Below are 107014 nucleotides of genomic sequence, written 5' to 3' on the forward strand. Positions count from 1 at the left end.
CGGCGATCAGCTTGTCGGCCAGCGTCTCGTCCAGCCCGGTCCAGCGCAGCACCGCGCCGGCGCGCTCGTGCACCATCTGGCGGATCAGCGCGTCGTTCGACTGCAAGGCGCCCGACGCCCAGCGCACGCCGGAGTCGAGCAACGGCCGATGCCGCCCCTGCGCCATCATCGCGGTCAGCAGCTGGCCCAGGATCGGAGCGACCGCCATCTCGCGGATGCGGGTGGCGACCGCCGCCTTCATCATGCCGCCGAGCCTGGCCGGGTCCATCGCCTCCAGCACCTGCGCGACCATCCGCGAGGCTCCCTGGCGGAAGCGGCCGCCCGCCCCCTCGGGCGGGTCGGTCAGCCAGCGCGCGGCGGCGGCGGCCACATCCACCCGGCGCATCCGTCGCGCCACCACGCGCGGCACCAGGAAATTGGCGCGCAGGAAGTGCGCGAGCTGGTCGCCGATCCGGTCCTTGTTGCGCGGCACGATCGCGGTGTGGGGGATCGGCAGACCGAGCGGATGACGGAACAGCGCGGTCACCGCGAACCAGTCCGCCAGCCCGCCGACCATTGCCGCCTCGGCAAAGGCGCGGACGAACCCCCAGCCGGGATGCGCGCCATCCAGCAGCCGGCTGAAGAGAAACAGCGCCGCCATCGCGACCAGCAGCGCGGTCGCGACCAGCCGCATCCGCACCAGCCCAGCCGGCACTTGGTCGAGGGACGTGCGCGCGAGTTTCACAGGCGTAACAATTCCCGAAGCGCGCGATGGTTCATGTCGATCCGCCGGCAGGCGTTTCCACCCGCTCCCGCGGGCGCTCACGCCTATTCAGCCGCGTGCGGTCCCTCCTGATAGCCGATCCGGCCCGCCATGTGGCCGAGCTGAGGGCCGGACGGGCCGGCGATGCCGACCACGTCGCTGCCATCGTCGCCGGGGCGGTAGGTGAGCAGCCGGCGGCTGAGCCGCGGCCCGGCCCACCGCTCCACCCCCACCGCCAGGCTGAAGATCGCCGGCACGATCAGCAGCGTCAGCAGCGTCGACAGCACCAGCCCGCCGATCACCACCGTGCCCATCGGTGCGCGGAAGGATCCGTCGCCCGACAGCGAGAAGGCGGTCGGCACCATGCCCGCGACCATCGCCACCGTGGTCATCACGATGGGCTGGGCGCGCTTGTGCCCAGCGTCCAGGATCGCGCTGATCGTGTCGACGCCCTTGGCCATCTCCTCCAGCGCAAAATCGATCAACAGGATCGAGTTCTTGGCGACGATGCCGAGCAGCATCAGCAGGCCGATATAGACCGGCATCGAGATCGGCTGGCCGGTGATCCACAGCGCCAGCAGGCCGCCCAGCGGCGCCAGCATCAGCGAGCCCAGGTTGACGAAGGGCGGCAGCACGCGGCGATAGAGCAGCACCAGCACCGCGAAGACCAGGAACACGCCAGCGATCACCGCGACGATGAAGTTCTGGATCATCTCCGCCTGCCATTTCGACTGGCCGAGCTGCAACTCCGTCACGCCGATCGGCAGGTTCCGCATCGTCGGCAGGGCATGGACCTCCTTCATCGCCACCGAGCTGACCACGCCCGGCGCCAGGTCGGCGCCGAGCGTGATCTGGCGCTGCTGGTTGACGCGATCGATCTTGGTCGGACCCGAGCCCAGGCCGATATCGGCGACCAGGCTGAGCGGCACCGACCCGCCATTCTGGGTCGCCACCGGCAGGTTCTGGATCGTCGACAGGTTGGCGCGCGCCGACTGGTCGAGCGCGACGCGGATCGGGATCTGCCGGTCGGACAGCGAGAAGCGCGCGGAATTCTGATCGATGTCGCCCAGCGTCGCGATGCGGATCGCGCTCGACAGCGCCTGGGTCGTCACGCCCAGATTGGCGGCCAGGTCCATGCGCGGGCGGATCACGATCTCGGGCCGCTGCATCTGGCCCGACACGCGCGGCGCGGTGACGGTCTTCAGCCGCGACATTTCCGCGACGATGCGGTTGGCGGTCTCGCCCAGCTTCACGGGATCGTCGCCGCCCAGCACGATCGTCAGGTCGCGACCGCTGGAGCCCCAGCCGAACTGCGACCGGAACGAAACGCGCGCATCCGGGATCTTCGCCAGTTCGGGCGCCAGCTTGCGCTCGAACTCGGTCGAGGTGATCGTGCGGTCCTTGGACAGGATCGCGGTCACGCTGCCGCTGCCGACGCGGGTGCGGGCGTAGACGGAGGTGACTTCCGGCTGGCGGCGCAGGAAATCGGCGACCTGGCTGACCACCGCATCGGTCTGGGCCAGCGTGGTGCCGGGGACCATCTCGACCTGCGCGCTCGAATCATCCTCGTCGCGCGTCGGCTGGAACGTGGAGGGCAGGATGCCGAACATCGCCAGGGTCATCACGAACGATGCGACACCGATCATCGTCACCCAGACCCGGTGGTCCAGCAACCGGCTCAGCCAGCGCTTCGCCCCGCCCTGCGCGCGCCACGCGGTGCTGCGACCGCGATCCAGCGTCCAGCGCAGCGCCGCCATGTACCAATCCATCAGCCGCCCCTCGCCATGGCTGGCATGGCCGAAGGACTTGAGGAAATAGGCGGCGATCATCGGCGTGAGCAAGCGCGCGACCGCCAGGCTCATCAGCACCGCCGCGACCACGGTCAGGCCGAAATTCTTGAAGAACTGCCCGGCGATGCCCGGCATCAGGCCGACCGGCAGGAACACCGCGACGATCGCCATCGTCGTCGCCAGCACCGCCAGGCCGATCTCGTCGGCCGCGTCGATCGACGCCTGATAGGCGTTCTTGCCCATCCGCATGTGCCGGACGATGTTCTCGATCTCGACGATCGCGTCGTCGACCAGCACGCCCGCCACCAGGCTGAGCGCGAGCAGCGTCATGCTGTTCAGGTCGAAGCCGAGCAGGTCCATGACCCAGAAGGTCGGGATCGCCGACAGCGGGATGGCCAGCGCCGAGATGAAGGTCGCGCGCCAGTCGCGCAGGAACAGGAAGACGACGACGACCGCTAGGATCGCGCCCTCGACCATCGCATGGATCGCGCTCTTATACTGTTCCTCGGTATAGTCGGTGCTGGTCCAGCGCTGGACGAACTTCACCTTGGGATTGCGCTTCTCCAGCGCCTCCAGCTTCTTGACCGCCTCGTGATAGACGGTGACGTCGGACGCGCCCTTGGCGCGCTGGAAGTCGAAGCTGACCGCCTGGCGGCCGTTCACCGCCGCGCGGCTGCGCTGTTCGGCATAGAGGTCGCGGACCTGGGCGATGTCGCCCAGCCGCACCGTCCGGCCGCCGCCGACCGCGATCTGGGTCTCGGCCAGGTCGTTGGCGTCGCGGGCATTGCCCAGCACGCGGATCGACTGTTCGGACCCGGCGATCTGGGCGCGCCCACCCGCCGCGTTCAGGTTCACCTGGCGGAGTTGCTGGTTGACCTGGCTGGCGGTCAGGCCCTGGCTCTGCAGCTTGACCGGGTCCAGGATGACGCGGATCTCGCGGCTGACGCCGCCATTGCGGTTCACCGTGGCCATGCCGGGCACCGACAGCAGCTCCTTGGCCACCGTGTTGTCGATGTACCAGGACAATTGCTCGACGGTCATGTCGCTGGTGATCGCAGCGAAGCTGGCGATGTCGTTGCCGCTGGTGTTGGCGCGGAACACCTGGGGCTCCAGGATTCCTTCGGGCAGGTCGCCGCGGATTTGGGCGATGGCGTCGCGCACGTCGTTGACCGCGCGGTCGATCGGGGTGCCGATCGCCAGCTGGATCACCGTCTGGGACTGGCCCTCGGTCACCGTCGAGTTGATCTCGTCGATGCCCTGCAGGCTGCGCACCGCCGCCTCCACGCGTTGCGTCACCTGCGTCTCCAGCTCGGTCGGGGCGGCGCCCGGCTGGCTGATGGTGACGATCGCGACGGGGAAGTCGATGTCCGGATCGTTGTTCACGTCCATCCGCATGAAGCTGACGATGCCCGCCAGCGTCAGCGCCAGGAACAGGACGATCGGCGGCACCGGGTTGCGGATCGCCCAGGCCGAGATGTTGCGGAAGCTCATCGGGATCGCCCCTTATGCCTTTTGGAGGACGGGCTTGATCTTCTGCCCCGGCGCCAGGAAGCCGCCTGCCGAGCGCACCACCCGCTCGGTGCCGTTCAACCCGCTGGTGATCGCGACGCCCGCGTCGGACACCTGGCCCAGCTTCACGTCGCGGCGCTGCACCTTGTCCTGCGCATCGACGATATAGACATAGGCGCCGCGGTCGTCGCTCTGCAGCGCCGAGTCGGGCAGCAGCGGCTGGTAGCTGACGCCGCTGACGATCTGCGCCGCGGCGAAACCACCGGGCCGCAGCGCCGGGTCATAGGTCAGCAGCACGCGCGCGACACCCTGGCGCGTTTGCGGGTCGATCACCGGCGACACCTGCCACACCTCGCCCTTGAAGGTGCGGGTCGATCCGACCGGCGTCACGACCGCGCGCGCGCCCGGCGACAGGCCGACCAGGTCGGCCTCGCTCAACTGCGCGCGCATCTCCATCTGGCCGCCCTGCGCCATGCGGAACAGCACGCCGGTGCCCGCCCCGACCACCTGGCCCGGTTCGGCCTGGCGGGTCAGCACCAGCCCGTCGGCGGGGGCGCGGATATCCAGCCGGCCGTTGCGCGCGCGCGCCTCGGCATAGCTGGCGCCCGCCACCTTCACCCGCGCCGCCGCCGCGTCGCGGGTCGCGGTGCGGCGTTGCAGATCGGCCTTGGAGATGAAGCCGCGGTCGACCAGCGCCCTGGCCCGGTCCAGCTCGGCCTGCGCCAACACCAGATCGGCCTGAGCGACATTAACCTGCGCGCCAAGCGCGGCGGCGGTCTGGGTCTGCACCGACCGGTCGACGGTAGCGAGCACCTGCCCAGCCTTCACCCAGGCGCCGGGCTCGACCAGCACGCGTGTGATCATGCCGCCCTCGCCCGCGACGCCGACCGGCATCTCGCGCCGCGCCGCCAGCGTCCCCGTCGCCTGGATAAGCCGGTCGACCGTCGAGCGGCCGGGCGCGATCACGGACACGGTCGGCAACTGCTCCACCGGCTTGGCCGCCGCGCCCTTGTGACCGCGCCCGAACAGGGCCCAGGCGGCGACGGCGACCAGCAGCACGACGACGAGCGCGACCATCCAGCGCCGCCGCCCGCGCGCCGGCGCCGGGTCCGGGCCGGCCAGCCGTTCCTGCGCGATCGTGCCGGTCTCGTAGTTCATCCTGTCGCCATCCCCGTCCCGCCGCGCAACATCGCGCCGCCCGTCTCATGCTGTATTATCTGAATATATCACCGGGCTCAAGTCCCTGTGGTTGGCCGCAGTAAAGCCATATCGGATGCAAAGCGGCGCATCCTGATACCGTTTTGTCGCGTGTCGTTCAGCCCCGGTTTGGACAAGGCAGATCAAAGACGCGGCCTGATCTTGGGGAGAATGTCCAGATGCGTCACCTCGTTCTGCTTGCCGCCGCCGCCGTGCCCGCCGCCACCGCCCTGCCCGCCGCCGCCCTGGCGCAGCAGGAAACGAGCGTGCTGCCGATGGTGTCCGCCAGCGGCACGCTGCTCGACGTGACGGCGGAGGGTCGCACCACGCGCGTGCCCGACGTGGCGACGATTCGCGCCGGCGTCGTCAACCAGGGCGCGGACGCCGCCGGCGCGCTTGCCGCCAATGCCAATGCGATGACGCGAGTGCTGGCGGGACTGAAGGCGGCGGGCATCGCCCAGCGCGACATCGCCACCGCCAACGTCCAGCTATCGCCGCAATATCGCTATCAGGAGAACCAGCCGCCGGTCATCACCGGCTATCAGGCGACCAACAGCGTCACGATCCGCTTCCGCGACATCGCACGCGCCGGCAAGGTGCTGGATGCGTTGGTCGCGCAGGGCGCCAACCAGATCGAGGGACCGAATCTGTCGATCGGCGAACCCGACGCCGCGCTGGACGAGGCACGGACCGATGCGGTGAAGCGGGCCCGCGCGCGCGCCGACCTCTATGCCCGCGCCGCCGGCCTGCGCGTGCTGCGCATCGTCTCGATCACCGAGGCCGGGCAGGATGCCGGCGGGCCTGGCCAGCCACCGATGCTGATGGCGCGCGCCATGGCGATGAAGGCCGATACGCCGATCGTGGCGGGCGAGAAGGACATCACCGCGACGCTGCAGGTCCGCTTCCTGCTCGGCTGATCCGTTAATGCGGCGGACCTGTCCGAAAAAAGGACAGGTCCGCCATCCGCCACGATCGTTCCGATGCTAAAAGAAAAGGGCCGTCCGGCATGCCGGACGGCCCTTTTTCAACCCAAGCGTTTCGGGCGATCAGCGCACGCTGCCGCGACGCACCAGATTGACGATCGCCAGCAGGATGACCGCACCCAGCAGCGACACCAGGAACGACGTGATGGTCAGCGGGGCGCTGTTGATCGAACCGCCCGAGATGACCAGGCCGCCGATGAAGGCGCCGACGATCCCGACCACGATGTTCAGGAAGATGCCCTGCTGCGCATCGGTGCGCATGATGATGCTCGCCAGCCAGCCGATGACGCCGCCGATGACCAGCCACAGAATGATGCCCATTTCCAATCCCTCCGTTACAAGCCCTTGCGACGGGGCAGTGGGGGAAAGACTCGCGAGGGGCTATTCTTGTTCCGGCTCCGGTCCGATCAATATTTCTGCTGCTGACGCTCGTACAGGGAACGATAATGCTGGATGCGGGTCACGCGCAGGCCCGGCATCCCCGACCGATCGATCGCCCGCTGCCAGCCGGCGAATTCCTCGACCGTCAGGCCATATCGCTCGCAGACCTCGTCCACGGTCAGCAGGCCGCCATTCACCGCGGCGACCACCTCGGCCTTGCGGCGCACCACCCAGCGGGTGGTCGAGGGCGGCGGCAGGCTGTCGACGGTCAGGGGTTCCCCAAGCGGACCGATGACCTTGGCGGGGCGGATTTTTTCGTTCTGAATCATATTCTACCTCAACCGGGGAAGCCCGGCCCCCTTTCTGAACGCGTGTCACGCTGATACCGGCGGGACTTGAAGATCGGCTGAAACGCCGCGGTAAACGGCCTCTTCACGCCTCTCTCCACAGGGTGATCGCGTCGGCGACGGCACGGTTGAAGGCGCCATCGACCGGAGCGAACGGACCGGCCTCGAGCCGCGCCTGGACTTCGGCCGTCTCGCTTTCGAGCTGCCGGGCGGCCACGCCCACCATCAGCACGGCCCAATCGCCGCGCCAGGTGACCAGGTCCGCCGACCGATCGAAACGGGGAAAGCTCAGGTCCAAGGAACGCCTCTGTCGCCAATCGTTCGGCCGGCTTAGCGCCAAGGGCATGAAAACCCGGTAAAGCTGTTGGAAAGAGTTCGTGAACCTGTCTTAACCCCAGAACGGTTCAACCCGTTTTCCAAAGGGTTGGCGACGATCGCCGGGCATGGCCGGGCGGCGGCTGAGCGACTATATAGGACGAATGACCGAGGTGGATTTCCAGTTGGGGCCGGACATCGCACGCCGGCGGATCGTCGTCGCCATGTCGGGGGGCGTCGATTCGTCGGTGGTGGCGGCGCTGGCCAAGGCGAGCGGCGCGGAGACGATCGGCGTCACGCTCCAGCTCTATGACCATGGCGAGGCGACCAAGCGTGCCGGGGCCTGCTGCGCCGGGCGGGATATCCGCGACGCGCGCGCCGTCTGCGACCGGCTCGGAATCCCGCATTACGTGCTGGATCACGAGGACTCGTTCCGCGCCAATGTGGTCGACCGTTTCGCCGACGAATATCTGGCGGGGCGGACGCCGATCCCGTGCGTCCAGTGCAATATGGGGCCGAAATTCACCGACCTGCTGGCGATGGCGCGTGATCTCGGCGCGGATTGCCTGGCCACGGGCCATTATGTGCAGCGGATCGACGGACCGGCGGGGGCGGAAATGCATCGCGGCGCCGATCCGGCGCGCGACCAGAGCTATTTCCTGTTCGCCACCACGCAGGGCCAGCTCGATTACTGCCGCTTCCCGCTCGGCGCCCTGCCCAAGGCGCGGGTGCGCGAGATTGCCGCGGACCTCGGCCTGGGCGTCGCCACCAAGCCCGACAGCCAGGACATCTGCTTCGTCCCCGACGGCGACTATGCCGGCCTGGTCCGCAAGCTGCGCCCCGAGGCCGAGACGGCCGGGGAGATCGTCGACCTGTCCGGCCGGGTGCTCGGCCGCCATCGCGGCCTGATCCACTTCACCGTGGGGCAGCGCCGCGGGCTGGAGATCGGCGGCGCGCCCGAGCCGCTCTATGTCGTGCGGCTGGAGCCGGAGCGCCGCCGCGTCGTGGTCGGCCCGCGCCGGGCGCTGGCGGTGTCGGCGGCGCGGCTGGACGGGGTCAACTGGATCGGCGGCGATCACCAGGGACCGCTGACCGCCAAGGTGCGGTCGATGGCCAAGCCGGTGCCGGCGCGGTTCGACGGAGCGCGGCTGGTGTTCGATTCGCCCGAATATGGCGTCGCGCCGGGCCAGGCGGCCGTACTTTATGCCGGCGAGCGGGTGCTGGGCGGCGGCTGGATCGCGCAGACCGAGGCGGCCGACCGGGCGCTGGCGGCGATGGAAGCGGCCTGATCGCCCCGCCGCCGGCCCTCACACCTTGGCGGCGTAGATCATCCGACCCTGGCCCAGCCGCGCGAACACCTGGTCCAGGTCGTTCTCGCCGACCGCGAAACAGCCCTGGCTGCGGCCAAGCATGCCGTGGGTGCGCAGCATGTCCTCATTGGCGTACCAGGCCGAGTGGATCACGATGGCGCGATCGAGCGCATTGTTGTTGGTCGGGTCCAGCCCGATCAGCCGCTGCGACCGGCCGTGCCGGCCGACATAATAATCGTCGGTCAGAAAGGCGCCCTCGGACGAGGCGTTCGAGCCGAAGTCGTTGGAGAAGCGCTTCAGATAGCCGGTATGGGCCGGGTCCGAGCCGCTGCCATGCGCCACGCGCAGCGACTGGCTGCGCCCGCTCGCCAAGTCGACGAAGTGGAAGCGCGGCTGGTTCGACCCGGCGGTGAAGTCGACGATCGCCATGCGGTCGCGATGGGGGATGCGGCTGCCATGACGCTGGAGCGCGGCATAGGCCTGGCGGAAGAGCTCGGGACGCACGACCCGGGCGGAGAAGACCGGCTCGGTCAGCGTCGCCGCCGGCGCATCGGGCGCAGTGAGCGGCTTCAGGTCGCGCTGGCTGAGGCGGCGCGGCGTCGACATCGCCGCGCTCGGCACCGCCATGGTCGCCGCCAGTACCAGAGCATTTTTCATCAGCGCGCGCCGTCCGCGCGCGACCTCGTGATCGTGCATCGACTTCCCGGATCGTTGTGAACCCCGCAAGCCATCCTATAGCACCGAAAGCCTTGCATTTCTGTAGCGCGCGCCGCCGCTCGTTCCCGTTTTCCGGTCGCTCCGCCGCATCCTTCCCACCGTTCGCCGCGAGTCCGGCATGGCACCGTTCGTCGCATCGCGCGTTAACGAATCCAGAAAGGGGATAGACAAGGGGACGAACGCGATGAAGAAGATGGCGGTTACATTGTTGGCCATGACGGGCGCGATAATGGTCGCGCAACCGGCCCTCGCCCGGTCCGAAGCGGCGATGATCGACGCGGCCGCCGCCGAACTGGCCCCCAACGACTATGTCTGGGCGGACGCCGCGCCCCCGCCGGCCGCGCCGGGCCAGCCGAGCCCCGTTGCCCTGGCCCAGCCCGTCACACTGGTGGTCAGCCTGCCGCTCCAGCGCGCCTATGTCTATCGCGGCGACGTGCTGGTCGCGGCCTCCACCGTCTCGACCGGCCGCGACGGCAACGACACGCCGACCGGTGTCTATCCGATCCTTCAGAAGAACAAGGATCACCGCTCCAACATCTATGACGGCGCGCCGATGCCGTACATGCAGCGCCTGACCTGGGACGGGATCGCGCTCCATGCCGGCAACAATCCCGGCTTTCCCGACTCGCACGGCTGCGTCCGCCTGCCGACCGGGTTCGCGAAGAAACTGTTCGGCGTGACCACGCTCGGCACCACGGTGGTCATCACCGACGAGGCGGTGGTGGGCGACCGACTCGACCGCAGCCTGCTCCAGACCGAGGCCAGCCGCGCCAACGCCGCGCAGATCGCCGCGCTGGACCGCTGAGCCGCCAGGCCTAGGCCGGCAGCCCCAGCGCGCGCAGGCGGGCGACGCAGTCTCCGGCCCCGATGAACAGGATCGAGCGCAGGCCGATCGCCTCCGCGCCGGCGACGTTGGCGGCATTGTCGTCGATGAACACCGCCTCGTCCGGCCGCAGGCCGAATCGATCGAGCGCTAGGCGATAGAGCGCCGGGTCGGGCTTTACCCGCTTCTCGTCGCCGGACACGACGATGTCGCGGAACCGGTCGAACAGCGCGGCTTCCCGCGCGCGGAAGGGCGGGAAGAATTCGTGACTGAAGTTGGTGATCGCGAACAGCGGCACGCCGGCCGCATCGAGGCGTTCGACCAGCCCGTGCATATGCTCGACCGGCCCCGGGATGCTCTCGCCGAATCGCGGGCCCCAGGCGGCGATCAGCGCCGCGTGCTGCGGGAAGCGCGCGATCAGCTCCGCCGAGGTGTCGGCGAAGTCGCGCCCCTCGTCGTGCTGGTAATGCCAGTCGTGCGTCACGACCTCGCGCAGGAACGCGTCGAGCGCCTCACCCTCGGGGATGAGGCGCTCGTAGAGGAACCTGGGGTCCCAATGGTACAGGACGCGACCGATATCGAAGATAACGGCCTTGGGCGTCATGTTCAGCCCTGGCGGGCCTTGAACCGGCGGTTGGTCTTGTTGATGACATAGGTGCGACCGCGACGGCGGATCACGCGGTTGTCGCGATGACGGTCCTTCAGCGACTTCAGGCTGTTGCGAATTTTCATGGCGCACTTCTGTTGGGATGGTGTCGGAAAGTCCCGCCGCCTAGGGAAGGATGGGGCTTGAGTCAAGCAACGCAGGCCGCCATCGGTGCGTTACGCTGTCGCAACTGTTCCCAAGAGGCCCTTGTCCATGTCCCTCCGCCGCGTCCCCCTCCTCCCGGCCCTGCTGCCGATCGCGGCCCTGTCCGCCTGCCTGTCCGCCTGCGCCACCACCACATCGCTGCCGCCGACCGAGGTGCTGCGCTATCACCTGGGCGAGCCGATCGACCGGGGCACCATCTCGGTCCAGCCGCTGGGGGCGGAGAATGCGCCGGCCAGCCTGGAGTTCAAGACCTATGCCGCCGCGGTCGAGACGCAGCTCCTGCGCAACGGCTACGCGCTCGCCAAGCCCGGCGCCAAGCCGCAGCTGATCGCCACGGTCGGCTTCACCCGTGCCGATGTGGAGGGTCCGGCGCGGCGCTCGCCGGTGTCGATCGGCCTGGGCGGCGGATCGTTCGGCGGCGGGCGCGGCGGTGGCGTTGGGCTGGGCGGCGGCGTCAATTTTCCGATCGGCGGCGGCGGCCCACGCACGATGATCGCCACCGAGCTGGCGGTCACGATCAAGCGCAGCGTCGACCAGAGCCCTGTGTGGGAGGGGCGCGCCCATTCGATCAGCGACCCGCGCAATGCCGCCAGCGATGTCGGCGCCGAGGCGAACAAGCTCGCCGCCGCCCTGTTCACGGGCTTTCCGGGCGAGTCCGGCCGGACTATCCAGGTCAAATGAGCATCATCGTCAACGCCGCCTTCGATGGCGGCAACATCCGCGTGGTCGCCATCGAGGGCGACCGGGTCGACCTGGAGATCGTCCGCGACAAGGATTCGGATTTCTACCAGTGGTTCTCCTTCCGCGTCGCCGGGGCGGCGGGGCGGACGCTGACCTTCCGCATCGTGAACGCGGGCGGTTCGGCCTATCCGTTCGGCTGGCCGGGCTACAAGGTGCGCGCCTCGACCGACCGGCTGGCCTGGCGGCAGACCGAAACGCGCTATGCCGATGGCGTGCTGGAATGGCAGTGGACGGGCGACGCGCCGCTCGCCTGGTTCGCCTATTTCGCGCCCTATACGATGGAGATGCACGAGGCCCTGGTCGCCCGCATCGCCCAGGCGCCCGGCATCGAGCATCGCGAGCTGGGACAGAGCCTGGACGGGCAGGCGATCGACTATTTCCGGATCGGCACCGGCCCGAAGCAGGTCTGGCTCTATGGCCGCCAGCATCCGGGCGAATCGATGACCGAATGGTGGATGGAAGGCGCGCTGGAGCGGCTGACGGATGCGGCCGATCCGGTCACCGCCGACCTGCTCGCCCGAGCGACCGTCCATGTCGTGCCCAACATGAACCCGGACGGCACGCGGCGCGGTCATCTGCGCACCAACGCGGCGGGCGTGAACCTCAACCGCGAATGGCACGCCCCCACGCCCGAGCGCAGCCCGGAAGTGCTGTGCGTGCGCGACCGGATGGACGAAACCGGCGTCGATGTCGCGATCGACGTGCATGGCGACGAGGCGATCCCCGCCAACTTCCTCGCCGGCTATGAGGGCATTCCGAGCTGGACCGAGGATCACGGCGCCAAATTCTACGAATTTGGCCGCCGCCTCGCCGCGCACACGCCGGAGTTCCAGACCGAGCAGGGCTATGAGAAGGCGTCGGCGGGCAATGCCAACCTGTCCATGTCGACCAACCAGCTCGCCGAGCGGTTCGGCGCGGTATCGATGACGCTGGAGATGCCGTTCAAGGACCATGATCCCAACGCCGATCCCGAATTCGGCTGGAGTCCGGACCGCTCCAAGCGCCTCGCCCATGCGATGCTGGAGACGCTCCACGACATGCTCGACCAGTTCTGACGCCGGGGGGAGTAATGCACTCCCCCCACGCTCCACTCCCGGTGGAGGCCAGAACTCTGCGAACATCACGGTCCATCCTCCCGGCGAAGGCCGGAATCCAGTTGGGGGACGTTTGCAAGTCCATCGAAACGGTCCGTAACCGGACCCCAGCCTTCGCCGGGATGGTCAGGTGTTCGGGCGATGTCAGCCCAGAATCAGCCCAGCACCTCCGCCAGGAAATCGGTCGCGGCGCGCCAGCTTCGCCGGTCGGCGGGTTCGTCATGGCCAAAGCCCCCATCGGTCTTCGCCACCGCCCGGTCGGTGAAGGCATGGCCGGCATGGCCATAGGCGTGGATCTGCCAGTCCGCCCCCGCCGCGGTCAGCTCCTGCCCCAGGCCGACCAGCGCTTCCGGACGCGCGAGCGGATCGTCCCAGCCGTGACAGACCAGCAGCTTCGCCGCGATCCGGTCCTGCGTCGGATAGTCGGGCCGGTCGTAGAGGCCATGGAACGACACCACGCCCAGCACGCCGAGACCGGCCCGGGCCATGTCGATCACCGCCTTGCCACCGAAGCAATAGCCGATCGCCGCACAGCGCCCGCCATCGACGCCGGACAGCGCCTTCAACGCCGCCAGCGACGCCGCCAGCCGATCGCGCAACAGCGCGCGGTCGGCGTTGAGCGGGTCCATGTAGCGCGACACGTCCGGCTCGCCGCGCCTAGCGCGCTTGCCCTGGCCATAGACGTCGGCGACCAGCGCGACATAGCCCAGCGCCGCCAGCCGCGCCGCCACCTCGGCATCGCTGTCCTTCGCGCCCAGGATGTTGGGCACCACCAGCACGCCCGGCCGCGCGCCTGCCGCATCCGTGTCGCGCACCGCCACGCCCTCGAACGGGCCACCCGGGCCATCATACACCAGCTTCTGTCGTTCGATCGTCATCGCCATCCTCACTCCTGCGATTGGCCCCGCCCGCGCAAGCCGCTAGGGCAACGCCTCATCTTGCTGCAAGGAGCCGCCATGCCCACGCTCGTCCTCATCCGCCACGGCCAGTCGACCTGGAATCTGGAGAACCGCTTCACCGGCTGGTGGGATGTCGACGTGACCGAGCAGGGCGCGGCCGAGGCGCGCGCGGCGGGCGCGCTGATGGCGGAGAAGGGCCTCGACTTCGACCTGACCTTCACCTCGCTCCAGACCCGCGCGATCAAGACGCTGAACCTGGCACTGGAGGCGATGGGCCGGCTGTGGCTGCCGACCGAGAAGCATTGGCGACTGAACGAGCGCCATTATGGCGGCCTGACCGGGCTGGACAAGGCGGAGACGGCGGCCAAGCATGGCGACGACCAGGTGAAGGTCTGGCGCCGCAGCTTCGACGTGCCCCCGCCCCCGCAGGAGGCCGGCTCCCCCTTCGACCTCGGGAACGACCGTCGCTACGCCGGGATCGACATTCCCAATACGGAGAGCCTGAAGGACACGATCGCCCGCGTCCTGCCCTATTGGGACGAGCGGATCGCGCCGGCCTTGAAGGGCGGCAACCGGGTGCTGATCTCCGCACACGGCAATTCGCTGCGCGCGCTGGTCAAGCACCTGTCCAACATCCCCGATGACGAGATCACCGGGCTGGAAATCCCGACCGCGCAGCCGATCGTCTATGAGCTGGACGACGATCTGAACGCCCTCGACCGCTACTATCTGTCGGAGCGCTGACAGGATCAGGGACATCGGACGTGACCAGCATCAACCCGGACGATGATCTGGAAACCGATGCCGGTCGCGTCTGGACGCCGGAACGCCATGCCGAGGCGTGGCGGCATTCCCTCCAACGGCTGGAACAGGCCATTGCCGATGCCGGGCAAAATGCTCGGGTGGTGCTGGTCTGCGGACTCCAGGGGGCTGGAAAGACCCGCTGGATCAGCGAACAGCCCGCCCGCCCCGGCACCATCTATTTCGATGCCGCGTTACCACGAGCCCGTAACCGCGCGCCCGTCGTCGATCTTGCCCACCGGGTGGGAGCCAGTATCGAAGCGGTCTGGATCGACGCTCCCATCGCCGTCGCGCTGGCGCGCAATGGTCAGCGTCCCCAGGATCAGATCGTACCAGAGGCCGCCATTCGATCGGTCGCCGAACAGTTCGAACCTCCGCAGCGGACGGAGGGCTTCGTGCGTGTGCGGGTCATCCGGGATTCTGGTTGAGACCGTGATTGGCGGTCACGAAGATTCCCACGTCTCCACCGGCCCCGCCATCCACGCCATCGCCGTCAGCACCGCCGCCGCCGCGACCGCGCCCCAAAGCGCATCGAGGCCGTAACGCGGATAGAACGTCGCCCCCGCGACCGCGCCCGCGACCAGCCCCGACCAGAGCAGCAGATAAGGCAGCCAGCGCCAGCGCGGGCCGCCGGCGCTCGCCACGGCGAGATTTTGACCCAGCTTCACCAGCGTACCCGTCATATAGGTGACGCCGACGCTCACCTCGCCGCCGCGCTGGAAGACGTTGTTCTCCGCCCCCATCGCCAGCGCCAGCAGGACCAGGGCCGCCGTCGGCGCAGGCGTCATCGTCCCCACCGCCGTCGCCAGCGCCAGCAGCAGCGTCACCAGCGCCAGCACCGCCGGCTTGCGCCGCGCGCCCGCCACCAGCCCGACCCGCGCGCCCAGCACCACGCCCAGCACGAAGCCGGCGACCAGCCCCGCCGCCAGCGCGATGCCTGCGCCGTGCCCGGCGATCGCCACCGCCAGCTGGGTCGAATTGCCGCTCATGAACGACACGAACAACCCGCCCAGCCGCAGGAAGCCGATCGCATCGACATAGCCGGCCAGCATCGCCAGCCCGGCGGCCAGGACCCAGAGAGGCTTGCGCTGGCGGATCATGCCGCCGCGCTTAGCGCGGGCGGCGGCGGGCCGGAAGCGTCACGCCCTTTTCGGCCATGACATTCGCGATGCCGGTCGCTAGGCAGCGCCTTCGCCTTGCCTGGAGAGCCTGTCCGTGTCCGCACCACTTGTCGGCATCATCATGGGATCGACATCCGACTGGGAGACGATGCGCCACGCCGCCGAGACGCTGGACGCGCTCGGCGTGGTCCATGAGACACGCGTGGTCTCCGCGCATCGCACGCCGCAGCGGCTGTATGACTATGCGATGGGCGCGGCGGCGCGCGGGCTGAAGGTGGTGATCGCGGGCGCGGGCGGCGCGGCGCATCTGCCCGGCATGGCTGCGGCCATGACCCATCTGCCGGTGCTGGGCGTACCGGTCGAATCCAAGGCGTTGAAGGGCATGGACAGCCTGTTGTCGATCGTCCAGATGCCGGGCGGCATCCCGGTCGGCACGCTGGCGATCGGCAAGGCCGGGGCGATCAATGCCGGATTGCTCGCCGCCGCGATCCTGGCGACCAGCGACGCCGGCCTGGCGGAGCGGTTGCAGGCGTGGCGCGCGGCGCAGACCGAGTCGGTCGCGCTCGATCCCGCCGCCGGGGTGGCGGCATGAGCCCGCGCCCATCCCGACCGATGCCACTGCCGCCGGGCGCGACGATCGGCATCCTGGGCGGCGGGCAGCTCGGCCGGATGCTGGCGGTCGCCGCCGCCCAGCTCGGGTATCGCACTCATGTCCTCGCCCCCGACCGCGAGAGCGTCGCCGCGCAGACCGCGTCCAGCCTGACCCGCGCCGATTATCACAACCGCGTCGTGCTGGAGGATTTCGCCGCCGCCTGCGACGTCGTCACCTATGAGTTCGAGAATATCGCGCTCGCCCCCGTCGAGTGGCTGGCGGAGCGGGTGCCGGTCCATCCCCATCCCCGCGCGCTGGCGGTGGCGCAGGAACGCATCGCCGAGAAGCGCTTCGTCGAGAGCGTCGGCGGCGCGCCCGCGCGCTGGGCGCCGGTCGACAGCCGCGCGGCGCTCGACGCGGCGATCGCCGCGGTCGGCACGCCCGCCGTGCTCAAGACCACGCGCTTCGGCTATGACGGCAAGGGCCAGGCGCGGCTGCGCACGCCGGCCGATGCGGATGCCGCCTGGTCGGCGATCGGCGGGCCGGCGGTGCTCGAATCCTTCGTCAGCTTCGATCATGAATTTTCGGTGCTGATCGCGCGTGGGCAGGACGGCGCGACCGTCCGCTACGACACCCCGCTCAACGTGCACGAGGACGCGATCCTGCGCACCTCCACCGTCCCCGCCCCGCTCGAGGTCCGCACCCAGGCGATCGAGGCCGCCGACCTGGCGGTGCGGATCGCCGAGCAACTGGACTATGTCGGCGTCCTGGCCTGCGAGTTCTTCGCCACGGCCGAAGGGCCGGTGTTCAACGAGATGGCGCCGCGCGTCCACAATAGCGGCCATTGGACGATCGAGGGATCGGACTGTTCGCAGTTCGAGAATCATATCCGCGCGATCTGCGGCCTGCCGCTCGGCCGGACCGATCTGACCGGCTCACGCGTGACGATGCGGAACCTGATCGGCGACGACACCTATGCCACGGCGCTGATCGAGCCGGGCGCGCATCTGCACCTCTATGGCAAGAACAGCGCGCGTCCGGGCCGCAAGATGGGGCATGTCACGTACGTCGAGCGCTGAAGGGGCGCGACCGCCGCTTGCACGATCCGCCACGTCTGCGTATGAGGCGGCATCGTCGGCTGGCTCCGCCTCGCGGCACGCAGCGGGCCCCCTCGACGGTCAGACCAGGAAACTGACAGGTTCCAACGGTTTGCGGGTATAGCACAATGGTAGTGCAGCAGCCTTCCAAGCTGAATACACGGGTTCGATTCCCGTTACCCGCTCCACCGGCTTGCTGCCCATCCTACGGTTAACCCGGCTTCAACCCTTCCGGCCTAGCAGGGGGCATGACCGCCAACCCGCTTCGCGTGCCGTTCCTGTGGGCCATGACGCTGGCGCTGGCGGCCTGTTCGCGCGAGCCGGCGTCGCCGGCCGGCGCCCCGGCGCTCGCGGCTAAGGACGCGTCGCTGCTGCGGGCCCTGGCCTTGTCGCCGGTGGCCGTGGACGGGCGAAGCGATCGGGCCGCCGCGCCGCTGCGAACCGCCGCCACGCGGGCCCCTGCGCTGCTGAACCCCGCGCCCGCCTTTTCCGGCCAGCCGCGCAGCCGCGATGATGCGAACCGCGCCGCCCAATGCCTGACCGCCGCCGTCTATTACGAGGCGCGGTCCGAGCCGCTCGATGGGCAGCGCGCGGTGGCGCAGGTGGTGCTCAACCGGGTGCGCGACCGCGCCTTCCCCGCCAGCGTCTGCGGCGTCGTCTACCAGGGCGGGGCGCGGCGCGATGGCCGGGGCGTGGGTTGCCAGTTCAGCTTCGCCTGCGACGGATCGACCAGGCATCCGGTCGACGGCGCGGCCTGGCACCGCGCGCGCACGGTCGCCGAGGCGGCGCTGGCGGGCGCGGTCTATGCCCCGATCGGCGCGGCGACCTATTACCATACCGATGCCGTGCGGCCCTGGTGGGCCCCCAGCCTGGCGCGGATCGGGCAGATCGGCGCGCATATCTTCTATGGCTGGCGCAGCGCCATGACCGCCGCCCTGTCCTTCCGCCGCGCCTATGCCGGCGTGGAGCCGGTCGCCACGCCGCTGCTGGTCGCAACCGCCGCGACCGCGCCCGTCGCGATCGCGGCCGATACGGGCGGCGTGACCATCCATCGCGGCATCGATCAGCCGGCGATGGCGGCGTCCGAACGTGCCGCGCCGGCGAGTGAAGCGGTGGCGGTGGCGGTGACGATGGGTGTGCGCGTGCATCGCCGCCACGCCACCGCTGCCGACCCCATGATCGTTGCGATCGGCCCTGAACAGGGGCCAGGCGACGATCGGAGCTAGGTCAGCGCTTGGACGCCGCCTTGCGCGCGGCGACCTTGGCGTGGTGGTGCCCGACGGCGCAGCCCGCCGCCGCGCCCAGCACCGCATGGCCCTTGCCGACGAAATGGCCGCCGACGCCGCCGACCGCCGCGCCCTTCAGGCAGCCGGCGGCGCTGGCGGGACCGGCGAGCGCCGCGCCGGCGGCAAGCATCAGCGCGGTGGCGGCGGAACGGATGGCGGTGCTGGTCATGATCCTACTCCTTCTGCGAGGCAGCCGGGATAGGCCGGTCCAGGTGGCGACGAGGTGAGCGACCCGTGAAACTCCGGTCATCCTGCGATCGGACCACGAAAAAAGCCGCCGGTCGCAAGGACCGGCGGCTGTCAGATCATCCCTGGCGGGGGATATCAGGCGGTAACGACGCCGCCGCGGCCACGGCGATAGCGCGCGGTCGCGCCGATCATGCCGAAGCCCAGGAACATCAGCGCCCAGGTCGACGGCTCCGGCACCGAGAAGACGACATTGTCGACTTCGAGCGAGTTGCCGCCGCTGCCGAACACGATCGCGCCGAACGTCTCGCCGGCCGAGGCGGTGAAGGTGATGCGACGGTTGGTCACCGACGAATCCTGGCTGCCATTGGCGGTCGGCGCGAGGTCCGCACCGGTATAGCTGGCGAGCACCGCGCCGGTCGTGCTGAGCAGGCTGATCGTGTTGTAGCTGTCGATCGAGCCGAGGAAGATGCTGATCGCCTGATAGGCCGCATCCGCCGCCAGCGTCGCCGTGCCGTTGCCATAGACGGCAAGGTAGCGGCTGCCGTCGCTGAACGCGGGCTCGGCCCCGTTGAACGAAGAGCCGGTCGCATAGCCATAGTCGTTGCCGGACAGCGTCACGCCGGTGGGCAGGGCGCCATTGAAGTCGACCACCGTGCCGGCGGGCGCGGCGAAGCTGCTGGTGCTGCCGGCGGTGGAGGTGAAGGTGACCGCGGAGGCCGGCGAAGCCGCCAGCGTCAGACCAGCGGCCGCGAAAGCCATGGTGTACAGGTTGCGCATGATAACCCCTATCGTCAATCGCCGTCGATCGGCGGTGGAGCCCCGCTGCAATCGCGACCGGGACAAACGTTAACTATTTGGAAACCATGGCGTTAATAAATGCAATTTGTGCCGCGCAACATGCATTTCTTGCAATCCGGTCCGTTCGCGACATAAATTCCCATGGAACTTTTCGGTGGAGGCTGCGTGATCCGTGGGAAAAGGTCAAAATGCCATTCCTTTCGCAACCGACACTAACCGGAATTTCTTGTCAGCCGCTTACGCGGACTTTTGCAGAAAATGTGGCAGGATTCGCCCTCAACCGCGCCTATCGCCGAGATCGGCACCGCGAATCACCGAATCGCGATTCGTTCGGCGTGCGCTGCGTGATCGAATCGGGCAGCGCATCGTCGATCAACGATGGCACCATCGGTGATGCGATGTCGAGGCCTGCGGGGTGATGCCTGTCACCGCCACGCGACGAACGCCGCTTGCCGTCGCCAAGCCTCCTTGCTCGGCATGGGTTGATCAGGACGCGGAACTCCCATCGTCGAAGCTAGCGCCGCCAAAATGCTTGCGCTGGTCCCGGACGGCGTGACACGATGCTCCCGCCTGCGCCGGCCTAGCCTGGCACCGTTCGGGGATCGTCTGATCTGAAAGGTTGGTGGAAGGGACTGCTGCCGGTTGCATGTACTCTAAACCCCGTAAAACTGTCATTTTTTGCTTTTGCCTGGTCAGCGATGCCCCCAGGAATGCCCCCAGCTTCTATGCTTGGGGGCATCCGTTGCGTTGACGCTGGAGCCAATCGGCGACGTCTTTTTCCCACCAGCCGATGGATCGGGCGGTGAGCTGGTGCTGCCGGGGGAAAGTCTCATTGGCGATCATGCGATACAGGGTCGAGCGACCCAGGCCGGTCGTAGCCATCACGTCGGATAGCCGGAGGAAGCGTCCGGCCGAGGCCGGGCATCCAACTTGCTTCGCCTTCTCCAACGTGATCTTCTTCGCTTTTGCGACGGCAGTCATGCGGCCTCCTTCAGGCGCTGGGCATTGTGCAGCTCGGCGATTCGCTCGCGGACCTGGACGGGTGTGGTGAAAGGCGTTTCGAGCCGGTGCATCTTCAGGATGCGGGCGCGGACGGCGTGGATGATGGTCGCTTCGCCCAGGCTGGGCACCCGCTGGGGCCAGCCCTTGACGTAGCGAAGATTGGCTGGGAGCGACGCTTCCAGGTCGCGGCGCTCCGTCGCCAGCGCTTGGCCCCGCGCCAGATCCTGGGCGAGCGAGGCGGGCAGCAGATCGGGAGCGACGTCGCCCAGCCAGCGGTTCTGCTGGAAGCTGAAGGTGGTGCGCGCCTCCTGGTCAACCAGGTGAAGATAGACGCCGCGATTGCCGGGCGCGCGGGCGGCGACATTGATGTCATTTTCCGAAGCAAGGACGCAGAAGGCGCAGCCGTGGCGGGTACTGCCCAGCCCGTAGCTTTCGGGCAGTGGCAGGCTGTTCCGCGCGCAATAGCGGTAGACCTCGTCTTCCAGCACGTCGACGCCGGGGTGCCATGTCAGGATGTGTGCGCCGGTCTTGCGCGTCCAGCACGCAGCCTCGGCCTTCGATACGGGGGTCAAGCGACGCTTGAAGCTCTCTTCCCGACGGATGCCGACAACGGACAAGATGCGGTCGCCGGGAAAGCGGCGCAGCAGCTCCGGCAGGATGACCTGGGTCTTCATTTCGGACGTGCAAAAGCGGTTCGCCGACGACGACCAGGGCGCGGTCAGGTGATAGGTCAGCAGGTCCTGGTAGCGGATGCAGCCAAGCTCGAAGCGGCGCTCCCACTTGGACAGCATGTCGTAGCTCTTATTGCGCACGACGATCAGCGGCACGGCGAGGCGAGCCGCATGAGCGTTGACCGTATCTGGCGTGGAGGCCCATTCAATTCGGCCGAGATCAGCGTGGATCGCGATGCGCCGATCGCGCGGATGGCCGAGGCGGTCGAGCAGTGCGGCCGTCGCATGGCTGATTGAGACGCTGTCCTTGCCGCCCGACAGGCTGAAGGCGACCGGCGCGCCGGCCTGGATCGCAGCGCGCACGTCGGGCGAAAGGGCAAGATCGTCAAAACCCGTGGTGAAGAGGCCGAGCTGGTGCCGCTCCTGCGCCGATCGCCGCGCCATCTATGCCGCCTCGCTGGGGTGTGAATCATCCGCACACCCGACAGCGCCGGAGGCGGTGTCGTCCAGCGCCGGAAGTGTGGGGGCGGCGTGCGACACTTTTTGGTCCGGGGTGGCAGACTGAATTTCGGTCAACGCCAGCGTGTCAATGGCGTGGTGGGCCGGGTGCAGATCGCCGGCCACGGCCGCGCGCAGGGCGACGGCCATTTCCAGCGCGATCAGGGTGATATTTTCGGCGATCACCAGCAGGGCGACGGCCGAGTCGGGCTTGCCGGCAGCTCGGTGGGCCTGGGCCGCGCCTTCGCTGACCAGCTCCAGCGCGTTCAAGCTGGCGGTGAGGGAGGCGCGGCCGGCCATCACAGCATCCCCAGCGCTTGCATGTAGACTTCCAGGATCGACTGCTCTTCCTGGTACTGCTCCCGCTTCTTCTTGCGGATCGCCATGACGGTCTTGATCGATTTGGGGTCGTAGCCGCGCCCCTTTGCCTCGGCGAAGACGTCCTTAATATCTTCGCTGATACCCTTCTTTTCTTCCTCCAGGCGCTCGGCGCGCTCGATCAGGAGGCGCAGCTCGTCGGCGGCCACCTGGCCGCCGCCCATGCCTTCGCCGCGTTCGTCACCCATCGGTCTTCTCCCTTCAGGCGGCGATGGCGCGGGGGGCCGCGACATTGGCGATGGCGATCAGGTCGGCGATGGTGCGGATCGCTTCGAAGGTCGCGTCAGAGCAGATCGCGGCGTTCAGCTCGTCCTCGATGTCGACCACGATGCCGGCGATTGCCGGCTTGTCCGCGCCCAGGCTTTCCAGCACGGCGTCGGGGGTGCAGCGGTCGAGATCCACGCGCAGCTCGCGCGAGACGATGACGGCGACCTTGTGGGCAGTATCAGTCACGATAGATCCTCTCTCTTCAGAAATCCGGCCGGGGCCGGCGGGGGATGGGGTGGCAGTCCTTGAGGGGGCAGAGCAGCGGCACACCGTCATCGAAACGGACGGTGCAGAAGCCCTTGGACGGCGACGACAGGTCGCCATGCTTGCCGCGCCGCTGGCCGATGCCGAGATAGACGACGCGGTCGCCCTCCCCTGCCCCGACGCGATCGGCGCGACCGGCCATGTCACAGGCCGAACAGAGCGAAGGGGCCGGGACCGCCAACGATGCGGTCCAGGAGGATGACAAGCGCCTGACCGACGACCAGGCCGGCCGGGATCGCGCGCCACGGATTGGCGAGGCGGGCGATCATCGCCGATCGCCCGCGACGCTGCCGAGGATGGCCAGCATCGCGAAGGGGATGGTGATGATCGCGATCACGACCAGCAGGGCGACTTGGCGCGCGCGAGCTGCCCGGCCGGGGCGAGGCGGATCGTACATCATGCCGCCGCTCCTTCCGCTTGGGCAGTGGCGCAGCGCGAACAGAGCGTGTCGCTAATCAGGTCGCACAGGTCGGCGCTGTCGTGACCGCCAAGCTGGCAGGAATCGAAATAGCTGCACCCGCAGGTGTGGCAGAGGCGCGGCGGCTCGCCCTGGCGATAGACCAGCTGCCAATAAATATCCGGGTCCAACGGGAAGATGCGCCGGAGCGTGATCAACGCGCTAGGCTGTCTGGCGGTGACGCCGTGGCGCTCCAGATCGCGGACCAGCAAGCGGGCGATTTCCCGCTCGACCGGCAGGGCAGTGCCGCCAGCGACCAGCTTGTCGGCCACCTGGGCATGGGTCAGGCCGGCCGTTTCGCGGCGCAGCCGAATGTAGGTCGATGGCGCCAGCCAAATGGCGGCTGCGGCATCCGTTGCGGACAGTGGCGGCGGCGCGGCCGGGAGTTCGAAGGTACGTGGGAACAGGGCAGTCATGTCACGTCTCCGGTTGAAAGGTTGCAGACAAAGCGGGGGCGATCCGGGAAGCGGGGGCTTCCGGTGGGGGCAGGATCGGGGGAGGTGGGCGCAGGCGAACCCGCGCGGGATCAGGTCATGGCGTCGGTGTCGCCGGCAATGGCGGCATCATCCCGATCGTCGTTGGCAGGTTCCGGCGCAGCGTCATTCGCCGGCATCGGCAAGGCGGCAGTCCGCGGCGAAAAGGGGATGTCGATCGACCCTTTGGGGATCGCGCTCATCACACAGGTACGGATTACGACCAGCTCGGCGACGAACACATGGCCGCAATCGTCATTGTCGCAGCGGTAGCGGATGTGGCGGATCAGCGGCGTCAGTGCGAGCGAGTGGCGGATGCTGGCCCGGCTTTCACAATGCGGGCAGACAGCGCCCGGATCGCCCGGCTTCTTGGCAGAAATATATGGTATTGTCGGCTTGTTCACGACGGTTGTCCCCCGGCCTTCCCCGCACCTGACCCCACGCCCTGCGGGAGGAAGCTTATGAGCCGGCGCAGCATCTTGCCGACCGCCGTCTCCGCTTCCCGCGCCTCGACCACGGCACGATGGATTTCGCGCGGGGAAGCGCCGGGGCGTGCCACGGCAATAGAGGAGGCCACCGCCTCGCCCAGCTCACGCGCGACCGTCGCGGCATCTTCGAGCAGGGCTTGGTGGCACGCGATGGTGTCAGCCATCTTGGTATCGAGTTGCGCCGAGAAGACGGCAGAGAATGGGGCCTCTTCGCCACCATCGGCGAGGTATGCAGCGTCCAGCGCCACCGCCTGGTCGAGGCTAGGCCAGCGATCATCCTCGGGATCGGACCAGCGGCGCAACGTGCGCTCGCCCAGGCCGCCGACCGCCATGCGAGCCGCTTCCCAACCAATCCGACCGGCGACGCGAGTCATGGCATCTGCCCAGGTGTGAGGGACGCGGGGTTTGGTCACTTCGCGCCATCCTGGTGCGAAAGGGCGGCTCGATCGCACGCGACGATCGAGCCGCTAGGGCCTACGGATGAAGGGTCGCCGTTATTTTCGGGAGGGCACGGCGCATCCGTGGGTTCGGGAAGAGGATAGATATCGGGCCGGAGAACATGACGAGAGATGCCGGTCGCGGCCTCGATCGGCAGGACTGCTTCGGGCCAGACAGACTGCTTATTGCGAAGGCGCAGATTGACAGTGCCCTGCGACTTGCCCGCGATCTCGGCGAGACGGGTTTGCGACCCGACCGCACGAGCGGCCAGCGCAAGCGGTGTGTCTACCTGATGCTCGATGCCCATGCATTCTGATTATTGAAGCTTCAATAGTGAGTCAATGAAGAAATACGGTGCCCCCACTATTGAAAAACCGATAACCATCCGGCCGTGATCGGATCGAAGGTCAAAGCGCGCCTTGATGCGCTGGGCATGACCCAAACGGAGCTGGCGGCCGAGGTGGGCGTCACCCAAGGCACGATCGCCAGCCTGATCTCGGGACGGTCGAACGGATCGAAGCACCTGCACAAGATCGCGCGGGCGCTACGCACCAGCCCGGAATATCTCTTGGGCGAGACAGATGTCGTTAGTCCGCGAGAGGCACCAACCGAACCCGCTTATCTAAAGACCGTCGTCATGCACGTCGCGATGCCGAATTGCGATGCACTGACAGCGATGTTCAACGGGCTACTGCGGAACGTCGATCTAACTTTAGCTCGCGGCGACGTTGCTCGGCAGCTTGCTGAGCTGCTTCCCATCGGGCTTGCAACGCTTGCAGATTTGCGGCCCGATCCTTTGGAACCCCAGCATCCCGGCGATCATGCATCAGCCGTAGCATCCGACGCCATGCGGCATCCCGTACCGCAACCGTGACCGCGCATTCGGTGTCGCACGGTATGCAGCCTTCGCTGCATCCTGCCTTCTTCAGATTAGCTCCCACCCCGCGCGACGTAACGAAATTGGATCATTTTCAAAGCGAAACAGCATCCATTCCAGTGCTAACGGCGCGCGCATGACGCCCCCCCGCGCCCCCCTGACCCCCCGCCAATCGGAATGCCTGCGCCTGGTCTGGGAGCGGCAGGCGACCAGCAAGGAAATCGCGCTCGATCTGGGGATCAGCAAGAAGACGGTGGACGAATATCTGGCCCAAGCCGTCAGGGCCTTGGGCGCGGCCGATCGGCGCGAGGCGGCGCGCCTCGCCTTTGGTCCGATGACGGCGGCCGAGACGGTCAACGCCCCCCTGCCCGACCCCCGGACCGCGTCCGAGGGGGACCGGGACCGGGTATCCGATGCCCCCAATTTCACGCCACAAGCGCCTCTGTCGACGATGGCGTCGCCGCCCGTCCGCCCCTGGCGAACTGCGGAGCGGCCACGCAATACGATGACGTTGGTGCAGATCCTGGGCTGGATGGCGATGACCGTCACCGGCTCGCTGGTGGCGCTGGCGGCATCCGCTTCCATCGGCGCGGCCATGCCGGGGATCTGGCGGCCGGTGCTGGTGGCGATTCGTCGGCTCACACACTAGGCCGTGGGGGCGTCCCCTGCGGAAAGGGGAGCCACCATGCTGAATACTCGTCTCGAAGTCGCCCGCTCGGTTGGGATGCCGCTGATCAAGATGGAAGAGCATCTTGACCAGGCGCTGACCCAGGCCGCCGCGATGCAGACCGCCGCGATCAATGGCCGTCGCCGCGCCAAGCTGCCGCTGGAAGCCGGCGAAGATGCGCTGACGCTGATCGCCGATGCGACTGCGCAGCTGCTCGCCGCGCGCAAGGCGGTGCATCAGGCGCATCGCCTGTTCCGTCAGGAACAGACCAACATGGGCCTCGGCGTCGTCAGCTACGGCGATTACGGCGATACGCCCGAGGGATCGTCGTCCACGCGCGCCGATGTCGCGCCGCTCCACGTCGTCCAAGCGGCGTGAGATGGATGGCTTGACGCCATGCCATTCGGGTGCAGAGGAGCGTGCGCATGAGCGCGCTCCTCTTCCTGGTCCTGTTGCTAGGCTGCTGCGGCTACGCGCTGCTGCGCGGCGATGGGCCGGAGCGGGTAGCCGCCGGATTGCAGATCGGAGCCTTTGCGCTGGGGCTGACGCTGCACCGGCTGGTCGAATCCAACAGCTATGCCACGGCACTGCCGGCGACGATGGTCATCGACTTGGTGCTACTGGCGGCGCTGATCGCGCTGACGCGCCTTTCGACGCGGTTCTATCCCTTCTGGCTGGGGACGTGGCAGGGCGCGGCCGTGGTGGCGCACCTGGCCAAGCTGCTCGATCCAGGGATGCTGCCGACCGGCTATGGCTTCCAGACCGGCTTCTGGGCCTATCCGATGCTGATCGCCACGGCGGTCGGCACCTGGCGGCACCGCAAGCGGGTGGCGAGCGGCGACCCAGATCCAGGCTGGCGCTCGCAGGTGAGCTGATCGAGGCGGCGGCATGACGCGGGACGATCTGGCCCGCTCGGCCGAACGCATCCTGGAACGGCGACGAATGCGCGACCGGTTCTTCCAAGGCGATCTGGACGGCTTCGGTGAACCGGCATGGGATATGCTGCTGACGCTGGTAGCGCGGGGCGGCACCACGCCGGCCGAGCTGCTGGTCGCGGCGGTGCCGATGGATGCGGATATCGTGCGCAACTATCTGCTTTGGCTGCAATCGCATTCGCTCGCCGCGATCGAGGGCGAGACGGTCAGCCTGGCCCGGCGCGGGTGGGAGCAAATGGCGGGCTATCTGGCGGCCGAGGCGCAGTGGGCGGCGGCCGCGTAGCGATCAGACGGCGCTTTCCAGCTTCAGCCGCGTCCCATAGCCCTGCTCGCCCAGATCGTGGGTCACCTCGGCGATCAGCCATGTGGTCGCGTCGATTTCCGCTTTGAAGCCGGACGCGGTCACGCGCTGCTCGGGATAGAGATCCGCACGGCCGAGGGCGAGCGTCAGATCGAGCGTCGCGGCCTGGCGCGCGGCGCGCCTGCGTTCCGCCTCGGCCGCCCGCTTCGCCTCGGCCTCGCTGGTATAGACCCGCGCCAGCTTCTTCGCGCCATCCGCGTTGCCGGCGGTCACCTCCTGCCGCTTCGCCTTGCCGCGATCGTGCCAGACGGCGGTGACGCCGGGGGCATCGTCGCGCTTGGCAATGCGGTAGCCGTGCTTGTCGCCGACGCGCCTGGTTAGGGTCACCGCCGGCAGGGCGCGACCGGTCGCCGTCTCGCCCGCGCCGATCGGCGACAGGATCAGCACCCCGGCCTTGATCGTCGCGACCGCATCATGCTCGCGCCCCAGGCGGCGCAGGAAGGCAAGGTCGCTTTCCCGGCTCTGCGCCTTGGCGGTGACGGCGATGCCGGCGAGGCGGGCTGCGCAGCGGGGTTTCCAGCCATGCGCTTTGGCGACGTCGCTGACGATCGCGCCCAGCGTCGACTTCGACCAGCTCCGCTCGCGCCGGACGGTCGCCGCGCCGGTGAAGTCGGCCGACCGCGCGGTGACGCTGATCAGGTCGGGCGCGCCGTCATGCGCCACCTCGTCAATGATGAAGCGGCCCTTGTCGACCAAGCCGGGGGCGACGTCGCTGCCCTGGAGCCATCCCAGCGACACGCTGACGGCCGCGCCGATCTTCGGCAGCGGGGCCGCGCCGTCGCTGTCATCGATCTGGATCGTCAGCTCGTCCGCCTGACCCTCGCGCTTGTCGGTCAGGGTGAGCGCGACCAGGCGCGGGCGCGGCCGGCCGCCGCCTGGCGGTTGCACCTTGCCCTTCAGCCGGGGCGTGATGTCCAGGCCGTCGACTGTCACCTGATAGTCAGGGATGGCGTTGACGAAGGCCATCAGGCGCGTCCGGCCGCCGACTGGCGCGGGGCGGCGTCGACGGCGAGTAGATCGATGGTGAACTCGATCTTGCGCGCCTTGCCATCCCCGAAAAACGCAGACTTCTTCTCCTGGATGCCGGTGATGACCCAGGCCCCATAGACCTTGCCGGTGCCGTCGGTCAGCGACCAGCAATCGCCGGTCGCGGCCATGTCGCGCAGCTCGTCGAGCGACGCCTCGCCAGCTTGTAGCTCCGCCATGGCGACGCCGGTCAGGCTGATCGTGTCTTCGCCGGGGCCGGTGTACTGGTGCGCGTCGCTGGTGCCGACGCGCCCGGTGCGGGCGTGCCGCCAATCGCTGCTTCGCGACAGCTCGGCCGGGGTCAGGGTGGGCAGCTCGAAGACGAACAGGCCAAGCGCCATCATCGACATGGTCAGTATCCGTAGTCAGGGGTGTCTGCGAGCGACGATCGCGCCGCACGATCGGCGACCTGGTCGCGCCGATCGAGCGCATCGGAGACGGCGCGGGCGATGGCGTCCCCGAGATCCTGCGGGCTTTGCCCAGGCACGCTGTTGACGTGCACGGTGACGCTGATCGGCGCGCGCGCGGCGCTGGCGGGGAACGGTGCCGGCGCGGCCATGGCGGGGACGGTGCCGATGCCCAGGGTCGCACCGATCGCCAGCGCCTTGGTCAGCACGCCCGAGGATTGCTCGATGCGCAGCGGACTGCCGGGCGTCCCGTCCAGGGCGTCGGTTAGCCGGCCGGAGACGTCGCCGATGCGGCGCACCGGACCTTTCGCCCCGGCGGCAATGCCCTGGTCCAATCCTTCCATCATGTACCCGCCGAAGCTCATGAAGACTCGGCTTGGCGAGTGGATGCCGAGCTTTTTCTTGAAGGTGTCCATGGCGATGCCCGCCAGACGCATGATCGCCATAGCAACAGCGCCGGCCTGCCCGGTGATGCCACCGATCAGGCCCGCGACGATGTTGACGCCGATAGACGAAAAACGCTGGGGTAGCGTCAGGAACCAGTCCAACGCCGATCGCGCGCTATCCTTCATGGTCTGCCATGCCCCGGCAAACCATGCCGTGATTGGCCCCCAATTCTTATAGATGAGATAGGCCGCCGCACCGATAGCGACGACGCCGGCAACAACCGCAAGCGCAATCCCGACGACGGGCAGCATACCAATCCCAAGAGCGCCCGATGCGAACGCCAGCGCCGAAAAGGGCGCGATGAGGCCGGCGATGACGATCGCACCGCCCCCCAGGACAAAGAACAGGCCGGCGAAGGCGGCCGCGCCGACCATAACCGCCTTGGTCGCCTCCGGATGGCGCTGGGCGACGTCGCCAATCCAGGTGGCGAAGGCTACAGCCTTTTCCGTCACGGCATTGACGGTAGGCAGCAGCTGCGATGCCAAGGTGATTGCCAAGACGCTGCCATTTACCGTCAACTTCTTTGTCTGCTCGGCCGAATCCTTCATCCGCTCGGCGAAATCGCGATCGGTGGTGCCGCTAGCGCCGGCGGCCTCGGCGCGGATGCGGCGATATTCCTCCATGTTCTGGATCAGCGGGCGCAGGCCCTGCTGGACCTGGGCATCTTCGAACAGATAGCCGAGCTTCGATAGGTCGCCCTTCAGCGTCTTGTTGGTCAGCTCGGCGATGGCTTCCAGCGGCGTCTTGCCTTCCTTGTACGCCTTTTTCAGCGCCTCGGGCAGGTTGACGCCCATCTTTTCAAACGCCTTGTTGGTGGCGGGCGAGGCGATCTTCTGGAGGATATTGGACAGGTTGGTGCCGGCGGTCGCGCTGTCGCCGGCCCCCTTGCGCACGATCTGAAGGCCGGCGGCGAGATCCGCGACGGCATCGGTGCCGGTCTGGCCCAAGCCCTGATAGGCGGCGGACAGCGCCGGGAAATACTGCGCCATGTCCTTGATCTCGAATGCGCCCGCCTTGCCGGCGGTCGCCATGATGTCGATGACCTTGCCGGTTTCGGCCACCGGCACCTTCAGGCTGTCCTTCGCGGCGAAGGCAGCGGCGGATAGGTCTGCAATTTCAGCCTTGTAGGCGGTGGAGGCCCGGCCGATCGGCGTCATCATCGCCACCGCGTCAGGCACCTTCGCGCCCAAGCCCGCCAGCGTGTCAACGCCGGCTTGCAAGTCGGCCGGCATCTGATTGGCGGCGCGGGCGGCAATCAGGAGCTGGCGGCCGAGCTGGGCGGATGCCTGGCGCGATAGATCCGCTTTCTGCCCGATATCGGTCATCACCGATTCAAACTCTTGCGCCTTTTTCACCGCGGCGATTTGCGGCGCGGCCATGATCATGCCGGTGCCGATCGCGGCCGCGCCGCTCGCCGCCATGCCGGTCGCCGCGCCCTGCATCCGCTGGAAGCGCTGACGGCCGGCGTTCATGCGCCGCTCGCGATCGGCGAGCTGCTGCATCCGTCGCGACTGTTCCTCGATCTCGCGATTGGCTCCCGCCATTTGCTGGCGCAGCTCGCGCTCGTGACGAGCCAAATCCCTGGTCGAGATGCCGGCCGCGCCCAGGCGCTCGCGCAGCTCGTTTAGCTGGCGGGTTTCGGCCTGGTGCTGGCGCTCCAGCCGCTGCGCCTCGGTGCGCGCGCGGGCGAAGTCGCGGGTCATTGCGCGCGTGGGATTGGCCGCCTGGCCCATGGCGCGGCCGAGATCGGTCACGCGCTGGCGGGCGGCCTGCAACTCGCCCTGGGTGGACCGCAGGCCGGTCTTCAGCTCGCGGAAGCCGGCGATATCGGACTGCGCCCGCTCCAGGCCTTTCAGCCGCTGCTGGGTCGAGGCCAGCGCCTGGCCCGCTCGGCCGGCCCCGGTGGTCAGGTCGCGCAAAGGCCGGCTGAAGCGGTCGCCAGCTTCGAGCAGCATCCGGATACGGAGATTGCGGTCCATGTCAGTCCTTGATGCCGGCGCGTGCCTTGGCGCGCTCGATCGCCATCGCGTGCCAGCCCATCAGCTCGACCACGCCCATCGCGTCCATGGCGGCCGGCCCCCATCCGAAGACGGTGGCGAGATCCGCCATCACCGCTTCTACTCGGTCGGGAAGGCCGACCGGATCGCCGCCTTGGCAGCACTCGGCAACAAAAAATCCATCACCTCGCCACCGAACTGCATCAGGTCGGCAACGTCCATGCTCGCGCCCTTCAGGATTTGCGGCGAGGTGATACGCGGCAGCAGGATTTCCAGCGACAGGACGTCGAGCTGGTTGAGCGCGGACAGCGTCAGGCCGCGCAATTCGCCCGAGCCGGGCTTGCGAATGGTGACTTTCTGGCCGGCCTCGATCAGGACGGTGTCGCCGTGCATGACGGGGCCGTCGAGGGTGATTTGACGCGTGGAAAGGTTGGTCGCCTGGTTGGTCGGGATCTGGTCGGTCATGGCACGGACTTTCGGGAACGATGCAGCGGCACGGCCGCCGGGGGCGCGGGGCGGCGTGCGCCGCCCCGGCCGGTGGGTCAGAGGATCGCGTTGCGCAGCTCGGCGTAGCGGTCGACGCCGTCCACGATGTAGACGCCGTTGAGGAGGTCGATCTCGACCAGGACGCGGCCGTCCCACTCCTCGCGCAGGTAGGACAAGGCCCACTTGTCCTTGAACTCGCCGCCTTCGCCGACCTTGGCTTCGCCCTTGTCGATCTCGACCGGGCGACCGCGCATGGTGATATCGACCCGCGTCACCTCGCCGGTCGAATCGTCCTGGTAGCCACCGGCGAAGCGGCGGAAGGTGCCGGCGACGCCAGGCGTGCCGAGCTGGCGGATGGAATCACGCATCGGTCCGCCGCAGGTGGTTTCCAGCTCCAGCTTTTCGAGGCCCATATCGATGGTCACCTCGCCGATCATTCCAGCACCGCGCCAGTCTTCGCCCTTCATGGCGATCTTGGGCAGAGTGACGGAGGAAACCTGTCCCATCCAGGACTGGCCCTCGTTAAAAACGTCCATAATCTTGAGCTTGCGCGGCAACGCCATGGGATTGGCTCCTGGTTAGTGTGAGAAGGTGGCGGGATCAGGCGGCGACGGCGGCCGCGAAGTCCTGGAAATATTCGCCCGTGATCCGCTGATTGAGCAGCAGGTTTTCGAGCGGCGGGACCGGCGTATAGTCGTAGTCGATCACGACTTTGCCGGCCTGGAGCGTCGCCACCGTGTTCTTGGTGGCATCGAACCAGGCGCGGCCACCGATCAGCTGACCGGCCGCGACCAGCTCGCGCAGCTTGCCGTTGATCGTCTCCACGATGTCCTTGACCAGGCTGGGCTTCAGCGGCTTGTCGATCGCCCACATCATGCCGCCCGCGATCGTGTCCTGGATCACCTGGGCGGCGCGGGTGGCGCTTTCGAAGGCGAACAGCGGTTCGGTCGAGCAGGTGCGCGACCCCCAGAAGCGGAAGCCTTCGCCGGTGCGGATCAGCGCCGTGATCTGCTTGTCGTTGAGCAGATTGGCTTCGCAATAGGGGTCCTGGACGTCGAAGCCGACGTCGCGGGTCAGGCCGATCACGCCGTTTACGGGCACGTTGGACAGCGTGCGGTGCCAGCCTTCCTCCTGGTCGATCTTCGCGCGAAGACCCAGGGCATAGGCGACCGCGAAGCCGGTCACGTTGGTCGCGGCCTTGCTGTCGAAGGCGAGGAAGTTGGGCCAAAGGAGCATCAGCTCGCGGCCCGAGGCGTTGGCGCGATCGGCGATGGCGCTGGCGGTGTCGTCGCCGATCGCCTTGGCATAGACCATGGCGCGCAGCCGCTGCGCGATCACCTGAAGCGCGGCGCGGACCGGCAGCGTGTCGAGGCCGGGCGCGCCGAGGATGCGCGGGCGGACGCCGACCTGGCCCTCGGCCGCCAGCAGCGCCTGCATCCCGGTCTTCAGTCCGTTGGTGGTGGTGCCGATGACCGCCGCGTTGGTGGCATTGGCGTCCGCGCCCGGCGCGACGCGGACGACGACGACCGGGCAGCGGACCTGGTCGGCGATGGCGCGCAGGGACCGCGACAGCGTACCGGTGGTGCCGGCCGCGCCGATCGCGGCGTCGATGTCGACGATCAGCGCCGGCCGGTCGAGCGGGAAGACCGCCGCATCGGCGTCCGGCGCGGTCACGACCATGCCGATAACGCCGGTGGCGACGGTGATCAGGCTCCGGGTGCCCTCGTTGATTTCGGTGATCGTAATGCCGTGCATGGTTGGCTCCTATCGAGCGGTGAGGCTGCCGAACGGCAGGGAAAGGCGGGTGGCTGCGGTCGCGGCGGGCACGTCCAGGCGGACGCCGTCCAGGACCAGGGCGTAGGAGCCGGCGGGGCCGGCCTGCTGGATGGTGACGCTGGTCAGGCGCAAGCGCGGCTCCCAGCGCATGAGCGCCAGCGCCGTGGCGGCCTTCAGGCGCATCTGGCCGAGCGCGTTCATCGGCTGGTCGATCAGGTCCGGCAGGTGCGAACCATAGTCGCGGCGCGCGAGGCGCGAGCCGATCGGCGTGGTCAGGATATCGCGGATCGACTGGCGCAGATGCTCCAGCCCTTCCAGGCGGCGGCCGGTGGTGACGGACATACCGATCATTGCGGCGCTCCGGAGATACCGCCGCCCGTCTGGACGCCGGTGTGCTTGTGGCCCTTCAGCGACTTGCCGCCGCCCACCACGTCGCTGTCGCCGGTCACGGTTCCGGTCGCGCGTAGATCGTCGTTGACCGCGACCGGCCCGTTGATGGTGACGGGGCCGTTGATGGTCAGGCCGCCGGGCGCATAGATCGCAGCGGTTCCACCACTCGGCAGGTTGACGGTCAGGGTGTGGTGGACCGGCTCATAGTCGATCCATGCGCCGTCATCGAACGCGGCGTGGAAGCTGTCGGTGCTGGCGGGCGCGGGCCGCCCGTCGAAGAAGATGCCGCCCAGCGCCATGCCGGCGAGCATGTCGCCCTCCGGACAGACCAGCAGGACTTGCTCGCCGATCGCAGGCGGGCACCAGATGCGGGCCGAGCCGGCGCGCGGCGAGATCCAGGGAATGTCGCCGGTCATCATGTCGCCGACGCGCACGGTGCAGGTCGCCTGCGCCAGATCGACCGTCTCGACGGTGCCCAGGCGCAGGACGTCACCGATCAGCTTGTTGGGGTCGACCGCGTCCATAATGGAAGCGACCATGACGGGCAGACGGGCCACCCGTCGCGGGGGGTAAAGGTGTGGCGCGGCTCGCCACACCTTTTGCCTATTCGGCCGGAGCCGTGGTGTCGGCCGTTTCGACCGGCTCGGCCGGCACCTCGGCCGCTGCCGGCAGCGCCTCGGGTTCGGGCTGTTCGGTGATCACGCCCAAATCCATCTTCACCGCGACGCCGCGCGCCACCTGGGCGACGCGATCGGCGGTCGCGGCCGGGTCAAATTCGCCGTTCTTCAGGCACGCGTTCACGGCGCGCTTGTGAACAAGCTCGCCGACGGTGAAGGAGACGGGGACTTGGCGGGTGGCGGGATCGTAGGAACCGATTTCGGTCTGCATGGGGCTTCCTTTCAGGCGGGCCAGTGGTGGTCGGCGGTGACGTCGAGCGCGGTGAGGCTGCGCGCGGACATGGTGGCGATCGTCGCCTCGATCTGATTCGAGGCGGCGCGGATGGCGTCGATCCGCTGGCGCCGATCGATGGCCGCATTGGCGATGACATTGGCGGCCGGGTCGCCGTCCGCGCCGGCAGCGGCCGCCAGCGCCGCCATGGCGATGGCGGCATTGTCATTGGCCTGCTGGATCAGCGATGCGGTGGCGACGATGCGCCGGCCGGCCTCGGCCTTCACGCCCTGGACGGCAACGGCGCGGCGCTGCTCGACCGGGATGATCGGCTGCACCGCGACCGGCCGGCCGCGCTTCATGGTGATGGTCATGCCGGCGGTGCGCGCCTGGAGTAGCATCGCATGATCGTCGGCGCTGACCTTGACGGCATCGGCCGGCAAGTCGGCGTGCAGGCTCGCGTCGAAGAAGGTGTCGCGGGCGGGGCTGTAATGGATCGACATGGGGGGTCCTATCGGCCGATGGCGAAGATCTTGGGCGCGGTGGCGGCGCTATCGTTCGGATTGCCCGAGCGCTGGCGCATGACGGTGCAGCCGTCGGTCGCGGGATCGCCGACGAGCTGGAACCAGCTATCGCCGCGATCGGTCGCCGATTGGATCTGGGTCGAGGGGAACGCCTGGAAACAGGCGTTCGGGAAGGCGATGGGCCAATTCACGAAGATCGCCGCCTCTACGCCTGGCGACTGGTAGGGGCCGGTCACCCATTGCAGGATCAGGCCGTTCGGCAGCACCTGGTAGCCGTTGGCGGCGAGCGACGCATTGGCGAAGGCACCGGCAATATCGGCTGCGCTGTGGCCATGCGCCGAGGGCGGGAAAGTGTCGGGCCGGCCGAGCAGATTGCCCCAGCGTCGCAGATCGTCGGCCTGCCAGCCGTCGACCATGTCCGAATCCAGGCCCGACCCCGCGCCGTCATTGTCTGGACCCCAGACCGACAGGCCGCCGCGAACGATCGTTCCGGCAGATAGCGCGGCCGCAGCGAAGCCGCCTTCGCGCGAGAGCTGCGCGACAATCCCTTGCTGGCCATTGCCGAAATTGATGCCATTGCCCGCGTAGAAGTTGAGGAACAGCGCGAACCCGCTCAGCGGGTCAATATGGATGTTGCCGTTGGTCACGGCGATTTGTCCGACCGGCGCACCCGTATTCGCAATGCCGCCGACCCGCAGCGAGCGGCCATTAGTGCTATTGCCGAAGTCGTAATAGACGTCCGTTCCGACGCTGCCCGCAACGTCGCGCCGCATGAACTGCGCCGCCTGAAGGCCGTCGAGCATATCGGCGTCCAGACCGCTGCCAGCGCCATCATTGCCGGCGTGCCAGACGGGGCCGCCATTGAAGTTGATGCCGCCGCTGGTGACCCGCAGCCGCTCGGTGCCGGTGCCCCACTCGCCTTGGTACAGGCCGAAGGCACCGTCGCCGAGCGAGCCGAAATGCCAATTCCGGCTGACGTTTGCACCTGTGGCTTCGCCGAGCTGGATAAAGCCGTAGCCGGAGCCGAGTTCTGCGACGCGGAGGCCAAAGGCGGGCGACCGCATCGTGACCTGCCCGGTGAAGGCATCGCCGCTCTTCAATGCGAACTCGCTCCCCTGTCGCCCATCGAGCAAGTCGGCGTCCAGGCCGCTACCCGCGCCATCATTCGAGGGCGACCAAAGCTTGGTCCAGCCGGCGGGCCGACTGCGGATGTACAGCTCGCCGCTCGAATAAGGCGAGGCGATCAGCAATCCTCGATCAGAGACGTCGCCACCCGCCAGCGCCGCCACATAATGAAGGGTGCCGGGCACCGGCAAGTTGGTGTGCCGGCTGAAGGCCGAGCCACCAACCGGAAGGTTGTCCGGGTCGATAGTGCTGATCTGGGCGACGCTTTGCGGCAACCAAAGGTCCTGCGGAATAGAGCGGCCGCGCACCAGATCGGCGTCTAGGCCCGACCCCGCGCCGTCATTGTCGGGACCCCAGACAGACAGGCCGCTGCGCACGATCGTCGGGGCGGAAAGCGACGTTCCTACGAAGCCGCCTTCGCGGGTGATCCGCGCATTGAAGCCTTGCTGGCCGTTGCCGAAATTGACGCCGTCGCCCGCAAAGTAATTGAGGAAAACCGCAGACCCGTTGGTGGAGTCGATATGTATGTTGCCGGTAGTGACAGTGATCTGGCCAACCGCCGCACCCGTATTCGCCGGGCCACCAACGCGCAGCGCGCGCCCATACTGACTGTTGCCGAAGTCGAAATAGACGTCCGTTCCGACGCTGCCAGCAACATCACGCCGCATGAACTGCGCCGCCTGGAATCCATCGAGCAGATCGGCGTCCAAGCCGCTGCCGGCACCGTCATTGCCAGCGTGCCAGACTGGGTTGCCGTTGTACGCGATCGAGGTCGAGGTGACCAACAGGCGCAGGCTGCCCGTCCCCCAGGTGCCCTGGTAGAGCGCGAAGCTGCCGTCACCCTGCGAGCCGAAATGCCAATTGCGGAACGTCTCGCCCGCGTCGCCCAGCTGCATGAAGGCATAGCCTGGGAAAGAGGAAGCGACGGAGAAGCCGAGGTTCTGATTGGGGGTGCGGATCGCGACCGGACCGGTGAAGGTGTCGCCGGCCCGATTGGCGGGCGCATAGCCCAGCCATGCCTGGACCGACGCCTTGGCGACGGCCGGCGTCACGGCGCGCGTCGCGTCGGTGCCCGCGCGGCCTTCATCGGCGGTGGCCAGCTCGACCAGGCCCTGCCGCTCCGTCGTCGCGGCGGGCAGCAGGAAATTAGCGTTGCCGAAGGTGATGCTGGTCGCGGCGATGTCCTGGAGCGTCACGTCGATCGCTAGCAGCAGCAGCGCCTGCGCCGACTTCTCCACGATCACGTCCGCCTGACCGTAGATGGCGAAGAGCGTGCCATCGTCCAGGTAGAGGCCGAAGGATCGGACGGTGTAGACGGCCGCGCTTTCGTCCTGCACCGTCAGGTGGATGGTATCGGCGGCCGTCTGCGCGCCCGAGATCGTCGCGATGCGCTTGATCTCGCCGGGCAAGGCGGTCGCGGTAGCGGCCGGCACGGTCGCGGTGGGCGAAACCCCGACGGTGGCGATGCGGACAGCGCGCGTGCCGCTCTTGTCGGCGTTGATGAGCGCGGCGCGGCCGGCGTTGGTGATGAGGATCGTCAAGGCCATGGGCGAGGCTCCGGGGTCAGGCAGCAGCGAGGGACAGGCGCGCGAGCGTGGCGGGGCGGACAGCGGCGACCGCCTGCATCCCGCCCGAGGCCGCGACCGCCTGGGTAAAGGTGAAGTGAGAGCGTACCGGCTTGGTCCGCCGGATCTCGGCGATGACCGCGTCGGTATAGGCGGCGCTCTTCTCGGCCGCGACGATGCTGCCCAGCGACAGTACGATCGCAAAGGTATGGGGGTCGCCGGCCGGCTGCATCTCCCACCATTCGCGGATGGCAAGCGAGCCGCCGAACGCCTTGACCACGGCGCGGACGGACGAGGCCGTGCCCTTGTGGCGCTGAATCTCGATCGCAGCCGCCACGCGGGCGCGCTTCACGCCTTCAGGCCAGTCGCTCGACCAGGTGTCGATCGACAGCGCCCAGGCGAGGAAGGGCAGCGCCGATAGCGGGCACGTCCAGGGGTTCCACAGGTCGCGCAAGGGCGCGGGCAGCTCGGAGATCCGCCCGGTCGCAACCTCGAAGCCGCGTTCCAGCGGCGAGGCGTTGGGGGGCAGCAGCGTCATTCGCCGATGCCGGCATGGGTGATGGCGATGCCGCTGCACCAGGGCGCTTGCGTCCGATCGACCGGGATGTCTGCCGCCGGCGCGGCGAGCTGCACCGACACGACGCCTTCGACGTGGAGCGCGGCGAGGATGCCCGAACGCGCCACGTCGCGGCCCAGGCGATGGCAGGCGGCGACATAGTCATCGAGCCGCGCGCGCGCCGTCTTCAGCACGATCGAGGCATCGGGACCGTCAAAGGTCCGGATCGTGGCATCGATCGCATAGCGGATGATCGTCGCCGGCTGGACGGTCAGCGCGTCGGTCATCGGCCGGCGGGTGTCGTCGGACAGATAGGCCATGACGGCCGCGACCAGCGCGGCCGAGGCGGTGCCATCGTCCAGGCGCGATAGGATGGTGACGACGACGCGGCCGGGCGTCGGGCTGGTGGCGCTGGCGTCGAGCACCGCCGGATCGGCGGACAGCGCGTGGAAAATATAGGCTCCTTCCGGCCCCGCGACCGAATAGCCCTCCGGGGCCAGCACCAGGCGACGGCGGAATTCATCATCCGTCTCCATCACCGCCGGCACGCCGCGCGCGGGATCGCCGGGGTCGCGGGTGAGCCGCGCCACGCCGAGCAGCGCGGCGAGCTGGTCGAGATCCGCACCGACCGCAAAGGCCGGCATGACGGCGCGCGCCGCGTCGTTGATCTTCGCGCGTAGCAGCATCTCGCGATAGGCGACCAGCTGGAGCAGCTTCACCGCCGGGTCGGATTCGATCGTGGCGTCGAAGTCGGGCACCAATGCCAGGAGGCTGGCGAGATTATCATCGTAGATCGCATCGAACGACAGCGTCTCGATCACCTGCGGCGCGGGCAGGCGCGACAGGTCGACGGGCGTGAAGGCGGCAGAGTCGGAGGCCATGGCCCCATGTCGCGGGGGCCGACCTATACTGGCGAGGGGGCAAAAGGTGTGGCGAGCCGCGCCACACCTTCTACCGCGATAGATGCTCCAGGATGCGGTCGACCAGGAGGCCGCGCTCGGCGGTGGTCAGCCCGAGCAGGACACGGCGCGCATAGCGGACGGACTTGCCGCTCTTGGACGCCTTGTCGGTGCCGCCCGCCTGGTGGATCGCGGCGATGCCGGCGGCCGGCCCGCTGAAGCCGATCCAGGCTTCATCCTCGGTGCTGCCGGCGCGTAGGTAGCGGCCGGTGCGCAGACGCCGAAACATCGCCGCCTGGCGCAGCTTGCCCTGGCGGCGGAACTTGCCCGCGCCGGCATTCTGTTCGCCCGCGTCGACGGGCAGCCATTTAGCGACATGGTCCCAGAAGAAGGATCGGATGGCCCCGGCCTCGACGTCATAGCCGGTCAGCAGCGGACCCTGGCGCACCCAGCTCTTCATGAAGACCAGGCGCGGTTCGGCCGCGCCCTTGGGATAGAGGAAGCGGACCGCATAGGTGCCGCGCACCGGCTCGGCCTTGGCTTTCCGCTTCTCATAGGCGCTCCCGTCGGGGTCCTTTTGCGCGCCGATCCGGGCGGACTGGATACCGCGGATCTCGCTGGCGACGCTGCGCAGGATGCGACGGCGTTCGGCCCCGCCCACGCGGCGCAGCAGCGTGCCGGCAAGCTGCTCGATCTGGTCGAGGCCGTCGCTCATGGCTGGAAGGCGGGATCGCTGGTCTGGGCGATCAGCTGATCGCGCAGGAAGAGCTGCCAGAGCGTCGCGCCGCAGACGCCGGGGAAATGGTCGAGGCCGGCGGGTTCGTCCAGGTGCTGGACGGCGTAGCCGCCGCCATCCGGAGTGACGACGCGGACGCCCTCGGTCAGCGCGATCGTGATCGACAGGTCGGCCGCCTCCCCGTCCAGGATCTCGGCCTCGAATTTGAACGGCAGGCTATCCGGCCTGGCGAGTAGATCCGGCTGCGCCTCGGCGATCCAGGCGAGGACCGGCACGATGACCAGGTTCCGATCGCCGACGAAGTCCTGCACGACCAGGTTCAGCGTGTAGCGATATTCGAAGGAAAGGTTGCCGGCGCTGGCGGCGACAGTGCCGGCGTCGACATAGAGCGCCAATCGCTCGGGGTTGGCCGCAAGGCCGGGCACGGCCTGGAGCAGAAGGCGGCGGAGCTGGTCGGGCTTTTGCATCGCCCAGGCGTGGCAGGGCGGCGCGACCAGGCAAGAGGGCAAGGGGTGTGGCGACGCGCGCCACACCCGCAAGCATCAGGCGAAGGCAACGCGGCGACGGCGCAGCGCGTAGCCGGTGAGCGCGAAGCCGGTCAGCATCAGCGCCCAGGTGGCGGGTTCGGGCACGATACCAATCGCATACTCGACCCCATTGCCGCCGATCGTGTCGCCCTCTTCGACGCTGACGATCGCAGCAGCTCCGTCGAAATAAGCAACGGGCGGGCCGCCGAACGAGACGACCAGATTATAAGAACCGCATGGGGGGTTGAAGCCTTGGGTGGCCGATCCAGCGCGGCTGTAGCACGTTTGCGCGGTCACCTGCGGGAAGGGCATGGTGCCCTGATAGGAGGTGGTGATGCTAAGTCCTGCGTCCTGGAAGGTCGCCGTATAGACCACATCCTGGATGATGCGCACAAAGACATTGGCATCATCGGTTTCAAAGAGGCTGATGGCGAACGACGTACCATCAAACGAGCGCTTGTAGTCAAAGTCCGTGGTGGGGAATGGACGCTCATAGCCTTCACCGACCGCCGTAATCTTGACTGTCAGGCCGGTCGCCGCCTGGGCGGCAGACGTGCTCGTCAGCGCCACCATGGCGGTCAGTGCCCCCGCCAGCATTCGGTTGATGATCATCATAAACTCCCTGTCGCGGACCGTTATCCGCGACAGGTGTTTTCCTTTTATATGGTGAATGGTCAACCGGTGACGGTCAAAGTGTCATTGAAAGCGTAAGATGCCGTGTAGCCCTTGGCACCCGACAACACGACTCCGACACCCATTTTCTTGCCTCTCTCCGCATCGGTCTGTGTATAGGTCCATCCAGTCGCACCGGTGACGGGGACACCATCTGCCGTCCACTGAATAGCAATCCCGGTCGTATTGAAGGCCGGGGGCAGATCAAGCGACAACTCCTGCCCAACCATCCGCGTCCCGAGAACGCGGATGACGGAATTGCTTTTGATATAGGGCGGGAAGATGCCGTCGTAGGCATCCAAATAGGCATCTGCCTTGGGGGCATCCGCCCGAGGCTGGCCCATATATTCGTAGATGCCCCACGCGCCCGACTGGGAGTTCGAGATGCGCGAGATCCAGTTGTAATGCATGAAAGGAACGCCACGCCCGAGGCCATGGATGCGCTGAGACTCGCCCAGATAATACCCATAGGCGACCTTCATCAACGGCGACCGCTGACGCCGATCCTGAAGGGACTGGTCGGCCTCGGTCGAGTGTTGCCCGACCTCATAGGTCTCCACCTTATAGCCCTTCGTAGCCGCCAATTTCACGGTGGCATCGATCAGGCTCATTTGAGAATTGACGCTGTCATAGGCACCGGCGAAGTATTTTGCGTCGTCCGGCTGATCCTGCGTCGGGTAGAAGTAGGGTGCAATGTACACCACCTGCATGATCGACGGATCGTTGCCGGGATAATTGATGATCTTGCTGGTCACCGATGGGGCAACGGCCATCGATCCGAGGCCGGTGATGATCCGGTCGCCATACGCCTGCTTGAGCGCCGTGAAGACAGGAATGGCGCGGAAGCACGATTCACCGATCGAGCGGTCGAGGATGTTGGTTTCGACCGCACCACGGTAGATCGACCAGGCACCGAACCAAAGCGGGCCGGTGAAACTGAGGTTGAACGCCTCGTTACCAAGCTCGACCCGAGGGACCTTGCTCGTACCGTCGAGGATTATCTTCATGGCCTTGACGGCATATTCCTGCGAGCAGTTTACGTTCAGATTGATGAACGGGTTTAGCTGCGTCTTCGCGAAGAACTCCGAGATATCCTCGAAAGTAACCTGGGCGGGGTCGGCATCGACGCCGTCGCGAATATTGGTCTTCGCGAGCGTCGTCATGGTATCGGTGCTGGCGCTGCCCGAATAGGAGACGGTGAACATCTCGATCATCAGCGTCGTCTTGGACAGCAGGTCCATGACGGACTGGACCGTGCCGCCCGAGGGTGGCGTGATCACGATGTCGCGGCCAGTCGCAACGATCGAGCCTGAGCCGGACGGCTCCACAACGGTGACCGTCCAGTTGTTGCCCTTGCTGCCGTACCAGTGATTGTTGGGCAGATACTGGGAGACGATCTCGGCAGACGCATATGGCCGGATCGACAGCGAAAGCCGCGCCGAGGCATGGCTAGTCGGCAGCAGAATGCGACCGTGACGGGGGCGCATTCCAAGCCGGCTTGTCCGGCGGTTAGCCCAGGTCAGGACGCCGTCGTCAAAGCCGGTGTGATAGGTGTTGGGGAGAAGGAAATCCATGCATCGGCCGTATCCCCACTGGCGTGCGCCCTCGATAAAGCCGGCGTACCATGTCGTTCTATCGACATAAGCACCGCCCGACGCCACGATTTCAGAGCACCAGATCTTGCGAATAGGATTCGCTGCATCCCACTTGCTCGCAGGGATCGAGATATAGGTCGAAGTCCCACCCGCCTTCAGGTTGAACTCCAGCTTGTTGGTGCCACGGACGGGATTGCTCGTTGCCCGGCCAGGATCGCTCAATTCAAGACCCTGTCCTCCCTCCCATTCGACGCGGACCAAGCAATCCGTCGCGACCGGATCTAGCTGCATCAGATAGCTGCTGACGCCTGGTTCGAAGCTCAAAATTTCGCCAGAGGCGATGTCGATCCAGGGCGCGTTGGCGCTATTATACTGGTTCTTGCCGTAGCCGTCGCCGCGCCAGCCATTGACCGCAAGGTTGTTGAACATCCGGGGATATCCCGAGATGTTCATTCCCCAGGTCGTGCGATCGGTTGCGTAATAGTCAACCGGTGCAACGATATCGGACGACCCCTTCTGGGCTACCGTGACCGCCACGCGCTTGCCGGCATATTTCGCGGGGACTGCCGCATCAGGGATGCGGACCTTTGCTCGGCCCTTGCGGAGATTCGAGACCTTTTCGCAATCCACGACTGTGCCGTCGGGATAGGTCGCCGTGTAACCGGCCGGCGGGCTGCCAGCCGGATTGCTATAGGCGATGTGCAGGCTCGCGCCACGGCCGAAGAAGCTCGGCTCATAGTCAAGCACGCGTAAGGGTTCGACGTTGAGGTTGCTGAAGGAGCAGGTGAGAGTATCGCTGCCGCTCTTCTTCTGGGCACGCACGAAGGTGCCGAGGCCGCTGGAAAAGGCGGTATCCATCTCTGCTTTTCCGATGGTGTGAACAAGCACGCCATTCAGATAGCCTTCGATCAGCCTCGATCGCTCATTGTAGATAAGCTCGAACTTATCTGCGCGGGTCTGAGGGCGCCCAAGGTTGGTCACGGCCGAAGCGCCGTTGAAAATCACCCACTTACCGCCCGACGGGTAATAGTAATTCTTGTACTGCCCGTTTCCGGACTGCGTCATCTTCAAGCCGATATTCGGCATTTCACTGGCGATGTCGCAGAACATGTACAACACGATCTCTTGCGACAGGCTCGTCGTATCATTGGCGGCAACAGGAAACTGGACGAACTTCTGGCTGTACGTCTTGAGGTTGATGAAGTCCGTATCGGTGGTCGCGGTCGGACCGTAGGAAACGTCCGTCGATTCGTTGGACAGGAAGGATTGGCTCGCCGAAATCAGGAGGCTGAGCGATGCATCGGTCGCTCCGGTCGCAGATATGACGATGACGTCCGTGCCAGCCGATAGGGCCGCCATGCCGCGCACCAGCTTCCAACCGGCCGCCTCGCCGCCCGCAATAACGTATCGACCATCGCTCGGCTTCACGGTCGGCGTCACACCGGTCGGCACGCCTGCGATGTCCGCGATTTTAGTGCCCGCTGCGGTGTCCTCGGCGATCGACGCCGGAACGTTGGATAGGGTCAGCTTGGGGGGCACCGCCGCTGCGGCGATCGTGATCGACGTCGAGCGTGGCGAGTTGCTTGCGCCCGCGAGCGTCTCGGTGAGCGTGCCGGTTCCGGCCGAGGCGCTGCCATCGAAGGCGTAGGTTCGAGCCGCGCTGTTGATCACCATGCCGGTGATGGTCGTTCCGATCGTCGATCCGGTCGTCGCACCGGAGATAGAGCCGCTGCTAGCGGTGCCACTGGTCAGCGAGCCGGAAAGGGTTAGCGCTCCAAGGGTCGGCGTAGGCGTCGGCGTGGGCGTGGGCGTCGGCGTCGGCGTGGGCGTCGGCGTGGGCGAAGGCGTCGGGACCGGCGTGGGGGTTGGTGTCGGCACCGGGGTGGGCGCAGGGGTCGGGACCGGCGTGACGATAGGTGCGACCGGGCCATCGGCTGCGCGACCGAGCGCCATCAGCGTGAACGTCGCCATGGTCGAACGCCGACGATCTCCGGAGGTGGCGACGATGCCGATCACATAGGCGGTACCGGGCATCGCCTCGGCGCTGCCGCGCACGACCATGTCGCCGGACAGCGCAAGCTGACCTGGCACGGGTCCGACCGTTGCATAGGTCGTCGTGCCCGACTCCATACCGGCGAAGGGATCGCGCAGGCGCTGGATGACATCGCCGACTGTACCGCCGGCAGGAAAGCTGTCGTTCGAGACCAGGATAGACGTCGCGCCCGTGCCGAGCAGGACGGCGATGCGATGGTCGATGATGGAGAGGCGGCGCATGTGAGATTAGTCCTTGGACGGAGAGGCGGAGGGCGTGGGATGACAGGCTCCGGGCGAGACGAACTCGACCAGGCGATCGAGCTGGTCGGCGTTGGCCCCGAAGGCACGGGCGAGGCGGATGATGCCGGCGCGGGCGCGCGTCGGGATCTGCGCGACCAGCGCTGGGTCTTCGGGCAGGCCGGCCGGGCGATCGGCGCAGCGGAGCAGATCCGCTGGAGGGGTGATCTTCACCGGCACGGCGATCGGCACGGGGAGCGGTGCCGGCGGGTCAATTCGCCGCCCGCAGGCCGGCAACATTGTTGACAGCAGCAAACCACTCGCGATCGACCAGATTGCGGCGCTCGGCTTCGGCATCGGCTTTCTCCATGGCGATAGCGGCGGACTTCGCCGCCTCGGCCGCGCGGCGCGCGGCATCATTGTCCCGCGCCTGGCGCGCGTTATTGTCGGCAAGCGCCTTGGCCATCAGCTGGGCAGTCTGGCGCTCGGCCTCGCCCTTCCATTCGGCGAGCTGCTGGACGCGGGCACCACAGTCGACGCCGTCCGCGACGCGGGGGCGGGCCGACGCGAAGTCGATGCCGGCGCTTTTGCAGATCAGCTCGGCGCGGTGCAGGACCGCGTCGCGATCGGCGATGGCGCGCTCGGCGCGGACGTAGAGGACCGCGCCAGCGCTGGCGACGGCGAGCAGGACGACGAAGGCCAGCTCGGCCTTCAGCTTGGCGAACAGGCCTTTCAGCAGGATCACCGGGGCAGCTCCTTCAGGCAAAGGGCGCGCTCGGCGCGCCGGCGGTTGACAAGGCCCTGCACCACGCGCCCGCCGGCCCGGTTCCAGGCGAGGAAGCCTTCACAGGCGGCGGCCCACTGGCCCGCGTTGAAGAGGCGGGCGACGGTGGAGCGGCAATAGGCGGCGGTGCCGATGTTGTAGGCGAGGCTGATCGCGGCCGAGAGTTGATTGGGGCGGCCGCGCAGGGCTGGCGTACAGGCCAGCACCGGCTCGGCGTGGCGGATCAGCGCCTGTTCCTCGCGCACCCGGCAGCCTTCGACCGTCTCGACCATGCCGGGCTTCACGCCCAGCGTCTCACCGCCGCAGATCGTCCAGACGCCGACGATATCGGGATAGGCCTTCAGGTAGACCTTGCCGCCCGATTCCCAGCCGGACACGAAGGGGGTCACGATCAGCGCGGCGGCCGCGCCGATCACGCCGACCAGCGTCTTGACCGGGCGGCGCTTGGTGACGGGCGCGGTCACTTCGCGTCCTTCCGGCCGGGCAGGACGGCGAGGACGCGATCGAGCAGCTGACCAGGCGCGCGGCCGATCGTCTCTTCCGCGCCCGTGATGAACTTGGGTGTCGCGCGGAAGGCGACCATGCCGACGACGAAGCCGATCGCCTGGCGCACATAGGGATCGAGCGGCGGCCACGGCCACAGCGCGGCCGTGGCGTTGGTCACGAAGTAGGAGACGGTGACGCCGACGGCGAGCTGGGCGAAGCGGCGCGACCAGGTCACGTCCGGTTCGAACACTAGGCTGATCAGCGCGCCGAGCGCGGCGGGCACCAGGCCGAGCATCCAGGCCAGCAGCGCCGCGCCGATCTCGTGGAGAAGTTTGTCCATGGTCAGTCCCAGAGCTGGATAAGGGGGCGGGTGGCGGTGACGGGGGCGGCTTGCGCGGCGGGCACGATGACGATGGTGCCGATCGGCAGGACCGGGCCGGCCTCGGCAACGCCGGGATTGGCGGCGAGGATGGCCGGCAGATCGGCCGGGCCGAGGCCCGCGTCGCGCCACAGCAGCGCGTCCAGCGTGTCGCCCTGGCGCGCGCGGTAGGAAGTGCCCGCCGTCGCCATCAGATCAGCTCCACGGCGATGCGGCCGCGCTCCAGGATGTCGCGGATCGCGTACAGCGCATTGCGGCGCAGCTCGGCCGGCGTTTGGTCGAGCGCGTCGGCGTCGCGCTCGCTCGCCTTGGTGCTGTCGATGTCGCGGTACTGCTCGACCAGCTCGGCTTTGACGTACCCGCCGATCGCGCGCCGGTAGAGGATGACCAGGCGTGGCTCGCCGTCGAGCGCGACGTTGGCGCGGCCGGTGACGGTGGCGAGGCTGGCGGCACCAGCCGCGCGCTTGCCCTCGCCCCAGCTGTCCAGATCGCGGCCGACCGTGATCATCGCGCCCAGGACCGCTTCGCGCAGCCGCTCGGTGGTGACGGTGTCGCGGATGCGGATCGCCTTGCGGAGCGCCGCCAGCTCGATGTCGGGCCACCAGCCGTCGTTCCGGACGATCGCCGTCTCCGGCGCGGCCGGCCCCGGCACGATCGATGCGCAGCCGCCCACCGGCGCGAGCGCGGCCGGGGGGATGATCAGCGTGCCGCTCATGCGACGACGATTCGGGCGCTGTAGACCGCGCCGACGTAGAAGAGCAGGAGGCCGAACAAGCCCAGCGCGATGCCCGCGCGCAGCCGGATCGCGGTGACGTGCGGGTCATCGCCATAGCCGGCGGTCGCGGCGCGGGTGAAGCCGGCCAGCGCCGACCAGGCACCGGCCACAAGCGCGAGGCCGGCAAGGATCATGGTCAGGAGGTCGGCGAGCGTGGCGAGCATGGGATGGGTCCGGATGATCGCCCGCCCGGATTTCGGGGGTGGGGACCGGGTCCAGGCCGGCCCTACGGTCCGAAGACCTCCCGTCCTGCGCGATCCGCCCCCGAGACGCCGGGGGGCGAGAGGGTGACCGCCGACCAGGGCCGGCGAGAAAGTCAGGCGCTGGGCGCGCCGGTATCGGTTGGCGATTCGGTGGTGGCGGGTTTGGACGTGGCGACCAGAGCGGCCGAGGCGGCGAGCGCCTTCTCCAGCCGCTGGATGGCCTGGCGGCAGCCGGCGCGATCGTGCAGGTCCTGCGCCTTACGGAGCGCCGCCAGCCCGGCCATCTGCTGGCGCAGGATCTCCGGCCCGGTCGCCGCATCCGCGCCGCGCGCATATTCGGTGCCGATCGCCTTCATCAGCTTGGCGCGGATCTCGTCATGCATGTCGATCTCGGCGACCAGCAGCTCGACTTCCTCCAGCACGTCGATCGGAAAGGCTTCGCCAGCCGTCTGGATCTTCAGCGCGGCGGTGGCGATTTCCTCGGCGATCAGCGATGGTGCGGCGCGCACGTAGCGGCCGGGCAGCGGCACGTCGTAGCGCAGCACATAGCGCGCCAGCTCCAGCGCGCGGGGCCAGTCGCCGGTGTCGATGCACCAGACCATGATGGTCGGCAGCACCTCTTCGGCCACGCCGGCATTGGCATCGCGGGCGGCCGCCAGCAGGCCGTCGCACCAGGCCCGATATTCGGGCAGCATCTCGCGTTTCGCCGCGATCTTGCCCTGGATCGACTGGATATCCTTCAGGCGGCGCAGATCATGGGTCAGCCGAAGCTGGATCTGCGCCGCTGCCGGGTTCGTCGTGGCGGCTGCCACGACGATCGCCGCCTGGGGGGCGAACCCGCCCATCGAGCCGGAGTCGAGCGCCTGCTGTGCGAGTTTGGTGGCCGCGATGCGGTCACGATGTTTTCGAACGAGGCTCATTGCGCTGTCCTGGTGATGGGCGGGCTACGGGGTGGAGGCAGAAGCCGGCGTCAGGCCGCCGGCTTCTTGCCCATGACGATGTTCTCGACCAGCGCGGCCTGGCCGTAGTCCTCGACCACATAGGCCTCATTGACCGACTCGTAGTTCTCGACCTGGTCGCGCTTCGAGTTGTCCTCGATCTTGCGGCGCTCGGTGCCGATCTGGTCATAGATCGACAGGTTCGACAGCTTGGTGATCAGGAGCGCGTTGCGCGGGAACTTGGGCACCCGGATCGCCTGAAGGCCGCCGATCTTCTTGTCGGACAGCAGCACGTCACGCGCCAGCTGCTCGGTCGCCTTGTCGCCGGCCGCGTTGACGATCGAGAAATACTTGTCGTGGACCAGGTCGCGGCCGAGGATGACGACCAGGTCGACGTCGTCGCGGTAATTTTCGTCCAGCAGCTCGATGGCCTCGTAGACCAGCGCGTCGATGTTGACGAAATCGACCTCGGCGCCGGTGATGTCGTCACCGACCGGGACCTTGCCCGCGCCGACATAGATCGCCTTGGTGGCCGTTTCCTTGCCCTGGGCATCGACGGTCAGCGCGCCGTCATTCAGCACGCGCTCGGGGGCGTCGATGCGGATATGCTCCAGCCAGCCGATGTTGACGTCCTGGAGCAGCGGATAGGCTTCCGGATCGGTGTCACGCGCGACGTGCGTGCCGTTGAAGCCGATCGTGATCTTGTCGAGCGCCTGCGCCTTGACGATGGCGTCACGGATCAGCGTCTGGAACTCGGGCTTGTGCGCCCAGGCGTCCAGCGTCTCGTAGCGGATCAGCGTGTCGAAGTTGGTCTTCTCGCAACGATAGTTCGACTCGGTCAGGTCGCCGGGATAACGCGGCTGGCGATCCTTGGTGCGCGTATCGGTGCGGCCGGCGATCGTGCCCTTGACGCCCACGCCGACCTTGTCGCCCTCCTGCGCCACGACGGGGATGATGTTGATCTTCGACAGGAAGTCGCTGGACTGCTGCACCTTGCCGCGCAGCGTCTGCGCGATGGACGGGGCCACCGTGAAGGAGGCGCTGACGGCGGCAACGCCATTGAGGCCGGCGATCTTGGTGCAATAGCCGTCGAACAGGATACGAGTGTTGTTCTGCATGGGAAGCTCCGGGGGTCAGGACTGGCGGGTGACTGCGATCAGCAGTCGGTTTCGTGCGCGGCGTTGCCGCCCCCGCCGGTCGCCGGACCGCGCGAGAAGCTGGTGCTCTCGGTCGTCTCCAGCGTGCCCTTGATCGTGGCGAACTCGGCTTTGAGGGACGCCAAGCCATCGGCGATCGGCTTCACCGCGCCCGCGATCTGGGTGCCGATGACGTTCGAGAAGGCGGCCACGTCGAAATTGTCGTTCGCCGGGGCCTTGGGGGTTTCCACGACCGGAGGCGTCGGCTCTTCCTTCTTGCCGAAGCCCAGGCTGGAGAAGCCCTGCGCGATCGCGGCGGCGATGGTCGCGCCCAGGCCAGCTTCCGGCGCGGCTTCCAGCTCGATCGTGTCGACCTCGGCCGCCGTGAAGAAGTTCGACGGGTGCTGCTTGCGGCCGTCGAACATCGGCTTCAGCGCCGAGAAATTCAGCGCCTCGGTGCCGAGACTCGCGGGATTGTCGGTGACGGCCATGCCGACCAGGCCGACCTTCCCGGTGCCGGCGAAATCGGGCGACAGCTCGACCGACGGGAAGGCCTTCTGGCCCTTCTTGCGGATCGCCACGAGCTGGTCGTTGGCTTCGACGCGGGCATAGAGGGCGCGGCGCTTCTCCGTCTTGCCATCGATCACGATGTCATCGGTCGACGCCTTGACCTCGGTCACATCACCATAGGCGTTGAACGGCGGTTCCGGGCTGAAGCCCTTGATATGCTCGCAGTTGACGCGCGGCATGTAGGTGGCGGTGTTGAAGTTCGCGACGATCTGATCGATCCAATCGGCTTCGATCACGCGACCGTCACTGGCGGTCGCGCCTTCAACGAAACAGCGGAACCATTTGGTCTTTGCCATGGCGGGTCGGGTCCTTCGGGTCGGTCTGGCGCGGCAGCGCATCTGGAAGCCCGATCAAGCGCGGATTGGCGGTTGCTTCTCAAGCGGGTGGGGTAGTGGCGCGGCGCGCCACTACTTTTGCCGCCTCCCGGCAGGGGGAAGTCGCGCGGCAAGGTCGCCGCGATCATGGCCAACAAGCTCCCCGCCGACTTTGGCATGTCGCTGCCGCCCGCGACGATGCCGATCGCGCCCGACATTCGTCGGCAGGCGCGCAGTCTGTATTGGCGCGGATGGGGCTGCACCCAGATCGGGGAAGAGCTTGGCCTAAGCGCCGAGACGGTCAAATCCTGGAAGAACCGTGACGGGTGGGACAAGGCCGCCTGCATCGCCAAGATCGAGGACAATCTCGAATGGCGGATCAATACGCTGATCTGCAAAGAGAAGAAGACCGGCGCTGACTATACAGAGCTGGACGCGCTTATGCGCGCGCTGGCGGTCACCGCCAAGGTCCGCCGCTATGAAGCGCCGGGCGGTCACGAAGGCGACCTGAACGACAAGGTCGCCAACCGCAATGCCGGGCCGAAGAAGGACAAGGCCCCGCGCAACCACTTCACGACCGAACAGGTCGAGGAGCTGGAGCGGATTTTTGACGACGAGCTGTTTGGCTATCAACGGACCTGGCGGGACGCGAAGGACGAGCGGACCCGCATGATCCTGAAGTCGCGCCAGATCGGCGCGACCTGGTATTTCGCGCGCGAGGCGCTGCTCGATGCACTGCGCGGGGGCGGCAACCAGATCTTCCTGTCCGCCTCCAAGGCGCAGGCGCATATCTTCCGCGCCTATATCATCCAGTTTGCCGCCAAGGTCGGGGTCAAGCTCCAGGGCGATCCGATCGTCGTCAGCGCCGACACGATGCCGTCCGGCGAGCCAACCGCGGATCTCATCTTCCTCGGCACCAACGCGCGGACCGCGCAGGGCTATCACGGCAACTTCTACTTCGACGAATTCTTCTGGACCTACGGCTTTGAGGAGCTGAACAAGGTCGCGTCCGGCATGGCGATGCATAAGCGCTGGCGTCGGACCTATTTCTCGACGCCGTCGAGCGTCGCGCATCAGGCTCACCCCTATTGGACGGGTGAGCGCCGCAATCGGCGGGTCAAGAAAGCCGATCGCGTCGAAATCAACGTCAAGCATGAGCGCCTGAAAGACGGCGTACTATGCGAGGACAATGTCTGGCGGCAGATCGTCACGATCGAAGACGCCGACGCGCTCGGCTGCGACCTGTTCAACATTGACGAGCTGCGCATTGAATATGCGCCGGATGAATTCGCCAATCTGTTGATGTGCGAGTTCGTGGATGACAGCCTGTCCGCGTTCAAGTTCAACGAAATCCAGCGTTGCACGGTCGACACCCTGGAGGATTGGACCTGGTTCAATCCGCTTGCCGATCGGCCGGTTGGCTCGCGCGAAGTGTGGGCGGGCTATGATCCGCAGGAGAGCGAAGACGGCGACAATGCCGCCCTGGTCATTGCACTGCCGCCGGCCGGGCCGGGCGGCAAATTCCGGCTGCTGGAGAGGCACCAGATCAAGGGCGACTTCCAGGCGCAGACCGAATTCGTCCTGGCGCGCTTGGCGCGGTACAATTGCAGCTACCTGGGGATCGACGCGAACGGCGTCGGCGCGGCGGTCCACCAGCTCCTGGTTGGCAAAGGCGTGCGCGGGCTGACCAAAATCGAATATTCGCTGGAAGCCAAGACCGGCATGGTCATGAAGGCGCAGCATAGCTTCGCCCGCCAGCGGATCGAATTCGACAGCGGCTGGATCGACCTGCAATCCGCCTTCCTGTCGATCAAGAAGGCGCTGACCACGTCCGGCCGCGCCGTCACCTTCAAGGCAAGCCGCACCGAAGAGGTGGGCCACGCTGACCTCGCCTGGGCGGCGATGCATATCCTCATCAACGAACCGCTCGACGGGCAGCAGCGCCAGAGGGCGACCATGGAGATTATGTGATGGGCAGACGCCAGAACAGCGCCCGCCGGATGGCGCGTGACGAGGCGCGGACCGCCGCGATCGGCGCGATCGACGGCCATGCATCCCGGTCGAAGGTCGAAGCCTTCACCTTCGGCGAACCGGAACCGGTGCTCGATCGCCGGCAGGTCATGGACATGCTGGAGGTGTGGCACAACGAACGTTGGTATGAACCGCCGGTGTCGCTCGATGGCCTGGCCCGCGCCTATCGCGTGTCGCCGCACCATAGCTCGGCGATGATTCTGAAGCGCCGGCTGTTGGTCGCCAGCTTCGAGCCGACGCCTTGGCTGTCGCGGGCGACCTTCGAGAAAGTCGTTCAAGACTATCTGGTGTTCGGCAACGCCTATCTCGAATGCCGCTACAATCTGCTCGGCCGCCCTATGCGGCTGGATCATGCCCTGGCCAAATATACCCGGCGCGGTATCCAGCCCGGCCGGTTCTTTTACGTGCCCGGCATGACGCCGGAAACGGAGTTCCGCCCTGGTAGCGTCGTGCATGTCCTTCAGCCTGACGTGAACCAGGAAATCTACGGTGTCCCGGAGTATCTGTCCGCCCTGCAATCTGCGCTTCTCAATGAAGCCGCCACGCTGTTCCGGCGTCGCTACTATCTCAACGGCAGTCATGCCGGTTATATTCTCTACGCGACCGGTGAATTTGCCGATGGCGATACCGATGCCATGCGCGAGGCGCTGAAGAAGTCGAAGGGGCCGGGTAACTTCCGCAATCTCTTCGTCCATGCGCCGGCGGGCAAGGAGGGGTCGGTAAAGATCCTGCCGATCGCCGAGGTGGGCGCGAAAGACGAATTCGTCGGGATCAAGAACGCCACGCAAGCGGACGTGCTGGCCGCGCACCGCGTGCCGCCCCAGCTGCTCGGCATCGTGCCGGCGCAGGGTTCCGCGTTCGGCAATCCCACCGAAGCCAAGGCGACGTTCTTCGAGCTGGAGATCGAGCCGCTTCAGGGTGTGTTCCTGGACGTGAATGACCAGCTCGGCTTCGAAGCCGTCCGCTTCAGGGAGACGATCGCGGCCAAGGCCGCCTGATTTTCGCGCTCGGCCGTCCAGGCCGAGCGGGGGAGCCGGGTTGCAGCCCGGATCACCGACGAGGGGAAGCTCGCCACGACACGATGGCTAATCGGCCGTCCGCACCCGGATCGCTCCGGGCGCGCTCTATCTGCGTGGATTATCTTAACATGACGTATCTTTCTCCGGTCGACCCCGTCTCCCCGGCCGCCGGCTATATCGGCGGCAAGCGCAACCTGGCGGCGCGCCTGGTCGCGCTGATCGGTGGCATCCCGCATGACGGCTATGCCGAGCCGTTCGTCGGCATGGGCGGCGTCTTCCTGCGCCGTCGCATCCGGCCGCGCGTCGAGGTGATCAACGATGCATCGGGCGACGTGGCGACGTTCTTCCGCGTCCTGCAGGAGCACTATGCCTATTTCCTGGACATGCTGCGCTTCCGGATCGCCAGCCGGGCCGAGTTCGAACGGCTCCGCGCGCTGCCGGCCGAGCGACTGACCGACCTTCAGCGCGCCGCGCGCTTCCTTTACCTTCAGCGCCTGGCGTTCGGGGGCAAGGTGGCAGGGCGCGGCTTCGGCGTTGATCGCGGCAACGGCGCGCGGTTCAACGTCACCAAGCTGGAGCCGATGCTCGCCGACATCCATGAGCGGCTGGCAGGGGTGACCATCGAGCAGCTGGACTTCGGCGAGTTCATCCGGCGCTACGATCGCGCCGGAATGCTGTTCTACCTCGATCCGCCCTACTGGGGTTGCGAAACCGACTATGGGCAGGACGTGTTCGGCCGAGCGGACTTCGAGCGCCTGGCAACCCAGCTCCGCGACATCCGTGGCGGCTTCCTCATGTCGATCAACGACACACCCGGCGTCCGCGCGACGTTCGCCGGCTTCCACCTGCTGGAGGTGACCACGACCTATACGGTCGGACAGGGAGCCGCGACCAAGGCACCCGAGCTGGTGATCAGCAACATGCCGCTGTCCCTGCCGGGCTGATCGCGGCTCGACCGGGCGCGGCCCCGCGCCGCGCCCGGATCTGGCGCTGCCGGCATGTCGCTCCGGCCTTGCGCCCCGTTCCACTTCTGTTCCACATGGTCGGGTGACCAAACGCGACCTCGATACCTTGCTGGTGGCGGTGTCCGTCTTGCGCGCCGCGCTTGCGCTGGCCGAGGCGGAGATCCTTCAGACGACCGGCGTGCGCCTGGCGCTTCGCGTGCTGCTGCTGCACTGCCGGCAGCGCGACCCGCTGATCGACTATTGGACAGCGGCCGGGCTGGATGATCCGGTCGCCCGCGTCGCCGGCATGACCGATGCTTTCCAAGCCATCATTCGGCAGCTCCGGGCCACCGGTTCCTATCAGATCTGACTGCCGGCGGGCCGGCCTCGCTGCTGCCCAGGGGAGGCCGTGTCGCGTCGGTCCGGCAACGTAGCGGCGCATCCCGCCGGACCTCGCGCCGCGCCCTGGCGGCCGCCCCCGGCCGCCCCCCGGCCCCTCCACAGGCCCGAACCTGCGACCCCAAATCCCGCGCTTTTCCCCCCGCCTCGCCCGCCCGCTTTTCGTGTCGCTTTTGGTGCAGTGTCAGCGCCGCCAGAAACCGGCCCAGGTCCTGGGCCGGATCGCTGATTGTTTATTCCGATCACTGGTGCGGATCGGTGCAGCTACGGGGCAGCGGGGGCGTCGGTGGTGGGAAAAGCGGCACGGCCCTTGCCTGCTCCCCCCTAGGGAGCACCGACCCCGCGCAAGCGGGGGCGTTCCACAGCGGTCCTGGGGCGCTGCGGCTTGGGGGCATCGGGGCCTGGAGGCTTGGTGGAGCAGCAAACTGCGCACGCCGGAGGCGTTCCTTTTCCCCTTTATCCTTGAAGGGCTGGGTTCTCACCGCCGGACAGAATCGCGTTCTTGGCATCGAACGCGGCCCCGAATGAGCGCAAGCTCCGGCCGAGCGGGCTTGTGGGATCGCACATTGCGGCCGCCACCGCCTCGGCCTGTTCATGCTCCGTCATGGCACGGTGGGCACGCGCCTCGCGGTCGCGCAGCTCGGCCGCGTCCCGCTGCGCCTCGGTTGGCCGACGCATCAGCCGGCGGACGAAATCGGCCGCCGCCTTGGGCAGCGTTAGGCGATAGGCGTTGGTCGCCTGCTTTACCTGGGGGCCGAAGGGGTCCGGGTTCTCGACCGGCTCGAAGCGTCGTATCCAGTCCAGGAAGCCTTCTGCCTTTAGGCGCGCCAGCGCCTTGGTCACGGCGTCAACGCTGCGATTTAGCCAGCCGCAGATCGTCGCGATCGACGGCTCTAGGCGACCGTCCTTCCAGCCGATCCGCCGCATCAGCTCGCGATAGACTTCCAAGCCGACATGGCCGATCGGTCCATTGCGCTTGCCCGGCTGCTTGTTCTTGCGGTCATGGTCCTCGGCCGCGCGCATCCGCGCGTTGAACTCGCGCCGATCGAACGGCGTCCAGAAGCGGCTTTCGCGCGCGCCGACCTTGTAGCTGTTCCGCCGGACCGGCTGGCCGGTCCGATGGACTTTCCGGACGGTGCGGGTGGCGACTTCGTGCAGGGAGCGCGCGGTCATGCCGTCGCTCCCTTGCGGGTCAGCTCTGCCGTGGGCCGTTCAGCAGCGCGGCTGGATCGACCAGGCCCTCCGACAGCAAGTCCGCCCACTCCTGCGCCAGCTCGCGCCGACGTGGCATATAGGCGGCTCTGTTGTAGGCCGCTTCCACTCCGCTCGGCACATGCGCCAGCATAAGGTCGATGATCGCCCGATCGCCGGCCCGCCCTTCGTGCAGCGCGCGTTCGTTCATCACAGTTGAGAAGGTCGAGCGCCAGCCGTGCGGCACATGGACCCCGGAAAAGCCGGCCTCCCGATAGAGCTTGCTTACTGTGCTGTCGCTGATCGCCCGACGCGGATGCCGGACGCTGCGAAAGATGAGTGGTCCCCTGCCCGCCAGATCCATGGCGAGGCGCACGACCTGCACCGCTTGTCGCGATAGTGGGACGATGAACTCGAAGGCCGCGTCCTCCTTCCGATCGACCGCCAATTTCAGCTTCGCCGGCGGGATGCGCCAGATCGGCGAGTCGCCGTCCAGTCCCTCGAACTCGGCCGGCTCCGCCAATCGCACAACGCTCGATCGAACGACCGTCAGCGCCAGCAGCCGGGATGCCAGCTTGGTCAACGGGTGCGCCGGCTGCGCTTCCACCTGCTGAAGCACCTTGCGCGCGGCCGGCACCGTGCGCACCGCGCATGACTTGCTCTTCTTCGCCTTGCCCAGGGCACTGCGCGCGACCGCTGCTGGGTCGGCCGAAGCGATGCCACTGCCGATCGCCCGCGCGAAGATCTCCGAGATCCGTTGCCGGACGCGATGCGCCGTCTCGACCGCGCCGCGCTCCTCGATCGGCCGCAGCACCTCCAACACCAAAGGCGTGGTGATCGCCTCGATCGGCAATTTGCCGAGGCGCGGGAAGACGTCCTGCTCCAAGCTGCGCTTCACGATACTCGCATAGCGCGGCGACCAGGTTGCCTCCTGGCTGTCGTACCATTCCAGCGCCACGACCTGGAACGTCGAAGCGGCCTTGGCGCTCTGCGCGGCCGAGCGCTGGCGCTTGTCGACTGCCGGATCGACCCCCGATCGCAAGGTGCGAGCCGCGTTCGCCTTCAGCTCGCGCGCTTCCGTCAGCGTCACGTCCGGATAGGGGCCGAATACGAGTCGCTTCTCCTTGCCCGCGAACCGGTACTTCCAGCGCCACGATTTGTAGCCGCTCGGCAACACCTCCAGATAGAGGCCGCCCGAATCGCTCATCTTGAACGGCTTGTCCGCGCCCTTCGCCCGCCGACAGGCGACGTCGGTCAGCACCAAATGCCCCCGCGAATGCCGATGCCCCCATCAGCGAAAGCCGATGCCCCGAAAATGCCCCCAGATTGCTTGCGCTGCATGGGGGCCTTGTGGGACCCTGCGGGACCTCAAACAAGGGCAGAAAACGCAGAAAAGCGCCCCGAATGGGACGCTTTGGGATGCTGGGGGATGAAGGGTTGGTGGAAGGGACTGGATTCGAACCAGTGTACACTTGCGTGGGCAGATTTACAGTCTGCTGCCTTTAACCACTCGGCCACCCTTCCACGGGAGGCGCTCGGAAGCGAGGCGGCCTCTTGGCGAAGCGCGGCGCGGCTGTCAACGCCTTTGCGCGCTCTGGCGGCGGAAAGCTTGCACCCGGACCGCATGACGCATAGCGGAGACGCCATCCCGAACGCGCGCGCGGCTCCGCCCTTCGCGTTCACCCGACGACGAACCGATTGTGAGGAATTTCGCTGATGGCACGTAAAGGCCACCGCCCCAGCACCGGCGTGGGCAACCGGCCGCGCTTCTGGGGCCGCCATGCGGTCACCGCCGCGCTCGCCAATCCCGAGCGCACCGTGCGCAAGCTGTGGATGACGCGCGAGGCCGCCGCCCAGCTCGACGTGCCGCCGGTGATCCCGGTCGTCTATGCCGATGTCGCCGATCTCGGCCGGCTGGTCCCCTCCGACGCGCCGCACCAGGGCGTGGTGGCCGAGGTCGACCCGCTGGAGGACATGTGGCTGGGCGATCTGCTGCAACAGGCGCAGAACGACCCGCCCGAGCGCCAGCGGCCGCTGGTCGTGTTGGACCAGGTGACCGATCCACACAATGTCGGCGCGATCCTGCGTTCGGCCGCCGCCTTCGACGCGCTGGGCATCGTCACGCAGGATCGCCACGCCCCGCCCGAATCGGGCACGGTCGCGCGCGCCGCCTCCGGCGCGCTGGAGACGGTGCCCTGGGTGCGGGTCGTCAACCTCGCCCGCGCGCTGGACGAGATCGCGGAGGCGGGCTTCTGGCGGATCGGCCTGACCGGCCATGCCCGGGGCACGCTGGCCGAAGTGATGGGTCCGCAGCGCATCTGCATCGTGCTCGGCGCGGAGGGCGAAGGGATGCGCCAGAATACCGAGGCGCATTGCGACGAGTTGGCGCGCCTGCCCATCTCGAACCTGGTCGAGAGCCTGAACGTGTCCAACGCGGCCGCGGTCGCGCTCTACGCCGTGGCGGCGCGGGCGAAGGATTAGGCCCTTCGGAACGGCTTCCTGGTGCGCGCAACCCTGCACCACCCTGGCGCAGGCCGGGGTCCGGTGACGGGACGCCTCCGGCCGGTCGCCGACGCCCCCACCTGGACCGCGGCTTTCGCGGGAACCGCGCGCAACCTCTGGCCGTGCTCCTGCCTGCGCAGGAGCACCAGCCTATGCGATCCGCGGACCGAACCCTTGCCACGGTCCCGCCCTCGCCGGGATGGTGACGGAGCGTCACGATTCGCCAGTCCCCCTTCTTGTTGCCGGTCCGTTCCGCTACATGAAGGGCGTGATCCCCTATCCCGCCCTCCACGCCAGCCATGGCGGCATCTGGATCGCCGATGCGGAAGGGACGCGGCCGGTCGGACGGGGCGAGGCGATCCGGGTGGCGGCGGACACGCCGGTCATCCTGCTCAATGCGCCGCTGATCGGGCAGCGGCTGGGCTATGCCGAGCTGTCGGGCCTCGACCTGCTCGAACTCTACGCCTTCCTGCATCCGGCGCGCTTCGCGGTGCCGACCCCGGCCGGACTGGCGCGCGCGGTCGATCTCTCCGCGCCCGAGCGGGACGAGGATGTCGCCGCCTTCCTGCGCGAGGCGACCGCCGCCCTGCTCGCCGTACCCGAGGGCGACTGGGCGGAGCGCGAGGGGGCGTGGTCGGCCGTGCAGTCGCTGACCCGGCTGCGCTGGCCATGGGCGCCGGTGATCGGGCCGCGTCTCGCCAAGCCGCGCACCGACGAACGCTGGCTGTTCTCGCGCCTGCCCGAATGGGAGGAGGACGCTCCCCGCCCCGCGCCGCGCACCGTGTCGCTGCAACCGGGCGAGGCGGAGGAACGGCTGGCGAAACTGACCGGCGGCGGCGCGGAGGAACGGCCCGGCCAGCGCGCCTATGCCGCCGCCGCCACCGCCGCGTTCGAGCCGCGGGTGATGCGCGATGCGCCCAATCTGGTGTTGGCGGAAGCGGGGACCGGCATCGGCAAGACGCTGGGCTATCTCGCCCCCGCCTCGCTCTGGTCGGAACGGGCGGGCGGCGCGGTGTGGATCTCCACCTTCACCAAGGCGCTGCAACGCCAGCTCGCGCAGGAGACGACGCGGCTCTATCCCGATCCGGTGCTGCGCCGCGAGCGGGTGGTGACGCGCAAGGGCCGCGAGAATTATTTGTGCCTGCTCAACCTGGAGGATGCGTTGCAGGGCGGCTTCGCCGGCCGGGCGGCGGTGCTGGCGCATCTGGTCGCGCGCTGGGCCGCCTATAGCGCGGATGGCGACATGGTCGGCGGCGACCTGCCCGGCTGGCTGCCGACGCTGTTCCGGCGCAACGGTCCGGCGGCGCTGACCGACCGGCGCGGCGAATGCGTCTATGCCGGCTGCCCGCATTACCGCAAATGCTTCATCGAACGCGCCGCGCGGGCGAGCGCGCAGGCCGACATCGTCATCGCCAACCATGCGCTGGTGATGGTCAACGCCGCGCGCGGCCGCGAGGTCGCGACCCGGCCGACCCGGTATGTCTTCGACGAGGGGCACCACCTGTTCGACGCCGCCGATTCGATGTTCGGCGTCGCGCTGACCGGCTCCGAGACGATCGAACTGCGTCGCTGGATCCTGGGGCCGGAGGCGGGCGGGCGCGGCCGGCGGCGGGGCTTGCAGGCGCGCCTGTCCGACGTCGCCAGCTACGACGATGCCGGCGCGCAGGCGATCAGCGACGCGGTCCACGCCGCGCACGGGCTGGCGGCCGATGGCTGGCTGGGCCGGCTGGCGGAGGGGCAGCCCTTCGGTCCGGTCGAGCATCTGCTCGCCGCGGTGCGCGGGCTGACCTATGCGCGCGCCGAACAGCCGGGCGATGCGGGCTACGGGCTGGAGACCGAGCTGGCCGAGCCGACCCCGGCGCTGATCGAGGCCGCCGCCCCCGCCGCCGCCGCGCTCGACGCGCTGGTCCGCCCCCTGACCGCGCTCGGCCGCCGGCTGGAGGCGGTGCTGGCCGAGGCGCCCGACTGGCTCGACACGGCGGCGCGCGCGCGGGTCGAGGGGGCGATCGCCTCGATCGGCTGGCGCGCGGAGACGGTGGCGGCGTGGCTGGCGCTGCTCGCGCGGATCGGCGGGCCAGCGGACGGCGATTTCGTCGACTGGCTTGCAGTCGACCGCGTCGAGGGGCGCGAATACGACATCGGCCTGCACCGCCGCTGGCTCGACCCGACGCGCCCGTTCGCGGAGATCGTGCTGAAGCCGGCGCATGGCGCGCTCGTCACCTCGGCGACGCTGACCGGCGGCGGCGACTGGTCGGTGGCGGAGGCGCGCACCGGCGCGCCGCATCTCGCCCGCGCCCCTGCCCGGTTCGAGGCGACCAGCCCCTTCGACTATCCCAACCGTGCCGAGGTGCTGGTCGTCACCGACGTGAAGCGCGGCGATGCCGGCGCGCTGGCCAATGCCTATGCCCGGCTGATCGTCGCGGCGGGCGGCGGCACGCTGGGGCTGTTCACCGCGATCCGGCGGCTGCGCGCGGTGCATGGCCGCATCGCCGACCGGCTGGCGCGCGAAGGGCTGGCGCTCCATGCCCAGCATGTCGACCCCATCGACACCGGCACGCTGGTCGACATCTTCCGCGACGATCCGGCCGCCTCGCTGCTCGGCACCGATGCGCTGCGCGACGGGGTCGACGTGCCGGGCGATTCGCTGCGCATGGTGGTGATGGAGGGGGTGCCCTGGCCCAAGCCGACCGTGCTCCACGCCGCGCGCAAGCTGGCCGGGGGCGGCACCGCCTATGACGACCGGATCGTGCGGGCGCGGCTGGCCCAGGCGTTCGGCCGGCTGATCCGCCGCGCCGACGATCGCGGCGCGTTCGTGATGCTGTCGGCGGCGATGCCGTCGCGGCTGCTCACCGCCTTTCCGCCCGGCGTCGCGATCGTACGCGTGACGCTCGACGAAGCGGTGGCGCGGGTCGCGGAGCGGCTTTCCACACAGGCCCGGATCGGGCATGAGGCGCCAGCCCCCCTGGAGACGCCATGAAGACGCTGACGGTGCTGCGCCACGCCAAATCGGGATGGGATGATGCCGTCGCCCGCGATTTCGACCGGCCGCTCAACCCCAAGGGGCATCGCGCCGCGCAGGTGATGGGCCGTCACCTGCGCGACCGCCACTACCGCTTCGATCGGATCGTCGCCTCGCCCGCGCAGCGCGTCGTGGAGACGCTGGCGGGGATCGCCGATGGCTATGGCCAGGCGCTGGCGATCGACTGGGACCGGCGGCTCTACCTCGCTTCGGCGGCGACCTTGCTCGACTGTATCCACGAACTGGCCGACTCCGACGACCAGGTGCTGCTGGTCGGGCATAATCCGGGGCTGGAGGATCTGGTGCTGTCGCTGGTGCCAGACGATGGCAGTGCGGCGCGCGAGGCGGTGGAGGCGAAATATCCGACCGCGACGATCGCGCGGCTGACCTGGGACGGCGACTGGTCGACGATCCGAGCGGGCGGGGCGACGCTGGACGCCTTCGTCCGCCCCCGCGACCTGGACCCCAGCCTGGGTCCGGACGAATTCTGAGTCGATTCGTCATGGCGAGCGTAGCGAAGCCATGACGGGTTAAGGGGTGTTGCCGCAGTCAAACCTTCGCCCGGGCGACATTGCGCCGGGTGTCATAGTCGGATAGAACAGCCTGGTGTCCTGGAATCCCCCGTTGCGTCCCGACCATCACGACCCCGATCGTCCGCGATTCTGGCCCGATGCGCCCGTCGACCGCACCAGCCCCTTCGATGCCGCGCGCGACCGCGAGGAGCCCGAATGGGCCCCCTATCACCGCGATCCCGACTTCGAACCGCGCCGGAGCCGCATCCGCTGGGGCCGCTGGATCGTCCGCGGGATCGCCGCGGGCATCGTGCTGCTGGTCCTCGCCATCGCCTGGCTGGCGCTGACCGCGCCGCTCAACAAGTCGCTCAAACCCCCGACGCCGCCCTCGATCACGCTGACCGCCGAGGACGGCACCCCGATCGCCCGGCGCGGCGCGGTGATCGGCGCGCCCGTCGACGCCGCCAAGCTGCCGTCGCACGTCACCCAGGCATTCCTGGCGATCGAGGACCGGCGCTTCTATTCGCACTGGGGCATCGACCCGCGCGGCATCCTGCGCGCGGCCTGGGCCAATGTCGGATCGGGCGGGGTGCGCCAGGGCGGCAGCACGATCACCCAGCAGCTCGCCAAGAACGCCTTTCTCGATTCCGATCGCACCGCCGCGCGCAAGATCCGCGAAGTGCTGATCGCCTTCTGGCTGGAGGCGTGGCTGTCCAAGGACGAGATCCTGTCGCGCTACCTGTCGAACGTCTATTTCGGCGACAACACCTATGGCCTGACGGCGGCGGCGCGCCATTATTTCGGACGGTCGCCGGACAGGCTGAACGTCGGCCAGGCAGCGATGCTCGCCGGGCTGGTCAAGGCGCCGTCGCGCCTCGCCCCCACCTCCAACCTGAAGGGCGCCCGCGCGCGCGAGATGGTGGTGGTGCGCGCGATGGAGGATGCCGGCTTCCTCACCCCGCGCGAGGCGGACCGGGTGCAGCCGCAGCGCGTGCTGTCCAGCCCGCCGGGCCAGATCCCGACCGGCACCTATTTCGCCGACTGGGTGCTGCCCGAGGCGCGCGACAAGGCGGGCGAGATCGCGACCGAGACGACGGTCAAGACCACCCTCGACCCGCGCCTGCAACGCGACGCGGAACGCGCGATCCGCTCGGCGGGGCTGCGCCAGGCGCAGGCGGCGCTGGTGGCGATGCGGCCCGACGGGCGCGTCGTCGCGATGGTCGGCGGCCGCGATTATGGCAAGAGCCCGTTCAATCGCGCCACCCAGGCGCGCCGCCAGCCGGGCTCGACCTTCAAGCTGTTCGTCTATCTGGCGGCGATGCGCGCCGGCATGACGCCCGATTCGATGGTCGACGATAGCCCGGTCGAGATCGCCGGGTGGAAGCCGCGTAACGACGACGGCCGCTATCTCGGCCAGATCAGCCTGATCCGCGCCTTCGCCCGCTCGTCCAACGTCGCCGCCGCGCGGCTGACCCAGGAGGTCGGCGTCAAGTCGGTGATCCAGGCGGCGCGCGACCTGGGCATCTCCACCCCCATCCCCAACGAGGCGACGATCGGGCTGGGCACGGCCGAGGTGTCGCTGCTGGAGATGACCGCCGCCTATGCCGCGATCGCCAATGGCCGCTATCCGGTCACTCCGCGCGGCATCGAGAAGGTCGACGACAAGCCCTGGTACCAGCAGATCACCGGCGGCACCCGCGCCATTCCGGAGAAGGTGCGCCAGGAGATGATGCGCCTGCTCAATTCCTCGCTGCGCGGCACGGGGCGCGAGGCGGTGCTGACCGTCGACGCCTATGGCAAGACGGGCACGTCGCAGGACAGCCGCGACGCCTGGTTCATCGGCTTCGCGGGCGACCTGGTGGTCGGCGTCTGGGTCGGCAACGACGACAACAGCCCCAATCCCGGCCTGCATGGCGGCGGCGTGCCGGCGCGCATCTGGCGCGACTTCCTGCAATCGGCGCTCGACATCGCGCCCGTCGCCCGCGCCGCGCCGGTCGAGGAGGCTGCGCCGGTGGAGGACGGCGTCCAGGGCTATATCGACAATGCGATCGGCCAGTACATGCCCGATGCCGAGATATTGCAGGACCAGGCGGAGCGCATGGGGCTGGACATGCGCCGGGGCGAAGACGGCTCGATCACCGTCGGCCCGCGCCGCCCCCGCCCACCCCGCGAGGAGGATCGTCGCGGCCCGGACGAGCGCTACGGGCCGCCGCCGGGGGATGAGGAAGAATAAGGGCTATGGGCCGGGCGGAGCGCTGGGGCTGGATGGTCTGCCTGATCGGCTTTGCGACCGGGGCATTCAACCATGCACGCGACTTCGCCGCCTGGGGCTGGCGCCCCTATAGCTGGGGTGGGCCGATGCTGGAGGCATTCTGGACGGCGCTGCTTCCGCTCGACCTGCTGGTCGTGGTGCTGATCCTGTCCCGCCGACGTCGCGCCGGGCTCATGCTCCCGGTGGCGATCATGGTCGTCGATGTGGCGGCAAACGGGTTTGCCACATGGCGGTTCGGCGTGACCGCCTTTGCCCTGTCCTTGCCGATTCAGGCCTGTTTTCTCGGTTATCTGCTTGGCGCACTGCCCTTTCTTTGGCGAGGCAAACCGCGCGGCTGATCGCCCGCCGCTGGACAGCGCCGCCGCCCCTCCCTATTTGCGCCGCCGTCGCGTGCGCCTCTTTCGGGTTTCCGGCCGCCGCGCTTCCCTTCCGAGCCCGCGACGAACAGGAGTGCCGCATGGCGTGGCTCATCCTCGGCATTGCCGTGGTGACGGAAATCATCTGGGCGCTGAGCCTGAAATGGGCGGCGACACAAGCAACATGGGCCGCCTCGGCGGTGCCGATCACCTTGAGTTTCCTCAACATGGGCCTGCTGGCGCTGGCGATGCGCGGGCTGCCGGCGGGCACCGCCTATGCGGTATGGACGGGCCTGGGCGCGGTCGGCGTCACCCTGTTCGGGGTCATCCTGTTCGGCGAGAGGATCAACCCGGTGCAGGTCGGCTTCATCGCCCTCGTCATCATCGGCGTCATGGGCACCAAGTTCTTCGCCACCGCCTGAGCGCCGTCGCCGTATGGGACGCAGGCGAAGACGCGGAGAGCGGACCGGCGCGCGCCGGGCAAGACACCCGTCCGCGCCGCCGCGCCGCCGCGCCGCCGCGTGCCCCGCTCAGGCCGCGCGCAGACGCGGCGCGGCCTCGTCGCGACGCAGCGTCAGCACCTCGACGCCGCCGCGCACCACCGCGACCGTGTGTTCGAACTGGGCGGACAGCTTGCCGTCCTGGGTCACCACCGTCCAGCCATCCGCCTCGGTCGCAACGCGGCGGGTGCCCTGGTTGACCATCGGCTCGACCGTGAAGACCATCCCCTCGACCAGGCGCGGACCGCTGCCCGGCCGGCCGAAGTTCAGCACCTGCGGCGCCTCGTGCATCTCGCGGCCGATGCCATGGCCGCAATATTCGCGCACCACCGAATAGCCATGGCTCTTGGCGTGACGCTCGATCGCCGCGCCGATATCACCCAGATGCGCGCCCGGCCGGACCGCGCCGATCCCCTTCCACATCGCCTCCTGCGCCACCCGGACCAGCCGGCGCGTCGCGGGCGCCACCGGGCCGACCATATAGGTCTTGCTGGAGTCGGCGATGAAGCCGTTCTTCTCCAGCGTGATGTCCAGGTTGATGATGTCGCCGTCGCGGATGATCACGGCCGCATCGGGCACGCCGTGGCAGACGACCTGGTTGATCGAGCAGTTCAGGACATATTCGAAGCCGTACTGCCCCTTGCTGGCCGGCCGCGCCGCCAGGTCATGGGTGATGAACCGGTCGACCAGGTCGTTGACCTGCAGGGTCGACAGTCCGGCGAGCGACTGCGCGTCGAGCATCTCGAACACCGAGGCGAGCAGCCGGCCGGAGGTCCGCATCAGCTCCAGTTCGTCGGGCGTCTTCACCATGTCAGGCGGCCACCGCGACCGGGCGCACGTTGGCGGCGGCATATTCGGCCTGGACGATCTCGTTGAACGAACGGGTCGGGTTCGCCTCCGCCAGCATCCCGATCTTCATCCAGAACTCGGCCTGCGCGTTGATCGAGCGGCACATCACCACGCTCGCGCGCCGCGCCTCCTCGTGCAGCGCCTCGTCGATCTTCACGATACCCATTCCCGATTCTCCAAATCCGATACGGATCATATACGTTTCATATGTCCTGACGTCAAAGTCCTGAACGCATGACAGAATCGTTGACGGAACGCGTGCGCCTGACCCAGAGCACCGGCCATGCGCTTCTTCTCCGACAACGCCGCCCCCGTTCACCCCGCCGTGCTGGCCGCGATGGCGGAGGCGAACACGCTCGACACCGCCTATGACGGCGATCGCTGGTCGCGCGGCCTGGATGACCGGCTGTCGACGCTGTTCGAGACGCCGGTGCGCGCGCTCTGGGTGCCGACCGGCACCGCCGCCAATTGCCTGGCGCTGGCGGCGCTCTGCCCACCCTATGCCGGCGTGATCTGCCACCGCGACGCGCATATCCAGAATGACGAGGGCGGCGCGCCCGAATTCTACACGCACGGCGCCAAGCTGATGCTGGCGGAAGGCGTGGGCGCGAAGCTGACGCCGGAGACGATCGCGACGCTCGCCGACAGCATCGCCAACGACGTGCATCGCGTGCAGCCGCATGCGGTGTCGCTCACCAACGCCACCGAATATGGCCTGGTCTATCGCCCGGACGAGGTCGCGGCGATCGGCGCGCTGTGCCGGGCGCGCGGCTGGCGGCTGCACATGGACGGGGCGCGCTTCGCCAATGCGGTGGCGAGCACCGGCTGCACCCCCGCCGAGGTGACCTGGCGCGCGGGCGTGGAGGCTCTGTCCTTCGGCTTCGTCAAGAATGGCGCGATGTCGGCGGAGGCGCTGGTCTTCTTCGACCCCGGCCTGGCGGAAGCGACCCTGCGCCGCCGCAAGCGTGCCGGGCTGCTGATGTCCAAGGGCCGCTATCTCGCCGCGCAGATCCACGCGATGCTCGACGACGACCTGTGGATCGCCAATGGCCGCGCCGCCAACGCGCGCGCCGCGACGATCGGCGCGGCGGCGGGCGACCGGCTGGTCCATCCGGTCGAGGCGAACGAAGTCTTCCTGCGCGCCACCCCCGCCGAGGCCGCGATGCTCCGCGCCCGAGGCTTCGACTTCTACGACTGGGCGGCGGGCGAGGTCCGGCTGGTCACCGCCTGGGACAGCGACGCGGGCCATGTCGCCGCACTGGCCGAGGCGATCGCCGCGCTATGATGGCGCGGCCGCAGTCGACGCGCGCACGCATCCTGGTCCCGTTCGCGATCGTCACGCTGATCTGGGGGTCGACCTGGCTGGTGATCCGCGACCAGATCAGCGTGGTGCCGGCGAGCTGGTCGGTCACCTATCGCTTCCTGATCGCCGGCCTCGCCATGTTCGCCTTCGCGCGCGCCAAGGGGGAGCGGGTGCGGCTGGACGGCGCCGGCTGGCTGTTCGCGGCGGCGATCGGCACGCTGCAATTCGTGCTCAACTTCAACTTCGTCTACCGGGCGGAGGCGTTCATCACCTCCGGCTTGGTGGCGGTGGTGTTCGCGCTGCTGCTGGTGCCCAACGCGCTGCTCGCGCGTCTTTTCCTGGGACAAAGGCTGGGGCGGCAGCTGCTGGTCGGCTCCGGCATCGCGATGGCGGGCGTCGCGCTGCTGTTCGTGCACGAGGTGCGCAGCGACCCGCACGGCCCCGCCACCGCGCTGACCGGGATCGGTTGGACGCTGCTCGCCATCCTGTCCGCATCCAGCGCCAATGTGCTCCAGGCGACGCCGACCGCGAAACGCTATCCGATGCTGCCGACGCTGGCGGTGGCGATGCTGATCGGCGCGGGGCTGGACGCGGTGTTCGCGTTCCTGACCGTCGGGCCGCCGGTCGTCGAGATGCGGATCGGCTATCTGCTCGGCATCCTCTATCTGGCGCTCTTCGCCTCCGCCCTCGCCTTCCCGCTCTATTATGGCGTGCTGCGCGTGATCGGCCCGGCCAAGGCGGCCTATAGCAGCGTCATCGTGCCCGTGATCGCGATGCTGTTGTCGACCCTGTTCGAAAACTACCGCTGGTCGCCGCTGGCGGCCGGCGGCGCGGCGCTTGCCGGGGCGGGACTGGTCGTGGCGCTGACCGCGCGCAGGCCGGCGCGGTAATCGGGATAGGCGGGCGTCCAGCCCAGCACGCGTTTGGCCTTGCCGTTCGCCACCAGCCGCCGCTCCGCATAGAAGCCGCGCGCCATGCGCGGCAGCGCCTCGATCGGTCGCACCGGCGGCGCGGGCATCCCCAGCAGGGCGGCGGCATATTCGGTGACGGCATTGGGCGAGACGGGATGGTCGTCGGTCAGATTATAGGCCCCCGGCGGCGCGTCGAACCCGGCGATCACCCCCGACACGATATCGTCGACATGGACGCGGCTGAACAGATTGTCGGCATCGGTGCGGTGCGCCGTCCCCGCCCGCACCCGGTCGAGCGGCGAGCGGCCGGGGCCGTAGATGCCGGGCAGGCGGAACACATGCGCCCCGCGGGCCAGCCAGTCCGCATCGGCGGCGGCGCGAGCGGAGCGGCGGCCGGTGCCGGTCGGCGCGGTCTCGTCCACCCAGCCGCCCCCCGCATCGCCATACACGCCGGTCGACGACAGATAGCCGAGCCACCGGCCCGCCAGCCCGCCGCCATAGCGCGCCAGCACCGGGTCGCCCGCATCCTCGTCCGGCGGGATCGAGGCCAGGACATGGCTGGCCGCCGCCAGCGCCGGCCGCACCGCGTCCACGTCGTCGAACCGCAGGCTCCCGTCGCGCCCGTCGCGGGTGGTGCCGATCACCACCCAGCCCTCAGCCGTAAGCCGCGCCGCCAGTCGCCCGGCGCTATAGCCCAGGCCGAAGACCAGCAGCCGCCGGCCGCTCATCCGGCCAGGCTCTTCGAGGCCTGTTCGAACAGATCCTTGGACAGGCCCGGCTGGGCGACGATCCGCTCCAGCTCGGCGCGCATCAGCGCGGCGCGCGGCGCATCGAACCGCCGCCAGCGGCCGAGCGGCGGCAGCAGCTTGGCGGCGGTCTGCGGGTTCAGCCGGTCGAGCTGGAGGAGCTGGTCGGCCAGGAAGCGATAGCCGGCGCCGTCCGCCCGGTTGAACGCGCGCTGGTTGACCCCGAACGCGCCGACGAGCGCGCGGGCGCGGTTGGGATTGGCCAGGGTGAAGTCCGGATGCCGGGCCAGCGCCACCACCGCGTCGGCCGCATCGTCGCGGGTCGATAACGCCTGGGTCTGGAACCATTTGTCGATGACCAGGCTGTTGCCGGCATAGCGGCGGTAGAAGGCGTCCAGCGCCGCTGGCCGCTCGGCGAAATCGCCATTGGCCAGGGTGTTCAGCGCCGCCTGTCGATCGGTCATATTGTCCGCCGCCTCGAACTGCCGCCAGGCCAGCGCGCCGACTTCGGGCGCGCCCGACGCCGCGAGATAGCCGAGCGCCACATTGCGCAGCCGGCGCTTGCCCTTGGCCTCGGGCGAATAGACATAGCCACCCTGCGCGTTGGCGGCGTAAAGATGCGCCCAGCGATCGTGCAACGCCCCGCCCAGCGCGCGACGCAGCGCCTCGCGCGCCTGGTGGATCGCCTCCGGGTCGACCTCGGCGAGCTGGTCGCCGACGAACGCCTCGGACGGCAAGAGCACCGCCTCCGCCACGAAGGCGCGGTCGAGCTCGGGATCGTCCAGCGTGTTGGCGACCGCATCGACCACCGCCTGGTGCCGGTCCTCGCCCGAGATGGTGGCGGCGACCAGGGTGTCGAGCATCAGCTGCTGCATCGCCTCGTACCGGGCGAAGGGATCGTCGTCCTGCGCCGACAGGAAGGCGAGGTCGGCGGCGCTGCGATCGCTCTCGACCACCACGGGCGCGGAGAAGCCGCGGTTGATCGACAGCACCGGCCGCTCGGTCACCGCCTCGAACACCAGCGTCTCGTCGGCCTCGTCGAGCAGCACCAGCCGCTCCTCGGTCAGCGGGCGGCCGGTCTCCGCGCCGAACAGGCGGAGCTTGAGCGGCAGGACCATCGGCGCCTTGATCGGCTGGCCCGGCGTCGCCGGCACATGCTGCGCGAGGCGCAACGTCGCCCGGCCGCCCCCCGCGCTGTGCAACAGGCTGGCGGAGAGGCGCGGCGTGCCTGCCTGGCTGTACCACAGGCGGAAGCGCGACAGGTCGCGCCCGCTCGCCCGCTCCATGCAGCGCACGAAGTCCTCGCAGGTCGCCGCCGTGCCGTCGAATTCGCGGAAATACAGGTCAGTGGCGGCGCGGAAATCGGTCGGTCCCAGGATGGTCGCCATCATCCGGATCAGCTCGGCGCCCTTGTTGTAGATGGTCGCCGTGTAGAAGTTGTTGATCTCCTGATAGGCCTCGGGCCGCACCGGATGCGCCAGCGGGCCGGCATCCTCGGGGAACTGGCTGGCGCGCAGGCCGCGCACATCCTCGATCCGCTTGACCGCCGCCGATCCCTGGTCGGCCGAGAAACTCTGGTCGCGATAGACGGTGAAGCCTTCCTTCAGCGAGAGCTGGAACCAGTCGCGGCAGGTGATCCGGTTACCGGTCCAATTGTGGAAATATTCATGCGCCACGACCGCCGCGATCGCGTCATAGTCGTAATCGGTGGCGGTGTCGGGATCGGCGAGGATGTAGCGGCTGTTGAAGATGTTCAGCCCCTTGTTCTCCATCGCGCCGAAGTTGAAGTCGTCGACGGCGACGATGTTGAACACGTCCAGGTCATATTCGCGGCCATAGACGCGCTCGTCCCAGGCCATCGACAGCTTCAGGGCATGGAGCGCATGGTCGGTCCGCGGCAGGTCGGTGGCGCGCACCCAGATTCCGAGTTCCACCGCGCGGCCGGACTGGGTGGTGAACGACCCGCGATTGACCGCCAGCTCGCCCGCGACCAGCGCGAAGAGATAGCTGGGCTTGGGAAAGGGATCGTTCCATTCGGCCCAGTGGCGGCCATCGTCCTGCACGCCGCTCGCCACCGGATCGCCGTTCGACAGCAGCACCGGATAACGCGCCCGGTCCGCCGTCATCCGCACCGAGTAGCGGCTGAGCACGTCGGGCCGGTCGGGGAAATAGGTGATGCGGCGGAAACCCTCCGCCTCGCATTGCGTGCAGAGGATGCCGCCGCTGGCGTAGAGGCCCATCAACTGCGTGTTGCGGTCGGGCGCGATCGTCACCTCGGTCTCGACGACATGCGCGTCACCCGCCAGCGGCACGATCAACGTCTCGCCCTCCAGCGCCCAGTCGTCGACCGCCACGCCATCGACGCGCACCGCCTGCACCGCCTGCCCAGCGCCGTCCAGCCGCAACGGGCCGGCATCCGCGCCGTTGCGCGTCACGGTCAGCGTCGCATGGACGCGAGTCGCGGCGGGATCGAGGTCGAAATCCAGTCGCGTCTCGGGCACCATCCAGGCGGGCGGGCGGTAATCGCCCCGGCGGATCGTCTGGGGCGCGGCGAGGCTGTTGGGCATGTCCATGCCCCTGTTATAGTCGGCGCGCGCGATGGTTCCATCGCCTTGCGTCAGGCTTGCGACGCCGCCTCGCTGTGATAGTCACGAGCGACACCAGTTAGGGATTGAGGATGCACGTTTTTCCGGCCGCGCTTCTGGCGATGGCGCTTTCCACCACCGCCCTGGCGCAGACCGTGCCGCCAGCGACCCGGGCCGCCCCTGCCCCGATCGCCGCCCCGACCAAGCCCGAGCCGCCCAAGCCCGAGCCGACCAACCCCGATCCGGCCGCGATCAACGCGCGGCTCGCCGCGCCGCTGCCGGCCGACCAGGCCGCGATGAAGGCCCATGTCCTGTTCCTCGCGTCCGACGCGATGAAGGGGCGCGAGGCCGGCAGCCCGGAATTCGACATCGCCGCGCAGTATGTCGCCGCGCAATTCTATGCCGCCGGCCTGCGTCCGGGCGGCGACCGGGGCGACTATCTGCAGCGCGTGCCGCTGGTCCGCTACAAGGCGGAGGGCCAGGGCCGCTTCGTGCTGACGCCGTCCAAGGGACAGCCCCAGCCGCTGGTGTTCGGCCAGGACTATATCCCCGCCGCCGACGCGACGCACCGGGAAGCCAGCCTGTCCGCGCCGGTCGTCTTTGTCGGCCAGGGCATCGACGCCCCGCAATATGGCCATGACGACTTCAAGGGCGTGGATGTGCGCGGCAAGATCGTGCTGTTCTTCGCCGGCGCGCCCGCGCGCTTCGGCGGCGAGGAACGCGCCTTTTTCGGCTCCCCCCAGACCAAGCTGCGCACCGCCGCCGCGCATGGCGCGGTCGGCGCGATCCAGCTCGCCAGCGCGACGCTGACCCCGGAAGCGATGGCCAAGCTGGCGGAGACGTACGATCGCGCGCGCATGACCTGGGCCCGGCCCGACGGCACCGGCAATGGCGAGCCGATCGCGATGCTGGGCACGCTGGGCCCGGCCGGCGCCGCCAAGCTGTTCGCCGGCGCCAGAACGCCGTGGAGCAAGATCGTCGCCCAGGCCGCGAAGCCGGCGCCCCGCTATCGTCCGGTCGCGCTGCCGGGCACGCTGGCGGTCACGACGAGGACCAGCATCACCCCGGCCGAGAGCAGCAACGTCGTCGGGCTGGTCCCCGGCAGCGATCCGGCGCTGAAGGACCAGGTCGTGGTCTTGTCGGCGCATCTCGACCATATCGGCGTCGGCACCCCGGTGAATGGCGACGCGATCAACAATGGCGCGCTGGACAATGCCATCGGCATCGCCAGCCTGATCGAGGAGGCGCGCCGCTTCAAGACCGACGGCACCGCCCCCAAGCGCACTGTGATGTTCCTGGCGGTGACCGGCGAGGAGAAGGGACTGGTCGGCTCCGACTATTTCGTCAACCACCCGACCGTGCCGCTCGGAACCATCGTCGCCGACGTCAACCTCGACATGCCGATCCTGCTCTATCCGTTTGAGGACATGATCGTCTACGGCGCCGACCGCTCGACCCTGGGGCCGATCGTGCGCCGCGCGGTGAACAGCGCCGGCGTCGACCTGTCGCCCGACCCGATGCCGGAACAGGGCATCTTCGTCCGTTCCGACCATTTCCGCTTCGTCCAGAAGGGCATCCCCTCGGTCTTCCTGTGGCCGGGACAGAAGGGGCCGGGCAAGGCCGCGGTGGAGCATTTCATGTCCACCAACTACCACAAGCCGTCCGACGACCTGACCCAGCCGATCCTATGGGACCAGGGGGTGCGCTTCGTCGACGTCAACTACCGCATCGCGCGCGAGATCGCCGATGGCGCGCAGCGGCCGCTGTGGAACCGCGACGACTATTTCGGGCGATTGTACAAGGGTGCGACCGCGGCGAAGTGAGGCCCTTCCTGTTCCCCGGCGAAGGCCGGGGAACGAAGAGGAAGCGCGGCCACCCTCAACCGTCCCGGAACCGCGCCGCGCGCTTCTCCATGTTCGCCATCACCTGCTCGCGCTGGTTGGCGGTGCCGAGCAGCCGGGCCTGTTCGTCGCTCTCGGCGCGCAGGATCGTCGCCGCGTCACCGTCCGCGGCGACTGCGAACAGGCGCTTGGCGGCGCGGATCGCATCCGGGTTGCGGCCGGCGATGGCCCGGCACAGCGCCTGCGCCTCCGCCAGCGGATCGGCGGCGACGCGCGTCGCGAAGCCCAGCGCCACCGCCTCCGCCCCGTCGAACTCGCGCGCGGTATAGGTGCATTCGCGCAGCACGTCGTCGCGCACCGTCCCCCGCCACAGCGCGAAACCGGCCATGTCCGGCACGATCCCCCAGTGCAGCTCGCGCACCGACAGCCGGGCATCGCCTGCGACCAGCCGGACGTCCGCGCCGCTCGCGACCTGAAGGCCGCCGCCCAGCACCACGCCGTGCAGCGCCGCGACCACCGGCTGGGGTAGCGTCCGCCACCCCCAGGCGACCTGCTGCGCCAGATTGGCGAGACCATGGGTCCGCTCGGCGGTCAGCAATCCGCCGGTTCCGCCCGCCTGCATCCCCGCCATGCCCGCCATCGCCGCCATGTCGAGTCCGGCGCAAAACCCCCGCCCCTCGCCCGACAAGAGGACGCAGCGCACGTCGCTGGCCCCGGCCAGCCGCTCGATCGCCGCCGCCAGCGCCTCGAACATCGCCGGATCGAGCGCGTTCAGCTTGTCGCCCCGCGCCAGCCGGACATGCGCGATCCCCTCCGCGATGGTCAGTGCGACCCGATCGGTCATGGCCTCCTCCTCTCCTGCCTCCGGGTGAGTGTGGCGCGGCGGCCCGCCGGTGTCGAGGGGCCCCGCCAGTGCTTGCGCCCGACCGCCCGGCCCGCTTACCACAGCGGCATGACCGCGTTCGATCCCGCCCGCTTCACCCGGCTGGACCAGTATGGCCATGGTGGCCGGCTGGGCATCCGCTACCACGCCAAGGCGGAGGACTGGGTGGAGCTCGCCCTGCCCTATGCCGCCGACCAGGTCGGCGACCCCTCGACCGGCGTCCTGGCGTCCGGCCCGATCGTCACGCTGATGGACATGGCGACCAGCATGGCGGTGTGGACCCGGCGCGGCGTCTTCGCGCCGCATGCGACGCTCGACCTGCGCGTCGATTATTGCCGCCCGGCCACGCCCGGCGAGACGGTGATCGGGCGCGGCGAATGCTATCGGCTGGCGCGCGCGGTCGCGTTCGTGCGCGGCATCGCCTATCATCGGGACCCCGCCGACCCGATCGCGCATGTCGCCGGCACCTTCATGCTCATGGACGCTCCGGCGAAGCAGGCCCGGGCATGACCCCACCGCCCTACGCCGCGCTGCTCGGCATTGCGATCGAAGCGGAAGGCGACGGACCGCCCGTGCTGCTGCTGCCGTTCGGCGAGCCGGTCCTTGGCCGACCCGGCTTCGTCCATGGCGGCGCGATCGCCGGCCTCCTGGAGATGGCGGCGATCGCCGCGCTCGACCAGGCCTTGCAGGCCGAGGGCGGCGGCCGGATCAAGCCGATCACGGTGACGGTCGACTATATGCGCGGCGGTCGCGAGCGACCGACCCGCGGCGTCGGCACGGTCACTCGGCTGGGCACCCGGATCGCCAATGTCGAGGCCGTCGCCTGGCAGGACGACCGCGCCCGGCCGATCGCGGCGGCGCGGCTCAACTACCTGATCGAGCGGCCCTGACGCCGCCGGTCAGACGCGCGGTCGCCCCTTCAGCTCGTCGCGGATCTCGCGCAGCAGCGTAACGTCGGCCGGCTCGACCGGCGCGGCGACCTCGGGCTTGGGCATCAGCTTGTTCACCGAGCGCACGATCAGGAAGATGATGAAGGCGACGATCAGGAAATTGACCGCCTGGGTGATGAACTCGCCATATCCGAGCAGCGGCACGCCCGCCTTCTTCAGGGCGGCATAGTCGGTCGAGCCTCGCAGCGCCGCCGGCACCGGCCCCAGGGTCAGGAAGTAGCTGGAGAAGTCCAGGCCCCCGAAGATCTTGCCGATCACCGGCATCAGCACATCCTCGGTCAGCGAGGTCACGATCCGGCCGAACGCCGCGCCGATGATGACGGCGACCGCCAGGTCCAGGACATTGCCGCGTGCGATGAACGCCTTGAATTCCTTGAGCATCGTGGCTCCCCTTGCACCAAATCCTGATCTGGAGCGTAGTCGTCGAAACCCTCTTCGCCAAGCGATACGGGTGTCCTATATGGGTAGGACAGATTGAGGAGGCTCCATGTCGCGTCGTTTCGTGCCGGTCATTCCCGCCCTGGTGGCGGCCGCTGCCCTGTCGGGCTGCGGAATCAACAGCATCCCGACCGCCGAGGAGAATGCCAAGGCGCGCTGGGCGGACGTGCAGAACCAGTATCAGCGCCGTGCCGACCTGATCCCCAACCTGGTGTCGACGGTGAAGGCCGCCGGCGCGCAGGAGAAGGACATCCTGACCGAGGTGACGCGCGCCCGCGCCGCCGCCAACCAGGTGCGCCTCAGCGGCGACGACCTGACCGATCCGGCCAAGCTGGCCAATTTCGAGCGGGCGCAGAGCGCGGTGACGCTCAACCTGCAGCGCCTGCAGGAGGCCTATCCGGAGCTGAAGAGCCAGGGCAACTACACCACGCTGATGAGCCAGCTCGAAGGCACCGAGAACCGGATCAGCATCGCCCGCCAGGACTACAACACGGCGGTACAGGCCTATAACACCCGCATCCGCACCTTCCCCGACGCGGTCGGCGCGCGCATCTTCTACGACGCCAAGCCGATCGTGCCGTTCAGCGCGACCACGCCGGGCGCGGACACCGCGCCGACGGTCAATTTCGGGAATGCGAGCTGACCGGCATGGTGCGCTGGCTGGCGGCGTTCCTCCTGTTGCTCACCGCGCAGGTCGCGGTGGCACAGACCTTCCCCAAGTTCACGGGGCTGGTGGTCGACCAGGCGAATGTCCTGTCGCCGGCCGAGCGCGCCGCGCTGACGCAGAAGCTGGAGGCACTGCAACGCGACACCAAGCGGCAGCTGGTCGTGGTGACGGTGCCGGACACGCAGGGCTACCCCTTGTCCGACTATGGTTATCGGCTTGGCCGGGCCTGGGGCGTCGGTTTGGGCGACGTGAACAACGGCGCGATCCTGTTGCTCGCGCCGGGCAACCCCGCCGGCCAGCGCGGCCCCCGGATCGAGGTGGGGCGCGGGCTGGAGCCGATCCTGACCGACGCCCTGTCCAGCGTCATCATCTACCAGACGATGTTGCCGCTGATCCGCGACGACAAGGTGCCGCAGGCGATCGAAGCCGGCGCCGACCAGATCATCCAACAGCTGCGCGCCAGTCCGGACGAGGCCAAGGCCCGGACCGACGCCGCCATCGCCCGGTTCGACCGCGAGCATCGCCGAAGTCCCTCGGGCAGCGGCGGCGTGCCGGTGGCGCTGGTCTTTTGGCTGATCATCCTCGCCTTCGTCGTGCTGCCTATGATCTTCCGGCGCGGCGGTCGTGGTCGGCGCTATCGCCGCGGCCCATGGGATGACCGGTCGGACGATTCCGGTTCGGCCCTGCCCATCGTGCTGTGGGGCATCGCCAACGAGATCGGCCGCTCCCGGGGTGGCGGCTGGGGCGGTGGCTCCGGCTGGGGCGGCGGCGGCGATGGCGGCGGCTCCGACGGTAGCTGGGGCGGTGGCGGCTTCACCGGCGGCGGCGGCGGCGATTTCGGGGGCGGCGGCGCCTCGGGAGACTGGTGATGCGGCTGAGCGACACGGACCGCGCCAAGGTCGCGGCGGCGGTGACCGCGGCGGAGGCGCGCACCAATGGCGAGATCGTGCCGATCGTGGCCGTCCAGTCCGACGCCTATCACGACGTCGCGCTGCATTGGGCGGTGCTGGCGATGCTGCTGGTGCTGGCGCTGCTGGCGGCGATCCCCGGCGCGGCGGAGGCGCTGCACGGCCTGATCGCCAGCCCCTGGGACGGACCGCCGCCGGCGGCCTCGCTGTTCCTGGTCGGGCTGGTCGCGACCACCATCGCCTTCCTGCTGGTGCGGCTGCTGCTCGTTTCCACGCCCATGCGGCTGGCCCTCACCCCGCGCGCGACCAGGGCGCGGCGGGTGCGGCGGCGCGCCCTGCTGCTGTTCCGGACGGCGGTCGAGTCGCGCACGCGGGGGGCAACGGGCGTCCTCCTCTATCTGTCGCTGGCCGAACATCGCGCCGAGCTGGTCGCCGACGCGCCCATCCACAGCCGCGTCGCGCCGGAAATATGGGGCGAGGCGATGGCCGTCTTGATCGCGGCGGTGAAGGACGACCGGCCCGGCGACGGCATGGCGGCGGCGATCGAGCGGATCGGTGCGGTGCTGGCGGAGCATTTTCCGCGTGACGCCGAGGACATCAACGAACTGCCGGATCGGGTGATCGAAATATGAGCGAGTTGAAGTGGCAGGGCCGGTTCCTCACCGTGCGCCAGCAGGGAAGCTGGGAATATGCCGAGCGCCAGGGCCAGATCGGCGCGGCGGTGATCGTCGCGCTCGACGGCGAGGACATCATCCTGGTCGAGCAATATCGCATCCCGGTCGGCAAGCGCTGCCTGGAACTGCCCGCCGGGCTGGTCGGCGACGAAACCGCCGGCGAATCGACTGCGGTGGCGGCGCGGCGCGAACTGGAGGAGGAAACCGGCTACCGGGCCGACACGGTCGAGGACCTGGGCCTCTTCTACTCCTCGCCGGGCATGACCTCGGAGAGCTTCACCGTGGTGCGCGCCACCGGCCTGACGCGGGTCGGCGAGGGTGGCGGATCGCCCGAGGAGGACATCACCGTCCATCGCGTGCCGCTCGCCACGGTGCCGGGCTTCCTGCGCGAGAAGCGGGCCGCAGGGCTGGGGATCGATGCCAAAATCCTGTTGTTGCTGGATCTGGCGACACTGTAGGCTGATTCCCCCTAACTGTTCCCCGGCGAAGGCCGGGGCCCAGTTGGGAAGGCAGGTGTAATGGAGCGCTGCGCGCCGTTACCGACGTCTCCCAACTGGCCCCGGCCTTCGCCGGGGAACAGGAGAAGGGAAACCGTTCACCCGCGATCAGCGGAAATTGTCGGCGTACGCCTGCAATTTCAGCGTCTTCTTCGGCGCGGGCACGACGGTGTAGTCATGCCCCTCGCGCTCGCAATGCGCGATCGCGGCTTCCAGCGTCGGGAAGAGCAGGCGGATCTGGTCGCGCGTGTCGCCGCTGCCGGCCCAGCCGGTCAGCGGGTCGGCGTGCTTGGGCTCGGCCGGCTCGAATTCGAGCTGCCACTGGTCGGTCCGGGCCCGGCCGGACTGCATGGAATTCTTCGGGCGCTGGAAGATGCGTGCGGTTGCCATGGCGCGCTTCCTACCGTGAACCGGCGGCTCTTGCATCCGCCTTTTTGGTGCGCAGCGTCGCCGGGGCGGCGGCAGGATCGTCGGGCCAGGGATGGCGCGGGTAGCGGCCACGCATCTCGCGCGCGACATCGGCCCAGCTTCCCGCCCAGAAGCCGGGCAGGTCGCGCGTCGTCTGGATCGGCCGGCCGGCGGGCGAGGTCAGCGACAGGACCAGCGGCACCCGCGCCTCGCCCACCGTCGGATGCACCGCCAGCCCGAACAAGGCCTGGGGCCGCAGCTCGACGCGCGGGCCGCCCTCGGCGGCATAGTCGATCGCATGGGTGGAGCCGGCCGGGCTGGTGAAATGCGGCGGGGCGAGCCGGTCGATGCGGCGCAGCGCGTCCCAGCCGATCACGCCCCGGATCGCCTCGGTCAGTTCGCCGGACGGGATTTGGTCGAGCCGGCGGCGACCCGCGAGGAGCGGCGGCAGCCACGTGTCGAGCCGCTCGACCAACCCCGTGGATACGTCCAGCCCGGCATAGGCGGCGCGGTCGCGGAGCTGGCGGGCGCCCTCGCTCCAGGTCAAGCGATCGAGGCCATGTGCCCGCACCCCCTCGACCAGCGCGGCGACGATCGCCTGCGGGTCGGCGCCGCTGTCCGGTCCCGATTGCAGCCGCAGCGCGCCCAGCCGGCGTTCGCGCAGCGTCTGCACGCCGCCGGTATCGGGGTCGAAGCGGACGGTGCGCACCGTCTCGATCTTGTCGGCGAACAGCGTCTCGATCGTGAGGAGGTCGGTCGCGGCGGCGGCGAGGATCCGCGCGCCGGACGCCGCGCCTTGCGTCTCCGCCACCGCCAGCCATTCGGCGCGGGCGAGCGGGCTGGCGGGATCGAGCCGGAAGCCGCGCCCGCCGACCGAAGCCCAGCTTTCCCCCGACGTGTCGCGCCGCCGCGCCACCCGGTCGGGGAAGGCGAGCGCGATGCAGGCCGCTTCCGCCCCCGGCGTGTCGGCCGCCGGCCCCGCCCCGCCCTGTCGGTCGGCGACCATCTTCGCCCAGCGCTGCGCCAGTTTCCGCGCCGCCTCCGCCTTGCTGCCGCGCTCGCTGCGCCAGCGGCGGCGGCGCACCTCCAGATCGGCGTCGAGGCCGCCGGTGCCGCGTTCGGACAGCAGCACCGCCACCTCCGCCGCGACCGGCCCCAGGCCATGTCCGGCGGCGACCGCCAGCATATGCGCCAGGCGCGGTGGCATCGGCATGGCGGCGATGCGGCGGCCATGCGCGGTCGGCCGGCCGTCGCCGTCGATCGCGTCCAGCGCCCGCAGCCGGCCGCGCGCCTCGTCCACGGCGGCGGCGGGGGGCGGGTCGAGCCACAACAGGTCGCGCGGATCGCGCACGCCCCAGATCCCGCAGGCCAGCACCAGGCCGGACAGGTCCGCCTCGACGATCTCGGGCGGGTCGAAGCGCGGTAGACCGGCGGTCGCCGCCTCCTCCCAAAGGCGATAGGCGACGCCCGGCCCCTGGCGCGCGGCGCGGCCGGCGCGCTGCGTCACCGCCGCCTGGCTGGCCCGCTCGGTCACCAGCCGCGTCATCCCCGCCGCCCGGTCGTAGCGGGGGCGGCGCGCCAGCCCCGAATCGACCACCACGCGGATGCCGTCCAGCGTCAGGCTGGTCTCGGCGATGCCGGTGGCCAGCACGACCTTGCGGTCCGGGGAGGGCCGGATCGCGGCGCGCTGCTCGGCGGGGTCGAGGCTGCCGTGCAGCCGGTGGAGCATCACCCCCTCCGGCAGCGAGTCGAGCCGCTCGGCCACCCGCTCGATCTCGGCGACGCCGGGCAGGAAGGCGAGCACGCCGCCCTCTTCGTCGCGCAACGCCTGGCGGATCGCGCCGGCCACCGCATCCTCCACCCGCCGGGTCGCGTCGCGGCCGAGATGGCGCAGCGTCAGCGGATAGCTTCGCCCCTCGCTCTCGATCACCGGCGCGCCCGCCAGCAGCGTGGCGAAGCGCGCACCGTCCAGCGTCGCCGACATGGCGACAATGCGAAGGTCCGGCCGCAAGCCCGCCTGCGCGTCGAGCGCCAGCGCCAGACCGAAATCGCCGTCCAGATTGCGCTCGTGCACTTCGTCGAACAGCACCGCCGATACCCCCGCCAGTTCGGGATCGGCCTGGATGCGCGCGACGAAGATGCCCTCGGTCACCACTGTCACGCGCGTCGCGGCGGAGCGACGGCTGTCCATCCGCGTCGCATAGCCGAAACGCTGCCCAACCGGCTCCCCCGCCAGGTCCGCCATCCGCTCCGCCGCCGCCCGCGCCGCAAGTCGGCGCGGCGACAGCAGCAGGATCTCGCCCGTGCACCATGGCTCGGCGAGCAGGGCGGGCGCGACCGCCGTGGTCTTGCCGGCGCCGGGCGGCGCGACCAGCACCGCGTTCGGGCAGTCGCGCAGCGCCTGGAGCAGGTCGGGCAGCACGGCTTCGATCGGCAGGGCAGTCATGCGGCGGCCGTTCGCGAAGGGGAGTCGATGCGGCGGTCGGATGGATAGGCGTGCGGCATGGCCTTTCCTTGCCACAAAGCGATGCGACAGGCGCGCCTAACCGGTCCATGTGCCGTCGCGCCTTCCGACTTTGTCGAAACCATTCGGAACGAGTATCATAAACATTGGAAATCAAAGCCTAAGTAAGAACTCACCTAGATCTTCGTTAAAATTACGTAGTCTCCCGGAATTTACGGTTAATAATTCATTTGTATTCCTTCAGCAGTAACGAAGAATTGTTGCGGCTTTTGGGGGTTGAACCGTGAGGACATTGACGAAGCTGTCACTTGCAGGTGCATTTCTATCTATCGCAGCACCTTCCATGGCTGCGGTCCTGCCGGCGACATTGACCGTCGACGGCCCGACCCGAAACGACCCCCAGATCGCGAATGATGGCATTTTCCCTGCCGTCGGCACCGAATGGAATCTTTCCAATTCCGTGCAATTTGGCCCTAATCTTCTAGGACGCAATACGAATTTGACGTATTCCTTTGCGGAATTGAGCAGCGTTACCGGAATCAATATGATCGCCGACGGGAATGACTATTACACCTTCTCGTTCTTCAACGGCGGCACGCTCAGCCGCTATTTTGAATTTTCGCCTTATAACGGCGGTCTCCTGCAAAGCTTCAGGACGGATCTCGCCCCGACGCTGGCGACCCGCGTGGTCGTCACCGGCCGCGCCGGCGACCAGCTCTACAGCATCGGCGAGGTGCAATTCTCCGGCACCGTCGCCGCCGTTCCCGGACCCGCCACCTGGGCGATGATGATGGTCGGCTTCGCCATGCTCGGCGCATCGGCGCGCTATCGTCGCCGTGCGACGCGGGCTGTCTTCGCCTGATGACCGTTCCTCGCTGTTGAGCGACGCCGCCGTTCCGGGGGGAGCGGCGGCGTTTCGTTATGCGAGGATGACGCCCGGATGACGGAGCCGACAGTTTCGCCCCATCGCTTTCCGCGATAAAAGGCGAGCGTGAGCGGACATCATCATCATCACGGCCATGGACATGATCATGCGCATGGCCATGCCCATGGCCACGGCCATTCGCACGCCCCCGCCAATTTCGACCGCGCCTTCGCGATCGGGATCACGATCAACATCCTCTATGTGCTGGGCGAGGCGGCGGCGGGGCTGTGGACCGGGTCGGTCGCGCTGCTGGCGGACGCCGGCCACAATCTGTCGGACGTGCTGGGGCTGGCGGTCGCCTGGGGCGGCGCGACGCTGGCGCGGACGCCGCCGACCAAGCGCTTCACCTATGGGCTGAAGGGGTCGACGATCCTGGCGGCGCTGGCCAATGCGCTGCTCTTGATGATCGCCCTGGGCGCGATCGTGCTGGAGGCGGCGCAGCGGTTCGATGCGCCGCCGCCGCTGGCCGGGCTGACCGTGTCGATGGTCGCGGGGCTGGGCATCGCGGTCAACGCCGTCACCGCCTGGCTGTTCGCGGGCGGGCGGCATGGCGACGTCAATATCCGCGGTGCCTATCTGCACATGCTGGGCGACGCGGCGGTCTCGGCCGGAGTGGTCGCGGCGGGCGTGGTGATCTGGTGGACGGGGATCGGATGGATCGACCCGCTGGTCAGCATCGTCATCGCCGCCTTGATCTTCTGGCAGACCTGGGGCCTGCTGCGCGAAACGGTGGAGATGTCGCTGGCCGCGGTGCCGCGCGGCATCGATTACGACCGGGTCCAGGCGGCGCTGCTCGCGCTCGATGGCGTGACGGCGGTGCACGACCTCCACATCTGGCCGATGTCGACGACCGAGCCGGTGCTGACCGCGCATCTCGTGATGCCCGCCGGCCCTCCCGGCGACGCCTTTCTCGACCGCGTGCACGGCGTGCTGAAGGACCGGTTCGGGATCGGCCATGCGACCCTGCAGGTCGAATCCGGCGACGCGATGCGCCACCACCACGTCTGCTGAGCGCGCTCAGCGCTCGACCAGCGCCAGCGCCGCCGCCGCGATGTCGCGCGGCGGCCTGAGCGCGCCGTTGCTGATGGTCGGCAGCGTCGCCCAGCGGCCGATCAGCGCGTCGCCGCCCGCCACCATCGCCGCATAATTGGCGCGTACCCGCTGCTGCAGCGCCTGGTCCGCCTCATAGGCGTCGAAGGTCGCGTCGGTGTAGCTGCGCTGGCGCTTGCGGCGGATCAGGTCGCGCGCCACCTCGGCCGGCGTATCGAGATAGATGGAGAGGTCGGGACGCGGCAGGCCGAACTGCGTCACCTCCAGCCGCGCGATCCAGTCCATCAGCCCGGCCGCCTCCCCGGCCGGCACCTGCGCCGCCTGATACGCCATGTTGGAGGCGATGTAGCGGTCGAACACCACCAGTTCGTGCCCGGCGGCCGCGGTGGCGATCGCCGCCGCCGATTCGAACCGGTCGAGCGCGTAGAGCACCGCCGCCGCGCGCGGCGAGGCGGCATGGGGCAGCCGTCCGGCCAGATAATCGCCCAGCACATGGCCGCCGATCGTATCGGCATAGCGCGGAAAGGACAGCAGCGTGGCGCTGCGCCCGGCCTCTCGCGCCAGCGCGACGATCTCCGCCGCGGTGGTCGCCTTGCCCGCGCCGTCGCCGCCCTCGATCGCCAGCAGGAAACCGGTCATGCCGGCGTCTGCGCCTGCGACTGGTGGCGCGCGTGGTGGCGGATCACCTCGTCGATGATGAAGCGCAGGAACTTCTCGGAGAATTCCGGATCGAGCTGCGCCTCTTCGGCCAGCCGGCGGAGCCGCGCGATCTGCCGCTCCTCGCGCCCCGGGTCGGCGGGGGGCAGGCCCTTCTCCGCCTTGTAGACGCCGACCGCCTGGGTGACGCGGAACCGCTCCGCCAGCATGCACACCAGCGCCGCGTCGATATTGTCGATCGACTGGCGATATCCGCTCAACACATCGTCGCTGACGGTCGGGGCCGGGGATGACGTCGGGGCTTGGTTCATGGGGCTCGGGCTCCTTCCGTCGCCCTTTGCGGGATGTGGCCGCCGGTTTCCATGTTTTTCGGTGTACGTAAAACTTGCGTTCGCGCGCGGGGGCGGCCACTTGGGCGAGGATGACCGCGACCGTCCACCGCCTGAAGACCACGACCCCCTCGCTGGAGCCGATGCTGCAGCTCGTCGCCGGCGACATGGCCGCGGTGAACGCGGTGATCCTCGACCGGATGCGGTCCGACATCCCGCTGATCCCGGAACTGGCCGGCCATCTGATCGCGGGCGGCGGCAAGCGGATGCGCCCGATGCTGACGCTCGCGAGCGCGCAGCTGATCGGCTATGACGGCACGCGCCACCACCGGCTCGCCGCGTCGGTGGAGTTCATCCATACCGCGACGCTGCTGCACGACGATGTCGTCGACGGGTCGGACCTGCGGCGTGGCCGGCGCACCGCCAACATCATCTGGGGCAACCCAGCCAGCGTCCTGGTCGGCGACTTCCTGTTCAGCCGCTCGTTCGAGCTGATGGTCGAGGACGGCAGCCTGAAGGTGCTGAAGATCCTGTCCAACGCCTCGGCCGTGATCGCGGAAGGCGAGGTCAACCAGCTCACCGCCGCGCGCCGCGTCGACCTGGGCGAGGATCGCTATCTCGACATCATCGGCGCCAAGACCGCGGCGCTGTTCGCCGCCGCCTGCCGCATCGCCGCGGTGGTGGCGGAGCGGTCCGAGGCGGAGGAGATGGCGCTCGACGCCTATGGCCGCAATCTCGGCATCGCCTTCCAGCTGGTCGACGACGCGATCGACTATGTCTCGGACGCGGGCACGATGGGCAAGGATGCCGGCGACGATTTCCGCGAGGGCAAGATGACGCTGCCGGTCATCCTCGCCTATGCCCGCGGCTCCGCCGAGGATCGCAAGTTCTGGAAGGACGCGGTCGAGGGGCGGCGCGCCGGCGACGCGGATTTCGCCCATGCCATCAGCCTGGTGCGCCAGACCCGCGCGGTCGACGACACGCTGGCCCGCGCCCGCCACTACGGGCAGCGCGCGATCGACTCGATCGCCGGCTTCGCCGATGGCCGCGCCAAGGATGCGATGATCGAGGCGGTCGAGTTCGCGGTCGCCCGCGCCTATTGACCGCCCTGCTGCCCCGGCCATTCCGGCCGGTTGACAGACCCGGCCCAGGGGACCAGAGGCCGGCCTCGGAGTGACGGTCACTCCGTTTCGGAAGCGAGAACATGTCCAGCGACAGTTCCAGTAGAGCCGCACGCTCCTCGGTGGTCGTCCGCTAGGCTCCGGTCCAGCTCGCCCGCCGGCGGATCGTGCGGCTGGCGAGGTTGAGACGATGACGAACGATCCCATCGCCGGCGCGCGGGCCGGCATCGGCTTTCTCCCGGCGGCGAACGGCCCCGCCCCTTCTCCGGCGCCCTATCCGGCCGACATCGCCGAGCATCTGAGCCGCGAGACGCCCCAGGCCGCCGCCGCGATGCTGCGCACGCTCGACCCCGCCGATGCGGTGCGCGTGCTGGAGCAGCCCGAATATCATGGCGCGGCCCGCACGCTCGCCGCCCTGTCCTTCGCCGAGAGCGCGACGCTGATCGCCGCCATGGCCGAGGACCGCGCCGCAGACCTGCTCGCCGACTTGGCCGCGGGCGAGGCGGAGGCGGTGCTGGCGCTGCTGCCGCCGCCGGTCCGCCAGTCGCTGCGCCGACTGCTCGCCTGGCCGACGGACAGCGCGGGCGGATTGATGACGACCGAGTTCGTCGCGGTGGCGGAGGGGATCACCGTCGCCCAGGCGCTGGACCATATCCGCACGGTGGAGCGCAGCCGCGAGACCATCTATGCGCTCTACCTGCTCGACCCCGCCGGCCGGCTGACCGGGGCGCTGTCGCTGCGCCGGCTGATCTCCGCCGAGCCCGACGCCGTCGTCCGCAGCCTCGCCCCGTCCGATCCGGTCACCACCGCGCCCGATGCCGACCGCGAGGATGTGGCGCGCCAGATCGCGCGGCACGACCTGCTGGCGGTGCCGGTGGTCGACGCGCACCGGCGGCTGCTCGGCATCGTCACGGTCGACGACGTGCTCGACGTGATCGTCGCCGAGGCGACCGAGGATAGCGAGCGGTTCGGCGGCGTCGCCGCGCTCGGCCGGCCCTATCTCGACACCGGCTTCGGCGCCATGATCCGCAAGCGGGCCGGCTGGCTGTGCGCGCTGTTCCTGTCGGAGATGCTGACCGCCAGCGCGATGCAGCATTTCGAAAGCGAGCTGGAACGCGCGATCGTGCTGACGCTGTTCATCCCGCTCATCATGAGTTCGGGCGGCAATAGCGGCAGCCAGGCGACCTCGCTGATCATCCGCGCGCTGGCGCTGCACCAGGTCCGGCTACGCGACTGGTGGCGCGTGGCGTTCCGCGAGATACCGACCGGGCTGGTGCTGGGCGCGATCCTGGGGCTGCTCGGCATGGCGCGGATCGCGGCATGGCAGGCTTTCGGCTTCTACGACTATGGCCCGCACTGGCCGCTGATCGCCGCCACGGTCGGCGCGGGGCTGATCGGCATCGTCACCTTCGGTTCGCTGGCCGGATCGATGCTGCCCTTCGCCCTGCAACGGCTGGGCTTCGATCCCGCCAGCGCCTCCGCGCCCTTCGTCGCCACCCTGGTCGATGTCACCGGGCTGGTGATCTATTTCTCGATCGCGCTGGTCATCCTGCACGGCACGCTGCTGTAACGTGCCGTACCCCGGGGTCGGAGGCGATCAGTCCTCCGCCGCGATGCGGATGCGCAGGCCGTCGAGCGCATCGGTGAAGGGGATCTGGCAGGACAGGCGCGAGGTCGCGTCGCGATCGCTGGTCGAGTCGAGCAGATCATCCTCGTCCGGGCTCATCTTGGGCAGGCGGTCGGCGAAGGCGGGGTCGACATGGACGTGGCAGGTCGCGCAGGAACAGCAGCCGCCGCACAGCGCCAGCAGTTCGTCGATGCCGCCGTCGCGGATCACTTCCATCACCGAAAGGCCCGATTCGCCAACCAGTTCGCGTTCTTCCCCTTCGCGCGTCGTGACGATAAGCGTGGGCATCATGCAATCTCCAGATCTTCGCCGCCGTCATGGCGTCCGCGTCGCGGGCGATCAAGCGTCATGGGACTGAGCGCGGACCAGCTTCGCGCCGGGCTGGATGCGCTGGGCGCGGTCGAACCGGCGATCGCGGCGGCGATCCGGCGGGTCGGCTATCCCGAGCCGCGCATTCGCGAGCGCGGCTATGCGACGCTGCTGCGCACGATCGTCGGGCAGCAGGTCAGCGTCGCCTCCGCCAATGCGGTGTGGCGGCGGCTGGACGAGGTGCTCGGTGACGCCGGGGATCCGGCGCGGGTGATGGCGGCGAGCGACGAGGAATTGCGCGCCGCCGGCCTGTCGCGGCAGAAGAGCGGCTATGCGCGCAGCCTGGCGGACGAGGTGACGAGCGGGCGGCTCGACCTCGCCCATCTGCCCGAGGACGACGAGGCGGCGGTCGCGGCGTTGGTCCGGGTCAAGGGCATCGGCCGCTGGTCGGCCGAGGTCTATCTGCTGTTCGCGGAGGGGCGGCCCGATATCTGGCCGGCTGGCGACCTGGCGGTGCAGATCGAGATCGGCCGCATCCTGGGCCATGAGGCACGGCCCAGCGAGGCGCTGACGCGCACGCTGGCCGAGGGGTGGCGGCCGCATCGCGGCGCGCTGGCGATCTTCACCTGGCACCATTATGGCGCCGGCCCGGACGCCGCTCCCGTCTGAACGGGACGGCGGCGTCGCGGTGGACGGGGTTCAGGCGTAGGCGACGGTGGCGCTGCGGCGGCGATAGCGGGCGCCCGCGCCCAGCATCGCGAAACCGACCAGCATCATCGCCCAGCTCGACGGCTCGGGCACGGCTGCGGCATAGCCGACGACATTGTCGATGCCGAAGGCGGTGCTGGCATCCGCGCCGCCCTCATTGTCGAGGCGATAGAAGGCGAGCTGTTCGATCGGCGTGTCGAAGCTGAAGCCCAGGAAGCCGACCTCGTTCAGGCTGCTCAGCGTGAAGCTGCCCATCTCGCCCGTGTCGGTCAGGAAGCCCACGGTCTCGCCCGCGTCGCTCAACTCCCCCGCGAAATAGGGACGCAGGTCGAAGCCGAGCGCCTGGGTCGTCGAGGTGAAGCTGAACACGGTGGTGATCGCCACATCCGCCAGCACCTGGACGAAGGCGGAGCCGTCGACGCTGCCGATCAGGCCGGCTTCGTAGCCCGAAACAGGCGTGATCTGCTCGACGGCCTCGCCGGCGACCTGAAAGATCAGAAGCGGATTCGTGCCCTGCGAGAAGTCGGTCGTGTAGGACGGCGTGCCGCCCAGCGCGAGGAACTGCGCCCGGTCGGTGAAGACGGTGGCGGCCTGCGCCGTGGCGGGCGCGATCATTGCCACCGCGCCGATGGCGGCGATCGCCCAGGGCTTGAATTTCGTCATGTCCGACTCCCGTGTTGCTGGAGTCGTTAATGCAGCAGAAAGGTTAATTATCCATTACCCATCTGGAACGATTGGCAATTCTTCCGCCCAACGGGTCAGCAGGCTGTGCGCGATGGCATAGGGCGGCGGCGGCACGAACGGGCCCGGCTCGCCCGCCAGCACCGCGCGCACCACGGCCCGCGGGACCCAGATCGCATCCTCCAGCTCGGTCGTGTCGATCGCCAGCCGGTCGCTGGTCGCGGTGGCGATGCAGGCGATCATCAGCGACGACGGGAACGGCCAGGGCTGGCTGGCGACGTAGCGGACGTCGGTGACGGCGACGCCCGCTTCCTCCGCGACTTCGCGCGCGACCGCTTCCTCGATCGATTCGCCGGGTTCCAGGAAACCGGCCAGCGCCGAATAGCGGCCGGGCGGGAAGGCGGGCTGGCGGCCGAGCAGGGCGCGGCCATCATGCTCCGCGATCATGATGACGACCGGGTCGACGCGCGGAAAATGCTCGGTCGCGCAACTGGGGCAGCGTCGTCCCCAGCCGGCCCGGAACGGCGTCGTCGGCTGGCCGCAAACGGCGCAGTAGCCGTGGCGCGCATGCCAGTCGAGCACCGCGCGCGCCGCCGCATAGGTGGCCGCCTCCCCCGCCACCAACGCGTGGAGCGCGGCGATCATCTCGAACGAGCGGCCGCGCGCCGGCTGGTCGGTGATGGCAGCGAAATGTGGCACGCCCGCCGCGTCCAGCCCCAGCAGCACCAGCCGCTCCGGGCTGTGCTCGCCCAGCGTCGTCCAGCCGAGTCGCTCGCCGTCCATCGCGGGCGCGTAGTCGTCCAGCACCAACAGCCGCGCACGCGGATCGGCAATGGCGGCCGCGAAGCGCGCCGCGTCGTGGCGGATCGGGTCGGCGCGGTCGAGCAGGCCGCCGGTGAAGCCGATCATTCGCCGTGCAACCGCGTGGCATCGCGGCGCAAGGCTGCGCCGACCTGGTCCGCCAGCGGCACGTCGCCGCCCATTTCGTTGATCATCACCGTTCCTCGTATTCCCAATGCCGGATCGACCCAGCCGATCGATCCCGCCGCCCCGGCCCAGCCGAACGTTCCTTTGCCCGGCCCCCCCGGCTCGTCGACCAGCCGCACCGATCCGCCCGCGCCGAAGCCCTGGGGCACGCCGGGCTTGTCGCCGGTCACCATCCCCGCGCCGCCGAACGCGACGCCCGGCGGCAACAGGTTCGACATGGCCATTCGCACCGTCTCCGCCTTCATCACGCGCACCCCATCCAGCGTGCCGCCATTCTGGAGCATGTGGAGGAAGCGATCGTAATCGCGCGCCGACGACACCAGACCCGCGCCGCCATAGGGGAAGCTGGGCGGCGTCAGGAATACGGATCTCTGGCCCGGATCGAGCGGCGCCAGGGTCCGGCCCAGCACGGCGTAATTGGTCGCCAGCCGGCCGGCATCCTTCGCCGGCACGGTGAAGGCGGTCGAATCCATCTTCAATGGCGTGAAGAACCGGGTCTGGAGGAAGCGGTCGAACGGCATTCCGCTCGCCACCTCGATCACCCGGCCCAGCACGTCGAGCCCGATCGAATAATGCCACCGTGTCCCCGGCTCGGCGATCAGCGGCACCGTGGCGACCCGGTCGGCGAAGGCGGCGAGCGTCGCCGGGCGGGCGCGGCGCATCGCCGCCTCGGCCGCCGCATTGATCGCCAGCGGCACCAGGCCCAGCCGCTCATATTCGCGCAGCAGCGGTCCCCGAGCGTTGATCGAATAGCCCAGGCCCGATGTGTGGGTCAGGAGCTGGCGGATGGTGATCGGCCGCGTCGCTGGCACCGAATCCAGGCTGGTGTCGGGATGGGTCAGCACCCGCATATGCGCGAAGGCGGGGATGTACCGGGCGACCGGATCGTCCAGCCCGATCCGCCCCTCCTCGACCAGCAGCATCACCGCCATGCCGGTGATCGGCTTGGTCATCGAATAGATGCGCCAGAGCGTATCGGGGCCGGCGGCGGGCGAATCGGCCGCCTCGGCGATCCGCCCCGCCGGCACGAAGACGGTGGGCGAGTCGCCGCGCCCGAACGCACCGACGATCCCCGGCATCCGGCCCTCCCGCACATAGGAGTCGAACAAGGTCTGCGTCTCGACGAGCAGCGGCCGGGGGGCGGGCGCGGTCTGCGCCGCGACCGGCGCGGCGAGCGTCAGCAGCAGGGGCGACAGGCGCATCATCCGCATCACGTCATGCTCCCATCCTCGTCCTCGCCCAGCACGGCCCGCGCCGCCTTGGCGAACAGCGTCGGCAGCCCGGCGGCGGCGAGGTCGGCGACCGGCCACCATTCGCCCTCGCCCTGCGCCTCGCCGCGCCCGACCGCAAGCGCCAGCGTCAGATTGAAATGGGTGAAGCCATGCTCCACCTGGCCGCCTAGCATCCGCCAGTTGATCGCGGCGGGCGCCGCCGCCAGCGCGGGCGATGCATCGACCCAGGGTCCGGTCGGCAGCGCGCGCATGCCCCCCAACAGTCCCTTGTCGGGCCGTCGCACCAGCCACACCGACCGCGCGCCCTCCCGCCGTTCCAGCCAGAATATGGTGCCATGGCGGCGCGGCTTGGCCTTCTTCGCGGCCTTGACCGGAAGCCGCGCCGGATCGCCCTCCGCATAGGCCGTACAGGATTCGCGCAACGGGCAGAGCAGGCAGCGCGGCTTGCGCACCGTGCAGAGCGTCGCGCCCAGGTCCATCATGGCTTGCGCGAAGTCGCCGGCGCGCGTGTCCGGCGTGATCCGGTCGGTCGCCGCCCGGATCGCCGGGCGCGCCGCCGGCAGCGGGGTCTGGATCGCGAACAGACGCGCCACGACCCGCTCGACATTGGCGTCGACCACCACCGCGCGCTCGCCGAACGCGATCGCCGCCACCGCCGCCGCCGTATAGGCTCCCAGCCCCGGCAGTTCGAGCAGCCCCGCCTCGGTGCGCGGGAAGCCGCCCGCCGCCGCCACCGCGCGCGCCGCCTTCACCAGGTTGCGCGCGCGGGCGTAATAGCCCAGCCCCGCCCAGGCGGCCATGATCGCCTCGTCGGGTGCGGCGGCCAGCGCGTCGACGCTGGGCCAGCGTTCGGTCCACTCGCGAAAGCGCGGGGCGACCGCCGCCACGGTCGTCTGCTGGAGCATCACCTCCGACAGCCAGACCCGGTAGGGGTCGGGCGCCTCGCCCCGTTTCGCGCGCCACGGCAGGTCGCGGCCATGGGCGTCATACCAGTCGAGCAACCGGTCGGCGATCGAAGAGCGCTTGGCGTTCACCGCCCGCCTATGGCATGGGACACGCCATGAGCAAGCATCCCGGCACCCCCCAGGCCGGATCTCCCCCGAAAACCGCCAAGCGCCCCAGGGCCGCGCAGGCTAAGCCGGAGCCCGAACGGTCCAACCGCTCGCGCGCGGTGTCCGAATTGCTGCCCGCGATCGGCGGCGCGGCGTTCCGCCGCTTCGGCTTCGTCCAGTCCTCGATCGTCAGCCGCTGGCCCGAGATCGTCGGGGAGCGGCTGGCGCGCGCCTCGATGCCCGAATCGATCCGCTTTCCGGTCGGAGCGAAGCAGGACGGAACCCTGACCCTGACGGTGCGCGGCGCCCATGCGCCGATGATGCAGCATGTCATTCCGGAGATCATCGAGCGGGTGAACCGCTTCTTCGGCTATGCCGCGATCGCCCGGGTCACGATCCGCCAGGGCGAGATCGCCGCGCCGCCCGCGGCCCGCGCGCCCGTCTCGCTCCAGCCGCGCGCCGTGCCGGTGGAGATGGGCGAGGGGCTGAAGGCGATCGCCGATCCCGAACTGCGCGCGGTGCTCGAATCGCTTGCCGCCGGGGTCGCCGCGACCCGTGGCCTACCGAGGGTGTCCTGATGCGTCTGCTGCCGTTTGCGCTTGCCCTGCTCGCCCTGCCACTGACGCTTGCGGGGGCCGCGCCGGTACGCGATTGGTCGGCGACCGCGACGATGACCGCGGACGGCGCCTATGTGATCGGCAACCCGGCCGCGCGCGTGAAGCTGCGCGAATGGGCCAGCTATACCTGTCCGCACTGCGCCCATTTTAGCGCCGAGTCGGAGCCGGTGCTGGCCAATCGCATGATCCGCTCGGGCTCGACCAGCCTGGAGGTGCGGCACCTGGTGCGCGATCCGCTCGACCTGGGCGCGGCGATCCTGACCCGCTGCGCCGGTCCGCGCGGCTTCGCGGGCGCGCACCGGGCGGTGTTCGCCGCGCAGGACCAATGGTTCAAGAAGGGCGCGGACTATGCCCAGGCCAATGCCGCGCGGCTGGAGACGCTGCCCAATCTGGTCGCGGTGCGTCAGCTCGCCGATGCCGCCGGGCTGACCGCGATCCTCGCCGCGCGCGGGCTGAAGCCGGCCGCGATCAACGCCTGTTTCGCCGACCAGAAATCGGTCGACCGGCTGCTGGCGCTGAGCGCCGCCGTGCCGGCCGAGGTCACCGGCACGCCCAGTTTCTACATCAACGGCAAGCTGATCCCCAACGCCACCTGGGTCCAGCTCGAACCCGCCCTTCGCGCCGCCGGCGCCCAGTAAATGCCAGGAGCCACCATGAAGTTCGCGTCTCTTCTGCTCGCCCCCCTCCTTGCTGCCGCGCTGACCGCCTGTTCGGGCCAGAGCGGCGCGAGCAATGATAGCGCGCCGGCCGCCCCCGTCGCCGCCGTCACCCCGCCCGCCGGCAAGCAGTGGACCGATGTCGTGTCGAAGACGCCCGAGGGCTATGTCGTCGGCAATCCGAACGCGCCGATCAAGATGGTGGAATATGGCTCGCGCCTGTGCCCGGCCTGTCGCGCGCTGGCGACCGAGGGGTTCGAGCCGCTGATGAAGGCCTATGTCGCGCCCGGCAAGGTCAGCTTCGAGTTCCGTGAGTTCCTGATCCACGGCGCGTCGGACCTGCCGCCCGCGCTGATCGGCGGCTGCGGCGGCCCCGCCCCCTTCTTCCCGATGCTGGAGCAGATGTACGCCAACCAGAACGCGTTCCTCGACAAGCTCCAGGCGCTGCCCAAGCCGGTGCAGGAGCAGATCCAGGCGGCCAAGCCGCAGGACGCGATCCGGATGCTCGGCGAGCAGATGGGGATCATCGACTTCGCCAAGCAGCGCGGCATCCCCGAGGCGAAGGCGCGCCAGTGCCTGTCCGACATGACCCGGATCGATGCGCTGACCAAGCAGACCCAGGACAAGGGCGCCGACGGCACCGTCACCGGCACCCCGACCGTGATCATCAACGGCACCAAGGTCGACGGCTTCGGCTGGGCCGACGTGGAAAAGGCGCTGAAGCGCGCCGGCGCCTGAGACCCACTGTTCCCCGGCGAAGGCCGGGTCCCGGTCGCGGGACGATGGTGACGACGCGCGGCGCTCCGTTACCTCCACCTTGCCAACTGGGCCCCGGTTTCCGCCGGGGAACAATGGGACCGTTGGAACCGCTATTCCCGCCCGCTACGCCGCGAACAATTCCAGCTGCTGTTTCTTCTTCGGCGCGACCAGCGGCTTCAGGTCGGCGCGTTCGGCCAGCGCCACCGGTCGCCAGTCCTCGGCGATCAGGAACGGCCGCAGCTTGGCGATCGACACGGTCAGCCGCGCGACATCGTCCAGCCGCAGCCGTCGCCAGCGCCGGCTCGCCAGGATCGCGTCGACCGCCTTCACCCCCAGCCCCGGCACGCGCAGCAACGCCTCGCGCGGGGCGCGGTTGACGTCGACGGGGAAACGGTCGCGGAACTTCAGCGCCCAGGCCAGCTTGGGGTCGATGTCGAGCGGCAGCATGCCGGTCTCCGCATCGGCCGCCGCGACCACCTCGTGCGGCTGATAGTCGTAGAAGCGCATCAGCCAGTCCGACTGGTACAGCCGATGCTCGCGCATCAGCGGCGGGCGCTGCAGCGGCAGCACCGCCGATGCGTCGGGGATCGGGCTGAACGCCGAATAATAGACCCGGCGCAGCGAGAAGCGGTCGTAGAGCTTGGACGCGCGCAGCACGATATCGCCATCGGTCGCGGCGTCCGCGCCGACGATCATCTGGGTCGACTGCCCGGCGGGCGCGAAGCGCGGCGCATTGCGGTACTTCTTCCCAGCGTCACGCTGGTCCGCGATCGCGCCCTTCACCTCGGCCATCGCGCCTTCGATCCGCGCGCCGTCCTTCTCGGGGGCCAGCCGCTTCAGCCCGCCAGCGGTCGGCAGCTCGACATTGATCGAGACGCGGTCGGCATGGAGCCCGGCCTGGTGGATCAACGCGGGATCAGCGTCGGGGATCGTCTTGAGATGGATATAGCCGCGGAAATGATGATCCTCGCGCAAGCTCCGCGCCACCTCGACCAATTGCTCCATCGTATAGTCGGGCGAGCGGATGATGCCCGAGGACAGGAACAGCCCCTCGATATAGTTGCGCTTGTAGAAGGAGATGGTGAGGTTCACGACCTCCTGCGCGGTGAAGCGGGCGCGACGGACGTTCGACGACTTGCGGTTGATGCAATAATGGCAGTCGAAGATGCAGCTGTTGGTCAACAGGATCTTGAGCAGCGAAATGCAGCGGCCATCGGGCGCATAGGCATGGCAGATGCCCATCCCCTCGGTCGAACCCAGCCCCTTGCCGTCGCGGCTGTTGCGCTTGGCGGTGCCGGACGAGGCGCAGGACGCATCATATTTGGCGGCATCGGCGAGAATCGCCAGCTTTTCGCGGGTGTCGAGCTGAGCCATCCCGTTCGAAATATGTTCTGGCCGTGCGGGTCGCAAGGCGCGACCATGGCGCGCGATAACCTGCTTTACCGGCACGGACGCGCAAAAAACGGGGGCGACCGCAGGGGCCGCCCCGTAGTTCAGGGAATGCGTCGCGCGGATAAAAGGGGGAGAACCGCAGCGACCCGATCCTTCTGCCAGCCAGATGTTGCGAAACTGTGTCCGGCGGGCGGGAAAGTGTAACCGAATGTATCCTATTCGGCGGCGAGCAGCGTTTCGGCCGCCTGAAGGTCGACCGAGACCAGCCGGCTGACGCCACGCTCGACCATCGTCACGCCGAACAGTCGGTGCATCCGGCTCATCGTCACGGCATTATGGGTGACGATCAGATAGCGGGTGTCGGTGTCCTGGACCATGTGGTCGAGCAGCCCGCAGAACCGATCGATATTCGCGTCGTCCAACGGCGCGTCGACCTCGTCCAGCACGCAGATCGGCGCCGGATTGGTCAGGAACAGCGCGAAGATCAGCGCGACCGCGGTCAGCGCCTGTTCGCCGCCCGACAACAGGGTCAGCGATTGCAGCCGCTTGCCGGGCGGTTGCGCCAGGATCTCCAGCCCCGCCTCCAGCGGATCGTCCGAATCGACCAGCGCCAGATGCGCCGCGCCGCCATCGAACAGCGTCGCGAACAGCCGGCGGAAATGCGCGTCCACCGCCTCGAACGCCGCGCGCAGCCGCTGCCGCCCCTCGCGATTGAGCGTCGCGATCGAACCGCGAAGGCGCGCCACCGCCTGGCCCAATTCGGCGCGCTCCGCCGCCGCGCTCGCTCCCGCCGCGTCCAGCTCGGCGAGTTCGCGTTCGGCGACCAGGTTGACCGGGCCGATCCGCTCGCGCTCCTGCACCAACCGCTCGTGCGCCCGGGTCTCGGCCGCCGGATCGCCGACCTCCACGCCCGCGAAGCCGAGTCGCTCGGGCAGCACCGGCGCGGGGCATTGGAAGCGCTCGCCCGACAGGCGGCCGATCTCGACCCGGCGCTGCTCCTGCGCCTCCACCCGCGCCGCCGCCGCCGCCCGCGCCTCTCGCGCCGTGCCGAGCTGGTCGATCGCCTGGCGGTGCGCCGCGTCCGCCGCGTGGAGCGCGGCTTGCGCGGCCGCTTCGGCGGTGGCGAGCTGGTCTGCGGCCGCGCGGTCGCCGTCATGCGCGGTGGCCAGCGTCGCGATCCGCTGTTCGAGCGCGGCCGGCCGGTCGGCGAGCGTCGCGGCCTCCGCTGCGATCTCGGCAGCGCGGCGGTCCATCGCGACGATCCGCTTCGCCGCCTCGCCAGCGCGGGTGCGCCAGTCGCGCGCTTCGCCTTGCGCCGACGCCAGCCGGTCGCGATCGGCCGCCAGCCGCCGGTCGAGCGACTGGCGCGCGGCCTGCGCCTCCATCACCGCCGTGCGGCGCAGCGTCGCCGATTGCCGCAGCGACTCGACCTCGGCCGCGATGGCCCGTCCATCGGGCAGGGCAGCGACCGCGCGATCAGCCGCCGCCTGTTCCGCCGCCGCCTCCGCCCGGTCCCCGGCGATGCGCGCGACGCGCTGCTCGCCATCGGCGCGCTGCCCGGCCAGGCGGTCAAGCGCGGCGGCGGCGCTGTCCTCCGCCCGGCCGGCCTCCCGCATCGCCAGCTCGGCGCCGGCCAATGCGTCGCGGGCGGTGCGCGCCGCCAGTCGCGCCGCCTCGATCGCCGCGTCCACCTGCGACCGCATGGCCGTCGCCCGGTCGAGCGCCGCCGCCGCCGGCGGCCGCTCGGCGCGCAGGATCGTCAGCCGGTTCAGCCGTTCCAGCCGCTCCGCCGCCGCCGCGCCCTGCCCGCTGGCGCGGTAGCCGTCCCAGCGGCGCAAGGTCCCGTCACGCGTCACCAGCCGTTGCCCGACCGCGAGCGGCTGTCCCGCATCCTCGGTCGCCACCAGCACCTGGCGCAGGCGGCGGGCGAGCAGCAGGGGTGCCGCGACATGGTCCGCCAGCGCCTCGGTTCCGGGCGCGGGGTCCGGATCGCCCGGCTGGACCGGCGTCGGCATCCACATTTCGGGACTGGATTCCAGATCGTCGCCCAGCGCCGCCCCCAGCGCCCGCTCATAGCCGGGAGCCGGCGCCAGCCGGTCGACCAGCCGCTCCCCGCCGCTGCGCCGGGTCGCCCGCTCCAGCGCGGCCACTTCGCTGTCGAGCGCCGCCAGATCGGCGCGCGCCGTCGCCCGCGCCGTCTCCGCCGCGTCGCGGTCGGCGATGCCCGCGCGCTCCGCCGCCTCCGCCGCCGCCAGTCTCTCGCGCGCCGTCTCGGCCACCTGCATCGCATCGGCGCGGCGGGCAGCGGCCGCCTCACGCTGCGCCGCCAGCGGTTCCGGCCGCGACAGCGCCGCGAGCGAAGCCGCCGCCTGCACCGCCTCGCGCTCGACCCGCGCCAGCCGGATCGCGGCGGCCTCGGCGGCGGCGCGCGCCACCCGCGCCTCGGCCAGCTCGCCCGCCTGCCGGCTCATGCCCTGCGCCAGCGCCACTTCCGCATCGCGCGCCGCGCGTTCCGTTTCCTCCACCGCGAGAATGCGACGCGGTGCATCATGGTCGCCAGCCGCGATCGCGGCGGTCAGCGCCTCCCCCTCCGCCGCCAGCCGGGCGAGCGCCGCCGCCGCGTCGCTGGCCAGCGAACCCTCGCGCGCCCGGTCCTCCGCCAGTCGCGCCGTCGCTGAAGTGAGGTCGGCGATGCGACGCTCGACCGCCTGCCGCTCGCCGGTCAGCGCCGCCAGCGCGTGCGCCGCCTCCGTCACCCGATCGCGCGCCGCCAGTGCCGCAGCCCGCGCCGTCGCCAATTCGGCCGCGGCACGGTGCTGGGCGGTCGCGGCCACCTGCTCCGCCGCCGCCGAAGCGTCGACCGCGGCCGTGCAGGCCCGCGCCGCTGCCTTGGCCGCCTCCGCCTCGGCCGCCGCCGCCCGCCAGCGCGCGAAGATCATCCGCGCCTCCGCCCCGCGGATACGGTCGGAGAGCTGGCGATAGCGCTCGGCCGCCCGCGCCTGTCGCCGCAGCACGGTGGCGCGGGCCGACTGGTCGGCGAGGAGCGCATCCAGCCGTTCCAGATTGGCCTCGGTCTGGCGCAGCCGCGTCTCCGCCTCGCGACGACGGACATGCAGGCCGGCGATCCCGGCCGCCTCCTCCAGCATCGCGCGGCGCTCGGCCGGCTTGGCGGCGATCACCGCGCCGATCCGGTTCTGGCTGACCAGGGCGGGCGAATGCGCGCCGGTCGCGGCATCGGCAAACAACAAGCCGACATCGCGCGCCCGCACGTCGCGCCCGTCGATCCGATAGGCGGAACCCGCGCCACGCTCGATCCGCCGCACCACCTCGGTCTCGCGCCCGTCGACCTCCGCCAGGATCGACACCTCGGCAAAGTCGCGCGGTGGCCGGGTCGCGGTGCCGGCAAAGATCACGTCCTCCATGCCCGCGCCCCGCATCGAGCGGGCGCTGGTCTCGCCCATCGCCCAGCGCAGCGCCTCCAGCAGGTTCGACTTGCCGCAGCCATTGGGGCCGACCACGCCGGTCAGCCCGTCGCGGATGACCAGATCGGCGGGTTCGACGAAGCTCTTGAAGCCGGCCAGGCGAAGGCGGGTGATCCGCATGGCGACGGTTTATGCCGATCGGCCGCCGGCCGTCGACCGCTTCTTTCGGCGCCGGGCTGCAACCTCATGGCCGTGCGCGCGATTCTGTCCGAGTCAGCATGAGCAAAGGCCCCGGATGCGCGTTGTCACCCTGCCCGAACCCGACGATTTCGACGCCTGGCGCGCCGCCGCGCGCGACCTGGCCGCCGCCGAGGTGCCCGCGGACGCGATCGTCTGGCAGGTGGGAGCGCAGCCGACCGACCTGTTCGGCAACGCCGAGCCGACCCCGCCGCCGGCCGGGGCTGCGCCCGCCGGCTTCTCGGTGCCGCGCGCGTTCCTCGACCTGGGACGCCATGTCGTGATGGCCAGCGACCCCGCCCGCTTCTCGCTGCTCTACACGCTGCTCACCCGGTTGCGCCGCGAGCCCCGGCTGATCGAGGACCAGGCCGACCCCCTGGTCCGCCGGCTGGAGACGATGGCCAAGGGGGTGCGCCGCGACATCCACAAGATGCGCGCCTTCCTCCGCTTCCGCGAAGTGGCGGACGATGACGGTACGCCGCGCTTCGTCGCCTGGTTCGAGCCGGAACATCACATCGTCCGCGCCAACGCCGCCTTCTTCGTCAACCGCTTCGCATCGATGCGCTGGTCGATCCTGACGCCGGAGGTGTCGCTGCACTGGGACGGGCAGTCGCTCAGCGAGGGTCCGCCCGCGACCAAGGCCGACGCGCCGGAGGGCGATCCCACCGAGGAGGTGTGGAAGACCTATTACAGCAGCATCTTCAACCCCGCCCGGTTGAAGGTCGGCGCGATGCTGAAGGAGATGCCGCGCAAATATTGGAAGAACATGCCGGAAACCGCGCTTGTGCCGCAGTTGCTGGCCGGCGCGCAGGCACGGGAGGCGACCATGATCGAGACGGCCCCACGCACCGAAGGGCGCGGCGTCACCGGCGACAATCGCCGCCTGGCCTGGGAGGCGTTGCGCGAGGAAGCGGCGGGCTGCACCCGCTGCCCGCTCTACAAGCCGGCGACTCAGACGGTGTTCGGCGAGGGGCCGGTCGATGCCGCCTTGATGTTCGTCGGCGAGCAGCCCGGCGACCAGGAGGATCTCGCCGGCCGGCCCTTTGTCGGCCCCGCCGGGCAGATGTTCGACCGCGCGCTGGGCGAGGCGGCGATCGACCGTTCGACGGTCTACGTCACCAATGCGGTCAAGCATTTCAAGTTCGAGCCGCGCGGCAAGCGCCGCATCCATGCCAAGCCGGGCGCGGGCGAGATCGACGCTTGCCGCTGGTGGGTGGAGCAGGAACAGATGCTGGTCCGCCCGCGCGTCACCGTCGCCTTAGGCGCGACGGCGGCGCGATCGCTGTTCGGGCGGGTGATGACGATCGGCAAGGAACGCGGACGCGAATTACGGCTGGCGGATGGCGGATCGGCCTGGATCACCGTCCACCCCAGCTATCTGCTGCGCCTGCCCGACCCGGCCCAGGCGGAAGTCGAATATTCGCGCTTCGTGGAAGACTTGAAGCTGGCGGCGGCGGCGTTGGGGTGACGACGGCCGGCCCGCAGGATGATGGCCGTGCTGGGTCCATCCGGACCTTGACGCGGCAGGCCCGTTCGTGATGATCGTCAACGGCAGGTCCGGCACGGCTTTTCGTGCAACGCCATCGCCGACCCCGATCGGGAGCAGGTAAGATGCGCCAATTCCGGCTTCTTTTGATCCCCGCCACGCTGCTTGCGGCAATGCCTGTACAGGCCGGACCCAAGCCCGCGAACATCAGCTGGGCGAAGCCGGCCGTCTCCTTCGACGCCTATCGGCAGGATACGCTGGAATGCGCCAATCAGACCTATGGTCTGGATGTGAGCATGAAGCCGCACACGGCATCGGCGCTGGCGGCGCTGAACAATGCCCAGCTCACTGCCGTCGTGACCGGGCTGAACACCGGTTCGCAGGTCGGGACGCAAGATTATCAGGGCGGCGCGGACGGCTATCGCGCGGTGATGAACGTCGTGGCGCCGGGCCGGACGCTGCTGCGCACCTCCACCTATACCGAGACGTTCCGCCATGCCGCCTATCGCGACGTGGTGGACCAGCTCCAATCCGTGCTCGACTATTGCCTGATGTCGCGCGGCTATCATCGCTTCACGCTAAGCCGGTCGGAGATGGCGGCGTTGCGCCGCCTGCCCGCCGGGTCGGAGGAACGCGCCCGCTATCTCCACACGCTGGCGGCCGCGCCCTCGCGCCCGTCGTAACAAACGTTCACATCTCGCGGGGGTCCGGCCCCAGCCGGCCGTCGGCCGAGTCCAGCCCGTCGATCGCGGCGATGTCGTCCTCGCTCAATTGCCAGTCGGCCGCCGCCAGATTGTCGCTCAGATGCTCCGCGCTCGATGCCTTGGGGATCACCGAATACCCCTTCGCCAGATGCCAGGCGATCACGACTTGCGCCGCCGACCGGCCGTACCGCTCGGCGATGGCGGTGATGCGCGGGTCGGCGAGCAGCGCCTTGCCCTGCCCGATCGGGCTCCAGCTCTGGGTCACGATGCCATGCGCCTGGTGATAGGCGACGCAATCCCGCTGCTGGAAGGTCGGATGCAGCTCGATCTGGTTCACCACCGGGATGACGCCGGTCGCCTGGACGATCGCATCGAGATGCTCGGGCAGGAAGTTGGAGACGCCGATCGACAGCGCCTTGCCGGCCTCGCGCAGGCGCACCATCGCCTTCCACGCCTCGACATACAGGCCCGCTGCCGGCACCGGCCAGTGCATCAGATAGAGGTCGACCGAGTCGCGGCCGAGCAGCGCCAGGCTCTCGTCCAGCGCAGCCTCGACATCGTCCTGCCGGTCGTTCCACAATTTGGTGGTGACCCATATGTCGCTGGCCTTCACGCCGTCGCCGACTCCGCGCTCATTGCCATAGAAGGCGGCGGTGTCGACCAGGCGATAGCCCAGGTCGATGCCCTTGCGGACGATCGCCGCCGCCTGGGGATCGGGAATCTGCCACGTGCCCAGGCCGAGCTGGGGCATGGTGCGGCCATCGTTCAGGGTCAGATCGGTCATGGTCGCGCCAACCCGCGGGCCGGACGGGCGGTTCCCGACCGTCCCCTTCCCGGCTCGATGCCGATTGACCCCTTGGGCGCGCTCGGCCAAGCGGCGCGTCATGGTCGAAAAGATTTTGGGGACGCTCGCCGCGTTCGTCATCGCGGTGATCTCGGGCGGCGGCTATCTGGGCATCGCGCTGCTGATGGCGATCGAGAGCGCGTGCATCCCGCTCCCGTCCGAACTCATCATGCCGTTTGCCGGCTACCTGGTGTCGACCGGTCGGTTCGACCTGTTCCTGGCCGCGACGGCAGGGGCGATCGGGTGCAATCTGGGGTCGATCGTCGCCTATGAGGTCGGCAAGCGCGGCGGCCGGCCGGTCGCGGAGCGCTGGGGGCGGTACCTGCTGATCGGCGCGGACGAGCTGGACGCGGCCGATCGCTTCTTCCGCCGCTGGGGCCCCGCGGCGGTGCTGATCGGCCGGTTGCTGCCGGTGATCCGCACCTTCATCGCCTTTCCGGCCGGGGTCGCACGCATGCCGCTGATCCCGTTCCACCTCTATACCTTCATCGGTTCCTGGCCGTTCTGCCTGGGGCTGGCGTGGGTCGGCATGACGCTGGGCGACAAGTGGAACAGCGACCCGCGCCTGAAGGCGGCGTTCCATCAGGCGGACCTCGCCATCGGGCTGGTGCTGGTCGCGGCGGTCAGCCTCTATGTCTGGCACCGGGTGCGGGGCATCCGCCGGAACCGCGCCTGACCCGCCACGCCAACGCCGCCAGCAGCGGCAGCGCCACCGCGAGATAGGCATAGAGGCCGCTCCATGGCGACCAGCCCAGCCACTCGCTGGGCCAGGTCTGCAACGCGCCGGGGCGGAAACGCTGCTCCATCACATAGGTCCAGACCGGCCAGCGATAGTCGGGCGGCGCGAAGATGTCGGCGGCGGCGATCACCAGGTTGACCGCCATCGACAGGGCCAGCAGCGCGGCGGTCGCGATCCGGCCCCACCGCCCCTGCGCCGCCCAAAAGGGGGCGAGGCCGAGCGCGAGCAGCCCCATCGCCGGCATGGCATGGCGCGGACCGGTGGAATTGCCGCCGTCCCAATAGAAATAGGCCGCGTTGACCAACAGCACGATCGCCACCACCGCCCCGGCCAGGGCGGCGACCCCGCGTGTCCGCGCATCATCCGCCAGTCGCGCCAGGCCCAGTGTCGCCACGAGCAGGATCGGCGAAACCCAGACGAGGCCGCGCCGGTCGCCGACCAGGATTTCCAGCACCACCCCGGGCCGGGGCCAGGTCAGGCCGAACAGCCCCTGCCGCATCCCCGCGAAACCAGTCACCCCCGCATAGGCGATGCGGAACGGCGTCCCGAAGGCGAGCAGGTTGTAGAGGAAGAGCGGCACCAGCATCGCCGACCCGCCCAGCGCTGCGAGACCGAGCAGCCGCCAGCGATCGGCTCTGGGCCACGCGCGCGCCGCCGCCCAGAGCGCGATCGCGCCCCCCGCCAGCACCGCCTGATATTCGATCACCACCGCCCAGCCCAGGGCCATGCCGCCGACCAGGGCCAGGGTCCCGCGCCGCTCGCCGGCCGCGGTCGCGCGCCACAGGCTCCAGCCCGCGATCACATAGAGCGCCGCCACCGCCGCATGGCCGGTGATCGTGCCTGACCACCCCCAGATCGGCGTTCCCAGCGCATAGCCCAGCGCCGCGACCAGCCCCGCCGCCGCCTGCCCGGTCAACGCCAGGCCCCAGTCGAACAGCAGCACCGCCGCCAGCGCGGTGAGCAGCGCCGGTCCCATCACCACCGCGACGCGAATCCGCAGCCGCAGGAATCGGGCGAGGTTTGGATCGTAGAAGGACAGGTTTTGCCTGGCGGCGGTCGTCCCGCTCCACCGGTCGACCAGTGCGACGGCCGGCAGCGCCATCAGCGTCATGCCCGGCGCCTTGTCGAGATAGGTATGCGGGCCGAACGTCGCCTTGTCGATCGTCAGCGGCGCATATTCGTCGATCGTCGCGTCGCCCTGCTCGACCAGGCTGAGTGCGGCGAACATCCGCGTGGCATTGTTGGGATTGAGCTCCCAAGAGCCGAACCACGCGACCGACAGCCAGATCAGCGCGAACAGCAGCGCCCTTGTGCCGCGCGGCGCCGTCGTTTCCCGATCCGCCATGCCGCATTCCTTCGCCGTTCACCGGGCGAAGTGGCTTTCCCCGTCTCCCGCCGGGGTAAAGCCGCCGCCCCGCTTCAGGCGAAGGCGGACATGCGGTGGCCGGTGAAGGCGTCGCCGGTCAGTCCCTGCAGACGGCGGCGGGTATTGGCCGCCATCAGATTCACATAGATCCGGCACGTCTCGTTCAACCGATGCGCCTCCTCGGCCAGTTCGCGCAAGTCGGTGCCGGCCGGGCCATGGCCGGCGGCGGCGACCGCGTCGATGCCGGACAGCTTGTCGGCGGTCGCGCGCTCCAGCCCGCGCGCGTCGTTCGCCTTCAGCGCGGCGATCTCCGAATGGAGCGCCTCGATCACCCGGACGAGCGCGTCACGCCTGGTCATTGGACTTCCACTCCAGCTTGAGCGCGATCAGCCGATCGGCGATGGTCGAGGGCGATAGCGGGAACTTGCCGTCCGCGATCGCCTTGCGGATCTGGGCGACGCGGTCGGTATCGACCGGCGGCGCGGCGGCCAGCGACTTGGCGAGCCGCGTCGACTCGGTGGCGACCGGGGCCGCCATGGGTTCGGACGATGCGCCCGCCGCCGGCTTCGCCACGGGCGCGATGGGGACGGGCGCGGTGATCCGCGAGACGCCACCTGCCTTCCAACCAATCGAGTCCACCATGTCCCAGCCTTTCGGGTTGCACCGACACGCCAGGAAACGGCTGGTTGCGCGCCGGCTTTAGCAAAAAGATTCAGTCCTCCCAGCCGGGCAGCGTCGCATGCCCGGCGGCGACCGCCATCGCCTGGACGGGCGCCTTGGCGTCCTCCACCCGCACCAGGAAGCGGGCGCCCGGCGCGGCATCGGCCATCGCCACGCCTTCGCGGCTGATCGCGAAACCCGCCGACCCCGCCTCGATCACCACCGGATCGCCGCGCCGGATCACCGGTTCCGCCTTGACCGGCAGCGCGGCGCGCGGCGCGGTGGCGGCGGCCGCCGTTGCCGGCGGCACGCTGCGGCGCACCGGCACGAACAGCCGCCAATCGGGGCCGGTGCACGAGATCGTCACCGCATCATGCGCTTCGCTGCGCCAGGCGATCGCCGCCATCGGGCAGGCGCGCAGCCTCAGACGCGCGTCGATCGGGGTGCGCGCGCCACCCTCCTCGCCCAGCGCATGGCCGGTGAAGCCGGCGACCGCGCGGTCGAGCGCGGCGATATCTTGGAAGCCGGGGGTGGCGGCGGCGAGCAGCAGCGGAACGATCATGGGCGGGTCCTTTCGCCGGTGAAGGCGAGCGTGAGGGTGACGACGGCGGGGCCGGTCGCGGTGGCGACCGACACGCGGGCGGGATCGAGCGGGGCGACCCGCGCCGCGACGGCGCGGGCGCGGTCGGCGGCCAGGATCGCGGGCGAACCGGTCGCGGGATCGACATCCGTGACGGTCGCCCCCGCCCCGCCGGTGACGGTGATCGACACGCGCGGATCGGCCAGCGCCGCGCGCGCCCAGGGGCCGGGATCGCGCAGGTCGCCGGGCACCGCCGCCGAGCCGGGCGCGAAGCCGTCGATCCGCATCGCCGCGACGGGCAGCGGCGGCGCCTCGGCGGAGAAGCCGGCGCGGACGCCCTGCGCCAGCCGGGTGGAATCGACCTTGCCCGCCTGGAGCAGCACGAAGAAGCCGAGCAGCAGCAGCGCCAGGTCGGCCAGCGTCACCAGCCAGAGCGGCCGGCCGGGCACGCGTTCCGGAAAGTCGGTCATGCGACGCTCGCCAGCGCCAGCGGCGCCTCGCGCCGGGCGAGCGCGACCAGCGGCGCTTCCAGCCGCGATCGTTCGAACGCCTCGGACCGCGCCGCGCCGCGCAGCCGGCCGGCGATCGGTTGCAGCACCAGATTCGCCAGCACCGCGCCGTAGAGCGTGGCGAGCAGCGCCACCGCCATGCCCGCCCCGATCGTCGCGACATCGTCCATCGCGGCGAACATGCGGGCCAGGCCGATCAGCGTGCCGACCATGCCCATCGCCGGCGCCGCCTCGGCCGCCGTCGCCCAGAATTCCGCCGCGGCGCAGTGCCGCTCGGCCCGGGTGCGGCGGCGATCGGCGATCAGCAGCGCGACCGTCTCGCCCTCCGCGCCGTCGACGATCGCGGCGACGGCGGCGGCGACGTCCGGGTCGGTCAGCACCGACCGGTCGAGCGCCATCACCCCGTGCCGCCGCGCGATCCGCGACAGCGCCGCGACCTGCTGGAGCAACGGCTCCGCATCGAAGGGCGCGCGGGCGAGCGTAGCGAGCGCGCGCATCGCGCGGGCGGCGTCGCGCAGGGGCGTGCGCAGCAGGGCGGCCAGCGTCGTGCCGCCGCCGACGATCGCCAGCGCGATCGGATCGAAGAACATCGCGAATTCCATCGCGGGAGGTTGAGCAAGGATCGGGCCAAGCGGGATTTCCAATGTCCTGGCAGTGGCTTGCCTGCCGGCCGGCAATGCCGCCACCCCGCCGATTGCCGCCCAC

Annotated in this window: 124 protein-coding genes, 2 tRNA genes and 1 pseudogene (1 of these 127 cut by a window edge); 47 read left to right on the top strand and 80 right to left on the bottom strand. The window is 69.2% G+C overall.

Annotated features, from left to right (window positions below; all coding sequences use genetic code 11):
* The 3 genes from GGQ96_RS10280 to GGQ96_RS10290 all read right to left on the bottom strand — a co-directional run.
* Positions 1–673: the 5' portion of a DUF445 domain-containing protein gene (locus GGQ96_RS10280; RefSeq protein ID WP_184115050.1), read on the bottom strand. 536 nt of this gene lie to the left of the window's left edge; only the first 673 of its 1209 coding nucleotides appear in the window; it begins with the start codon at positions 671–673; the stop codon falls past the left edge of the window.
* Positions 674–807: 134 nt separating this feature from the next.
* Positions 808–4023 (bottom strand): efflux RND transporter permease subunit, encoded by a 3216-nt coding sequence (locus GGQ96_RS10285; protein WP_184114348.1) that lies wholly within the window; start codon positions 4021–4023, stop codon positions 808–810.
* Positions 4024–4035: 12 nt separating this feature from the next.
* Positions 4036–5199, bottom strand: a complete 1164-nt coding sequence (locus GGQ96_RS10290) for an efflux RND transporter periplasmic adaptor subunit (RefSeq protein WP_184114349.1) — start codon at positions 5197–5199, stop codon at positions 4036–4038.
* A 218-nt stretch (positions 5200–5417) separates the two neighbouring features.
* Here GGQ96_RS10290 and GGQ96_RS10295 point away from each other — a divergent pair, with 218 nt between their 5' ends.
* The gene (locus GGQ96_RS10295) at positions 5418–6155 is read left to right on the top strand and encodes an SIMPL domain-containing protein (RefSeq protein ID WP_184114351.1); all 738 of its coding nucleotides are present in this window, start codon (positions 5418–5420) and stop codon (positions 6153–6155) included.
* Between the two features lie 129 nt (positions 6156–6284).
* Here the strand turns inward: GGQ96_RS10295 and GGQ96_RS10300 are convergent, their stop codons facing one another.
* The 3 genes from GGQ96_RS10300 to GGQ96_RS10310 all read right to left on the bottom strand — a co-directional run bounded on the left by GGQ96_RS10300 (position 6285) and on the right by GGQ96_RS10310 (position 7247).
* Positions 6285–6542 (bottom strand): GlsB/YeaQ/YmgE family stress response membrane protein, encoded by a 258-nt coding sequence (locus GGQ96_RS10300; protein WP_184114353.1) that lies wholly within the window; start codon positions 6540–6542, stop codon positions 6285–6287.
* A gap of 86 nt (positions 6543–6628) precedes the next feature.
* Positions 6629–6931, bottom strand: a complete 303-nt coding sequence (sciP, locus tag GGQ96_RS10305) for a CtrA inhibitor SciP (protein ID WP_125993664.1) — start codon at positions 6929–6931, stop codon at positions 6629–6631.
* 103 nt (positions 6932–7034) lie between these two features.
* A complete protein-coding gene (locus GGQ96_RS10310) occupies positions 7035–7247 on the bottom strand; it encodes a hypothetical protein (protein ID WP_184114355.1) in 213 nt (70 codons plus the stop codon).
* Between the two features lie 181 nt (positions 7248–7428).
* Here GGQ96_RS10310 and mnmA point away from each other — a divergent pair, with 181 nt between their 5' ends.
* Positions 7429–8553: a tRNA 2-thiouridine(34) synthase MnmA gene (gene mnmA / locus GGQ96_RS10315; protein ID WP_184115052.1), complete on the top strand. Its 1125-nt coding sequence runs from the start codon at positions 7429–7431 to the stop codon at positions 8551–8553.
* Positions 8554–8571: 18 nt separating this feature from the next.
* Here mnmA and GGQ96_RS10320 read toward each other — a convergent pair whose 3' ends face one another.
* On the bottom strand, positions 8572–9231 hold the full coding sequence (locus GGQ96_RS10320) for a murein L,D-transpeptidase catalytic domain family protein (protein ID WP_184114357.1): 660 nt from the start codon (positions 9229–9231) through the stop codon (positions 8572–8574).
* A gap of 244 nt (positions 9232–9475) precedes the next feature.
* Here GGQ96_RS10320 and GGQ96_RS10325 point away from each other — a divergent pair, with 244 nt between their 5' ends.
* The gene (locus GGQ96_RS10325) at positions 9476–10096 is read left to right on the top strand and encodes a L,D-transpeptidase family protein (protein ID WP_246360418.1); all 621 of its coding nucleotides are present in this window, start codon (positions 9476–9478) and stop codon (positions 10094–10096) included.
* Positions 10097–10106: 10 nt separating this feature from the next.
* Here the strand turns inward: GGQ96_RS10325 and GGQ96_RS10330 are convergent, their stop codons facing one another.
* Together GGQ96_RS10330 and ykgO are read right to left on the bottom strand one after the other, a co-directional pair.
* Positions 10107–10718, bottom strand: coding sequence for an HAD family hydrolase (locus GGQ96_RS10330; protein ID WP_184114359.1), 612 nt, complete (start codon positions 10716–10718; stop codon positions 10107–10109).
* A gap of 2 nt (positions 10719–10720) precedes the next feature.
* Positions 10721–10846, bottom strand: a complete 126-nt coding sequence (gene ykgO / locus GGQ96_RS10335; protein ID WP_003046794.1) for a type B 50S ribosomal protein L36 — start codon at positions 10844–10846, stop codon at positions 10721–10723.
* A 127-nt stretch (positions 10847–10973) separates the two neighbouring features.
* On the opposite strand from ykgO, the gene GGQ96_RS10340 reads away from it, so the two are divergent.
* Positions 10974–11606 (top strand): DUF4136 domain-containing protein, encoded by a 633-nt coding sequence (locus GGQ96_RS10340; protein ID WP_184114361.1) that lies wholly within the window; start codon positions 10974–10976, stop codon positions 11604–11606.
* Positions 11603–12721 (top strand): M14 family metallopeptidase, encoded by a 1119-nt coding sequence (locus GGQ96_RS10345; protein WP_184114363.1) that lies wholly within the window; start codon positions 11603–11605, stop codon positions 12719–12721. The genes GGQ96_RS10340 and GGQ96_RS10345 overlap by 4 nt, the downstream gene beginning before the upstream one ends.
* Before the next feature lie 194 nt (positions 12722–12915).
* On the opposite strand, the gene GGQ96_RS10350 is transcribed toward GGQ96_RS10345, so the two are convergent.
* On the bottom strand, positions 12916–13638 hold the full coding sequence (locus GGQ96_RS10350; protein WP_184114365.1) for a dienelactone hydrolase family protein: 723 nt from the start codon (positions 13636–13638) through the stop codon (positions 12916–12918).
* Between the two features lie 78 nt (positions 13639–13716).
* Between GGQ96_RS10350 and gpmA the strand changes: the two genes are divergently transcribed.
* Together gpmA and GGQ96_RS10360 are read left to right on the top strand one after the other, a co-directional pair.
* A complete protein-coding gene (gpmA, locus tag GGQ96_RS10355; protein ID WP_184114367.1) occupies positions 13717–14403 on the top strand; it encodes a 2,3-diphosphoglycerate-dependent phosphoglycerate mutase in 687 nt (228 codons plus the stop codon).
* Positions 14404–14423: 20 nt separating this feature from the next.
* Entirely contained in the window at positions 14424–14888 is a 465-nt protein-coding gene (locus GGQ96_RS10360; protein WP_184114369.1) for an AAA family ATPase, read from the top strand.
* Positions 14889–14903: 15 nt separating this feature from the next.
* Here GGQ96_RS10360 and GGQ96_RS10365 read toward each other — a convergent pair whose 3' ends face one another.
* Positions 14904–15560 (bottom strand): YoaK family protein, encoded by a 657-nt coding sequence (locus GGQ96_RS10365; protein WP_184114371.1) that lies wholly within the window; start codon positions 15558–15560, stop codon positions 14904–14906.
* A gap of 142 nt (positions 15561–15702) precedes the next feature.
* Between GGQ96_RS10365 and purE the strand changes: the two genes are divergently transcribed.
* The 4 genes from purE (at position 15703) to GGQ96_RS10385 (ending at position 18496) form a co-directional block, all read left to right on the top strand.
* The gene (gene purE, locus GGQ96_RS10370) at positions 15703–16173 is read left to right on the top strand and encodes a 5-(carboxyamino)imidazole ribonucleotide mutase (RefSeq protein WP_184115056.1); all 471 of its coding nucleotides are present in this window, start codon (positions 15703–15705) and stop codon (positions 16171–16173) included.
* Entirely contained in the window at positions 16170–17252 is a 1083-nt protein-coding gene (locus GGQ96_RS10375; RefSeq protein ID WP_246360420.1) for a 5-(carboxyamino)imidazole ribonucleotide synthase, read from the top strand. The genes purE and GGQ96_RS10375 overlap by 4 nt, the downstream gene beginning before the upstream one ends.
* Before the next feature lie 132 nt (positions 17253–17384).
* Positions 17385–17458 (top strand) — tRNA-Gly (locus GGQ96_RS10380).
* A 60-nt stretch (positions 17459–17518) separates the two neighbouring features.
* Complete coding sequence (locus GGQ96_RS10385; RefSeq protein WP_246360422.1) at positions 17519–18496, top strand: cell wall hydrolase; 978 nt, start codon at positions 17519–17521, stop codon at positions 18494–18496.
* Position 18497: 1 nt separating this feature from the next.
* Here GGQ96_RS10385 and GGQ96_RS10390 read toward each other — a convergent pair whose 3' ends face one another.
* Together GGQ96_RS10390 and GGQ96_RS10395 are read right to left on the bottom strand one after the other, a co-directional pair.
* Positions 18498–18725 carry a hypothetical protein gene (locus GGQ96_RS10390; protein WP_246360424.1) on the bottom strand — a complete coding sequence of 76 codons (228 nt, stop codon included), beginning with the start codon at positions 18723–18725 and terminating at the stop codon, positions 18498–18500.
* 155 nt (positions 18726–18880) lie between these two features.
* Positions 18881–19522, bottom strand: a complete 642-nt coding sequence (locus GGQ96_RS10395; RefSeq protein ID WP_184114373.1) for an Npun_F0296 family exosortase-dependent surface protein — start codon at positions 19520–19522, stop codon at positions 18881–18883.
* Between the two features lie 281 nt (positions 19523–19803).
* Here GGQ96_RS10395 and GGQ96_RS10400 point away from each other — a divergent pair, with 281 nt between their 5' ends.
* The gene (locus GGQ96_RS10400; RefSeq protein ID WP_184114375.1) at positions 19804–19962 is read left to right on the top strand and encodes a hypothetical protein; all 159 of its coding nucleotides are present in this window, start codon (positions 19804–19806) and stop codon (positions 19960–19962) included.
* A 304-nt stretch (positions 19963–20266) separates the two neighbouring features.
* Here GGQ96_RS10400 and GGQ96_RS10405 read toward each other — a convergent pair whose 3' ends face one another.
* From GGQ96_RS10405 to GGQ96_RS10450, 12 genes are all read right to left on the bottom strand, one after another.
* Positions 20267–20524, bottom strand: coding sequence for a helix-turn-helix transcriptional regulator (locus GGQ96_RS10405; protein ID WP_184114376.1), 258 nt, complete (start codon positions 20522–20524; stop codon positions 20267–20269).
* Positions 20521–21660 (bottom strand): phosphoadenosine phosphosulfate reductase domain-containing protein, encoded by a 1140-nt coding sequence (locus tag GGQ96_RS10410; protein ID WP_184114377.1) that lies wholly within the window; start codon positions 21658–21660, stop codon positions 20521–20523. The genes GGQ96_RS10405 and GGQ96_RS10410 overlap by 4 nt, the downstream gene beginning before the upstream one ends.
* Entirely contained in the window at positions 21661–22014 is a 354-nt protein-coding gene (locus GGQ96_RS10415; RefSeq protein WP_184114378.1) for a hypothetical protein, read from the bottom strand. It lies immediately after the preceding gene.
* Positions 22014–22280, bottom strand: coding sequence for a DUF2312 domain-containing protein (locus GGQ96_RS10420; RefSeq protein ID WP_184114379.1), 267 nt, complete (start codon positions 22278–22280; stop codon positions 22014–22016). The genes GGQ96_RS10415 and GGQ96_RS10420 overlap by 1 nt, the downstream gene beginning before the upstream one ends.
* Positions 22281–22293: 13 nt before the next feature.
* Positions 22294–22545, bottom strand: a complete 252-nt coding sequence (locus GGQ96_RS10425; RefSeq protein WP_184114380.1) for a phosphopantetheine-binding protein — start codon at positions 22543–22545, stop codon at positions 22294–22296.
* Between the two features lie 16 nt (positions 22546–22561).
* Positions 22562–22765, bottom strand: coding sequence for a hypothetical protein (locus GGQ96_RS10430; RefSeq protein WP_184114381.1), 204 nt, complete (start codon positions 22763–22765; stop codon positions 22562–22564).
* Position 22766: 1 nt separating this feature from the next.
* Entirely contained in the window at positions 22767–22892 is a 126-nt protein-coding gene (locus GGQ96_RS21670; RefSeq protein ID WP_281392645.1) for a hypothetical protein, read from the bottom strand.
* A complete protein-coding gene (locus tag GGQ96_RS21675; RefSeq protein WP_281392646.1) occupies positions 22889–23023 on the bottom strand; it encodes a hypothetical protein in 135 nt (44 codons plus the stop codon). Before GGQ96_RS21675 ends, GGQ96_RS21670 begins: the two co-directional genes overlap by 4 nt.
* Entirely contained in the window at positions 23020–23496 is a 477-nt protein-coding gene (locus tag GGQ96_RS10435; RefSeq protein ID WP_184114382.1) for a hypothetical protein, read from the bottom strand. Before GGQ96_RS10435 ends, GGQ96_RS21675 begins: the two co-directional genes overlap by 4 nt.
* 110 nt (positions 23497–23606) lie before the next feature.
* Positions 23607–23957, bottom strand: coding sequence for an ogr/Delta-like zinc finger family protein (locus tag GGQ96_RS10440; protein WP_221239913.1), 351 nt, complete (start codon positions 23955–23957; stop codon positions 23607–23609).
* Positions 23954–24415, bottom strand: coding sequence for a hypothetical protein (locus GGQ96_RS10445; RefSeq protein ID WP_184114383.1), 462 nt, complete (start codon positions 24413–24415; stop codon positions 23954–23956). Before GGQ96_RS10445 ends, GGQ96_RS10440 begins: the two co-directional genes overlap by 4 nt.
* A gap of 35 nt (positions 24416–24450) precedes the next feature.
* On the bottom strand, positions 24451–24786 hold the full coding sequence (locus GGQ96_RS10450) for a transcriptional regulator (RefSeq protein ID WP_184114384.1): 336 nt from the start codon (positions 24784–24786) through the stop codon (positions 24451–24453).
* 84 nt (positions 24787–24870) lie between these two features.
* Between GGQ96_RS10450 and GGQ96_RS10455 the strand changes: the two genes are divergently transcribed.
* From GGQ96_RS10455 to GGQ96_RS10475, 5 genes are all read left to right on the top strand, one after another.
* Positions 24871–25353 (top strand): helix-turn-helix domain-containing protein, encoded by a 483-nt coding sequence (locus GGQ96_RS10455; RefSeq protein WP_184114386.1) that lies wholly within the window; start codon positions 24871–24873, stop codon positions 25351–25353.
* A gap of 139 nt (positions 25354–25492) precedes the next feature.
* A complete protein-coding gene (locus tag GGQ96_RS10460) occupies positions 25493–26005 on the top strand; it encodes a helix-turn-helix domain-containing protein (RefSeq protein WP_184114388.1) in 513 nt (170 codons plus the stop codon).
* A gap of 36 nt (positions 26006–26041) precedes the next feature.
* The gene (locus tag GGQ96_RS10465) at positions 26042–26401 is read left to right on the top strand and encodes a hypothetical protein (protein WP_184114389.1); all 360 of its coding nucleotides are present in this window, start codon (positions 26042–26044) and stop codon (positions 26399–26401) included.
* A gap of 47 nt (positions 26402–26448) precedes the next feature.
* Positions 26449–26898: a hypothetical protein gene (locus tag GGQ96_RS10470; RefSeq protein ID WP_184114390.1), complete on the top strand. Its 450-nt coding sequence runs from the start codon at positions 26449–26451 to the stop codon at positions 26896–26898.
* A gap of 13 nt (positions 26899–26911) precedes the next feature.
* The gene (locus tag GGQ96_RS10475) at positions 26912–27241 is read left to right on the top strand and encodes a hypothetical protein (protein ID WP_184114391.1); all 330 of its coding nucleotides are present in this window, start codon (positions 26912–26914) and stop codon (positions 27239–27241) included.
* A gap of 3 nt (positions 27242–27244) precedes the next feature.
* Here GGQ96_RS10475 and GGQ96_RS10480 read toward each other — a convergent pair whose 3' ends face one another.
* The 28 genes from GGQ96_RS10480 to GGQ96_RS10615 form a co-directional block, all read right to left on the bottom strand.
* Positions 27245–28285 carry a contractile injection system protein, VgrG/Pvc8 family gene (locus tag GGQ96_RS10480; RefSeq protein ID WP_184114392.1) on the bottom strand — a complete coding sequence of 347 codons (1041 nt, stop codon included), beginning with the start codon at positions 28283–28285 and terminating at the stop codon, positions 27245–27247.
* On the bottom strand, positions 28285–28695 hold the full coding sequence (locus GGQ96_RS10485) for a phage tail protein (RefSeq protein ID WP_184114393.1): 411 nt from the start codon (positions 28693–28695) through the stop codon (positions 28285–28287). The genes GGQ96_RS10480 and GGQ96_RS10485 overlap by 1 nt, the downstream gene beginning before the upstream one ends.
* Positions 28696–28697: 2 nt before the next feature.
* Entirely contained in the window at positions 28698–31178 is a 2481-nt protein-coding gene (locus tag GGQ96_RS10490) for a phage tail tape measure protein (RefSeq protein ID WP_246360427.1), read from the bottom strand.
* Position 31179: 1 nt separating this feature from the next.
* Positions 31180–31308, bottom strand: coding sequence for a GpE family phage tail protein (locus tag GGQ96_RS10495; protein WP_184114394.1), 129 nt, complete (start codon positions 31306–31308; stop codon positions 31180–31182).
* An 8-nt stretch (positions 31309–31316) separates the two neighbouring features.
* Complete coding sequence (locus GGQ96_RS10500; RefSeq protein ID WP_184114396.1) at positions 31317–31661, bottom strand: phage tail assembly protein; 345 nt, start codon at positions 31659–31661, stop codon at positions 31317–31319.
* 77 nt (positions 31662–31738) lie between these two features.
* A complete protein-coding gene (locus GGQ96_RS10505) occupies positions 31739–32245 on the bottom strand; it encodes a phage major tail tube protein (RefSeq protein ID WP_184114398.1) in 507 nt (168 codons plus the stop codon).
* Positions 32246–32282: 37 nt separating this feature from the next.
* Positions 32283–33437: a phage tail sheath subtilisin-like domain-containing protein gene (locus GGQ96_RS10510; RefSeq protein WP_184114400.1), complete on the bottom strand. Its 1155-nt coding sequence runs from the start codon at positions 33435–33437 to the stop codon at positions 32283–32285.
* A gap of 9 nt (positions 33438–33446) precedes the next feature.
* Positions 33447–33809, bottom strand: coding sequence for a GPW/gp25 family protein (locus tag GGQ96_RS10515; RefSeq protein ID WP_184114402.1), 363 nt, complete (start codon positions 33807–33809; stop codon positions 33447–33449).
* Positions 33806–34387: a phage baseplate assembly protein V gene (locus GGQ96_RS10520; RefSeq protein WP_184114404.1), complete on the bottom strand. Its 582-nt coding sequence runs from the start codon at positions 34385–34387 to the stop codon at positions 33806–33808. The genes GGQ96_RS10515 and GGQ96_RS10520 overlap by 4 nt, the downstream gene beginning before the upstream one ends.
* Positions 34388–34451: 64 nt before the next feature.
* Positions 34452–34736, bottom strand: a complete 285-nt coding sequence (locus GGQ96_RS10525) for a hypothetical protein (RefSeq protein WP_184114406.1) — start codon at positions 34734–34736, stop codon at positions 34452–34454.
* 11 nt (positions 34737–34747) lie between these two features.
* On the bottom strand, positions 34748–35239 hold the full coding sequence (locus GGQ96_RS10530; protein WP_184114408.1) for a hypothetical protein: 492 nt from the start codon (positions 35237–35239) through the stop codon (positions 34748–34750).
* Between the two features lie 8 nt (positions 35240–35247).
* Positions 35248–37932, bottom strand: a complete 2685-nt coding sequence (locus GGQ96_RS10535) for a gp53-like domain-containing protein (protein WP_184114410.1) — start codon at positions 37930–37932, stop codon at positions 35248–35250.
* A 16-nt stretch (positions 37933–37948) separates the two neighbouring features.
* Entirely contained in the window at positions 37949–38488 is a 540-nt protein-coding gene (locus GGQ96_RS10540) for a phage tail protein I (RefSeq protein ID WP_184114412.1), read from the bottom strand.
* The gene (locus GGQ96_RS10545) at positions 38485–39387 is read right to left on the bottom strand and encodes a baseplate assembly protein (RefSeq protein ID WP_184114414.1); all 903 of its coding nucleotides are present in this window, start codon (positions 39385–39387) and stop codon (positions 38485–38487) included. Before GGQ96_RS10545 ends, GGQ96_RS10540 begins: the two co-directional genes overlap by 4 nt.
* A gap of 70 nt (positions 39388–39457) precedes the next feature.
* Positions 39458–40120 carry a phage virion morphogenesis family protein gene (locus GGQ96_RS10550; RefSeq protein ID WP_184114416.1) on the bottom strand — a complete coding sequence of 221 codons (663 nt, stop codon included), beginning with the start codon at positions 40118–40120 and terminating at the stop codon, positions 39458–39460.
* Positions 40117–40608, bottom strand: a complete 492-nt coding sequence (locus GGQ96_RS10555) for a phage tail protein (protein ID WP_184114418.1) — start codon at positions 40606–40608, stop codon at positions 40117–40119. The genes GGQ96_RS10550 and GGQ96_RS10555 overlap by 4 nt, the downstream gene beginning before the upstream one ends.
* Before the next feature lie 75 nt (positions 40609–40683).
* Complete coding sequence (locus tag GGQ96_RS21415; RefSeq protein WP_184114420.1) at positions 40684–41280, bottom strand: PEPxxWA-CTERM sorting domain-containing protein; 597 nt, start codon at positions 41278–41280, stop codon at positions 40684–40686.
* A gap of 62 nt (positions 41281–41342) precedes the next feature.
* Positions 41343–45209 (bottom strand): hypothetical protein, encoded by a 3867-nt coding sequence (locus tag GGQ96_RS10565; RefSeq protein ID WP_184114422.1) that lies wholly within the window; start codon positions 45207–45209, stop codon positions 41343–41345.
* Positions 45210–45215: 6 nt separating this feature from the next.
* Positions 45216–45458 carry a hypothetical protein gene (locus tag GGQ96_RS10570; RefSeq protein ID WP_343059002.1) on the bottom strand — a complete coding sequence of 81 codons (243 nt, stop codon included), beginning with the start codon at positions 45456–45458 and terminating at the stop codon, positions 45216–45218.
* A gap of 19 nt (positions 45459–45477) precedes the next feature.
* Complete coding sequence (locus GGQ96_RS10575) at positions 45478–45951, bottom strand: hypothetical protein (protein ID WP_184114426.1); 474 nt, start codon at positions 45949–45951, stop codon at positions 45478–45480.
* Positions 45948–46454, bottom strand: coding sequence for a glycoside hydrolase family protein (locus GGQ96_RS21420; RefSeq protein WP_184114428.1), 507 nt, complete (start codon positions 46452–46454; stop codon positions 45948–45950). Before GGQ96_RS21420 ends, GGQ96_RS10575 begins: the two co-directional genes overlap by 4 nt.
* Complete coding sequence (locus tag GGQ96_RS10585) at positions 46451–46816, bottom strand: hypothetical protein (protein ID WP_184114430.1); 366 nt, start codon at positions 46814–46816, stop codon at positions 46451–46453. The genes GGQ96_RS21420 and GGQ96_RS10585 overlap by 4 nt, the downstream gene beginning before the upstream one ends.
* A gap of 2 nt (positions 46817–46818) precedes the next feature.
* Positions 46819–47046 (bottom strand): tail protein X, encoded by a 228-nt coding sequence (locus GGQ96_RS10590; protein WP_184114432.1) that lies wholly within the window; start codon positions 47044–47046, stop codon positions 46819–46821.
* On the bottom strand, positions 47046–47570 hold the full coding sequence (locus tag GGQ96_RS10595) for a head completion/stabilization protein (RefSeq protein ID WP_184114434.1): 525 nt from the start codon (positions 47568–47570) through the stop codon (positions 47046–47048). Before GGQ96_RS10595 ends, GGQ96_RS10590 begins: the two co-directional genes overlap by 1 nt.
* On the bottom strand, positions 47567–47794 hold the full coding sequence (locus tag GGQ96_RS10600) for a hypothetical protein (RefSeq protein WP_184114436.1): 228 nt from the start codon (positions 47792–47794) through the stop codon (positions 47567–47569). Before GGQ96_RS10600 ends, GGQ96_RS10595 begins: the two co-directional genes overlap by 4 nt.
* Before the next feature lie 152 nt (positions 47795–47946).
* Positions 47947–48753 (bottom strand): phage terminase small subunit, encoded by an 807-nt coding sequence (gpM, locus tag GGQ96_RS10605; RefSeq protein WP_184114438.1) that lies wholly within the window; start codon positions 48751–48753, stop codon positions 47947–47949.
* A 50-nt stretch (positions 48754–48803) separates the two neighbouring features.
* Positions 48804–49889: a phage major capsid protein, P2 family gene (locus tag GGQ96_RS10610; protein WP_184114440.1), complete on the bottom strand. Its 1086-nt coding sequence runs from the start codon at positions 49887–49889 to the stop codon at positions 48804–48806.
* A 38-nt stretch (positions 49890–49927) separates the two neighbouring features.
* The gene (locus GGQ96_RS10615) at positions 49928–50773 is read right to left on the bottom strand and encodes a GPO family capsid scaffolding protein (protein WP_184114442.1); all 846 of its coding nucleotides are present in this window, start codon (positions 50771–50773) and stop codon (positions 49928–49930) included.
* 165 nt (positions 50774–50938) lie between these two features.
* On the opposite strand from GGQ96_RS10615, the gene GGQ96_RS10620 reads away from it, so the two are divergent.
* The 4 genes from GGQ96_RS10620 (at position 50939) to GGQ96_RS10635 (ending at position 55155) form a co-directional block, all read left to right on the top strand.
* Positions 50939–52762 (top strand): terminase large subunit domain-containing protein, encoded by a 1824-nt coding sequence (locus tag GGQ96_RS10620; protein ID WP_425506698.1) that lies wholly within the window; start codon positions 50939–50941, stop codon positions 52760–52762.
* Complete coding sequence (locus GGQ96_RS10625) at positions 52762–53820, top strand: phage portal protein (protein WP_184114444.1); 1059 nt, start codon at positions 52762–52764, stop codon at positions 53818–53820. Before GGQ96_RS10620 ends, GGQ96_RS10625 begins: the two co-directional genes overlap by 1 nt.
* Before the next feature lie 149 nt (positions 53821–53969).
* Entirely contained in the window at positions 53970–54785 is an 816-nt protein-coding gene (locus GGQ96_RS10630; protein ID WP_184114446.1) for a DNA adenine methylase, read from the top strand.
* Positions 54786–54888: 103 nt separating this feature from the next.
* A complete protein-coding gene (locus GGQ96_RS10635; RefSeq protein WP_184114448.1) occupies positions 54889–55155 on the top strand; it encodes a hypothetical protein in 267 nt (88 codons plus the stop codon).
* Between the two features lie 485 nt (positions 55156–55640).
* Here GGQ96_RS10635 and GGQ96_RS10640 read toward each other — a convergent pair whose 3' ends face one another.
* From GGQ96_RS10640 to GGQ96_RS10650, 3 genes are all read right to left on the bottom strand, one after another.
* On the bottom strand, positions 55641–56357 hold the full coding sequence (locus tag GGQ96_RS10640) for a replication protein A (protein WP_184114450.1): 717 nt from the start codon (positions 56355–56357) through the stop codon (positions 55641–55643).
* A gap of 19 nt (positions 56358–56376) precedes the next feature.
* The gene (locus tag GGQ96_RS10645; protein WP_184114452.1) at positions 56377–57636 is read right to left on the bottom strand and encodes a phage integrase central domain-containing protein; all 1260 of its coding nucleotides are present in this window, start codon (positions 57634–57636) and stop codon (positions 56377–56379) included.
* A gap of 177 nt (positions 57637–57813) precedes the next feature.
* A tRNA-Tyr gene (locus tag GGQ96_RS10650) sits at positions 57814–57899 on the bottom strand.
* A gap of 192 nt (positions 57900–58091) precedes the next feature.
* Between GGQ96_RS10650 and rlmB the strand changes: the two genes are divergently transcribed.
* The 6 genes from rlmB (at position 58092) to GGQ96_RS10680 (ending at position 65458) form a co-directional block, all read left to right on the top strand.
* Positions 58092–58856 (top strand): 23S rRNA (guanosine(2251)-2'-O)-methyltransferase RlmB, encoded by a 765-nt coding sequence (gene rlmB, locus GGQ96_RS10655; RefSeq protein ID WP_184114454.1) that lies wholly within the window; start codon positions 58092–58094, stop codon positions 58854–58856.
* 280 nt (positions 58857–59136) lie between these two features.
* Complete coding sequence (locus GGQ96_RS10660; protein ID WP_184115070.1) at positions 59137–61854, top strand: ATP-dependent DNA helicase; 2718 nt, start codon at positions 59137–59139, stop codon at positions 61852–61854.
* A complete protein-coding gene (locus GGQ96_RS10665; protein WP_184114456.1) occupies positions 61851–62387 on the top strand; it encodes a SixA phosphatase family protein in 537 nt (178 codons plus the stop codon). Before GGQ96_RS10660 ends, GGQ96_RS10665 begins: the two co-directional genes overlap by 4 nt.
* A 115-nt stretch (positions 62388–62502) precedes the next feature.
* Complete coding sequence (locus tag GGQ96_RS10670) at positions 62503–64641, top strand: transglycosylase domain-containing protein (RefSeq protein ID WP_343059005.1); 2139 nt, start codon at positions 62503–62505, stop codon at positions 64639–64641.
* Between the two features lie 5 nt (positions 64642–64646).
* Positions 64647–65018: a hypothetical protein gene (locus tag GGQ96_RS10675; protein WP_184114458.1), complete on the top strand. Its 372-nt coding sequence runs from the start codon at positions 64647–64649 to the stop codon at positions 65016–65018.
* 119 nt (positions 65019–65137) lie between these two features.
* Positions 65138–65458 carry a DMT family transporter gene (locus GGQ96_RS10680; RefSeq protein WP_184114460.1) on the top strand — a complete coding sequence of 107 codons (321 nt, stop codon included), beginning with the start codon at positions 65138–65140 and terminating at the stop codon, positions 65456–65458.
* Between the two features lie 108 nt (positions 65459–65566).
* On the opposite strand, the gene map is transcribed toward GGQ96_RS10680, so the two are convergent.
* Together map and GGQ96_RS10690 are read right to left on the bottom strand one after the other, a co-directional pair.
* Positions 65567–66346 carry a type I methionyl aminopeptidase gene (gene map / locus GGQ96_RS10685; protein ID WP_184114462.1) on the bottom strand — a complete coding sequence of 260 codons (780 nt, stop codon included), beginning with the start codon at positions 66344–66346 and terminating at the stop codon, positions 65567–65569.
* A gap of 1 nt (position 66347) precedes the next feature.
* A complete protein-coding gene (locus GGQ96_RS10690) occupies positions 66348–66551 on the bottom strand; it encodes a ParD-like family protein (protein WP_184114464.1) in 204 nt (67 codons plus the stop codon).
* A gap of 117 nt (positions 66552–66668) precedes the next feature.
* On the opposite strand from GGQ96_RS10690, the gene GGQ96_RS10695 reads away from it, so the two are divergent.
* Positions 66669–67670, top strand: a complete 1002-nt coding sequence (locus GGQ96_RS10695) for a threonine aldolase family protein (RefSeq protein WP_184114466.1) — start codon at positions 66669–66671, stop codon at positions 67668–67670.
* On the top strand, positions 67667–68578 hold the full coding sequence (locus tag GGQ96_RS10700) for a DMT family transporter (RefSeq protein WP_184114467.1): 912 nt from the start codon (positions 67667–67669) through the stop codon (positions 68576–68578). The genes GGQ96_RS10695 and GGQ96_RS10700 overlap by 4 nt, the downstream gene beginning before the upstream one ends.
* Here GGQ96_RS10700 and GGQ96_RS10705 read toward each other — a convergent pair.
* Both GGQ96_RS10705 and pepN read right to left on the bottom strand, forming a co-directional pair.
* Complete coding sequence (locus GGQ96_RS10705) at positions 68488–69327, bottom strand: Rossmann-fold NAD(P)-binding domain-containing protein (RefSeq protein WP_184114468.1); 840 nt, start codon at positions 69325–69327, stop codon at positions 68488–68490. The two genes, GGQ96_RS10700 and GGQ96_RS10705, sit on opposite strands and share 91 nt — an antisense overlap.
* Positions 69324–71918 carry an aminopeptidase N gene (gene pepN / locus GGQ96_RS10710; protein ID WP_184114469.1) on the bottom strand — a complete coding sequence of 865 codons (2595 nt, stop codon included), beginning with the start codon at positions 71916–71918 and terminating at the stop codon, positions 69324–69326. Before pepN ends, GGQ96_RS10705 begins: the two co-directional genes overlap by 4 nt.
* Positions 71919–72022: 104 nt before the next feature.
* On the opposite strand from pepN, the gene GGQ96_RS10715 reads away from it, so the two are divergent.
* The gene (locus GGQ96_RS10715) at positions 72023–73753 is read left to right on the top strand and encodes a M28 family metallopeptidase (RefSeq protein ID WP_246360429.1); all 1731 of its coding nucleotides are present in this window, start codon (positions 72023–72025) and stop codon (positions 73751–73753) included.
* Positions 73754–73808: 55 nt separating this feature from the next.
* On the opposite strand, the gene GGQ96_RS10720 is transcribed toward GGQ96_RS10715, so the two are convergent.
* Positions 73809–74615 carry a crotonase/enoyl-CoA hydratase family protein gene (locus tag GGQ96_RS10720; RefSeq protein WP_184114470.1) on the bottom strand — a complete coding sequence of 269 codons (807 nt, stop codon included), beginning with the start codon at positions 74613–74615 and terminating at the stop codon, positions 73809–73811.
* A gap of 108 nt (positions 74616–74723) precedes the next feature.
* Here GGQ96_RS10720 and GGQ96_RS10725 point away from each other — a divergent pair, with 108 nt between their 5' ends.
* Both GGQ96_RS10725 and GGQ96_RS10730 read left to right on the top strand, forming a co-directional pair.
* Positions 74724–75164 carry a PaaI family thioesterase gene (locus GGQ96_RS10725; protein ID WP_184114471.1) on the top strand — a complete coding sequence of 147 codons (441 nt, stop codon included), beginning with the start codon at positions 74724–74726 and terminating at the stop codon, positions 75162–75164.
* Positions 75161–75544, top strand: coding sequence for a PaaI family thioesterase (locus GGQ96_RS10730; protein WP_184114472.1), 384 nt, complete (start codon positions 75161–75163; stop codon positions 75542–75544). The genes GGQ96_RS10725 and GGQ96_RS10730 overlap by 4 nt, the downstream gene beginning before the upstream one ends.
* A gap of 9 nt (positions 75545–75553) precedes the next feature.
* Here the strand turns inward: GGQ96_RS10730 and mscL are convergent, their stop codons facing one another.
* Positions 75554–75985, bottom strand: coding sequence for a large conductance mechanosensitive channel protein MscL (mscL, locus tag GGQ96_RS10735; RefSeq protein ID WP_184114473.1), 432 nt, complete (start codon positions 75983–75985; stop codon positions 75554–75556).
* A 106-nt stretch (positions 75986–76091) separates the two neighbouring features.
* Here mscL and GGQ96_RS10740 point away from each other — a divergent pair, with 106 nt between their 5' ends.
* Genes GGQ96_RS10740 through GGQ96_RS10755 form a run of 4 tightly spaced genes read left to right on the top strand, consistent with a single transcriptional unit; the run spans position 76092 to position 78749 of the window.
* Positions 76092–76685: a LemA family protein gene (locus tag GGQ96_RS10740; protein ID WP_184114475.1), complete on the top strand. Its 594-nt coding sequence runs from the start codon at positions 76092–76094 to the stop codon at positions 76683–76685.
* A 5-nt stretch (positions 76686–76690) separates the two neighbouring features.
* On the top strand, positions 76691–77578 hold the full coding sequence (locus GGQ96_RS10745; RefSeq protein ID WP_184114477.1) for a TPM domain-containing protein: 888 nt from the start codon (positions 76691–76693) through the stop codon (positions 77576–77578).
* Positions 77578–78249: a TPM domain-containing protein gene (locus GGQ96_RS10750; protein WP_184114479.1), complete on the top strand. Its 672-nt coding sequence runs from the start codon at positions 77578–77580 to the stop codon at positions 78247–78249. The genes GGQ96_RS10745 and GGQ96_RS10750 overlap by 1 nt, the downstream gene beginning before the upstream one ends.
* Positions 78246–78749, top strand: a complete 504-nt coding sequence (locus GGQ96_RS10755; protein WP_184114481.1) for an NUDIX hydrolase — start codon at positions 78246–78248, stop codon at positions 78747–78749. Before GGQ96_RS10750 ends, GGQ96_RS10755 begins: the two co-directional genes overlap by 4 nt.
* Positions 78750–78896: 147 nt before the next feature.
* Here the strand turns inward: GGQ96_RS10755 and GGQ96_RS10760 are convergent, their stop codons facing one another.
* Positions 78897–79178: an ETC complex I subunit gene (locus GGQ96_RS10760; RefSeq protein ID WP_184114483.1), complete on the bottom strand. Its 282-nt coding sequence runs from the start codon at positions 79176–79178 to the stop codon at positions 78897–78899.
* Between the two features lie 10 nt (positions 79179–79188).
* Positions 79189–81642 carry an ATP-dependent helicase HrpB gene (hrpB, locus tag GGQ96_RS10765; protein WP_184114485.1) on the bottom strand — a complete coding sequence of 818 codons (2454 nt, stop codon included), beginning with the start codon at positions 81640–81642 and terminating at the stop codon, positions 79189–79191.
* A gap of 769 nt (positions 81643–82411) precedes the next feature.
* On the opposite strand from hrpB, the pseudogene GGQ96_RS21840 reads away from it, so the two are divergent.
* Both GGQ96_RS21840 and GGQ96_RS10775 read left to right on the top strand, forming a co-directional pair.
* A pseudogene (locus GGQ96_RS21840) lies at positions 82412–82522 on the top strand (PEPxxWA-CTERM sorting domain-containing protein); the annotation flags it as partial.
* Between the two features lie 129 nt (positions 82523–82651).
* Entirely contained in the window at positions 82652–83596 is a 945-nt protein-coding gene (locus GGQ96_RS10775) for a cation diffusion facilitator family transporter (protein WP_184114489.1), read from the top strand.
* A gap of 6 nt (positions 83597–83602) precedes the next feature.
* Here the strand turns inward: GGQ96_RS10775 and GGQ96_RS10780 are convergent, their stop codons facing one another.
* Positions 83603–84274: a nucleoside/nucleotide kinase family protein gene (locus GGQ96_RS10780; RefSeq protein WP_184114491.1), complete on the bottom strand. Its 672-nt coding sequence runs from the start codon at positions 84272–84274 to the stop codon at positions 83603–83605.
* Positions 84271–84603: a chorismate mutase gene (locus GGQ96_RS10785; RefSeq protein ID WP_184114493.1), complete on the bottom strand. Its 333-nt coding sequence runs from the start codon at positions 84601–84603 to the stop codon at positions 84271–84273. The genes GGQ96_RS10780 and GGQ96_RS10785 overlap by 4 nt, the downstream gene beginning before the upstream one ends.
* A gap of 110 nt (positions 84604–84713) precedes the next feature.
* On the opposite strand from GGQ96_RS10785, the gene GGQ96_RS10790 reads away from it, so the two are divergent.
* Both GGQ96_RS10790 and mgtE read left to right on the top strand, forming a co-directional pair.
* Entirely contained in the window at positions 84714–85724 is a 1011-nt protein-coding gene (locus GGQ96_RS10790) for a polyprenyl synthetase family protein (protein ID WP_184114495.1), read from the top strand.
* A 208-nt stretch (positions 85725–85932) separates the two neighbouring features.
* Positions 85933–87312 carry a magnesium transporter gene (gene mgtE / locus GGQ96_RS10795; protein ID WP_184114497.1) on the top strand — a complete coding sequence of 460 codons (1380 nt, stop codon included), beginning with the start codon at positions 85933–85935 and terminating at the stop codon, positions 87310–87312.
* A gap of 27 nt (positions 87313–87339) precedes the next feature.
* Here mgtE and GGQ96_RS10800 read toward each other — a convergent pair whose 3' ends face one another.
* Entirely contained in the window at positions 87340–87657 is a 318-nt protein-coding gene (locus GGQ96_RS10800; RefSeq protein ID WP_184115076.1) for a 2Fe-2S iron-sulfur cluster-binding protein, read from the bottom strand.
* A gap of 60 nt (positions 87658–87717) precedes the next feature.
* Between GGQ96_RS10800 and GGQ96_RS10805 the strand changes: the two genes are divergently transcribed.
* Complete coding sequence (locus tag GGQ96_RS10805; protein ID WP_184114499.1) at positions 87718–88347, top strand: DNA-3-methyladenine glycosylase family protein; 630 nt, start codon at positions 87718–87720, stop codon at positions 88345–88347.
* A gap of 30 nt (positions 88348–88377) precedes the next feature.
* Here GGQ96_RS10805 and GGQ96_RS21425 read toward each other — a convergent pair whose 3' ends face one another.
* From GGQ96_RS21425 to GGQ96_RS10825, 4 genes are read right to left on the bottom strand one after another with little or no spacing between them, the layout of a single operon-like run.
* Complete coding sequence (locus tag GGQ96_RS21425) at positions 88378–89049, bottom strand: PEPxxWA-CTERM sorting domain-containing protein (protein WP_246360431.1); 672 nt, start codon at positions 89047–89049, stop codon at positions 88378–88380.
* Positions 89050–89103: 54 nt separating this feature from the next.
* On the bottom strand, positions 89104–89976 hold the full coding sequence (gene nudC, locus GGQ96_RS10815; RefSeq protein ID WP_184114501.1) for an NAD(+) diphosphatase: 873 nt from the start codon (positions 89974–89976) through the stop codon (positions 89104–89106).
* Positions 89973–91265 carry a serine hydrolase domain-containing protein gene (locus tag GGQ96_RS10820; protein ID WP_425506701.1) on the bottom strand — a complete coding sequence of 431 codons (1293 nt, stop codon included), beginning with the start codon at positions 91263–91265 and terminating at the stop codon, positions 89973–89975. Before GGQ96_RS10820 ends, nudC begins: the two co-directional genes overlap by 4 nt.
* The gene (locus tag GGQ96_RS10825; RefSeq protein WP_343059007.1) at positions 91265–92320 is read right to left on the bottom strand and encodes an A/G-specific adenine glycosylase; all 1056 of its coding nucleotides are present in this window, start codon (positions 92318–92320) and stop codon (positions 91265–91267) included. The genes GGQ96_RS10820 and GGQ96_RS10825 overlap by 1 nt, the downstream gene beginning before the upstream one ends.
* 26 nt (positions 92321–92346) lie before the next feature.
* Between GGQ96_RS10825 and GGQ96_RS10830 the strand changes: the two genes are divergently transcribed.
* The 3 genes from GGQ96_RS10830 to GGQ96_RS10840 are packed head-to-tail and all read left to right on the top strand — an operon-like array spanning position 92347 to position 94349.
* Complete coding sequence (locus tag GGQ96_RS10830) at positions 92347–92916, top strand: DUF721 domain-containing protein (RefSeq protein ID WP_246360433.1); 570 nt, start codon at positions 92347–92349, stop codon at positions 92914–92916.
* Positions 92916–93593 carry a DsbA family protein gene (locus GGQ96_RS10835; protein ID WP_184114505.1) on the top strand — a complete coding sequence of 226 codons (678 nt, stop codon included), beginning with the start codon at positions 92916–92918 and terminating at the stop codon, positions 93591–93593. The genes GGQ96_RS10830 and GGQ96_RS10835 overlap by 1 nt, the downstream gene beginning before the upstream one ends.
* 15 nt (positions 93594–93608) lie before the next feature.
* Positions 93609–94349, top strand: a complete 741-nt coding sequence (locus GGQ96_RS10840; RefSeq protein WP_184114507.1) for a thioredoxin domain-containing protein — start codon at positions 93609–93611, stop codon at positions 94347–94349.
* 144 nt (positions 94350–94493) lie between these two features.
* Here the strand turns inward: GGQ96_RS10840 and GGQ96_RS10845 are convergent, their stop codons facing one another.
* Positions 94494–95744: a putative DNA modification/repair radical SAM protein gene (locus tag GGQ96_RS10845; protein WP_184114509.1), complete on the bottom strand. Its 1251-nt coding sequence runs from the start codon at positions 95742–95744 to the stop codon at positions 94494–94496.
* A gap of 233 nt (positions 95745–95977) precedes the next feature.
* On the bottom strand, positions 95978–99364 hold the full coding sequence (locus GGQ96_RS10850; protein ID WP_184114511.1) for a chromosome segregation SMC family protein: 3387 nt from the start codon (positions 99362–99364) through the stop codon (positions 95978–95980).
* A 115-nt stretch (positions 99365–99479) separates the two neighbouring features.
* Between GGQ96_RS10850 and GGQ96_RS10855 the strand changes: the two genes are divergently transcribed.
* Both GGQ96_RS10855 and GGQ96_RS10860 read left to right on the top strand, forming a co-directional pair.
* Positions 99480–100889 (top strand): UdgX family uracil-DNA binding protein, encoded by a 1410-nt coding sequence (locus tag GGQ96_RS10855; protein ID WP_184114513.1) that lies wholly within the window; start codon positions 99480–99482, stop codon positions 100887–100889.
* 143 nt (positions 100890–101032) lie between these two features.
* Positions 101033–101590 (top strand): hypothetical protein, encoded by a 558-nt coding sequence (locus tag GGQ96_RS10860; protein WP_184114515.1) that lies wholly within the window; start codon positions 101033–101035, stop codon positions 101588–101590.
* Between the two features lie 7 nt (positions 101591–101597).
* Here GGQ96_RS10860 and GGQ96_RS10865 read toward each other — a convergent pair whose 3' ends face one another.
* The gene (locus tag GGQ96_RS10865) at positions 101598–102395 is read right to left on the bottom strand and encodes an aldo/keto reductase (protein WP_184114517.1); all 798 of its coding nucleotides are present in this window, start codon (positions 102393–102395) and stop codon (positions 101598–101600) included.
* A gap of 100 nt (positions 102396–102495) precedes the next feature.
* Between GGQ96_RS10865 and GGQ96_RS10870 the strand changes: the two genes are divergently transcribed.
* Positions 102496–103131: a DedA family protein gene (locus GGQ96_RS10870; RefSeq protein ID WP_184114519.1), complete on the top strand. Its 636-nt coding sequence runs from the start codon at positions 102496–102498 to the stop codon at positions 103129–103131.
* Here the strand turns inward: GGQ96_RS10870 and GGQ96_RS10875 are convergent.
* The 6 genes from GGQ96_RS10875 to GGQ96_RS10900 all read right to left on the bottom strand — a co-directional run bounded on the left by GGQ96_RS10875 (position 103079) and on the right by GGQ96_RS10900 (position 106899).
* The gene (locus GGQ96_RS10875; protein WP_184114521.1) at positions 103079–104539 is read right to left on the bottom strand and encodes a hypothetical protein; all 1461 of its coding nucleotides are present in this window, start codon (positions 104537–104539) and stop codon (positions 103079–103081) included. The two genes, GGQ96_RS10870 and GGQ96_RS10875, sit on opposite strands and share 53 nt — an antisense overlap.
* A 74-nt stretch (positions 104540–104613) precedes the next feature.
* Positions 104614–104919, bottom strand: a complete 306-nt coding sequence (locus tag GGQ96_RS10880) for a flagellar protein FlgN (RefSeq protein WP_184114524.1) — start codon at positions 104917–104919, stop codon at positions 104614–104616.
* Positions 104906–105202, bottom strand: a complete 297-nt coding sequence (gene flgM, locus GGQ96_RS10885; RefSeq protein WP_184114526.1) for a flagellar biosynthesis anti-sigma factor FlgM — start codon at positions 105200–105202, stop codon at positions 104906–104908. Before flgM ends, GGQ96_RS10880 begins: the two co-directional genes overlap by 14 nt.
* Before the next feature lie 70 nt (positions 105203–105272).
* A complete protein-coding gene (locus GGQ96_RS10890; RefSeq protein WP_184114528.1) occupies positions 105273–105782 on the bottom strand; it encodes a flagella basal body P-ring formation protein FlgA in 510 nt (169 codons plus the stop codon).
* On the bottom strand, positions 105779–106270 hold the full coding sequence (locus GGQ96_RS10895; RefSeq protein WP_184114530.1) for a flagellar motor protein MotB: 492 nt from the start codon (positions 106268–106270) through the stop codon (positions 105779–105781). Before GGQ96_RS10895 ends, GGQ96_RS10890 begins: the two co-directional genes overlap by 4 nt.
* Complete coding sequence (locus GGQ96_RS10900) at positions 106267–106899, bottom strand: MotA/TolQ/ExbB proton channel family protein (RefSeq protein ID WP_246360435.1); 633 nt, start codon at positions 106897–106899, stop codon at positions 106267–106269. Before GGQ96_RS10900 ends, GGQ96_RS10895 begins: the two co-directional genes overlap by 4 nt.
* Positions 106900–107014 lie beyond the last annotated feature (115 nt).

This window comes from Sphingomonas abaci (genome assembly GCF_014199625.1).
GTDB lineage: Bacteria > Pseudomonadota > Alphaproteobacteria > Sphingomonadales > Sphingomonadaceae > Sphingomonas > Sphingomonas abaci.

Excerpts from the sequence above, each read along its gene's own strand:
- GGQ96_RS10590 (WP_184114432.1), bottom strand. The coding sequence starts at position 47,046 with ATGGCGACGGCGGGCACTTCCTACCGCGCGCGCCAGGGCGACACGCTG.
- GGQ96_RS21415 (WP_184114420.1), bottom strand. The coding sequence starts at position 41,280 with ATGATCATCAACCGAATGCTGGCGGGGGCACTGACCGCCATGGTGGCG.
- GGQ96_RS10320 (WP_184114357.1), bottom strand. The coding sequence starts at position 9,231 with ATGAAAAATGCTCTGGTACTGGCGGCGACCATGGCGGTGCCGAGCGCG.
- GGQ96_RS10785 (WP_184114493.1), bottom strand. The coding sequence starts at position 84,603 with ATGAACCAAGCCCCGACGTCATCCCCGGCCCCGACCGTCAGCGACGAT.
- GGQ96_RS10550 (WP_184114416.1), bottom strand. The coding sequence starts at position 40,120 with ATGAGCGACGGCCTCGACCAGATCGAGCAGCTTGCCGGCACGCTGCTG.
- GGQ96_RS10460 (WP_184114388.1), top strand. The coding sequence starts at position 25,493 with ATGACGCCCCCCCGCGCCCCCCTGACCCCCCGCCAATCGGAATGCCTG.
- GGQ96_RS10295 (WP_184114351.1), top strand. The coding sequence starts at position 5,418 with ATGCGTCACCTCGTTCTGCTTGCCGCCGCCGCCGTGCCCGCCGCCACC.
- GGQ96_RS10565 (WP_184114422.1), bottom strand. The coding sequence starts at position 45,209 with ATGCGCCGCCTCTCCATCATCGACCATCGCATCGCCGTCCTGCTCGGC.
- GGQ96_RS10790 (WP_184114495.1), top strand. The coding sequence starts at position 84,714 with ATGACCGCGACCGTCCACCGCCTGAAGACCACGACCCCCTCGCTGGAG.
- GGQ96_RS10415 (WP_184114378.1), bottom strand. The coding sequence starts at position 22,014 with ATGGCCGGCCGCGCCTCCCTCACCGCCAGCTTGAACGCGCTGGAGCTG.
- GGQ96_RS10435 (WP_184114382.1), bottom strand. The coding sequence starts at position 23,496 with ATGACTGCCCTGTTCCCACGTACCTTCGAACTCCCGGCCGCGCCGCCG.
- GGQ96_RS10745 (WP_184114477.1), top strand. The coding sequence starts at position 76,691 with ATGGTGCGCTGGCTGGCGGCGTTCCTCCTGTTGCTCACCGCGCAGGTC.
- hrpB (WP_184114485.1), bottom strand. The coding sequence starts at position 81,642 with ATGACTGCCCTGCCGATCGAAGCCGTGCTGCCCGACCTGCTCCAGGCG.
- GGQ96_RS10715 (WP_246360429.1), top strand. The coding sequence starts at position 72,023 with ATGCACGTTTTTCCGGCCGCGCTTCTGGCGATGGCGCTTTCCACCACC.
- GGQ96_RS10615 (WP_184114442.1), bottom strand. The coding sequence starts at position 50,773 with ATGGCAAAGACCAAATGGTTCCGCTGTTTCGTTGAAGGCGCGACCGCC.
- GGQ96_RS10525 (WP_184114406.1), bottom strand. The coding sequence starts at position 34,736 with ATGCAGACCGAAATCGGTTCCTACGATCCCGCCACCCGCCAAGTCCCC.
- gpmA (WP_184114367.1), top strand. The coding sequence starts at position 13,717 with ATGCCCACGCTCGTCCTCATCCGCCACGGCCAGTCGACCTGGAATCTG.
- GGQ96_RS10285 (WP_184114348.1), bottom strand. The coding sequence starts at position 4,023 with ATGAGCTTCCGCAACATCTCGGCCTGGGCGATCCGCAACCCGGTGCCG.
- GGQ96_RS10410 (WP_184114377.1), bottom strand. The coding sequence starts at position 21,660 with ATGGCGCGGCGATCGGCGCAGGAGCGGCACCAGCTCGGCCTCTTCACC.
- GGQ96_RS10805 (WP_184114499.1), top strand. The coding sequence starts at position 87,718 with ATGGGACTGAGCGCGGACCAGCTTCGCGCCGGGCTGGATGCGCTGGGC.
- GGQ96_RS10375 (WP_246360420.1), top strand. The coding sequence starts at position 16,170 with ATGAGCCCGCGCCCATCCCGACCGATGCCACTGCCGCCGGGCGCGACG.
- GGQ96_RS10365 (WP_184114371.1), bottom strand. The coding sequence starts at position 15,560 with ATGATCCGCCAGCGCAAGCCTCTCTGGGTCCTGGCCGCCGGGCTGGCG.
- GGQ96_RS10345 (WP_184114363.1), top strand. The coding sequence starts at position 11,603 with ATGAGCATCATCGTCAACGCCGCCTTCGATGGCGGCAACATCCGCGTG.
- flgM (WP_184114526.1), bottom strand. The coding sequence starts at position 105,202 with ATGGTGGACTCGATTGGTTGGAAGGCAGGTGGCGTCTCGCGGATCACC.
- GGQ96_RS10465 (WP_184114389.1), top strand. The coding sequence starts at position 26,042 with ATGCTGAATACTCGTCTCGAAGTCGCCCGCTCGGTTGGGATGCCGCTG.
- GGQ96_RS10690 (WP_184114464.1), bottom strand. The coding sequence starts at position 66,551 with ATGGGTATCGTGAAGATCGACGAGGCGCTGCACGAGGAGGCGCGGCGC.
- GGQ96_RS10535 (WP_184114410.1), bottom strand. The coding sequence starts at position 37,932 with ATGGCCTTGACGATCCTCATCACCAACGCCGGCCGCGCCGCGCTCATC.
- GGQ96_RS10445 (WP_184114383.1), bottom strand. The coding sequence starts at position 24,415 with ATGACTCGCGTCGCCGGTCGGATTGGTTGGGAAGCGGCTCGCATGGCG.
- GGQ96_RS10600 (WP_184114436.1), bottom strand. The coding sequence starts at position 47,794 with ATGCTCGCCACGCTCGCCGACCTCCTGACCATGATCCTTGCCGGCCTC.
- GGQ96_RS10625 (WP_184114444.1), top strand. The coding sequence starts at position 52,762 with ATGGGCAGACGCCAGAACAGCGCCCGCCGGATGGCGCGTGACGAGGCG.
- GGQ96_RS10475 (WP_184114391.1), top strand. The coding sequence starts at position 26,912 with ATGACGCGGGACGATCTGGCCCGCTCGGCCGAACGCATCCTGGAACGG.
- GGQ96_RS10595 (WP_184114434.1), bottom strand. The coding sequence starts at position 47,570 with ATGAGCGGCACGCTGATCATCCCCCCGGCCGCGCTCGCGCCGGTGGGC.
- GGQ96_RS10895 (WP_184114530.1), bottom strand. The coding sequence starts at position 106,270 with ATGACCGACTTTCCGGAACGCGTGCCCGGCCGGCCGCTCTGGCTGGTG.
- GGQ96_RS10835 (WP_184114505.1), top strand. The coding sequence starts at position 92,916 with ATGCGTCTGCTGCCGTTTGCGCTTGCCCTGCTCGCCCTGCCACTGACG.
- purE (WP_184115056.1), top strand. The coding sequence starts at position 15,703 with ATGGGATCGACATCCGACTGGGAGACGATGCGCCACGCCGCCGAGACG.
- GGQ96_RS10850 (WP_184114511.1), bottom strand. The coding sequence starts at position 99,364 with ATGCGGATCACCCGCCTTCGCCTGGCCGGCTTCAAGAGCTTCGTCGAA.
- GGQ96_RS10505 (WP_184114398.1), bottom strand. The coding sequence starts at position 32,245 with ATGGCGTTGCCGCGCAAGCTCAAGATTATGGACGTTTTTAACGAGGGC.
- GGQ96_RS10420 (WP_184114379.1), bottom strand. The coding sequence starts at position 22,280 with ATGGGTGACGAACGCGGCGAAGGCATGGGCGGCGGCCAGGTGGCCGCC.
- gpM (WP_184114438.1), bottom strand. The coding sequence starts at position 48,753 with ATGAGCCTCGTTCGAAAACATCGTGACCGCATCGCGGCCACCAAACTC.
- GGQ96_RS10880 (WP_184114524.1), bottom strand. The coding sequence starts at position 104,919 with ATGACCAGGCGTGACGCGCTCGTCCGGGTGATCGAGGCGCTCCATTCG.
- mgtE (WP_184114497.1), top strand. The coding sequence starts at position 85,933 with ATGACGAACGATCCCATCGCCGGCGCGCGGGCCGGCATCGGCTTTCTC.
- GGQ96_RS10640 (WP_184114450.1), bottom strand. The coding sequence starts at position 56,357 with ATGACCGCGCGCTCCCTGCACGAAGTCGCCACCCGCACCGTCCGGAAA.
- GGQ96_RS10450 (WP_184114384.1), bottom strand. The coding sequence starts at position 24,786 with ATGGGCATCGAGCATCAGGTAGACACACCGCTTGCGCTGGCCGCTCGT.
- GGQ96_RS10680 (WP_184114460.1), top strand. The coding sequence starts at position 65,138 with ATGGCGTGGCTCATCCTCGGCATTGCCGTGGTGACGGAAATCATCTGG.
- GGQ96_RS10500 (WP_184114396.1), bottom strand. The coding sequence starts at position 31,661 with ATGACCGACCAGATCCCGACCAACCAGGCGACCAACCTTTCCACGCGT.
- GGQ96_RS10330 (WP_184114359.1), bottom strand. The coding sequence starts at position 10,718 with ATGACGCCCAAGGCCGTTATCTTCGATATCGGTCGCGTCCTGTACCAT.
- GGQ96_RS21670 (WP_281392645.1), bottom strand. The coding sequence starts at position 22,892 with ATGATCGCCCGCCTCGCCAATCCGTGGCGCGCGATCCCGGCCGGCCTG.
- GGQ96_RS10300 (WP_184114353.1), bottom strand. The coding sequence starts at position 6,542 with ATGGGCATCATTCTGTGGCTGGTCATCGGCGGCGTCATCGGCTGGCTG.
- GGQ96_RS10800 (WP_184115076.1), bottom strand. The coding sequence starts at position 87,657 with ATGCCCACGCTTATCGTCACGACGCGCGAAGGGGAAGAACGCGAACTG.
- GGQ96_RS10495 (WP_184114394.1), bottom strand. The coding sequence starts at position 31,308 with ATGGCGGATCTCGCCACCGTCTTCGGATGGGGGCCGGCCGCCATGGAC.
- GGQ96_RS10520 (WP_184114404.1), bottom strand. The coding sequence starts at position 34,387 with ATGGTCGCTTCCATTATGGACGCGGTCGACCCCAACAAGCTGATCGGT.
- GGQ96_RS10660 (WP_184115070.1), top strand. The coding sequence starts at position 59,137 with ATGAAGGGCGTGATCCCCTATCCCGCCCTCCACGCCAGCCATGGCGGC.
- GGQ96_RS10540 (WP_184114412.1), bottom strand. The coding sequence starts at position 38,488 with ATGACGCTGCTGCCCCCCAACGCCTCGCCGCTGGAACGCGGCTTCGAG.
- GGQ96_RS10530 (WP_184114408.1), bottom strand. The coding sequence starts at position 35,239 with ATGTCGATCCATTACAGCCCCGCCCGCGACACCTTCTTCGACGCGAGC.
- GGQ96_RS10405 (WP_184114376.1), bottom strand. The coding sequence starts at position 20,524 with ATGACTGCCGTCGCAAAAGCGAAGAAGATCACGTTGGAGAAGGCGAAG.
- GGQ96_RS10760 (WP_184114483.1), bottom strand. The coding sequence starts at position 79,178 with ATGGCAACCGCACGCATCTTCCAGCGCCCGAAGAATTCCATGCAGTCC.
- GGQ96_RS10490 (WP_246360427.1), bottom strand. The coding sequence starts at position 31,178 with ATGGACCGCAATCTCCGTATCCGGATGCTGCTCGAAGCTGGCGACCGC.
- GGQ96_RS10875 (WP_184114521.1), bottom strand. The coding sequence starts at position 104,539 with ATGGCGGATCGGGAAACGACGGCGCCGCGCGGCACAAGGGCGCTGCTG.
- GGQ96_RS10740 (WP_184114475.1), top strand. The coding sequence starts at position 76,092 with ATGTCGCGTCGTTTCGTGCCGGTCATTCCCGCCCTGGTGGCGGCCGCT.
- GGQ96_RS10780 (WP_184114491.1), bottom strand. The coding sequence starts at position 84,274 with ATGACCGGTTTCCTGCTGGCGATCGAGGGCGGCGACGGCGCGGGCAAG.
- pepN (WP_184114469.1), bottom strand. The coding sequence starts at position 71,918 with ATGGACATGCCCAACAGCCTCGCCGCGCCCCAGACGATCCGCCGGGGC.
- GGQ96_RS10325 (WP_246360418.1), top strand. The coding sequence starts at position 9,476 with ATGAAGAAGATGGCGGTTACATTGTTGGCCATGACGGGCGCGATAATG.
- GGQ96_RS10845 (WP_184114509.1), bottom strand. The coding sequence starts at position 95,744 with ATGGCTCAGCTCGACACCCGCGAAAAGCTGGCGATTCTCGCCGATGCC.
- GGQ96_RS10385 (WP_246360422.1), top strand. The coding sequence starts at position 17,519 with ATGACCGCCAACCCGCTTCGCGTGCCGTTCCTGTGGGCCATGACGCTG.
- GGQ96_RS10470 (WP_184114390.1), top strand. The coding sequence starts at position 26,449 with ATGAGCGCGCTCCTCTTCCTGGTCCTGTTGCTAGGCTGCTGCGGCTAC.
- GGQ96_RS10515 (WP_184114402.1), bottom strand. The coding sequence starts at position 33,809 with ATGATCGGTATGTCCGTCACCACCGGCCGCCGCCTGGAAGGGCTGGAG.
- GGQ96_RS10485 (WP_184114393.1), bottom strand. The coding sequence starts at position 28,695 with ATGTCGATGATGGCGCTTGGCCTGTTCGTCTTCGAGCTGCCCACCCTG.
- GGQ96_RS10840 (WP_184114507.1), top strand. The coding sequence starts at position 93,609 with ATGAAGTTCGCGTCTCTTCTGCTCGCCCCCCTCCTTGCTGCCGCGCTG.
- GGQ96_RS10860 (WP_184114515.1), top strand. The coding sequence starts at position 101,033 with ATGCGCCAATTCCGGCTTCTTTTGATCCCCGCCACGCTGCTTGCGGCA.
- GGQ96_RS10585 (WP_184114430.1), bottom strand. The coding sequence starts at position 46,816 with ATGGACAAACTTCTCCACGAGATCGGCGCGGCGCTGCTGGCCTGGATG.
- mscL (WP_184114473.1), bottom strand. The coding sequence starts at position 75,985 with ATGCTCAAGGAATTCAAGGCGTTCATCGCACGCGGCAATGTCCTGGAC.
- GGQ96_RS21675 (WP_281392646.1), bottom strand. The coding sequence starts at position 23,023 with ATGATGTACGATCCGCCTCGCCCCGGCCGGGCAGCTCGCGCGCGCCAA.
- nudC (WP_184114501.1), bottom strand. The coding sequence starts at position 89,976 with ATGATCGGCTTCACCGGCGGCCTGCTCGACCGCGCCGACCCGATCCGC.
- mnmA (WP_184115052.1), top strand. The coding sequence starts at position 7,429 with ATGACCGAGGTGGATTTCCAGTTGGGGCCGGACATCGCACGCCGGCGG.
- GGQ96_RS10855 (WP_184114513.1), top strand. The coding sequence starts at position 99,480 with ATGCGCGTTGTCACCCTGCCCGAACCCGACGATTTCGACGCCTGGCGC.
- GGQ96_RS10430 (WP_184114381.1), bottom strand. The coding sequence starts at position 22,765 with ATGGCCGGTCGCGCCGATCGCGTCGGGGCAGGGGAGGGCGACCGCGTC.
- GGQ96_RS21425 (WP_246360431.1), bottom strand. The coding sequence starts at position 89,049 with ATGACGAAATTCAAGCCCTGGGCGATCGCCGCCATCGGCGCGGTGGCA.
- GGQ96_RS10695 (WP_184114466.1), top strand. The coding sequence starts at position 66,669 with ATGCGCTTCTTCTCCGACAACGCCGCCCCCGTTCACCCCGCCGTGCTG.
- GGQ96_RS10290 (WP_184114349.1), bottom strand. The coding sequence starts at position 5,199 with ATGAACTACGAGACCGGCACGATCGCGCAGGAACGGCTGGCCGGCCCG.
- GGQ96_RS10675 (WP_184114458.1), top strand. The coding sequence starts at position 64,647 with ATGGGCCGGGCGGAGCGCTGGGGCTGGATGGTCTGCCTGATCGGCTTT.
- GGQ96_RS10700 (WP_184114467.1), top strand. The coding sequence starts at position 67,667 with ATGATGGCGCGGCCGCAGTCGACGCGCGCACGCATCCTGGTCCCGTTC.
- GGQ96_RS10555 (WP_184114418.1), bottom strand. The coding sequence starts at position 40,608 with ATGCAAAAGCCCGACCAGCTCCGCCGCCTTCTGCTCCAGGCCGTGCCC.
- GGQ96_RS10545 (WP_184114414.1), bottom strand. The coding sequence starts at position 39,387 with ATGGCCTCCGACTCTGCCGCCTTCACGCCCGTCGACCTGTCGCGCCTG.
- GGQ96_RS10480 (WP_184114392.1), bottom strand. The coding sequence starts at position 28,285 with ATGGCCTTCGTCAACGCCATCCCTGACTATCAGGTGACAGTCGACGGC.
- ykgO (WP_003046794.1), bottom strand. The coding sequence starts at position 10,846 with ATGAAAATTCGCAACAGCCTGAAGTCGCTGAAGGACCGTCATCGCGAC.
- GGQ96_RS10395 (WP_184114373.1), bottom strand. The coding sequence starts at position 19,522 with ATGCGCAACCTGTACACCATGGCTTTCGCGGCCGCTGGTCTGACGCTG.
- GGQ96_RS10755 (WP_184114481.1), top strand. The coding sequence starts at position 78,246 with ATGAGCGAGTTGAAGTGGCAGGGCCGGTTCCTCACCGTGCGCCAGCAG.
- GGQ96_RS10900 (WP_246360435.1), bottom strand. The coding sequence starts at position 106,899 with ATGTTCTTCGATCCGATCGCGCTGGCGATCGTCGGCGGCGGCACGACG.
- GGQ96_RS10870 (WP_184114519.1), top strand. The coding sequence starts at position 102,496 with ATGGTCGAAAAGATTTTGGGGACGCTCGCCGCGTTCGTCATCGCGGTG.
- GGQ96_RS10340 (WP_184114361.1), top strand. The coding sequence starts at position 10,974 with ATGTCCCTCCGCCGCGTCCCCCTCCTCCCGGCCCTGCTGCCGATCGCG.
- GGQ96_RS10390 (WP_246360424.1), bottom strand. The coding sequence starts at position 18,725 with ATGACCAGCACCGCCATCCGTTCCGCCGCCACCGCGCTGATGCTTGCC.
- GGQ96_RS10750 (WP_184114479.1), top strand. The coding sequence starts at position 77,578 with ATGCGGCTGAGCGACACGGACCGCGCCAAGGTCGCGGCGGCGGTGACC.
- GGQ96_RS10705 (WP_184114468.1), bottom strand. The coding sequence starts at position 69,327 with ATGAGCGGCCGGCGGCTGCTGGTCTTCGGCCTGGGCTATAGCGCCGGG.
- map (WP_184114462.1), bottom strand. The coding sequence starts at position 66,346 with ATGGTGAAGACGCCCGACGAACTGGAGCTGATGCGGACCTCCGGCCGG.
- GGQ96_RS10725 (WP_184114471.1), top strand. The coding sequence starts at position 74,724 with ATGACCGCGTTCGATCCCGCCCGCTTCACCCGGCTGGACCAGTATGGC.
- GGQ96_RS10610 (WP_184114440.1), bottom strand. The coding sequence starts at position 49,889 with ATGCAGAACAACACTCGTATCCTGTTCGACGGCTATTGCACCAAGATC.
- GGQ96_RS10730 (WP_184114472.1), top strand. The coding sequence starts at position 75,161 with ATGACCCCACCGCCCTACGCCGCGCTGCTCGGCATTGCGATCGAAGCG.
- GGQ96_RS10820 (WP_425506701.1), bottom strand. The coding sequence starts at position 91,265 with ATGCGGATGATGCGCCTGTCGCCCCTGCTGCTGACGCTCGCCGCGCCG.
- GGQ96_RS10350 (WP_184114365.1), bottom strand. The coding sequence starts at position 13,638 with ATGACGATCGAACGACAGAAGCTGGTGTATGATGGCCCGGGTGGCCCG.
- GGQ96_RS10665 (WP_184114456.1), top strand. The coding sequence starts at position 61,851 with ATGAAGACGCTGACGGTGCTGCGCCACGCCAAATCGGGATGGGATGAT.
- GGQ96_RS10720 (WP_184114470.1), bottom strand. The coding sequence starts at position 74,615 with ATGACCGATCGGGTCGCACTGACCATCGCGGAGGGGATCGCGCATGTC.
- rlmB (WP_184114454.1), top strand. The coding sequence starts at position 58,092 with ATGGCACGTAAAGGCCACCGCCCCAGCACCGGCGTGGGCAACCGGCCG.
- GGQ96_RS10830 (WP_246360433.1), top strand. The coding sequence starts at position 92,347 with ATGAGCAAGCATCCCGGCACCCCCCAGGCCGGATCTCCCCCGAAAACC.
- sciP (WP_125993664.1), bottom strand. The coding sequence starts at position 6,931 with ATGATTCAGAACGAAAAAATCCGCCCCGCCAAGGTCATCGGTCCGCTT.
- GGQ96_RS10630 (WP_184114446.1), top strand. The coding sequence starts at position 53,970 with ATGACGTATCTTTCTCCGGTCGACCCCGTCTCCCCGGCCGCCGGCTAT.
- GGQ96_RS10890 (WP_184114528.1), bottom strand. The coding sequence starts at position 105,782 with ATGATCGTTCCGCTGCTGCTCGCCGCCGCCACCCCCGGCTTCCAAGAT.
- GGQ96_RS10620 (WP_425506698.1), top strand. The coding sequence starts at position 50,939 with ATGGCCAACAAGCTCCCCGCCGACTTTGGCATGTCGCTGCCGCCCGCG.
- GGQ96_RS10510 (WP_184114400.1), bottom strand. The coding sequence starts at position 33,437 with ATGCACGGCATTACGATCACCGAAATCAACGAGGGCACCCGGAGCCTG.
- GGQ96_RS10865 (WP_184114517.1), bottom strand. The coding sequence starts at position 102,395 with ATGACCGATCTGACCCTGAACGATGGCCGCACCATGCCCCAGCTCGGC.